Here is a 104,103-nt window from a genome sequence, read left to right as displayed (position 1 = left end):
TCGCCACATAACGTGCGAACAGCGCCGACACGGTCGTCTTCCCACTGCCGCCCTTACCGACGAAAGCCACCCTCACGACGACGATCCAATCTGATTATGAAAATCATTGCAAGGTCTGAGAGTGATAATCATGCCACGCCGGACGGCGGGCGGCGCCGGCAAAAACGAGAACGGCACGAGGAGTTAGGTGATGGCGCGCCTGATACCAGTACTTTCCCTCTGATAAGTCACTTCGTATTTTTTCCTACCTAAATGGGATATATCGGTCAGGGGTTGACGGGTCTCTGTGGTGCGTCGACTCGGGAGAATGTCGCTGATTGCGTAATTAGTGCTACTTTGTGTGGTTTTCGGGGGAAGGGTTTGACTTAGAGCGCGCTCTAACTTCTAGCCTGTTCGATGTGGCGAACAAGGGGTCGCCGAAGCGCCGGACTCTCCCAGGTGAGGGCAGGGGCACGGTCCCGGCGTCACGTAGGGCTTGGGCACGGATCAGGAAGAAGGGGGCAGTTCCCATGGGTGAGAGCACGACCCGCGAGGAGCGCTACGAGCACGGGCTGGCGATGCTCGACGCCGTGGACGGCACGGCCGGCGCGAACGTCATCGAGTCGCTCAAGGACGTCGCCCCGGAGCTCGGTCACCAGATCGTCGCGTGGGGGTTCGGCGAGATCTACTCCCGTCCCGGTCTCGAACCCCGGGACCGGCAGCTCGTCACGCTCGGGATGCTGACCGCGCTCGGCGGCTGCGAGCCGCAGCTCACCGTCCACATCAACGCCGCCCTCAACGTCGGGCTGACGCCGCAGCAGATCATCGAGGCGTTCCTGCAATCGGCGGCCTACTGCGGCTTTCCCCGGGCGCTGAACGCGACGCTCACCGCGAAGAAGGTCTTCGCCGAGCGCGGGCTGCTGCCGGTCGAGTGATACACCCCGCTATTTGTTGATATTTCGGGGTCTGGGGTCGGTCGTGTGGGTCGTCGAAGCGGGAGACGAACCACGAGGCGAATGAGGCGGTGACCACGCCCAGCAGGCCGACCCCGCCCAGCATCAACAGGCCGCCACCGTCCTGCCCGTGCCCGTGCCCGTGCCCGCAGCCGACGCGGGCGGGTCTTCGGCTGTTTGAAACACTTGTTTGCGGCGTTGGTAGGATCATCACGTGGGAGTTCCTGAGGATTTGCTGGCCGCAACCAAGCAGTGCCTGTCCGAGCGCGGATACGCCCGCACGACGGTGCGCGACATCATCGCCGTCTCCGGCAGCAACCTCGCCGCGATCAATTACCACTTCCGCTCCAAGGACGCGCTGCTCACCCAGGCGATGATCGAGGTGACCGGCGAGGCGGTCACGGAGATCCTCAAGGCCTTTCCCGGCGACTCCAAGGAGTGGTTCGAAGCCTTCTGGGGTGAGCTGATCGAGTCCTTCCGCACCAACCCGACCGTCTGGCGGGCCAACGTCGAGACGCTCGCACAGGCCGCTCACCTGCCTGATGTGCGGGCCCGGCTGGCCGAGGGGCAGGCGCTGGCCCAGCGGGAGCTGAGCGCGCGCCTGCCCGGGCACGACGAGGCGGGGGCCCAGGTGCTGCTGACGCTGTTCATCGGGCTGCTGGTGCGGTGGCAGATCGACCCCGACAGCGCCCCGACGGCCCGCGACCTGGCCACCGGCCTCCGCGCGGTCGTCCAGGCGGCGGGAGGCGGAGAAGCGGCACCCGCCTGACCGCTCCAGCCGCCCCACTCCAGGCTCCTCGCCCAGCGTCCCCGTTCTGCGCACCTCGTTCCGGCCCGCCCCGTTCCGCCTGCCGTGGCACGCGGCCTCTTCAGCGCATCGCGTGGCGGCCGGCGTGCTGGTCCTGTGGCGGCGCCGGGGTGCCCTTCGCCTGCCGTACGGCTCGCAGCATGACGGGAGCGAGCACCGCCATCACGCACAACGCGGTGGCCGCGGCGAGCATGGCGTAGTGCTGACCCTGTGTGAAGGCCTCGCGGGCGGCGGCGGCCAGCGAGGTCGCGGCCGGTTCCGGCAGGTGCCGCGCCGACTCCAGGGCGCCGCCGAGGGTGTCCAGCGCCGCTGACGGAGCGCCCGTCTCACCGAGGTGCCCCCGGTAGACGGCGGCGCCGATGCTGCCCAGCAGGGAGATGCCGAGCGCGCCGCCGAACTCGGTGGCCACCTGCGACAGCCCGGCGACCGAGCCCGCGCGCTCCGGCGGAGCGGTGGCGATGATCAGGTCGGAGGAGACCGTCAGGACGAGCGTGACGCCCCCGGCCATCAGCATGATCCCGGCGATCAGCAAACCACTCTGTCCCGTCACGCCCAGCCTGGACAGCAGCATGAACCCACTCGCGCCGACGAGCAGCCCGGCGCAGACCACCAGCCCCGGCCTGACCTTGCGGACCAGCACCGGCGCGAGCCCGGCGGCGAACATCGCCATGCCCGCCGACGGCAGCGCGTACAGTCCGGCGACGAGCGGCCTGGCACCCATGACCATCTGCAAGTACTGCGTCGTGAACAGGCTGGAGCCAACCATCGCGAAGACCCCGAGGGTGTTGGCGCCGATCGAGGCGGTGAAGGCGCGGCTGCCGAACAGGCGCACGTCCAGCATCGGATCGGCCATCGAGCGCTGGTGCCTGACGAAGGCGGCCCCCAGCGTCAGCCCTGCCACGATGGCCAGCACCGGCGCCCAGCCGAGGCCGTCCTGGGCGATGTGCTGGATCCCGTAGATCGTCGGCAGGATGGCGCCCAGCGACAGGGCCACGCCGAGCAGATCGAACCTGCCCGGACGCGGGTCACGCGACTCGGGCAGCAGCAGCGGCGCCAGGATCAGCAGCAGCGCCATGACCGGCAGGTTGACCAGGAACACCGAGCCCCACCAGAAGTGCTCCAGCAACGCGCCCCCCATCAGCGGGCCCAGCATCGCGCCGCCGGCGAACGCGCCGGTCCAGATGGCGATCGCGACGCGGCGCTGGCCGTCATCGTGGAACATGTTGCGAATCAGCGACAGCGTCGAGGGCATCAACGTGGCGCCACCCACCCCGAGCAGGGCACGGGTGACGATCAGCAGGTCGGCACTGGGAGAGAACGCGGCGACCGCGGAGGCGGCCCCGAACGCGGTGGCCCCGGCCATCAGCAGCCGCCGCCGCCCGACCCGGTCACCGAGCGTGCCCATCGGCAGCAGCAGCCCGGCGAGCATGAACGGGTAGATGTCGATGATCCACAGCAGCTGGGAGCCGCTCGGTGCCAGGGAGGCACTGATGAACGGCAGCGCGTACGACAAGACGTGCAGGTCGACGGAGATCAGCAACACCGGCAGGACCAGGACGGCCAGTCCGATCCACTGTTTGCGTCCGGCTTTCATGAGCGGCCCTTCTCTCGGAGCGGAGCACCGGCCTGGTGCAGGTGCCGCAGCGCCTCGGCGTGCGAGGCGACGAAACTGACTTCGTGGTACGGCCGACGCAATCGCCGGCAGTGGGCCTGCACGATGGGTTGCGCCAGGTGCAGGTTGGGGGTGGGCATGCTGGGGAACAGGTGGTGTTCGATCTGGTAGTTGAGCCCGCCCATGGCGAGGTCGATGAACCGGCCGCCGCGTACGTTGCGGGTGGTGAGGACCTGCTTGTGCAGAAAGTCGAGCTTGGCCTCCCCCGTGAGGGTCGGCATGCCCTTGTGACCAGGGGCGAACACGCAGCCCATGTAGACGCCGAACACCCCCTGGTGGACGGCGAAGAAGGCCAGTGCCTTGCCCGGTGACAGGGTCCACGCCAGCCCACCCAGGTAACAGGCGAAGTGCGCGAACAGCAGCGCGCCCTCCAGGACGCGCTGTTTCATCCAGGGCTGCCGCAGTGCCCGCACACCGCCGACGCGCAGGTTGAGCCCTTCGAGCAGGAGCAGCGGGTAGAGGAGGAACGCCTGCCGGCCGCCGATGAGCCGGGCCAGGCCGCGCGCGTTGCGTGCCTGTTCCTGTGACCACACCAGGACGTCGGGTGTGACGTCCGGATCGAGCTCCTCGTGGTTGGGGTTGGCGTGGTGGCGGGTGTGCTTGTTCATCCACCAGCCGTAGCCGAGGCCGATGGCGAGGTTGCCGCCGAGCCGCCCGAGGATCTCGCTCGGGCGGCGATCGGCGAAGACCTGCCGATGAGCCAGATCGTGCAGAACCAGGGCGACCTGAGCGAAGACGATCGCGAAGTAGACGGCCGGCAGGAGCTGGAGCCAGGAGTCGCCCAGCCATAGGAACGCCGCCGTCCCTGCGAGGTAGGCGGCTGTGACGGCGCTGATCCGGATCAGGTAGTAGCGGGGGCGCCGGTCGAGGAGTCCGGCCTGCCGGATGTGTCTGGCCAGGCGACTGAAGTCGCTCGCGGCCGTGGCCGCTGCGGTTGCTTGTGCCATGCCGATGACCATACACATGTTTGAAACATTTGTGCAAAACACCTGTTTGTGACACTTGTTTGGACAGGGTGGCGGAGCGAAAGAACGAGACAAGCTGATCGAAGGACGCGCTGCCGGCCGACGCCATGGTCGAGGCGACCGCCGAGTAGGCCGACAAGCTGCGTCAGGCCATGGTGGGCGAAGTGCCACGTGAGGGGGAGGCAGCAGGCGATCGAGCTCCACCGCCCGGTCTTCGTGGCCGGCATCGAAGCCTTCGCTCAGGCCGAGCGCAGGCCACAGCCGCGCCAAGCACTGGCTGACGCTCAGGAGGCCGCACGCCTGGAACCGACCCACTGGCTCGCCGAAGGGACGTCGTCCCAGCGACGCGGCGGGCGGTCGGCGCCTTCTATCTGACCCTGCTGACGGGACTGATCCTGCAGCGTCTCATCGACCGGAGTGGCGTTGGGCGAGCGCCCGCCACCGTTCCAGTCGAGTGGTTGGCCCGTGTCGGGCCAGTGCGCTTGGCAGAGGTCGATGACCTCGACGCCCAGCCGCCGCGGCGACCATGTCAGGCCTGCCGGGTGGGGTGGACGACCGTCTTAAAGAGGGTGACGTGGGCGGGACGCGAGGCCGTGAAGGCGACCACCTCGGTCACGTCGTCGGGCGAGAGCCACTCGGACGACTCGCGGGCCTGGGCGACCCGGGCGTTGACTCCCTCGTCGGTGACGTGCCCCTGGAGTTCTGCGGCGGTCATGGCGGGCTCGACCACGCTCACCCTGACGCCCTGGGGACCGAGCCCGGCGCGTAGGTGGGGCCTCGTAGACCACCTCCACCCTCCTGGCCTACTCCGGCCACAACTCCGTCGCCTCCCTGGCCCGCTACACCCGCGTCTCACCCGAAGCGCTCGCCCGCCGGCAAGCGGACCGCGACCCCGCGACCCGGCACCGCTGAGCACAGATCACCAGGCCGAAATGTCGCCGAGCGCGGTCAGCGTGGAATCTCCGCACCGCCTACTCAGGGTGATCACGTTCGACGGCTGCCGCCTCAGCGAGGGAGTCCTCCGGTGCCACTCACCGCCCCTTGCCGACATCGGCCTTCTCGATGCCACCCGCGAGGACCCGCCCTGGTCAAGCGTCCACCGAGTGCGCCGCCGCCTCGAACTGCGCTGTCCAGCCTGCGACTGGAACATGCACGCCGAAGTCAGCCCTGCGGGGACGCGATTCTTCGCTCACGACGTCGCCAACCCGGAGTGTTCCTATCGGAGCGAGTCCCAGGCCCACCTCTGCGGAGGTGGTTCATGAGTTTTGCCGGTGACAGGCGTGAGGTCGTGAAACGAGGACGGCCACAGCGCCTTCGTCTGCGCTGGTGGGCGACTACCGATGCGTTCCCGCCGGGATGAGTGTGAGCTGGTCGACATGACACCTCCCCGTCGGAAGAGAGCAGGCGAGCACCTGCGCATGCACCACCTTCGGATTGCTGTAGCCGACCAGCGATGAAGGCCCGAAGGAAATAACGCCATGATCACGATTGACTTAAAAACAACTGTAGTCCCCGAGGGGAATATCCCTTATGTAACCATATGTGCCCATGAGTGCCCAATGGAAATTGGTATATATGGGACATATGGTATAATAATGATTATTAGTACAAAGTGCCTTATTGTCCGGTTTCCCTGAAGATGCGCACCGTTCGTTGATGTACTCGGCTTGTTATCGATGAAGAGGCAACCTCTTCTACGTAGAGTGCTCCAGGGGGCGCTCTGTGTAGTGGCTCGGTTCGCTTATGCGATCTTGGGCATAGAAAAGAGGGCTGCACTGGTTGGCGACCATGGCGTGCAGCCCTCGGTGTGATGGGTGAGGCCCTAGCGCTTTCTCCTGTAGGGGTAGGCGTTAGGGTCCTCAGCCATTAAAGAGGTTCCTCAGAGCTTCCCGGATCTGATCGGCGAGGCCGTCCCTGAGTGCCCGGTGCGCCTCCAGCAGGAGGCGTCCTGTCGCGGCGACGGCGGCGACGATCTTCCACGGTTCCTTCGGATTCTCTCCAATGGTATTGCGCTTGTTACGCCGACCCATCTGTACCTGCCTCTTCTCGGAAGAACGGCCGTCCTCCTGGGGGGAGGTTCGGCCGGGATGGCCTTCGGCCGCCCTAGGTCCGGTCGAAGGCGGAGAAGACCCGACAGGTCTAACTGACTGTAGTACGTCGTAGCGCACCAAAGGTGGCACTTCGGGCTCTCTTCGAGAGAGGGGGATTACCGCGTGGCCAGTTGACTAGCGACTACTAGTGCTAATGGGGGGCGGAGGGCCCTCCCTATCGTTAAAAATGTCTATGGCGTAGCGATTGACCTCGAAGTTGAGGAACCGGCGGAGGAGGGTTTCCGCTTGGGAATGACTATGGTGAGTAGCCGCTTCGGTGTTTTCCGGCCGCCGGGAGCCCGCGGACGGCCGATGACTGTGAGAGCGATCATGAAGTCCCGGCGCCGGTGGGCTGGTTGATCTTCCCGCCGCCTGTGATCCGGCTCGGCTGTTGTCCGTCGGGGTCGACGGTCACGCCGAACCGGACCGGTCCGACTGGCCCCAGCTCACCCACGGGAAGAAGGTGTCGGCGGCCTCGCCCCAGACGGCCGGTCGCCATGCTGGTGGACCTCGAACTCGTCCAGGCCCGACGCCAGGTCACCGCCGCTGCCCGGCGCGTGTCCGGCTCGAACACCCACAGCCGGTATACGGGCCGCTGCCGGACGGCCCTCGGCGCCGTCGCCGATGACCAGGCGCGGGTGATGACCGGCGGCGGCCGGGTTCTTGGCAGACCGACCACTCAGAACCTGAGTTTTGTCCGGTCGGCGTCCCAGCGCGGTCCGTTTCCGCCGTATTCCGGTGGCACCCCTACTTCGGCGTGATCCGGCCCTTCCACCGCCTGGTGGCTCGCGCGGGCGTCAGGGGAGGGCGTCCTTCGCGATATGGGCGAAGGTGATCTCGCTCAACAGCGTCTCCTCGTGCTCCCGCAACGCGCTCCACACGTCGGCCAGGGGCCTGGCCACCCCGGGGTAGTCGGCGCGCGGGGACTGCTCGGGATTGCCCTCCACGACCATGATCACGTCGGCCAGGGTGATCTGCTCGGGGGGCCTGGCCAGCCAGTAACCCCCGTCGGGACCGCGCTGGCTGTTGATGAGCCCGGCCCTGCGCAACTGCAGCAGGATGTTGTCCAGAAACCTCCTCGGGATGTTCTGCGCGACGGCGATCTTCTCTGCGGGGACGGGGCCCGGAGGCGCCGCGGCCAGTTCGGTGACCGCCCGCAGCGCGTACTGGGTTCTGGCGGAGAGCCGCATGTCGGTCAGCTACGCACCTGCTGCAGGCCCCAGCGGCGGCGCAGCGCGTTGTCGCCGGTCTCGAACAGCAGGTCGATGCCGACGCCGATCACCAGGATCACGATCATCGTGGCGAGCAGGCCCGCCGAGTCGGCGAGCTCGCGGTCGTAGTAGAGCCGCTCACCCAGCGAGGACTGGTGGGCGATGATGACCACCAGCTCACCGGCCATCAGCGAACGCCAGGCGAACGCCCAGCCCTGCTTGAGACCGGCCAGGAACGACGGCAGCGACGCGGGCAGGATCACGTACCGGTAGAGCTGCAGGCGCCGGAAGCCCAGCACGTGGCTGGCGCGCAGCAGGATCGGCGGGGTGTAGTCGACACCGGTGATCAGGCCGTTGGCGATGGACGGCGCGGCACCGAGGATGACCACGAAGGTGATCGCGCTCTCGGTCAGCCCGAACAGCAGGATCGCCAGCGGGAACCACGCGATCGACGGCATGGTCTGCAGGCCGGTGATCAGCGAGCCGAAGGCCGCCCTGAGCACCTTGACCCGGGAGACCACGGCGCCGATGACCAGGCCGATGACCACGGAGATCGCGAAGCCGGTGACCGCGCGGCGCATCGTCACCGCGATGGCCTGCCAGTACTCGGGGTCGGTGAACCGCTCGCCCAGCTTGCCGAAGGTCTCGGCCGGGCCCGCGAAGACGTACTCGGGCCACCGGCCGCTCCACACGACGCCCTGCCAGATCGCCAGCACGATGGAGATCGCGAGCAGCATCGGCCAGACGCGGCCCCAGACCCGGGAGGTCAGTCCGCTGCTGGTGCCGCCGCCCAGTTCGAGGGCGTCGAGCCCGGCGAGCTGCCTGGCGTGGACGTCGGAGGGCTGACCGGCGGCGGGTGCCTGGTCAACGGCCATGGCGCAGGACCTCCTGGCGCAGTCGGGCGGTGATGGTCGAGGCCAGCTCGGCCACCTCGGGAGAGTCGGTGAGGCGGGGCCGTTCGATGTCCACCTCGAACTCCTCGGCGACCTTGCCCGGCCTGCTGCTCAGCAGCACGACCCGGTCGCCGAGCCGTACGGCCTCGCGGACGTTGTGGGTGACGAACAGGACGCTGAGGCCGCGCTTCTGCCAGATCCGTTCGAGTTCGTCGTGGAGCAGGTCACGGGTCATCGCGTCCAGCGCGCCGAACGGCTCGTCCATCAGCAGCACGTCCGCCTCCTGGGCGAGCGCGCGGGCGAGGGAGACGCGCTGGCGCATGCCGCCGGACAGCTCGTGCGGGCGCTTGGCGCCGAATCCGCCCAGGTGGACGATGTCCAGGAACTCCGCGGCGCGGTCACGCCGTTCCCGCTTGGCCACTCCCTGCACCCGCAGCGCCATCTCGACGTTGGCGGCGACGGTGAGCCACGGGAACAGCGCGGGCTCCTGGAACATCATCGCGATCTTGCGTCCCCCGACGCTCAGCGTGCCGGCCGTCGGGCTGTCCAGCCCGGCGACCAGGGACAGCAGGGTGCTCTTGCCGCAGCCTGAGGCGCCGAGCAGGCTGACGAACTCACCGGGCGCCACGGAGAGCGAGATGTTGTCGAGAGCCAGCAGCCCGTTCCTGCCCTGGCCGTAGATCTTGGAGACGCCGTCCAGCCGGACCGCGGGCTCGTCGCCCTCGGCCCGGCGGGCGGCCCGCTCCGTGAGCGGAGCTGTCACTGTGCCCTCCTGGGGGACTCGGATCGGGTGGTGGGGACTTACTTGTCGGCTACCTCGGACTGCCCCTGGGCCTTGAGGACCTCGTTGAGGGGCTTGAGGTCGTAGATGCCGGTCAGGTCGACGGGCTCAAGCAGGCCGATCTTGACCGCGTGGTCGGCGCTGGCGACCAGGGAGGAGGCGATCGGGTCGTTGGTGAAGGTGATGTTCTTGAAGGCGCTGTCGATGACCTCGGGCTTGAGCGCCTTGCCGCTCAGCTTCTCCAGCGCGGCGTTGACGGTCTTCGCGGCGTCGGCGGGGTCGGCGTTGATCGCGGCGTTGGCCTCGACGTGCCCTTCGAGGAGCTGCTTGACGACGTCGGGGTGCTGGGCGGCGAACTCCTGGCGGACGATCAGGTGGGTGATCACGAACTGCTTGTTCGGCCAGAGGTCGCGCTCGTCGATGAGGACCTTGCCCTTGCTCTCCTGGATCAGGCGGCTGGCGAAGGGCTCGGGGACCCAGGCGCCGTCGATGTCGCCGGTGGCGAAGGTCTGCAGGGTCTGCGAGTTCTCCTGCGGGACGATGTTGACGTCGCCGCCGCCCTTGGTGTCGGTCTTCAGGCCCTTCTCCTGCAGCCAGTAGCGCAGGGCGACGTCCTGGGTGTTGCCGAGCTGCGGGGTGGCGATCTTCTTGCCCTTGAGGTCGTCGACGCTGTTGATCTCAGGCTTGACGACCAGGAAGACGCCTCCGGAGGCCGCACCGGCGATGATCTTGATGGCCTTGCCCTTGGACTTGGCCCAGGCGTTGATGGCGGGGTTGGGGCCGATGTAGGTGGCGTCGATGGCGCCGGAGAAGACCGCCTCGATCGCGGCCGGGCCGGCGTTGAAGGTGGTGGTCGTGAGCTTGGTGCCGCCCAGGTGCTTGGCGAAGAAGCCCTTCTCGACGCCTACGAGCGCCGTTGAGTGAGTGATGTTCGGGAAGTATCCGAGCCGGACCTCCGCGAGCTTGCCTCCGCCACTGCTGGAGCCCCCGCTTCCAGACGTCCCTGTCGTTCCCGAGCTCCCGCAGGCCGCGGCCAAGGTCGTGAGCGCCAGTACGGCGAGTGCCGCCACCACCCCGCGTGCCCCGCGAGCTTTCATGACTACTCCCTAATTCCTACTTAATAAGTCGGTTAGGTGTATATAAGGGTTCGGCGGGGGTTTGTGTCAAGCCGATCACCTGAAGGGGTGGGCACTGTTACCGCTTCGTGTTCTTGTGTGTGGGTTCGGTGACGCTCTGTGGGGCCCATGGGGCGCATGTTCACCATTGGTGCTGATGAGGCTCCTGTGACCTGGATATCCGGTTCCCTGAGCCCGAACGGGGTGGGTTCACCGCATCTGTGTCGCGTTCCCCGCGTTCGTTACACCGCCTGCCACGGAGAGTCCTGGAACGGGTTCCGGTACGGCAGGGCCCGGGAGGTCAGCCGCAGACGGCGTCGAGAGTGGCCGGGCCGTCGCCGGTGTGCCGCTGGGCGGTCCTCTTCGGTCCTGAGGCCGTGGTGGCCGAGGACTCCTCGGGCCGGGCGAGAATGGCGGCGATCTTGTGCTTGATCAGGCGGTAGTCGGGGTCGCCCGTGTCGATCAGCGGCGGGACGAACTGGAAGCTCCTGATCTTCGAATCCTTCACCTTCTCGGACAGCTCGATCAGGTTCGGCAGCAGCTCACGCGGGATGTCGGTCGAGACGGCGTGCGCGGTCGCGTCGGCCAGCCTCTCGAAGCTCCTGAGCACCGTCACCGGGTCCGCCTGCTTGGTGACGGCGTTCATCAGGCACTTCTGCCTGCCCATCCGGACGTAGTCGTCGCCGTAGGTGCGGGACCTGCCGAACCAGAGGGCCTCCTCGCCGGACAGCCTGCGGGTTCCGGCCGGGATCAGGCCCTCGTTCTGCCTGCCGTACACGATGGGGTCCTTGATGGTGACCTTCACCCCGCCCATCGCGTCGATGATCTTCGCGAAGCCGAACATGTCGACCATCGCGTAGTTGGTCACGTCGAGGCCGGTGAAGTCGCTGATCGTCTGCTTCAACAACGCCGGGCCGCGCTTGCCCGCGGGGACCCCGGGGACCATGTCGGGGTGCTCCTCGGCGTACTGGAAGACCTCGTTGAGCAGGCCGGGGGAGTACGGCGGCTCGCCCCCGAAGCCGAAGGGGAAGTGCTCACGCGGCGGCCCCTCGGGCATCGGGACGTGCTCCAGGTTCCTGGGCAGGCCGAACAGCACGGTCGAACCGGTCCGGGTGTCGATGCTGGCCACGGTCATGCTGTCGGTGCGCACCCCGGTCCGGTTGGCCGCGGCGTCCGCCCCGATCAGCAGGATGTTGAGCCGTTCACGACCCTTCCACGGATCGACCGGGATCGGGGTGGCGCTCTCGGTGAAGACCGAGGTCACGACCTCCTGGGAGATGTAGGCGAGCCGGGCCGCGTAGGCCATGGGCGCGACCACCAGCGCGCACAGCCCCCCGACGGCCAGGGCCGACAGGTAACGGGCGGGGCCGGACAGCGTCTCCGGTCGCACCAGCCGGTAGGACCGGACGACCACGGCGACCGTGGCGACGGCGAACAGGATCGCGCCCAGCGTGAGGACCCACAGCCAGCCGGGCTGCACGATCAGGGAGAGGACCTCGGGCCTGCCCGTGACGAGGGCGGAGGCGACCGTCCCGACGACGGTCAGGTACGTCCCCATCAGCAGCGCGCCCGTCACACGCCTTCCGGTCCACAGATGCGCCAGGCCCCACAGCACGGCGGAGCCCAGGGTGAGAGCCAGACCCCGTCCGATTCCCGAGTGATCCCTGTTACCTGCCATCTGGTCGACATCTCCCGTCCCTCTGGCCCCCCGTGTCCGCAGGTTAGTGATGGTTTTCGAGTGAATGGCCTATGTACCCCCGCGACGCGCTGAGAAGCCTGAGTCAAGATTCGGTGCGCGCATTCCCGCTGGTTGCCGTGGTTTGCGGGTCTTCCAAATCGCGGTCAAAAACGGTTCCCCGCGGGATCTCCCGGGCGAGAAAGGGGATTCCCGGTTATGTGCGAAGGACGATCAGCGCGGTCCTCGTCGTGCTCGGCTGTGTCTGCGCGCCGCTCGCCCTCGTCGGCTTCTGGATGGCGGACCGGGCCGTCGGAACCGGACGCTACGTCGAGACGGTGGACCCGCTCGCCGAGAACTCCACGATCCAGGACGACGTCGCCGACCGGGTCACCGCCGCGATCGCCGAGCCGATGCGGGAACTGGACACCTCGGTGCCCGACCACACCGCCCGGATGGCGGTGGACAAGGTCGTCACGGGTGACCGGTTCCCCGAGATCTGGAGGTGGGCCAACCAGGTGGCGCACCGGCGCATGTCCGGCGACCCACAGGGCGGCAACCTCGTCCTCGACCTCACCCCCGTCTACGAGATGGCCAAGGGCGAACTGGAGCACGAGGGCGTCCCGGCCGCCACGCGCCTGCCCGCGCTGCACCCGGAGATCGAGCTGCTCTCCGCGACCGACCTGGTCAGGGTCGTGACGGTACGGGACATCCTGGTCCCCTGGAGATGGGCGACGCTGAGCCTGTCGATCGTCCTGCTCGCGGTGGGCACGGCACTGGCCGGGGACCGGCTGTGCGCGCTGGTCGGCGTCGGGCTCGGGCTGGCCGGCGGCATGACGGTGCTGGCCGTACTGCTGGTCGTGGTCCGGGACACCGCCCTGTCCGACGTCACGGACGACGGCGCGCAGGGGCGGGTCTTCGTCACGGTCTTCGACGCGCTGACGAGGTCGTTGTGGACCGGGCTACGTGTGCTCTTCGCCGTCGGCCTGGTCGTCGCGGCCGTCGCGTTCGCCGTCAGGCACGTCCGGTCCTCACCAGCTGGCGGCGCCCGTCCACCGGGTGGCGGCTCCGGTTCACCAGGTGGCGGCGCCCGTGAAGGACGTGGCTGAGGGGCGGTAGCCGAGCCTGGTCCTGGCCGCGGTGATGTCCAGGGTCCGTTCGACGGCCAGGTGACCGACGGCGTATCGGGTGAGCCGTGGCGGACGCTGACGCCGCAGCATCCGGAACACCGCCTCGGCCATCGCGGCGGCGGGCTCGGCGAGCGCCAGGGGCAGATAGTACGGCTCGGCGTCGATACCGAGCTCCGCGATGAGCTCCCGCAGCGCCTCGTCGAGGACCACGGGCTCGGCGTCGGTCACGTTGAAGACGCCGTACTTCACCGGACCCGCCGCCGCCCGTAAGCACGCCTGGACCAGGTTGCCGACCGAGGTCAGGCTGATCCGCTGGCGCCCGTCCCCGACGGCCAGGAGCCTGCGTCCCCGGACCGCTCCAAGAACGCGGGGCAGCAACGTGGTGTCGCCCCTGCCGTAGATCGCGTGCGGCCGCAGGATCACCGCCGTGTCCAGTGCCCGTTCCGCGGCGGCCTTCGAGGCGCCGTAGGCGTTGGCGTACCGGCGGATCGGGGCCGCGTCCTCGGTGGCCATGACGGTCGGCTTGAACGGGTCGTAGACGCTGGCCGTACTCACGTGCACGAACCTGGCCTGGGGAAAGGCGGCGGCGGCGTTGCGGGTGCCGTCCACGTTGGCCGCCCAGATCGCCGGGGACGCGCCCCAGTCGGTGACGCTTCCCGCGCAGTGGATCACCGCGTCCACCTCGGGCAGCGGCGGACGGGCCCCCAGGAGGTCCCACGAGGTGTACGGCGCGCCGCCCACGTGCTCGGGATCGACGCGGGGGCGTCTGCCGAAGGCCCACACCTGCCAGCCCTCGTCCACGGCGCCCCGGCAGACCGCTCCGCCAACGAACCCGGAGGCCCCCGTGACCCCGATCCTCATCGGATCACCCCTTTCGGCAGTTGCTCAGGCGCGTTCACGGGCGGCGTTCACGGGCGGCGGGCCACCAGTTCGCGAAGGGCCGCGCGGTCGAGTTTGTCAGCACGACCCGAGCGGGGGAAGGCATCGATTGTCTCGATACGGGTGGGTATGGCGAGGGCGTCGACGATCTCGGGAAGCGCCTTCCTGAGCAGGGTCTCGTCGTACCCCTCGGCGGGGACGACGGCGAGCACGACCTCCTCGTCACCGGTCTCCGCGTCGGCGATCCCGACGACGGCCGCCTCGGCGACCCCCGGCAGCGCGGCGATCGCGGGTTCGTACAGGCCGGGGTAGATGTTCACCCCGTCCCGCAGGATCATGTCCTTCTTCCTGCCGAGCAGGACCAGCCTGCCGTCCTCGACACGGGCCAGGTCGCCGGTCGCGATCTCGGTGAGCGGCTCCTCCCCGAGGTAGCGCTGGGCCAGGTGCGGTCCGGAGACGAACAGCTCTCCGTCGTCGGCGATCCGCACGCCGACCCCGGGCAGCGGCGCGCCCAGGAGGTCGCCCCCCGAGTGGGCCAGCTTCTCCTCGGCCGAGGCGATCGCGATCGGCAGCGCCTCGGTCATCGCGTAGACCGAGAGCACCCGCGGCCCGGACTCGACGGCCCTGCGCAGCACGCCCGCGGGTGCGGGGGCCGCGCCGAGCAGCAGGTAGCGCAGGGTCTCCGGCAGCCTCGGCGTACGGCGCAGCAACCTGTCCAGGTGGACGGGGACGGCGAAGGTGTGGGTGGCCCTCCTGGCGGCGAGCTCCTCGGCGAGGTCGCCGCCCCCGGGGAGCGACCAGGTCGCCCCGGCGAGCAGCGCGGGCAGCCCCAGCATCAACTGGTCGGTGTGCACGACGTCGCCGGGGCCGAGGGGGAAGGCCTCACGGAACAGCTCAAGGCCGGCCGCCAGGGACCCCCGGGTGTGGACCACGCCCCGGGGACGCGCGGTCGTTCCCGAGGTGAAGATCACCGCCGCAGGCTGATCTGGTGAAATTTCGGATATGTCTGGCGCGGTAGCGCCGGACATATCCGGCTGGGGGGTTCGCGGAAGGTCACGGCCTTCTTCCCCCGCCCGGTTCTCCGCCTGTCCTCCGGTCAGCTGCTCGGAACGGCCTTCATGCTGTTCACCGGTCTGTTCGCCACCCGCTTCCCCAGGACGGCGGGACCCGGCCGTGCCGGGCTCGGCCTGGGAACCGGTTCCGGCCTTCACGGGCTCCGCCCGGTCCTCGGGAACGGTCCCCCGTAGAACGCGTGACAGGCTCAGGGCGCCCCTGGGCACACCGGGCAGCCAGGGCCCCGTGTGCAGGTGCCGTACGGCGTGGCCGGGAAGCGGGTCGCGCAGGTTCGGCAGCAGCAGGCCCCGGCGGCGGGCCAGACTCCGCAGCGGCCCGCTCAGGGTGTAGAGGACGGACTCGGCGACCACCCACCCGGGGCGGGTCGCGGTCATCCGGGCGGCGAGCACGTCGGGGGCGAGCCCGGGGTCGGCCAGCACGAGCGTCCCGCCCGCCGCGACCGAGCCGAGCGCCAGCACCACGGCGTCGACGCCGGGCCGTACCGCGAACAGCACGCCCCGCCCCGGCGCGGTCCCGGTCATCGCGGCGCGCACGGCCTCGACCCTGCGGGCCAGCTCGCCGTAGGTGATCTCCCGCCCGCGCCCGTCGATGAGGGCGGTCCGGTACGGCTCCCGCCGGGCGGTCTCCAGGATCCCGGTGATGATGTCGTTCATGCCGCCTTGATCCACAGATGTTCGTAGGTGGGGATGAGGACCCCCCTGGCCGCGCGCCGCCGTACGACACGGACGTCGTGGGAGAGCAGGACCGAGGCCACCGCCCTGATCTCGGCCAGGGCGAGCGGGTAGCCGATGCAGAAGTGCGCCCCCGCGCCGAACCAGATCCGCCGCAGCTCCGGAGGATGTCTCCTGGACGGGTCGAAGGGGCCGTAGGAACGGGCGCAGTTGTGCGTCACGATCACCACCCGGTCGCCGGGCCGTACGGCCAGCCGCCCGACCCTGGCCGGTTCACCGACCGAGCGCAGCATCACCGGGGTCGGGGTGGTGACCCGCATGGCCTCGTCGATCACCCGGTCCAGGTCGTCCACCCGGGTGCCGTGGTCGTGCAGCAGCGCGACCAGCCGGGGGACGAAGGTCGCGACCGTCTCCGTCCCGGTCAGGAAGAACGCGCCCGCCGCCCCCCTCGCCTCGGCGGCCGACAGCCCCTGAGCCCGCATCCTGCCCATGACCGTGGACTCGTCCCCGGCCTCGTAGGCGGCCTGCGCGATGTCCCCGATCCGGTCGAGCACGCCTCTGGCGATCGCCACCTGCCGTTCGTTCAGCCGCCGGGAGCGCAGCGAGACCATCGAGACGACCCGCTCCCCCTCGGCGAACAGCTCCCTGGCCCTGGCCGCCGAGACCTCGCCGAGGCCGATCACCCGGCAGATCACCGCCCCGGCCATCGTCCGCATGACGTCGACCAGGTCGACCGTCTCACCCCGTCCGAGCCGCGCGGACAGGTCGTCGAGCGGCTCCCGGAGCACGTCGGCGACCAGCTCCGAGACGTACCCGGGGGTGAACAGCGGCATCAGCTTCCTGCGCAGCGCCGCGTGCCCGAGACCCTCCATGTTCAGCAGCACCGAGGGGCCGAGCACCGGCGTCCACAGCTCACCGGGGGAGCCGGGGCCGTCCTTGCGGAAACGCCCGTCGGTCAGCACGGCCCGCGCCGTGGCGGTGTCGTTGACCACCACCCCGAGACCGGGGACGCGGACCACGGGACCCAGCCGGGCCAGCAGTCGCACCAGCGGATAGGCGAAGGGGTGGGCGGCCAGGTGGAGCCTGGTCTCGTGGTTCACCGGATGTCGACCACGTCGGGGCGGTAGCGGTGGTCGGCGTACCACGCCAGGGTCCCGGCCAGGCCGTAGGCGCGCAGGCGGCGCACCGAGCCGTAGACGACCACGTCGCGGCGGGAGCCGTACGCGGAGGTGATCCTGCGGACCTGGTTGACCAGGGCGCGGTCCTCGTGGACCTCCTCGATCGCGGTCCTGGGGAAGCCGCCCGCCCGCTCGTACAGCGATGCCGTGATGGCCATCGCGCAGCCCGGCATCATCACGTAGGGGCCGAGGTACTCCGGCGACCGGTTGCCCGGCCTGAAACGGCCGAACGTCGCGGCCACGTCGACCACGAACGGGATGAACCGCCGCTCCCAGAACTTCAGCGGGAACTCGTCGGTCCTGGGCAGCAGCCTGCCCCCGACCATTTCGAGCCCGTCGTCGAAGGCGCGCCTGACGCCGCGCACCCAGTCGGCGCGGGGCAGGCAGTCGGCGTCGGTCCTGGCGATGTGGGTGGCGCCGTTGGCGATGGCGTGCCGTACCCCGGTGTCGGAGGCGGCGCCGGTGCCCTTCTGCCGTTCGGTGATCACCCGGACGCCGTGCCGTTCGACGATCTCGGCGGTTCCGTCGGTGCTGGCGTTGTCCACCACGACGAGCGTGAAGTCACGGTCGTCCTGCGCGTCGAGCGCCCTGAGCGTCGCCTCGATGCCCCGCGCCTCGTTGTAGGCCGGGACGACCACCCACAGGTTCATCGCGTCAGGTTCTTTCACATCTCCGCCAGCATCACGCCGGTGCTGATTCCGCCGCCCAGGCCGAGCAGCGCCACCATGTCTCCCGGTCGCCAGTCGCCCAGCGCGAGCTGCAACGGCAGGGTGGTCGAGGCGCAGTTGCCGTGCTCGGGGAGGCTGACCACGAGCCTGTCCCGGGGGATGCCGAGCGTGGCCGCCAGATGGTCCAGGTACGGCAGCGCGACCTGGTGCACCGCGACGAGGGCGAAGTCCTCCCAGCCCAGGCCGGTGCGTTTGAGCGCGTTGAGGAAGACGTCAGGACCGGCCAGCTCGAACGCCTCCTTCAGACGCCGCCCGTCACCGCGGAAGTAGGAGTACTCGGGGTCGCGCGGATGCGCGGAGCCGCCGCCGGGCAGCGTGCCGATCGCCCACGCGGTCGAGTCGGCGGTGAAGTCGCGGTAGAAGATGCCGCGCTCGTCGTCCGCGCTCAGCATCACGGCGCTCCCGGTGTCCGACAGCGTGTATCCGGCGAAGGACTCGGCGAACTGGGCGTGGTCGCGCACCCGCCAGCGGACCGCCCGCGAGGGGACCTCGCCCGAGCAGACCAGCACCCTGCGGTGCGCCCCGGTCAGGATCAGCGCCTCGGCCACCTGGATGCCGTTCAGCACGCTGTTGCAGGCGTTCTTGACGTCGAAGACCGGGCACGAGAGCCCGAGCTTGGCGGCCACGATGTGCGCGGTCGCGGGCTCGACCATGTCCTGCGAGGCGGAGGCGAAGATCAACAGATCGACGTCGGTGTGGTCGAGCCTCCTCACGGCCTCGACGGCCAGGTCGGAGGCCTGTTGGCCGTCCTCCGCGACGTGACGTGACCGGATGCCGGTCATCCGTTCGATGACACCTCGGTGGGGGACGTATCCCTCGATCCGTCGCTCGACCTCCGCGCTGGACATGGTCCGTGGCGGCAGATACGTCGCGACGCCCGTGATCCGGGCCTTCATGCTCCCCCTAGGTGGTGTCACCTCTTCCTCATATCGGGGCAATGTACCGAAAATATGGGTAATTGTCCTGGTCAGCTCGGGGCGGGGGGCCGCCGGCCGGGTGGGTGAGGGACGGACCGAAACCCTCAAGATCGTGGTGAGGGTGCCCGGCGGGGTGGGTTTCGGCCCTCTGGAAATCATGGACTCGGCTGGTGGAAATCCCTCCCGTGGTGGGTTGGGTGTTTTACGGAGTGATGTCTTGATTTATCGGAGTATGTGGTAGGGATTCTGTGATTTTCCCTGACTTCACAGGGCGGTGGCAGACGTGCTCCATATTGCGGAGATCTTTACTTGAAAGTGGATGGAAAATAATCTTGTTGCCGTAGTCGCCGTATTCTGCCGACCGCGTTGGAGCCCTCCCCTCTCATGGCTCATCCATATCCCACGCCCTCGCCGTTGCCGACGGTCTCGGCGCCGCCTCGGCCGTCCACCGGTCAGCAGGCCGGGGAGTCCCAGGCGAAAGCCGCCGCTCCCGTGCCCATGCCGCATCCGGCCCCGGGCGTCAACGGTGAGTACTCGGGAATCGACCCCGCCTCGATGGACGACTTCGAACGGGGACTCGGCAGGGCACAGGACACCCTCGGCAGGAACGAGCCCCGCATTCGCAGCGCCCTGCAGAAACTCGACCTGGACACCTCGGGCCTGAACGCCCTGCGCGAGATACGGAGCTGGATCGAGACCAGCCGCCCCGACCTGCGTCGCCGCAGCGAGACGATCCGCGCAGAACGCACCGCCTGGGGAACGGCCTCCTCCCTCGACACGACCCCTTTCGGCCTGCCCACCTTCGACGAGAAGCTGTACGGCAAGGCCGCCCACGACCCCGACGTCTACGCCGCCACCCTCAAACTGACCGAGGCCGCGCAGAAGGGCGAGGCCGACGACAGGACCCTGGCGGAGCTGGAGAAACGCACCGGCGACAAGACATTCGCCCTCGGCCTGATGACCACCCTCGGCGCCACGGGGTTCCGCGAGCTGATGGCGAAGGCGGTGGAACAGGGCGACAGCAAGAAGGCGAAACGTCTGCAGGCCGCCCTCGGCAAGACCCTGGGAACGGCGAGCCCGAAGCTGAGCAACGCCTGGCGTGACGAACTCACGTCCAATCTCACTCCTGGGTGGCAGGAGCGGGAGTACCACGCGATCACGCTGGCTCTCAAGAACGGGACCTTCGCCGCTCCCTTTCTACTGGCGGTCGCGAAGAAGGTTGACGCCTGGGACCGTACGCCGTATCCGCCGGGTACGAATTCGAACGTCATGGTGCCGCTGATGGAAGCCCTCAGCCGTAACCCCGCAGTGGCCCAGGACTTCTTCGCGAGCGATCCGACCGCGCTCAAGCACTTCCTGACGGAGTGGAGCATGACTGACGGAGGCGAGGCACTGGGCAAGGCACTGGAGGCCGCGACGCTCACCTTCCGCGACCACGACGGTTCCCCGGAACATCCGTCACGGGGCTACCTGTCGGCCAAACTCGCCTCGGAGTTCGTCCACCTGAGGGCTCAGCAGATCAAGTCCGGTGATTCCATAGGGGAATTCCTGAAGCCTGTCACAGTTGGCCGCATCCTCGCCGGATACATCAGCGACATCAACAGTGTCGCTCAGACGGGACGCGATGTCATTGTGGACGGGGTCCGGGACGCGGATAAACCCGGTACAGCCGGCCGCGAACCATGGGGGGCGCAGTTCGGTAAGAAAGAACTGCAAAGTGTGATGAGGGAGGCGTTTGCTGACCCCAAAGCGCTTGCTCCTGTTCTGGCTGCTCAAACGAGATTCACCGACTGGGTTCTCGACCATGATGCGATGAGGATCGCCAAAGGGCAGGGTGACGAAACTCTTCGAGCGAACGCCAAGCAGATCGGTGCGACCTTCGGAATGATCACTGATGCCGCAGGGCTGGCTAAAGTCGAGGAGGGGAAGGAGTTGGACGATAAACAGGCGCGGAATATGAAGCTGCTCACGGGAGCGGTGAATACCGCACTCGCGATTCCTCAGACGCCAGGATGGCCGATCGCGGCTGGAGTCGTCGGGGCGTGGACAGGGTTCATCGAAGACAGGGTCAAGGGGGATTCGGAGACCAGGGCGCGCGAAGACGCCAACACCGCAGTTGATCAGTCTCGGCGCCTCGTGCATGACCTCGCCGCTCGCGCGATGCTCAAACATGGCGTGTTCGGCTCGGCCAAGCCCGCTGCGGCCGCTCACCCGTGGGCATCGCTGGAGGGGCTCAAAAAAGGAGATGATCCTGTTGACAACCCTAACAACTTCCTTAAAAGTGACGGTCGAACACTTATGAGCATGGATGAGATGATTGATAAAAACGCCAAAAACAACACCGACAAATATCGGCGAGTCGAGGCGTATGATCGATGGTTGTACGAGGGGCTGGCGGGGCGAAAGTGGCTGGACATAGAGGATCGCCTTGATCAAGGATTTTCCAATGGCTTTGCCCAGTACGGATCATGAAGCGGTCGCCGTTCGTCTTGGTGGCGGTGCTGATGTGCGCCCTGGTTTCCTCAACCGCCTGCCAGGTTTCCAGTAGGGAATTTGATCGTTCCCCACTTCCGGAGGCCGCTGCGCCGCCATATCTGTGTGGGCATATCCCGCAGAGGGCGGTCGAGTTGATGACCGGCGTGAGTAATCCGCTGGTGCGTGGTCATTTTGACCTAAGTTATCCGAAAGATCTCGACGATGGAAGTTGTGCGATTTATCAGCGAGACGGTGATCAACTTGAGGTGCTGCAGATCGACCTTACGCCGGGAGGCTACACGGAGAGAATCGAGGAACAGCTGAAGGCGGGTGCCCTGCCCCTGCCGGAAATCGTTCCCGGAGCCATCGGCTACTACTTCAAACCTGCCGACGGTGAGGACGGGGAAGCGTACGCCATGCTCGTGCGTGGCAAGGCGGAGCTCAACATCCAGCTGGAAAGAGGCGTCGCAGGGCGTGACAACGCCGCTGATGTGCTGGCGTTGATGAAGTTGATCGCGCCGAGGCTCATCACCGATGCCGGTGCCCCGTCCGCGAGTCCCTCCTCGAAGAGAAGCTCATGACCAGGTTGGTGCCCAATCCGCTTCATGCCGCGTTGGAGGACGCGCTGCGGACGATCGAACCGTTGGTCCAGGAGGTCGAGAGCGGTTTCGAGACGCCGTTTCAGGAGTTCCACTCCGGCGGAGTGTGGACGGGCCCGGCGGCGAAGCGTTTCGACGAGCAGCTCGTCGGTCACCGTACGCGCCTTCGGGGGGCGGCGGACAGGATCCTGGCTGATCTGCGGCAGACGCTGGCCCGCACGCCGCGTCAGGTGTCCGAGGAGGAGGCCACGGCGATCAGGAAACGGTACGGCCTGCCCTGACAACCGGGCGGAAGCCTCAGCGGCCGGAGACATCGAACCCGGAAACGCGGGGGCCGGGAAACGTCACGATCGAGGTCGGCCAGGTGGGCGAGGGGCGGACTGAAATCCTCAAGATCGTGGTGGAGGTGGTTTCGGCCTTCCGGAAACCGGGGGACGCCCGGCGTGCGGTCCGCTGGGTGTCATGAGGTCCGGTGGCCGCGCCGGGGGCCTGCGGCCGTACCCGCTCGTGCCCGGCTCGTCGCTCCGCGGGTACCGATTTCACATGAACGCCGAATTTTGTGAACCGAAGACCGGTGGGTGAAGGGCGTTTCCACGCCACCGCCCGAGGGGCGAAAAGCACCCTCGGGCGGTGCGCCAGGCATAAACGTCAGCGGTTCACGGCGCAGGTGGCGAACGTGTCGTCAGGCGTCTTCGACGTCAGCAGTTGCGGATGGACCACACCGGTTCCCAGTTGTAGTCGTGTACGCCCGAATCCGGAGTGAACGAGTGCAGCACCTCACCCGCCTGCCCGTAGAAGTACGACGTGACGCCTCCGGTCTGGTTGTTCGTGTAGAAGCCCTCGCCCTTCCAGTAGGACAGGCTGTACCTGGCGCACGTGTACAGCCGGAACTGCCGCCACTTGTTGGTCACGGGGTTCCACGCCTCGGGGCAGAGATTGCCGCTCGGACAGGTGATGGTCGTCCCGGGGTCGTACTCCGCGTAGCCGGCAGAGGGTGAGACCGTCGGAGGGTTCGCCAGGAGGGCGGACGTGGCGGGAGGGGCGGCCGGGCGCCTGGCCTGGCCGCCGGTCGCGCCCGCGGCCTCGGGGGCGTCCGGCGAGGTGACGGCCGCGCCGGTGGTGCTCACCGTCGTGCCGGTGGTGCTCGCGTCCGCCCCGGCGGGGGCGAGACCGGCCACCAGCACCGCCGCGGACAGAACGACTCCGATCCTTTTCATGATTGTCACTTGCGTGAATTCCCTTCTTGGAGGAGAGGGTCTTGCTGCGAGTGATCCGGGTCGGCACCGGCCTTCGGGACACGTGGTCCGGCCTGAATCGCCGACCAAAAGACAGATCTGGTCGGCAGGGCGACCAGTTCCGCAGGGAGAGCATAAGCAGACGTTCCACGGATGAACAAACTGATTATTTCTTCGCGCGAGAAAGCGGCTGGTCGTTATTGTGGCGGTGGGGTACTTTATTGTCTTTCCGGTGATTCCGGAAATGCTCGCCATGACAAGCCGTTTCCGCGGGGACGCTCCTGCCCGGCCGCCGGGGAAACCGGGGGGACCCCGCCGTCCGGCGGGCCGGGCAACGACCGTAAACGTCAGGGCAGGGGTGCCGGGGCGGGGCATGAGGTGATCCTTTCGGGGTAGCCGGGGAGGCATGAGCGACGTTCAGACGGGGACGGTGACCACGAAGGTCCCCGCGAGGTTGGACCGGCTGCCCTGGTCACGGTGGCACTGGATGATCATCATCGGCCTCGGAACCGTCTGGATCCTCGACGGCCTCGAAGTGACGATCATCGGTAACCTCTCCGCCCAGCTCGCCAAGCCCGGCAGCGGCCTGGAGATCACCCAGACCCAGGTCGCCGGTACGGCCGCCGCCCTCTACGTGGCCGGAGCGTGTCTCGGGGCGCTGTTCTTCGGCTGGCTGACCGACAGGTTCGGCCGTAAGCGGCTGTTCATCATCACGATGGTCGTCTACCTGGTGGCCACCGCCGCGACCGCGTTCTCGTTCTCGGCGTGGTGGTTCTTCCTGTTCCGTTTCATGACCGGGTTCGGTATCGGTGGTGAGTACGCCGCGATCAACTCCGCCATCGACGAGCTGATCCCGAGCCGCCACCGGGGGCGCATCGACATCGTCATCAACGGCAGCTACTGGCTGGGGGCCGCGGGCGGCGCCCTGTTGACGGTCCCGCTGCTCAACGGTTTCGCGGTGAACATCGGCTGGCGTATCGCCTTCGGTCTCGGCGTCGTCCTCGGCCTGGGCATCCTGCTCGTCCGGCGGCACGTGCCGGAGAGCCCGCGATGGCTGTTCATCCACGGCCGGGACCGGGAGGCGGAGGAACTCGTCGACGGCATCGAGGCCCAGGTGGAGGAGGAGAAGGGGACGCGCCTCGACGAGCCGGAGCGGTCCATGACCATCCACCAGCGCACGTCCATCGGGTTCGGGCGGATCGCCCACACCATGGTGGCCCGCTACCCCAAGCGCACGATCCTGGGCTTCTCCCTGTTCATCGGGCAGGCCTTCCTCTACAACGCCATCACCTTCGGGTACGCGCAGATCCTGTCGACGTTCTTCAAGATCGACACGACCACCGGTTACTTCTTCGCGGTCATCGCGATCGGCAACTTCCTCGGTCCCCTGCTGCTGGGGCACCTGTTCGACACCGTCGGCCGTGTCCCGATGATCTCGGCGACCTACATCGGCTCCGGTGTGCTGCTGCTGGGTACGGCCTGGCTCTTCTCCCAGGGGGTGCTGACCGCGGTGACCCTGACCGCCTGCTGGTGCGTGGTGCTCTTCTTCGCCTCGGCGGGGGCGAGCGCGGCCTACCTGACCGTCAGCGAGATCTTCCCGATGGAGACCAGGGCGATGGCCATCGCGTTCTTCTACGCGATCGGCACCTTCGTCGGAGGCGTCGCCGGCCCGTTGGTCTTCGCCAACCTCGTGGGCAGCGGCCAGGTCGGGGACACGGCGCTGGCCTTCTGCATCGGCGCGGTCCTCATGATCGCCGCGGGCCTGGTCGAGGTGTTCCTCGGCGTCAAGGCGGAGGGCAGGGGGCTTGAGGACATCGCGGAGCCGTTGAGCGCCGCCACACCGACGTGACGGTGCAATTCGGACGAAGAACGTTCCATAATCCGGACCGGGGACTTGATATGATAGTGATTATCATTTGAGCATCTGTTCAGGAGTTCGCCCATGGATGTCGCCACCGCGCCCGACATACACCCCACCATGGAGCTCGACGAGGCCGAGGCGGGGGCGACGCGAGAGCGGATCGTCACCGCGGAGGAGGCCACCCAGCTCGCGGAGCTGTTCCGGCTGCTGGGAGACCCGACCCGGGCCCAGCTTCTCTACGCCCTGCTCGAAGCCGGTGAACTGTGCGTCTACGACCTCACCGAGACGGTCCAGGTCAGCGACACCGCCGTTTCACACGCCCTGAGACTGCTGCGGACCGCGGGCATCGTGGCCAGTCGCAGGGCGGGCAGGATGATCTACTACCGGCTCGCCGACGTCCATGTCCGAATGCTCCTCGACCTCAGCCGTGAGCACCTACGGCATGGCTGAGGCCGTTCGCCGTCGGCCTGAACGTGCGGCGGTAGGCCATCGGTGAGACCCCGACCGTGCTCTGCATGTGCTGCCGCAGCGAGGCGGCGGTGCCGAAACCGGCCTGGGCGGCCACGGCGTCCACGGCCAGGTCGCTGGTCTCCAGCAGGCGGCGGGCCAGTTCGAGCCGCTGCAGGACGAGCCACTGGCCGGGACTGAGCCCGACCTCGTCGCGGAAGCGGCGGGTGAACGTACGGCGGCTCATCCTGGCGTGGGTGGCGAGGTCGACGAGAGACAGGGGCAGGTGCAGGCGTTCCAGCGCCCACGCCCTGGTCGTGGCGGTCGTCGCCGCGGCCTCCTCGGGCACCGGGCGCTCGATGAACTGGGCCTGGCCGCCGTCACGCCACGGCGGGACGACACAACTCCTGGCCACCCGGTTGGCCACCTCGCTGCCGTGGTCACGACGGACGATGTGCAGGCACAGATCGACCCCGGCGGCGACGCCCGCTGAGGTCAGCACGTCCCCGTCGTCGACGAACAACACGTCCGGGTCCAGCTTCACCTGGGGAAACAGCTTCTGGAACCGTTCGGTCCAGCTCCAGTGCGTGGTCGCGGGCCGTCCGTCGAGCAGTCCGGCGGCGGCGAGCACGTAGGCGGCGGTGCAGATCGAGACGAGCCTGGTGCCCGGCCTGATCAGGGCGAGCGCGTCGGCCAGGGGAGGCGGCAGCACCCCCTCCACGGCGATCGGGCCGAGCCGGTGGGTCGCCGGGATCACCACGGTGTCGGCGGTGGCCAGCACCTCGGCCCCGTGGTCCACGGAGATCGAGAAGTCGGCGTCCGTCTCGACGGGGCCACCGTCCAGGGTGCAGGTGAGCACCTCGTAGAGGTGTTCTCCCGCGGCGTTCCTGGCCATGCCGAAGACCCGGGACGGGATGCCGAGCTCGAAGGGGATGACACCGTCCAGGGCGAGTACCACGACTCTGTGCATGACCCGATCCTTACACACAAATGATTCGGGCCACCATGACTGGGTGATTCTTTGCGTTTCGTCACCTCGCCCCTCCGGACAGTGGGGGTACTTATCGCCATGTGATCAAGTTTTTGGCGGGGACGGTGGCTCTGTCCTTCGGCGCACTGGGCTTCGCGGCTTCGACACCCGGCGGCTCGTTGCGCCCCGGCGACTTCGCCACGCCCGTGAAACGGCTGCAGCAGGAACTGCTGAGGCTGGGGTTCGCGCCGGGACTGGTCAACGGCTACTACGGCTCGGAGACCCAGGCCGCCGTCTGGGCCTTCCAGAAGTCACAGGGGCTCGTGCCGCGTGACAGGGTCGGCAGGCGGACCTGGCGCGCCCTGGCCCACCCGCGCGTCCCGGCGCCGCTGGTGCCCGGCGGTGAGCCGCGGCGGGTGGAGATCGACCTGGAACGTCAGCTCCTCACCGTCTACCGGGGCCGTCACCGGGCACTCGTCTCCCACGTCTCCCCCGGCGCCGGACCCGCCTTCTGCCGGAACGGCCTCAGCTCGGCGGAGGAGGCCCCGACGGGGGACTTCCAGGTCGCCGAACGCCTTCCGCGTCCCGGGGTCGATCCGCTGGCCCCGATCTACGAGACGTTCTCCTTCGCGGCCTCCGGACCGGGCGGCGGCGGACCCGGACCGGGCGGCGGACCCGGGGCAGGGCCGAGCGGTGACAGACCCAAGGTCGGGACGGACGGTGACAGACCCAAGGCCGGGACGGACGGTGACAGGCCTGAGGTCAGGCCGAGCGGTGGTGGGTCCGAGGTCAGGCCGGTGCGCCGGATGAGGGAGGTCCCCCTCCCGGACGGAACGCCCCGTCCCCGGCCGACGGTCCGGCGGTCCTACCCGATCAACACGGTCGCGCCGGTCAGGCCGGCCCCCACGGTCAAGCCCGTCTACCCGATGGCCACGGTCAAGCCGATCCGCCCGGTCCCCACCGCCGGGCCGTTCCATCTGCGGCCCCCCGCCGAGCCCCCCGTCGGGCCCCCTGTCGGACCGATCGACATCGGGCCGATCAGCCGGGCCCCCGCCGTACGGCCCGTCCTGCCCGAGGCCCGGGCGCAGGCGAGCCCGGAGCCCGTCGCGTCCGCGGTCCGCGGGTGCGTCCGGGTTCCCACGCACGTCGCCGAGCGGCTCTTCGGCCTGGTCGAGCCGGGTGATCCGGTGTACGTCCGCCGCGGCTGAGAGCCGTCACGGCGTCGCCAGGGACAGGGGGAGTTTGAGGACGAGCCTGGCGCCCTGACCGTTCGTGCTGGTGGCCGCGTACAGGACGCCCTGGTGCGCCGAGGCGATGTCCCTGGCGATGGGCAGGCCGAGACCGGTCCCCCCGGCGTCGCGGCTGCGGGCCGAGTCCAGGCGGGCGAACCGCTGGAAGATCCGTTCGCGTTCCTCGGGCGGGATGCCGTGTCCGTCGTCGGCGATCTCGATGACGGCGTCCCCGTCCTGGCGCGCGACGTGGACGTCGACCTTGTTGGCCGCGTGACGGTCGGCGTTGGCGAGGAGGTTGGTCAGCAGGCGCGTCAGCTGGAGCCTGTCGCCCCTGACGACCACGTCCGGGGCGAGGTGCGTGCGGATCTCGTGCCGGGAGGGGCGGCGCCGTACCTCACCGGCGACCAGTTCGCCGAGGTCGATGGATTCGGGGTCGCCGGTGACCCCGGCGTCGAGATGGGCGAGCAGGAGGAGGTCGTTGACGATCGCCTGGAGGCGTTCGGCGTCGTTGAGCGCCGACCGTATCGTCTGGGAGTGGTCCTCGAACTCCGGGTCGGACAGGGCGAGTTCGAGCTTGGTGCGCAGTCCCGTCAGCGGGGTGCGCAGCTCGTGCGAGGCGTCGGAGACGAAGCGGCGCTGGCGTTCGGCGGCCTGGTCGAGCCGTTCGAGGGTGGTGTTGATGGTCCGGGTGAGCGCGCAGAACTCGGTCTCGTCGTCGCCGACGGTCAACCGGCGGCCGAGGTCGGAGGCGCTGATCGAGGCCATCTCCTCGCGCATCTCGTCGACCGGTTCCAGGGTCCGTCCGACGGCCCGCCAGGTGCCCCAGCCGAGCAGCGCCAGGAGCACGAGGGACAGACCGGCGAGCCCGAACTCCAGGGTGTGGCCCGTGACCAGCGCGGACTCGGGCGTCGCCGCGTAGACCATGACGCCCCCGGCGGGGGCGTTCGTGTCCAGCAGGCCCACGACGACGAAGCACGTCCTTTCGCCCGCCCGGGTGGCGCACGACCTGGTCTCCACCCGGTTGTCGTTGTCCGGAGGCCAGGCCCGGGTGATGGCGGGACGGCCCCTCATCGCCAGACTGGCCGCGAGGACCCGGCCGTCACGGGCGACGACCTGCAGGCGCCTGACCTGCTGCGTCGGCAGGATGTCGTCGTTCACCCTGCGGTTGACCTCGTACGCCTGCCGGGCGGCCTGCGAGACGAGTTGCACGGCCCGGTCGGAGAGCCAGGCGCGTATGGCGAGCGACGTCGCGGCCGAGCCGATCCCCAGGATCACCGCGAAGATCATGACCGTGGTGAGCGTCGCCCGGGCCCGGATCGAGCGAGGCCTTCGCCATGAAGCCACGCTTCCCCCCAAAAGATCCTCTTCTCCTATTTATAGGTTGTGGATCTTCACAGGAGAGCAAAGGCGAAATAGCCCTTATGTCCTTTTAAACGAGTGCGGCAATCGGATGGTCGATCAGTCGGAGAGGGCGATCGTCGCCAGCTCCCCACGGGAGGCGACCCCGAGTTTGGGATAGGCCTTGTAGAGGTGGTAGCCGACCGTGCGCGGGCTCAGGAAGAGCTGGGCGGCGATGTCCCGGTTCGACAGTCCACGGGCCGCGAGCCGTACGATCTGCAGTTCCTGCGGGGTGAGCAGGGCCAGCAGGCCGGGCGCCGAGGTGGCGGGGGCGGTTGAGCCGGTCGCGTTCAGCTCCGCCCTCGCCCGGTCCGCCCACGGCGTGGCCCCCAGTCGTTCGAAGACCTCAAGCGCGGCGCGCAGGTGGGGCCGGGCGTCGGCCTTCCTGCGCGTACGGCGCAGCCACTCCCCGTACAGCAGCGCGGTCCTGGCCCGTTCGAACGGCCGTCCCTCCACCCGCAGCGCCTCGGCGAAGTGCTCCTCGGAGTCGTCGAGCAGGGCCTGGCAGCGCGCGAGCAGGGCGCACGCCCACGGCTGCCCGATGCCGAGCGCCCACCGGCGGAAGCCGTCCAGGGCCTCGGCCGCCCGTTCGGGGGCGCCGAACCGTACCGCCGCCTCGACCAGGTCGGGAACACTGCGCTTCCCGGCCACCTGGTAGCCGCCCGCGACCGGTTCGAGACGCGAGAGCGCGGCCTCGATCCGGCCCCGCCCGAGGTCGAGGACGCCGAGCGCCCAGGTCGCCCACCCGTGGCCCGCCGGTCCCGCCGCGAGTGCCTCGTCGGCCAGCGCGCGGCAGCGCTCCTCGTCGCCTTCGAGCGCGGCGAGGTAGGCGAGGAAGGCTCCCAGCTGCGCGGCCCACTGCGTCTGCCCGGTGTCGCGCGCGATGCGCAGGCCCTCGGTCGCGGTGGTCAGCGCGTCGCGGTGCCGTCCGTGGAACATCTCGGTCTCGGCGAGGAAGAACAGCAGCGTGGGCAGCGTCCCGATGCCGCCCGTCGACCTGGCCTCGGCGACCAGCGCCCTGGCCGTCTCGCCGACCTCCTCGTCCTGCCCGGCGACCAGCCCCATCCCGCAGACCTGGACCAGGTCACCCGGGCGCGCGCCCGCCTCGCGGGCCTCGGCGATCGTCCTGGCCAGTGAGGGCGCCGTCCCGCTCCGCGTCAGCGTCGCCGTGACGAACGCGGCGACCGGCGCCAGCGGGTCACCGTCCGACAGGGACAGCGCACCGAGCCGGGCGGCGGCGTGGTCGACCTCGGCCGCGCCGATGTACCAGGCGCCGTGCAGGGCCTGGAACAGCATGCGCGCCGCCTCCGTGCCCCCGGTCAGGGCGGCCCCCTCGACCAGCGCCTCGTAGGCGGCGCGCACGGTCCCGCGCAGGAAGTCGGCGGTCGCGCGGACGTGCGTCAGCCGCGCCCCGAGCGCCGCCGTCCCCGAACGCTCCCCCGCCTCCGCGTGCTCCCCCGCCTCCGCACGCTCCCCCGGGCCCACGTGCTCTCCCGGCTCCGCACGCTCCCCCGGGCCCACGTGCTCTCCCGGCTCCGCGTGCTCCCCCGGGCCCAGGGCGAGTACGGCCAGCAACCGGGCGGCCTGTTCCGCGAGCGTCCCCGCCCGGTCGAGCTGGCCCGCCCACGCCGCCGTCTCCGCGGCCAGGGTGAGCCGTCCGGCCCGGGTGTCCGGCCGGAGGCTCAACCTGGCGGCCCGCTCGTAGGCGCTCGACGCGGCGGCGTACCCGCTGCGGTCGCTCGCCCGCGCGGCCGTACGCTCAAGCTCGGCGGCCACCTCCTCGTCGGGGCCGGTCGCGGCCATCGCCAGATGCCAGGCGCGCCGGTCGGCGTCCTCCCGGCCGTCCAGGGCCTCGGCGAGCGCCCGGTGTACGGCCAGCCGCAGACTGGGCGGGATCCCCTGGTAGACGGCGGCCCTGACCAGGGGGTGCCGGAAGGTCACGGTGCCCGCCTGGACCCTGACCAGGTCAGCGCTCTCCGCCGGATGCAGGTCTTCGAGGAAGTCCCCGAACGTGGCCGCGGCCCGCAGCACGACGCGCAGGTCACCGGTGTCCTCGGCCGAGGCGACGGCCAGCAGCCCCTGGGTCGCCTCGGGCAGCCGCTTGACCTGCCCGAGGAAGGCGTTCTGGACCCGGTCGGTCAGCGCCGGCGCCGTACCGTCTCCGGCGGCGGCCTTGGGCAGCTCGATCAGCGCGAGCGGATTGCCCCGCGCCTCGGCGAGCACGCGGTAGCGGGTGACGGGGTCGATCTCCGGACCGAGCAGGGCCGCGGAGGCGGGCGCGTCGAGGCCGCGCAGCACGAGCTCGTCGATTCCCTGGGCGGTGAACGGGTCACGCGCGGCGAGGATCAGCACGACCCCCTCCGCGTCCAGCCGTCGCGCGGCGAACAGCAGCGCGTCCGTCGAGGCCCGGTCGAGCCACTGGGCGTCGTCGACGAGCACCAGCAGCGGCCCCTCCTCGGCCAGCTCGGACAGCAGGGAGAGCACCGCGAGGCCGACCAGCAGCCGGTCCCCGGCCTGTACTGCGGCCAGCCCGAAGGCGGCCCTGACGGCCCGTTCCTGCTGCTCGGGCAGCGCGTCCAGCCGGTCGAGCACCGGCCGCAGCAGCAGGTGGAGCCCGGCGAAGGGCAGCTCGGCCTCCGACTCGATCCCGGTGCCGCGGAGCACCCGCGCGTCCCCGGCCGCGGCGTGGTCGAGCAGCGCGGTCTTGCCGATGCCGGGTTCGCCCCGCACGAGCAGGGCGCCGCTGCGGCCCGCGCGGGCCTCGGAGAGCAGCCGGTCGATCACGGCCTGTTCGGCGGCCCGCCCGTACAACATGCCCCGAACCCTACTCAACCAGGATCAGGTGCCCGCACAGGAGTCGTGGGTGGCGTCGAAGCCCTTCAGACTGTCGAGGTCGTCCTGCTTGAGCGGCTTGAGACCCTTCCAGTCGTCGCCGATGGTGAGGATGAGCCTGGGCGTGGTCGCCCGCCGTACGAGCAGGCCCGAGGACTTGAGCACGTCCCGGGTGAGGGTCGGCGCCGCGGGGGCGCCGTTCGGCGAGTAGGCGATCGTGGTCTTCGGGTACGGCTTGTGCGGCGCGTCGGTGATCTTGGCGATGTGGTAGCCGCGCTCTTCGAGCTGTACGGCCACCAGCGAGCCGAGACCCTTCCTGGCGGTCCCGTTGCGGACCTCGACCTGGATCTTCGACCGGGAGACCTTGGCCTGGCCGCCCCTGACGCCGGACCCCTTGACGGCCGTGTCCTTGGCGACGATCTGGAAGAGCTTCCTGCTCTGCGGCTCGACCCACTCGACCCGGCCCGGATAGGTGACGGAGTAGCGCCACGGTGTGGTGATGAAGTGGATCTGCCCGGCGGCCAGGCCCTGGGCGCTGGTCGCCAGGTCCTTCATCACGCTCGGGGTGAGCGCGGGGTCGGTGGTGACCGACTTGGTGGCCGCGTCGAGGAAACCGAAGAGCCGGGCCGGGTCGGTGAGCGTCTCGCCGCTCATCACCTTCTTGATCATGGAGGCGATGAACATCTGCTGTCGCTGGATGCGCCCGATGTCCGAGCCGTCACCCAGGCTGTAGCGGGCCCTGACGTAGCCGAGGGCCTGCTCGCCCTTGAGCGTCTGCTTGCCCGCGGGCAGGGTGAGCAGGGCCTTCTTGTCGCGGATCGGCTCGGGGATGCACACCTCGACCCCGCCGACCGCGTCGACCATGTCCTTGAAGCCGGTGAAGTCGACCTTCACGAAGTGGTCGATGCGGATGCCGGTGAGCGTCTCGATGGTCTTCCAGGTGCAGGTGATCCCGCCCGAGTTGAACGACTCGTTGATCATGCCCAGGTGTGCCCGCTGACCGGTGAGCCCCGGCTTCGCCTTGCAGTCGGGGAGCTGGACCATCGAGTCGCGGGGGAAGCTGACGACCATCGCGTTGTCCCGCTTCGGGGAGATGTGCGCGAGCATGATGGTGTCGGTGCGCTCGCCGGGGAACTTCCCGTATTTCGCGTTCTTGCCGCCGCGCTGGTCGGAGCCGACCACCAGGACGTTCAGCGCCTTGGTCGCGACCTTCACGGGACGGGCGCCCAGTTCCTCGTCGGGGACCTCGATGTGTTTGACGTTGCCGCTCAGCCTGAGGTAGGCACCCGCGACCGTCGCCACCGCCAGGACGACGACGGTGGTGACGATGGACACCAGCCACCACAGCCATTTGCGACGTCGCCGTGGGGCCTGGCCTTCCGGCTTCGTGGGCGCCTCTGTCAGCCCGCTACTCACGTGTCTCCCGGGGAGGATGGGTCAGGGACACGCCCATGACCGTGGAGCCGGTTCCCGGCCGTCGCTGAGTGTACTAATCCTCCGTAAGGGTGGGATAAGAACCGGGAATCACCCCATCTGCCCAGAGTGGTGGGGCGCCCCGGCCTGCCCGTCGATCGGCAGGGTAGCGCGTGCGCACGCTCCATGACCTGTGGACCGGTGGCTTCCGTAGAACCTTCGGCGGGAGATGTCCTGTTACGATCCGCCGGTGATGATCCGTGATGGACTGCCGGAGGATGTCCCCGCGGTCCTGGCGATGTTCGACAGCGCGGTCGCATGGCTGACGGCGCGGGGCCGTACCGGACAGTGGGGCGACCGGCCCTTCTCCGAGGACCCGGCCCGCGTCGAGAAGATCACCTCCTGGGCGCTCTCCGGCGGGATGCGCGTGGCCGAGGTGGACGGCGGGCCCGCGGGGTGCCTCGTGCTCGGCAACGCCGTCGAGTACGTGGAACCCGCGCCGGAACCCGAGCTCTACGTCCAGGGACTGGTGGTCGACCGCCGCTTCGGCGGCCACGGCGTCGGCGCGGCCCTGCTCGCCAGAGCCCGCGAGGAGGCGATCGAAGGCGGGGCCGTACTGCTGCGGGTGGACTGTTACGCCGGTGACGACGGCCGTCTCGTCGCCTACTACGAGAGCCAGGGCTTCACCAGGGCCGAGCCGTTCACGGTCGGCGCGTGGCCGGGGCAGGTCCTGCAGATGAGGCTGTGACCCGGACACGCTTGTAGACGGGGCTGTGCCTGGGCATGCGGGCGGGCCCCGCTGGTGAGAGCGTGACCTGGACACGCGGAACGGGCCTGTTGGTGAGGCGTGACCTGGACACATGGAACGGGTCCTGCGGACGGGAGTGTGACCGAAGTCGCGGTTGACCTCAAGCCAGCTTGAGGTTGCACGGTTGGGGGTACGAGCCGTGCACCCCGAGGAGGCCACCGTGCTGGACATCGCAGTGATCATCGCCAGTCCCCGCGAGGGCGGCGTCGGCACGACGATCGGCCGATGGTTCCTCACGCAGGCCGGCCGCCGGGCCGACCTGCGCCTCGACGTGATGGAGCTGAGCCGCACCCCGCTTCCCCCCGCCCAGCCGTCCCTGACGGGCGACACCGGGCAGGAGGCCGCCGCGCTGGCCGCCAGGATCGCCGCCGCCGACGGCTTCGTGGTCATCACCCCGGAGTACAACCACGCCTACCCCGCCTGCCTGAAGCTGGCGATCGACGCGGTCCGCCACGAGTGGGCCGCCAAACCCGTCGGGTTCGTCTCGTACGGCGGTCGCTCCGGGGGCCTGCGCGCGGTCGAACAGCTCCGCCTCGTCTTCGCCGAACTGCACGTGGTGTCCCTGCGCGAGACGGTGAGCTTCCACCACACCCCCGTGCTGTTCGACGCCGAGGACAGACCGACCGGGGGCGACGGCGCCGACGGCGCGGTCAAGATCATGCTCGACCAGCTCATCTGGTGGGCGACCACCCTCAAACAGGGCCGCCAGGCCAGGCCGTACACGCCCTGAAATCAGGACTCCAGGGGGTAGACGCGTAGCCAGTCGACCTCCATCCAGGCTTCGCCCTGGTCGCCCTGGCCGGGGAACCAGTCCAGTTGCAGGCAGACCGACATGGGGCTGCGGGCCGCGTTCGGCGAGCGGAACCACTCCTGACCGTCGAGGTAGCCGACGACCCCCTCCGAGGTGTTCTCCACGGCGTAGGTGTGCCAGTCGGTCATGTCCACCTGGGCGTGCGCCTGCTCCTGGCCCTGTGGCGTGTGCAGGAAGAAGTTGGGGCGCTGCCGCTGCGGGTCGTTGATGACCTCAAGGAAGTCGATCTCCTCCCCGGTGGAACTGCGCACGTTCCCGCCGCCCTCCTGCGGCCACAGCAGGGCGACCGGGTGGTAGGACCCGGCCCCCGGGTACAGCCGGATGCGCGTCTCCCAGCGACCGTAGGTCTGGACGTGGCGGGCGGCCAGCCCGGCGGTCGTGCCGTCGGCGCGGCCGTACAGGTAGAGGGCGCCGTCACCGAGGAAGAGCTGGTCCGGGGAGCGGCGGCCGTTGCCCGCGTGTCCCGGGGAGTCGTAGACGACCCACTCGTCCTCGTCGAGGTAGTCGTCGAACTCGGCGCACCAGGCGGGCGCGCCCCAGCCGAGGGCCTCGGCGTTCTCCGAGGGGGAGCAGTCGGCACCGGACAGCACCTGGCCCTGCGCGACGGTGAGGGTGCTCACCGCCAGCGCGGCCACCAGGCTGAGCACGGCTAATCGTAGGTTCGACCTGGACATCAGGATCGCCGCTCCTGTGGTCTGGCGCAGAGCGCGGAAGGACTGAAGCTCCAGCAACCCGGTGCCTTCGGCGACCAGGTCCCGGACGGGTTCGCGGGACGGCCCTCACGCCCGGCGGGTGGCCCGAAGGCCCACCGGGAGGTCACGGCCGCCGACCACGGCGTGTTCGCCGCCGCGGTGGGGAACTCGGAGGTACGGCTGTGCCACGGCCCGAGGCTCCAGCACGCGGCGAGCTGGTCGGCGCCGCAGACCCCGGAACCGATGGAGTGCCGCAACGGCGGCAACGGGACGACGACCACGGAGAAGGGGGACGAGGGGAAGGGCACAGCGGCGGGCGCAGTGGTGGATTCGGCAGTGGGTCCGGAGGCGGGCACTTCGGACGGTGCTGTGGCGGGTGCCGCGGTCGGTGTCACGGTGGGCACCTCGGACGGCACGGTGGCGGGTATCGCGGTCGGCACTGTGGCGGGTATCGCGGTCGGCACTGTGGCCGGCACAGCGGGAGTGGCCGTGGGTACGGCGGTCGGGGCCAGAGCCGGAACCGAGGTCGGAACCGGGGTCGGGGTCGGCGGGACCGGTTCGGGTGGGGAGGCGACGGAGACCGAGGGGCTCTTGGTCGTCGACTCGGGGTTCGTGCCGGTCTTCGCCTTCTGCCGCGTCTTCCTCCGGGCCTTCTCGTGGGCCTTCTCACCGCCGCTCTTCTTCGCGCCGGCCTTCGCACCGCCCTTCTTGTCACCGGCCTTCTTGGTGGTGTCGTTCTTTCCCTGGTCCTTCTTCTCGTCGTGTTTCGCGCCGGGCTTCTTCGCCGTGGGCTTCTCGCCGGTGGAGTTCTTCGGCGGCTTCGGGGAGGCGGTCAGGTCGTCGCCCGGCTTCTGCGCCGTGGCCGGGGCGGGCGGCGTCGTGGCCACCTGCGGAACCTCACCCTTGCCGGGCTTGCCGAGACCCGGGGTGGGAGCGGGGACCGGGGACGCCGGATCGTCGATCGAGAGCGAATCGATGTCACTCGTCTTCCCGGCGGGCGCCTTCAGCGCCGTGACAGCGGGGGTCTCCTGCGTCGTGGGGGCGTCCGTGTCGGAGGAGGGCTCCTTGTGTGCCGCCTTGGGGCGCGCGAGCGGCTTCGACGAGGAGGTCCCCTTGCCGGTTTCGGAGACTTTGGTGGACTTCCCGGCGGACTTCTTGGCGGGCTTCTTCGCGGAGCCACCGTCGGAGTCGCCAGCAGAGCCACCACCGGAGTCGCCGTCGGAACCGCCACCGGAGTCGCCGTCGGAACCGCCATCGGAGTCGCCGGTGGAACCGCCGTCGGAGTGATCGGCCGGCTGGTCGGATTCCGGAACGTCGGGGTCGGACCCCTCGGCGGGCGCCACCTCCCCGGCCTCCTCCGAGCCCCCGGAGCCGCCGGAACCCTTGGAACCTTCAGAGCTCTTGGAGCCCGCAGAGTCCTTGGAATCCCCAGAGCTCCCAGACCCCCCGGAGTCCTTGGACCCCCCGGAGCTCCCGGAACCTCCGGAACCCTTGGAATCCCCGGAGCTTCCGGAGTCCCCGGACCCCTCAGCGTCCCCGGACCCCCCGGAGTCCTTGGAGATCGACGAGCCCTCCGAATCGGAGAGCGCGGAGGTGTCCGACTCGGTCTCGGGAGCCGTCTGGGAGGTGGTCGAGGTCTCACTCGTGGGTTCGGCCAGGGCGCTCCACGGGTGGGCGGCGACCGCTCCCGCCGTCGCGGAGACCCCGGCGAGCAGCAGGCCTGACATCAGGGTGACGCGCCGGGACGGGATGCGTCGGGGCATGGGCGGTCCTCCTCGATCTAGGGGGTGGGGTCGGAACCGGCGATGGGCTTCCAGCCCGCGGCGGTGAACTCGGGACTGCCGGGCAGGGCGACCTGGGGCACCGTGGTCGTGACCGGGTCGGGGATGTTGACCCAGTCACCCTGGCTCGGGCCACGCATGGTGGGGTTCCAGCTCATGAGCAGGTTCATGGCGTACGGACTCGAATAGGTGGGGTCGGTGTCCCCGACGCCCTTGGTCGCGGTCACCTGGACCAGGACGGAGACCTGGACCAGGTCCTTCGAGCGGGAACGCCACTGGACGCCGATCGTCCTGGTTCGCATCGCGGCGTCCTCGGGCAGCGGTCCGGTCCTGGGCAGGCCGAGGGTCTGCCGCCATCCGGCGACCGCCGCCCGCGCCCCGGCCAGGGCCGTGTCCCGCTGCTCCGGCGGGGCGTACAGGACGGCGGCGTGCTCGGCCTGGGCGACGTCCAGCGTCCAGGCCCCCTCAAGCGCGGCGGCGGCGGCCGAGGCCGCCCCCAGGTCCGTGTGCGGGAACCCGACGGGATAACCCGCCTCGCTCTCGTAGCCGGACGGCTGCGCGAGCACGACGCCCCCGCCTCCGTCCTCGGCGGTGGAGACCGTCGAGACCACCTGGGGTTCCTGGCCGCCTCCCACGACGCGCCACATCACGGCCGCCAGCAGGATGGCCCCGACCATGGAGACGACGACGAGGAGCATCCTGCGGTTGTTGCGTGGCGGGCCGAGGTCCCAGTCCAGGTCGCCGTTCTTGGCCACTAGCGGCTCCGGTCCTGGCGCTGGCCGAACGCCTGGCCCGCCGCGGCGGCCAGACGCAGGTAGGCGCCCCTGGTGGTCGGGCGCAGCCGTACGAGGTCGACCTCGGCGCCCTCCTTGAGATGCGGGTCGTACGGCACGCGGATCACCGAGCGGCAGCGGGCGGCGAAGTGCCGTTCCAGCAGGCTGACGTCCACGTCGGACTTGGGCTCGACGGCGTTGAGCACGACGATGGCGTTCCTGACCAGGTCGGAGTGGCCGTGGGCGGTCAGCCAGTCCAGCGTCGCGGCGGCCGAGTTGGCGCCGTCGACGGCGACGAGGCTGACCAGCACGATCTGGTCGGCCAGCTCCAGCGTCGCCCCCATGGCGCCGTGCAGCAGCCCCGTCCCGCAGTCGGTGATGCAGATGGAGTAGTAACGCTCGATGAGCCCGGCGACCGTCCGGTAGTCGTCGGCGTCGAACGCCTCGCTCACCGCCGGGTCGCTGTCTGAGGCGAGGACCTCAAGCCGGGCGGGCGACTGGGAGGTGAAGGCGCGCGCGTCGGCGTAACGCATGATGTGCGGGGCCTCGGCGAGCATGGTGCGGATGGTCGCCGCGGTCTCCGACTTGACCTTCAGCCCGAGGGTGCCCCGGTCGGGGTTGGCGTCGATGGCGATCACCCGGTCGCCCCGCAGGGAGGCCAGGGTGTTGCCGAGGGCGACGGTCGTGGTGGTCTTGCCGACCCCGCCCTTGAGACTCATCACCGCGATCCGGTGGTGGCCGCTGGCCACCGGGGTCTGGGCCTGGGCGATCAGCGTGCGGCGTTCCAGTTCGGCGCTCGACTCGGCGGGGGTGATCCTCCCGCCGGAGACCTGCCACACCAGGCGGCGCCAGCCGCCGGTCGGTTCGGGACGTCGGTTGATGAGCAGGTGTTCGGCGGTGAGGGGGACCGTCTCCTGGAACGGTTCGCCCTGCGGGGGCGGCGAAGCCTGGATCTGGGGGGACGTCTCCGTCATGGCCAGGGTCCTTTCACAGAGGGCAGCGCGGGAGGTCAGCAGGTCTGCCAGCGCACCGTGGTGGTGATCGAGTCGTCGGGTCCGTGGACGGTCAGGGAGGTCGTCGCGGTGAAGGGCGTGCCGCACCAGTGGCGGATGCGGTGGGCGCGCAGGGCGATCACGTCGGGGCGGCCCGGCCGTGTGGTGCCGCTCGACGGGCGCACCGTCAGGCCGGGGGCCGTGACGCGCCACCGCAGGGGGGAGCCCGTCACGGTGAGGAGGATGTTCCCCTGACCGAACTCGTCGAGCGTCACCAGGGGAGGGACGCGCACCCGCTTGGCGAGTTCCCCCGACCCTCCCGGCTCTCCCGAGGCGGACCCGGACGACTCGGCCCCGGGGAACGTCAGCTGGGGCGAGGCCGTCGGCCGGTCGGGTGTCTGGCTCTGCGTGGTCGTCCGCAGGGAGGTCACCGTGTCCCGCGACCCCATCACGGGCGCCAGGAGGTTCATCCCCAGCAGGGTGCCCGTCGCGCCCGCGACGACGACGATCACGACCTTGACGGTGGTGTTCCTGAGCCACGTCCCGAGGGGGGCGAGCGCCTCCAGGACGCGGACCCCGAGGGGATACCCCTCCGTATCGTCCGGCTCGCGTCCCGTCGCGGGCTTCTGGGGGGACTTCTGGGAGGACTTGGCGACGGCGGGCAGGGACGGCATGGTGGCCGAGGCGTCCGTCTCGCGTTCGGCGGTGTTCCGCGCCCATGCCTGGGTGAACAGGGCGTCGTAGAGCGGGGTGTTCTGCCCGGGGACGGGCGGCGCGAGTGGCGGCCCCGAGGGCACCGGGGGCCCCGGGGTGGACAGCACGGGCAGGGACGGCAGCGTGGGACGGTCCCTGTGCTGCTCGGGGGACCTCGGGGTCTCGGAGGACTTGGGAGACCTGGAGGACGTGGGGGAGCGGTCTCCCGAGGCCGGGCCGTACGGCATGGAGCGGTCCCGGCGGCTGCGCCGGTCGGTTTCGGTCTCGGGCGCCGGACGATCCCGGCGGTCAGGGCTCTGCTTCGGCCCGGTACGGCTCACGCCCTCGGGACGGACGGTCCGGTAGGGCATCGTGGAGCGGTCCTGCCTGGCGGGACGCGTCCGGGGGTCCACGGCGGCGGGGGGCCCGGCGGCGGGTTCGGTACCGGTTTCCGCGACGGCCGTGGGCGCGGCGAGCGGTCCCGCTCCGGTGATGCCCGGGGAACGCCTGGCCGGGGGCTTCGGCGGGGACGGCGGCGGCTCGGGCAGGGCGTCCAGGAGCTGACGCCGGACCTGCGGGGGAAGCGAGCGGATGCGCGGATGGGAGACCATCTGCGGGACCGTGTAACGGATGTTGATCGGCCGCGCGCACACCGGGCACTTCAGCATGTGGGAGATCAGGTCCCCCCGTGCCTCCGCGTCGATGTCGGCGGCCGTCCACTCCTCCTCGGGGAAGATCCGCTCGACGAGGGGGCCCAGCTCGGGGCAGGTGCGGCGGTGGTTGGCGAGGGCGTCGAGCCCGCTGGCCAGGATCTCCAGCAGGTCCTGGGTGCGGGTGGCGAGCCTGGTGACCTCCTCGACCGGCATGGCCAGGACGTGCGCGAGGTCCTCGGTGGTGAGTCCGTGGCGGTACATCAGCCTGAGCGTCTCGGTGCCCAGCGGTTCGACGAGCGACCAGACGCGCTCGGTGACCTCCTCGTCCGGCATGCCGGGCCCCGTGTCGGGGACGTAGATCTCCCGGTGGTCGGGGGACGCCAGGCAGTCACGCCGCAGGGCGGAGAACAGCCGTCCTCTGACGCCGACCCCCTCCGGCGGGGACGGCTCGGCCAGGCACGCGGTCAGCACGGAGGCGACCGCGGGTAACGCCCGGCCTGAGGCGAGGTGGGAGGCGGCGTAGTCCAGCAGGTGCGCGCCGTGTTCGCTCACCCACGCCGCCCCCTCGCCGCCGGCGCCGGGCGTGACACGCCCGACGCCGGTGGAGGTGCTCATGGTCCGGTGGGCCCGTCCTGGTCCGGCTCGACCTGGCCGGGGCCGTTCTTGATGTAGCGACGGGTCTCGTACGGCCCCGCGTCGGACGGGGTCTCCCGCCGCTGCTGCTTGGAGTGGCTCGTCTGCTGGTCGGGCTGCGGCTGGGCGGGTACGAGGCCGCCGGACTGGTCGTGCTTGTCGGGCTGGGCCGGGGGCTGCTGGCCGTACTCGCCGTTCTGGCCCTGCTGGTTCTGCTGGTCGGGCTGGCCCTGCTGACCGGGCTGGTCGTCCTGGCCGTAGGGGTCGTACTGGTCGTTCTGGTCCGGCTGCTGCTGCTCGGGCTGCGCGGGGGCCTGGGGAGACTGGGCGGGGGCCTGGTCCGTCACCACGAACTCCAGGTTCCGCTCGGGCAGGCCGGTGAACTTGGTCCAGTTGCTGACCTCGCCGGGCGCGGGCTCGGCGTAGAGCCAGCGGACGAAGGCGGGCCACCGGCAGGAGTCGCGGGGGATGACCGCGCCGTCCTGGTCGGCGCCGAGCTCGCGCAGCTCGTCCTCGGTGTAGTCACGGCACGGCGGGGTTCCCGGCGGGGCGATGTTGAGGTCCCACACGCCGTTCTCGTCGGTGTAGCGCATGTTCTTGTCGAGCCCCAGGGCCTCCTGGGCCCGCTTGAGCAACTCGGGGTCCTTGAAGACCGGCAGCGTCTCTACTCCCGCTCCCATGGGGGCGGGCTGGAGCACGGTCTGGTCGGGCTCCTGCTCGGGGGTGAACGCCTCCCCGTTCTCGTCGGTCGTCTCGGTCGTCTCGGGCGCCGACTGCGCGTCCGGGTGGTGTTTGCCCGAGGACTTCGGAGCGGCGTCCGAAGTCTTGGGAGCGGCGTCCGAGGACTTGGGAGCGGCGTCCTGGGGCTGGTTGACCGGGTTCTGGGGCTTCTGCTTGGCGGTTGTCTTGGGCGGCGTGACCGGCTTGGCCGTGCCGTTGGGCAGGGCGGGCTTGAGGGCGCCGGTCGGCTTGGCGGCCTTGGGCGGCTTGGGAGAGTCCGGCTGCGGCTTCTCGTCACGGTCGGCGACCTTCGGCGCGTCCGCGCCGATGCCGAGCTTCGGCTTCTCCGCGAGGGTCGCGGGCTTGTCGATCACACTGCCGTTGTCCGAGATGCCCCCGCTGACCTTCTTCGTCGGCGGGGGTGGGGGCGGGTCGGCCTTGGTGTTCGTCTTCGGGGGCTGGACCGGGGCGGAGACGGGTGCCTTCTGCGTGGTGCCGCCGCCTCCACCGCCTCCGCCCCCGCCGCCCGTGTTGCTCTTCGGGGGGGCGTCGTTCTTGACGGGCTTGACCGTCGGCTGCGGCGCGGCCTTCGGCGCTGTGTCCTTGGCGTCCTTGGTGTCCTTGGCCGTCCCGGACTTGGGGTTGCTGGGACGCTGGAGCGGGGCCGTGGCACTGGCCAGCACGGGCAGGCCGATGCAGCCTCCCGCGCTTCCTGAGACGGCGTGCCCGTCGGCGGTCGCGGTCAGGCAGACCTTCGCACCGGCCAGGGCCGTGCCGAGGGGACCCTTCTTGCTGATCGTGCTGCCCGCGTCGGAGCCGGACAGCGACGGGGCCTCGCCCGCCTTCCACGCCTGGGCGAGTTCGTCCAGGTGATAGGTCCCCGCGGCCAGCCGTACGGACTGCTCGGCGGGGGGCTGGGAACGGGCGGCGATGACGGTTCCCAGCCCGGCGCCGGCACCGAACACGCCGATCGCGATGCTCGCGGTGATCACCGTCGCACGTGAGGGCTTACGTGAAGGTGTCATATGGGCGTTCCTCTTCTCCCGGTGGGACGTCAGTCGCCGTGGCTCTCCAGGACCTCACTCCACTCGCCCAGTACACGGACGGGGTCGGTGGAGCCGGCGGGGGGTACATATGTCACGTACATCCGTCCATAGGTGGCGCTCGCCGAGTGGGTGAACGCCTTGTTGCGCGTGCGGACTGCGGCGGAACCCTTCAGGGTGACCTTCGCCCCCGCGCGCTCGGCCATGCGGGTGTCGGTTGAGCGCGCCGAGTACCAGACCAGGGCGCCCCCGTCCCCGGTTCGCAGCGCCCGGATCGGGCCCTCCTGACGGTAGGTCAGGCTGAGGATCCATCCGGCGTCCTCAAGCTGGGCGCGTTCCTGCTGCCAGAACTTCACGGTCTCGCTGGTCCACGGCCCGTCCTCGAATCTCTGGTCGGGCTTGGCGCTCTCCAGGCTCTCCAGGTGCTCCTCGGCGATCTGGCGCGGGGTCGCGACCAGGCCGGTGGCGTTCTCAGGAAGGCTCGTGGCGTAGCCTTCGGCGTCCGTGGCGATCTTGGGGAAGGCGGGCAGGATCGCGCGGGTGTCGAGTCCCGAGGCGACCAGGCGCCAGCCCGCCGGGGTCGAGCTCATCAGGTCGACGACCCGGGCGATGCCGGTCTCGTGGGCGACCGCGACGAACCAGTCGGGGGAGCCCTCGACGTGCCGGGGCACCCACACCTGCGGGTTCGGCCAGGTGCCCGAGGCGACCGTTTCGCCCTGCATCTTGGCGGTCTTGAAGCTGGCCCGGGTCATCTCGACCGCCAGTCCGCCTTCGAGCTTGCCCATGGCCGCCGAGTCCATCCGGGTCTGAACCGCCGACAGGTTCTTCTGGTACGAGCCGTGGATGCGGTAGGCCTGCCGGACGGTGAGCTGGGGGGACTCCTCGGGCTTCGCGGTCGTCCCGATGGCGGTCTTGCCCGGTGGCGCGGTGGCGGAGGCGCCGTCCCCGGCGCCGCTCCGGTCGACGTAGACCGAGGTGGAGGGGGCGGGCTTGCCGGCGTCGGTGTCCGAGGGGCTCCGCGACGCCGCTCCCCAGCCCGCGCTCGACGTCTGCGGCGAGGGGTCGGCCACGAGGGTCTGCGGGGTCGCGGAGTTGGCCCTGATCAGCCAGACGCCCGCGCCCGCGACGACCACGGAGAGGGTTCCGAACAGTACGGCACGGCGCCAGTTGAACGTCGGCAGGCTCTCGGGGTGCCAGTCGGACTCGTGCTCAGATTCGTCTCCGGTGGAAGCGCCGCCACGACCGGGAGGCCAGGCTTCCTCATCTGGGAAATCTGATGCACGCCATGACATAGGTCCAAATATTAGACTGACCGTGATCCATTGGGAAGGTAAAGCGCAATGGTAATCGGCACTTATGGTTATTAAGTTATAAATAATACATAATCATAGATATGTGCTGTCCGAAACCCCTCCTTTGCGGCCGGGTGCCGAGGCCGTACGGGGGGTGCCGGAACCTCTCTGGAGAGGTTCGCGGCCTGAGGTTTGCGCTGGTCTGCGCTATTTGCTGGTGATCTGATATTTCCCTGAAGCGGGGTTTCCGTTCTCCTTGCGTTGTATTTCCGTTTTCCGGGGGTGGGGGCGGGGAGGGGGAAATCGTTTCCAGCCCCGAGGCGCCGTCCCGGCCCCCCGGCGGTCGGACGGAATGGCCCGCGCCCTTTCGAGGTGCCCGATCGGGCGAGCTGAACACGACAATTAGGGGCTGTCCCTTTTCCCGAACGCGCGAGGGTTTCCCGGCGCGGGTCAGCCGATCCGCGCGGGCTCGTCGTCCTGCGCGCGGCCCGCGTCGTCGAGGACCACCTCCGGGATCTCCTTGGGAACACCGCGCAGCGTGAACAGCACGGCCACCGCCAGTACGGCCAGCAGCGCGGCCCCCGTCACCAGCGTGGTCCGCATGCCGTCGAGGAAGGCCAGCCTCGCGGCCCGCCCGACGGCCTCCGCGACCTGGGCGGGCAGGCCGGCCGCGACCTGCAGCGCCCCGCCGAGTGACTCCCCGATCTGCCCGGCCACCCGGTCCGGCACCCCGGCGGGCAGCCGCAGGCCGTCGCGGTAGGCGCCGTTCAGCACACTTCCCAGTACGGCGATGCCCAGCGCGCCGCCCATCTCCTGACCGGTCTCCGCGATGGCCGAGGCAGCCCCGGCCCGTTCCCTGGGGACGGAGGCCAGGATGGTGTCACCGGTGACGGCGAAGGCGAACCCGTTGCCGAACCCCGCGAGGACCATGGCGAGCAGCATGTACGGGTAGCCGGTGTCCGTCCCGAACCGGCTGTACAGCACGAACGCCGTCGCGCCGAGGGCCAGCCCGAGGGCCACGACCCGGGCCCTGCCGAGCAGGCCGACCAGCGGGGTCGCCAGGGCGCCGCCGACCGCCGCGCCGAGTCCGCCGGGCAGGCTCGCCAGCCCCGAGACCAGCGGCGACCACCCCAGGACGAGCTGGAAGTACTGCGCGAAGGCCAGTGAGGCGGCCAGCATGGAGAAGATGCACACGACGTTGGCCCCGACCGCGCCGGAGAAGGCGCGGTGGTGGAAGAGCCGCACGTCGATGAGGGGTTCGGCCAGCCGCCGCTGACGCCGGACGAACAGGGCGAGAACCACCACGCCGACCACCGCCGCGACCAGGACGCCGGGCGCGGTCACCCCGTCGTGGGCGGCGTTCTTCACCGCGTAGATGACCGCGACCACCCCGACGATCGACAGCGGGACGCTGACCGGGTCGATCCGCCCCGGGTTCGGGTTGCGCGACTCGGGGAGCACGAGGGCGCCGGCGACGACGATCAGCGCGGCGACCGGGACGTTGACCAGGAAGACCGACCCCCACCAGAAGTGGTCGAGCAGCAGGCCCCCGATCACCGGGCCGAGGGCGAAGCCGAGCGCCGAGACGCTGCTCCAGACGCCGACCGCGGTGGCCCGCTCGCGGGGGGAGGTGAAGACGTTGCGGATGATCGACAGGGTCGAGGGCATGACGGTCGCGCCCGCGACGCCGAGCAGCGCCCTGGCGGCGATCAGCAGCTCCGGCGTCGGGGCGTAGGCCGTCAGCGCGGAGGCGCAGGCGAAGGCGACGAGCCCGGCCAGCAGCAGCCTCCTGCGCCCGATCCGGTCGCCGAGGTTGCCCATCGTGACCAGGAGCCCGGCCAGGGCGAAGCCGTACACGTCGACGATCCACAGGAACTGGGTGGCGGAGGGGCGCATGTCCCGCGTCAGCTTCGGCGCGGCCAGGTGGAGCACGGTCAGATCGATGCTGAGGAGCAGTACGGCGAGACAGGCGACGGCCAGTGTGCCCCACCGGCGGGAGGAGGAGATCATGGGAGGAGCGTCGGTGACGGCGTTGACGGGACGCTGACCGGACGCTGACGGCCCGTCCGGTTGCGCTTCCGTGGATCAGGGAAGCCCTCCGGTAGGCGGGAACGGGGACGACGGAGGGGAAGGCAATGCGGGTAGCGGTGCTCGGGATGGGTCGGATGGGCAGGGCGATGGCCCAGCGACTGCTCGCCCGCGGTCACACGGTGCGGGTCTGGAACCGTACGCCGGGCAGGGCCGCCGAGGTGGTCGACGCGGGCGCGACCGAGGTCCACTCGCCGCTGGACGCCGCGCTGGACGCCGAGGCCGTGCTGCTGTCCCTCGCCGACGACCGGGCCAGCCGCGACGTGATGGGACGGCTCGTCTCCCTGGGGCCGGACGAGGCGACGGTCATCGCCGACACGAGCACCGTCTCCCCTTCGACCTCCCGTGAGCTGCGGGACATCGCGCCCGGCCGCCGTTTCGTGGCCGCGCCGGTCATCGGGGCGCCGCAGGCGGTGGTCGAGGGACAGGCCACGGTGCTGATCGGCGGCGATCGGGAGTACGCCCGCGACCTCGACCCCGTCTGGTGCGACCTGTTCGCGGTCCAGCACTACTGCGGGGAGGACCCTGGCGGCGCGCTGACGTTCAAGCTGCTCAGCAACTACCTGCTCATGGCCGGGCTCGCCGTGCTCGGTGAGGTGGTCGCGACCGGTCAGGCGGCCGGGCTCGACCAGGAGAGGCTTCGCGACTTCCTGAGCCGCTGGCCGACCGTGGCCCCCGCCCTGCACAACCGGCTCGACGACGTCCTCGACGGTGACCACAAGGGCTGGTTCACCACCCCGCTCGGCGCCAAGGACGTACGGCTGGCCGTCGAGCTCGGGGAGTCCCTCGGCCTCGAACTGCCCGTCGCCCGGCTGGTCGAGCGACGTTACGAGGAGGCCGCGGAGAACGGCTGGGCGGACCGCGACATCGCGGCGGTCGTCGAGCTGGTTCGCCGCCGTCCGGAACCCCCCAGGTGACGGCCGGAAAACACGGCTGATTTCCTTCAAACGCTGATAAACCCCGGCTTGACAGGAATTCCCAACATCCCTACTGTCTGTGTAGGTAATATAGGAAATAGCGCACATATCCCTGATTAGGGTCTGTGCGGGACAGCACTTCCGTGGCCACTCTCGCGATAGGGGCGACGAGATCGATGGCAAGAACGAGAGCTGATCTTTCCGGCGCACGCGGGGCGGCGACGTCCCGCACGGAGCCTGGTGGCGCGCCCACCACCTGTCGGACCTGTACCGAGAGCTGAGAGGCCGGGGGCCGCCGTGGCGGCTGACCCGTTTCGTTTTCCGTGGCGCGTGCCCCTGGGGCCGGGGCCGCCGGATCGCCGTGTCCGTCTCACGGGCGCCGTCGCCACAGGCCGAAGGTTGGGCCGACTCCTCCAGAAACCGGGGTTGAATCATCATGCGGACGTTGACGGAGCACACGAACACGCTGCTGGGGATATTTCCCAAGAAAATCGAAGAACTTAAAAAGGACGGGCTTTATCGCAGTTTCGTCCCCTTCTCCCATCTGGCCGCCGAACGCGGCCACGCGGTACACGGCACAGACGGTGCGGGCCGGGTCCAGGTCTGGTGCAGCAACGACTACCTCGGACTCAGCCAGCACCCCGAGGTCATCCGGGCGCAACTCGACTCGACCGTGGAACACGGCACGGGCAGCGGCGGATCACGCAACATCGCGGGCACCAGCGCGGCCCACGTCGAACTGGAGACCAGACTCGCGGCCTGGCACGGCAAGGAACGCGCGCTGGTCTTCTCCAGCGGCTACATCGCCAACTTCGAGACGCTGAGCACCGTCATCTCCGCGCTCCCCGGCATCGTCGTCTTCTCCGACGCCAAGAACCACCGTTCCCTCATCGAGGGAATCCTCCGTACGGGATGCGCGAAACACATCTTCCCGCACAACGACCTCGACGAGCTGGAGAGGGCGCTCGCCCAGTACGACCACGACCGTCCCAAGCTGATCGTGTTCGAGACCGTCTACTCGATGGACGGCGACGTCACCCCGGTGCGCGCCATCTGCGACCTCGCGGAGAAGTACAACGCGCTGACCTTCGTGGACGAGACGCACGCCGTGGGCACCAGGGGCCCGACGGGCGCCGGAGTGTGCGAGGAGGCCGGGGAGAACAGGCCGACCTTCGTGCAGGGCGTCTTCAGCAAGGCCTTCGGGACGGTGGGCGGATACGTGGCGGGTCCCGACGCGGCGCTGGACTACGTCCGCTCCCACGCGCCCGGGTTCATCTTCACCACCTCGCTGCCCCACTCCAGCCTGGACGCCACGCTCAGAAGCCTGGAACTCATCCAGGACGGCGACGCCCTCAGGCGCGCGCTGGCCGACAACGTGCGTCACCTGAAACAGGCGCTGCGCGCCGCCGGGATCGGCTTCCTCGACGCGGACAGCCACCTGGTCCCGGTGCTGGTGCCCGGCGCCGAACGTGTCAGGCGGGTGGCGCGCGTGCTCTTCGAGGAACACGACGTCTACGTCACCCCGATCAACTTCCCCTCCGTGCCCAGGGGCGCGGAGCGCTTCCGGATCACCGTTCCGCCCTTCAGGACCTCCGGCCAGATCGACGACTTCGTGGCCGCGCTGCGCAAGAGCCTGGACTCCTGAACGCCTCAGAATCCGACGAGAGGGCCAACCATGACGATCAGTGAGATCACCCCGTTCATTGGCGCCGAGCTGACCGGCGTCACCTACGAGGACCTCGAACGCCCAGAACTCTTCGACCAGCTCGTGGACAACCTGAGACGGCGCGAACTCGTGGTCGTGCGCGGCGTCGAGCTGACCCCGAAACAGCAGATCACCCTGGCCAGACGCCTCGGCAGACCCGTCCCCTTCCTGCTCAGGGAGTATCGCCATCCGGAGTTCGAAGAGATCATGATCTCCTCGAACGAGGTGCGGAACAACAAACCGGTCGGGGTGGCCAGGGTCGGCAACTTCTGGCACCAGGACTCCTCCTACATCGCCGACCCGGCGCCCTACACCATGCTGCACGGCGTGAACGTGCCCTCGACCAGCGGGCACACGCTCTACGCCAGCGCCGTGGACGTCTACGAACGCCTCCCCGAGGAGTGGAAGCGAAAGATCGCCGGGAGGAACGCCCTGGCGACCGTCAACAAGCGCCTGCGGATCGGCAAGGAGCACGTCGGCCTGTCGGTCGCCGAGTTCCGCGCGCTGATCGACATCGAACACCCGAAGGTCGAGCACCCCCTGGTGCGCGAGGACCCCTTCACCGGACGCCCCTACCTGTACGGCTCTCCCGAGTACCTCGACTCGGTGGTCGGCTTCGACGCCAACGAGAACGCGGCCTTCTTCGCGATCGTCGACGAGCTCGTCCAGGACCCCGAGCACGTCTACACCCACCGCTGGACCCCCAACGACCTGGTCATCTGGAAGACCGCGACGACCTACCACTGCGCGACCGCCGTCGAGCCGGGCGTCGGGCGGACGGTGCACCGCGTCAGCATCCAGTCCGGTGACTGATGGGCGGCATCGTCGACTTCGAGGTCCGTCTCCCCAGGGGACGGGCCGCCGTCCACCTGATGCACCGGGCCTCCGGCGTGCCGGTCGAGGCCATCAGGGAGATCACGCACACCGAGGAGTTCCCCGTCCTGGGCGAGACGGAACAGTCCTGGGAACTCGCCGCCGAGGCGGCCAGGGCACTGCTCGGCCGTACGGCGGTGCGACCGGGGGACGTCAGGCAGGTGATCTTCGCGGGCTCCGGTGAGTGGGACGTCCCGTTCTGGTCACCGGCGGCGCGGGTGGCCGCGGAACTCGGCGTCGAGGACGCGCACTGCTTCGAGGTGGCCAACTTCTGCAACGCGGGCACGACCGCGATCAGGATCGCCCTCGACCGGCTCGCCGGGCAGCGCGGCGACGGGTACGCGCTGGTGCTCGTCGCCGACCGGCTCAGCCAGCTGGTCGACCACGCCGACCCCGGGTCCAAGGAGCTGTTCAACTTCGGCGACGCGGCGGCGGCCGTACTGCTGTCGAGGCGGGAGGCCGTCTTCGAGGTGCTGCACACCGCGGTGCGGACCGACCCGAGCTGGGCCGACTACTACCACGGTGAGCAGCGGGACGGGCGCCTGGTGATCCGCAGGGGGCCGCACCGCTCCGGACTCGCCGACGCCTACGTGGACAACTTCACCCGGCTGGTCGAGGAGACCCTGCGGGCCGTCGGCGGCAAACGGGACGACGTCGCCCACTTCCTGATCAACCAGGGTGACCGGAGGATGCACGAGCGGCTGCTGCGGGAGCTCGGGCTGCCACGGGAGAAGAGCGTCTTCAACTACCACAGGCTCGGCCACATGGGAGGCGCCGACACCCTGATCGCCCTGGACGGGCTCAGGGAACGGCGGGCGCTGCGGCGCGGGGACCTGGTCCTCCTGGCCACGAGCGCCATGGGCTTCAGCTGGGGAGTCACCGCATTGGAGTACGCGCGATGAAGATTCTGGTCGTCCACCAGGTTCCCTACCGGAAGATCGACTACCACCTCGCCATCGACCACGAGGTCCACGACGTCACCTACGTCGGCCGCGCGGAGCGGATCGCCGAACTGCCCGAGGGACTGCGCTGCCGGAGACTTGAGGTCGGCCCCGCCGACGACCTGGCCGGGTGGATCATCGAGAACGTCTCCCCCGCCGAGGGGTTCGAGCAGCTGCTGTCGCTGTCGGAGGACGGCGTCCTGCTGGCCTGGCGGGTACGGCGCCACCTCGGGATCGAGGGCCCCTCCCTCGACCGGCTGCGCCGGGTGCGCGACAAGGTCAGCATGAAGGAGGCGCTCGAAGGCTCGGGGGTTCGTCACCCGCGTTTCGTGGCGGCCGACGCCGTACCCGGTTCGCTGCCGTGGAGCGGCAGGACCGTCCTCAAACCCCGGCAGGGCGCCTCAAGCCAGGAGGTCGTCATCCACGAGACGGCCGAGGCGGCGCTGGCCGCCTGCCGCGCGCTCGGCGACCCCGGCGGGTTCGAGCTTGAGGAGTACGTGGACGGCGACGTCCTGCACGCCGACGGGCTGGTCCAGGACGGCGAGCTGGTCGACGTCGTGTTCAGCAGGTGTGTGCGGACGCCGCTGGACTTCGCGCAGGGGACGCCGATCGCCTCGCACCAGATCCAGCACGACGAACGCCACCGGGTCTTCGCCGAACGGGTGCTCAGGGCCCTGGAGATCGACACCGGCTGCGTCCACCTTGAGTTCTTCGAGACCAAGGAGCAGGAGCTGGTCTTCCTTGAGGCCGCCAACCGGCTCGGCGGCGCGGGCATCGTGACCTCGCACCTGCGTCACACCGGGGTGCACCTGCCCTCGCACGAGATCGCCATCCGGCTCGGCTGGCCCAGGCCGCGACCGCGCCCGGCGAGCGGGCGCTACCACGGCTTCGCCATCTTCCCCGGCCACCACCTGAAGCCGGCGGAGGGCTACACGGTGGACGTGCCCGATCACATCAGGAACCACCCGTGGGTGGACAAGGTACACAGCCTGGACGGCAGGCAGCCGCTGCCCGACCACATCTCCTACCAGGAGTGGGAGATCCCGGTCTTCATCGAGGCCTCGCACCCCGACCCCGGCGTGCTCAGGCAGATCCTCGGCGAGTTCGTCCTGGCCCCTCTCGTGAGACCGGGAGGCCCGCCGGTGAGACCGGGAAGCCCTCCCGTCAGGCCGGGAAGCCCTTCCACCGAGCCGGAGGGCCCGCCTGTCCGGTCGGAGGGCCCGCTCGTCAGGCCGGAGGGCGTGCGGTGAGGCACTACCCGACCGACCTGTTGCTGGCCGTCGAACACGCCGAACGCCATCCCGTGGAGGCGCTCGCCGAACACGGGCTGACCGGCCTGCTGAACGGCACCGCGCTCACCGAGGCCCTCGACGAGCTGTTCGACGGCCTCGGCCGGTATCCGTGGCGGCCCCTGCCCGACGGCGACGTCGAGGAGTTCGCCCCCGTCGGCACGGTGCCGCTGGACGACGAGGAGCCGGGGGCCACCCTGCGCGGCCTGCTGTACGGCCTGGCCACCGGCAACCGGGTCGTCGTGCGCACCGGGCGCCGGGACCTGTGGCTCGCGGTGACCGGCCTGCTGACCGGGGCGGGCGTGCCACTGCCCGACGTCACGGTGACGGACCGGGACGACCGTACGGCGGGGCCGCCCGTGGAGGTCCCGCCGCCCCGGGTCCGGGGCGCCTTCCCCACCGAGGCCGCCAGGCGGGCCGCCGAACTGGCCGCCGACGCCAGGGCCGGGTGGGTCGGGCGGCTGTTCACCCGCGACCACCTGGCCGGTGTCTCCCTGGCCGTGGCCCGGGGCCGGGACGCGGCCGAGGAACCAGGACGGATCGGGGCGAAGCTTCGCTACCTGGCCGGGCGGGCCCGCCGTACCCGGTACTACCGGGACCTGCCCGCCGTCACCGGGCGGCAGGACCTGACCCGGCTGCCGATCCTGGACAAGGCGGTCCTCGACGCCCACACGCCGCCGGTCAGCCGGGACATGTCCAGCGACGCGCCGCCGAGCGGCGAGATCCTGCGCAGCGGGGCGACCACCGGGGAGCCGCGCTACATCGTCTACTCCCTCACCGACTGGTCCAACATGGTGCGCGAGGCCGTGCCCATGCTGTACGGCGTCGGCCTGGAGAAGGGGGACCGGCTGGTCAACGCCCTGTTCGGCGGCAGCCTCTACGGCGGCCTGATCACCAGCAGTTGCGAGCTGTCGCGGATGCCGATCGAGTGCTACACGACCGGCCAGCACATCACGGTCGACGACCTGCTCGCGCTGGTGCGGAACTTCTCCGTCAACGCCGTCGTCGGCCAGCCCGCGCTGATCCTGCCCCTGCTGCGCGAGGCCGCGGCCCGCGAGCCTGACCTGCGCCTGGAGAAGGTCGTCTACGGCGGCACCGCGATGACCGAGACCGACAAGGCGTGGCTGCGCGAACGGCTCGGGGTCCGGGTGATCTCCAGCATCCTCGCGGCCAACGACGGCGCCCAGCTCGGCTACCAGTGCCCCGGCCTCGACGGCACGCTGCACCACCTGTGCGACGACTACAACCTGATCGAGGTGGTCGACGAGGAGGGCCGCCCGGTGCCGGACGGCGAACCCGGCCACCTGCTCGTCACCGCCCTGCAGAAGTTCGAGGGGCCGCTGGTCCGCTACCGGATCGGCGACGTCGGCCGCGTCCTGCCCGGCCGTGACTGCGGCTGCGGGACCCCCGGCAGGATCCTGGAGTATCTCGGCAGGTCGGACGGCCTGATCAAGGTCAAGGCCCGCACGGTCCTGTACGACGAGATCCTCACCGCGCTGGCGGTCTTCCAGGTCTCCCGGCTCCAGGTCGAGATCACTTCGAGCGACGGCACGGACACGGTGGTCGTCCGTACCGAGTCGCCGCTCGACCTCGACCCGGAGAAGGTACGGCACCTGCTGGGGAGCGAGTTCGAGGCGCTGAGCGACCGGCACGCCTTCGGCGACGGGCTTGAGGTGTTCCGGCTGCTCGTCGAGTGCCACCCCGAGGGGGGCCTGCCGAGGAACCCGGTGAGCGGGAAGGTCAGACCGGTGATCGACCGGCGCGTCGGATCCGGAGCGGTCTCATGACCAATCGCGTCACGGAGCTGTACAACGAGGAGCTGTTACGCGGCGGCAGTCCCCTCGCGGAGATCGACCTGCACGACGAGGAGCGCTTCCCGTACCTGGCCGGCATCGACCGCCGGTATCTGAACCGGCCCGTCTTCGTCGGAGAGGGGGAGCTGAACCGGTTCGCCGACGACGTGGTCCGCGCCGTGGACATCCTCATGTCGCTGCCCGAACGGCTCTACGACGGCGACCTCGACCGGCTCTGCCGGACCCTGGGCGTCGAACCGCGCAGGGCCCGGCTCATGCGCCGTCTCGGCGGGGCCAGGCCGTACCGCTTCGGCCGGATCGACGCCTACCACGACGGCGAGTCGTTCAAGATCCTGGAGTTCAACGCGACCAGCGAGACCGGCGGCCTCGAATGGGTCGGTCCCGCGACCAGGGCCATGCTCGACCACGACGCGCTGCGCGCCTTCGCCGAACGGCACCGCCTCGGCTTCGTCGACGCCCCGGAGAAGGTGGCCGAGGCGTTGCGCGAGGCGGGCGCGGCCGTCACCGGGGGCCGGGATCCGGTGGTCGCCCTGATCGAGGGGGAGGGCGGGCTGGCCGACTACGGCGTGGCCTGGCGTCCGCTGCACCGGCTCCTGCGCGACCTCGGCCTCGACTGCCGTCTGGGCGAGATCACCGACCTGGGCTTCGGGAACGGCCGGGTCCTGTTCCGCGGCACCCCGGTCGACGTGGTCTACCGCGTCTTCGAGGTGGACCAGGTCGTCGACCACCCGGAGGGCCTCCGGCTCACCGAGCGGCTCCTGGCCGCGCACGAGGAGGGGAGCGTGGTCGTCTGGACCCCGCTGGAGACGGAGATCTACCGGCAGAAGGCCTGCATGACGCTGCTGTCCGACCCCGGTCTCGGGGTACGGCTCTCCGCCGAGGAGCGGGCGCTGATCGACCGTGTGCTGCCCTGGACCCGCTCCCTTGGGGAGCCTGGCCTGTTCGAGGAGTGCGTGGAGCGCAGGGAGCGTCTCATCCTCAAGCCGAACGACGCCTACAGCGGGCGGGGCATCGTCGCGGGCTGGGAGGTCGGCGAACGCGAGTGGCTGCGGGCCCTGCGGGACGGGGCGGAGACGGGCGCGATCGTGCAGGAACGGGTCGTGCCGCGCCACGAACCGGTCGTCGATCCGGTGACCGGCCGCGTCGAGCCGTGGGAGGCCTGCTGGGGGCTCTACTACACCCCGGCCGGGGGGTACGCGGGCGGCGGCTGCCGCTTCCAGAAGGTCGGCCAGGTGGACATCAGGGCGCTGGGGCCCGGCACGAAGACCAAGGTCGCGGGCGTCCTCACCTACCCCGACGCGGTTGAGGGGGTCGGCTCGTGGTGACCGAGGACACGGCCGTACGGCGGGCGGAAGGGGGCCTGGGGCGCAACTTCAACTACCTGCTCTCGGCCTACTCGATCCAGACGCTCGGCGAGGGCGTGGTGATCGCGGCCCTGCCGCTGCTGGCGAGCAAACTCACCGACGACCCCCGGCTCATCTCCTGGGTGCCGCTGGCCACCGAGCTGCCCTGGCTGCTGCTCGCCCTGGTCGGCGGCGTGATCGTCGACCGCTACGACCGGCGCCTGCTGATGATCGGCGCCCAGACGGCGCAGACGCTGCTGCTCGTCACGGTCGCGTTGATCGTGACGCTGGGCGGCACCAGGATCTGGATGATCTACATCCTGGCGTTCGGGCTGTGCGTCGGCGACATCCTCTTCATGGGGTCGAGCCGGGCGCTGATCCCCACGGTCGTGCGCGGCGCCGACCTGGAGACCGCCAACGGGCGCAACGTGACGGCCGAGACGCTCGGCCGGATGTTCCTGGGGCCCGCGCTCGGTTCGGTGCTGTTCGTACTGTTCATCCCGCTGCCGCTGTGGGTGAACGCCGCGACCTACGTCGTCTCGATCGTGCTGATCTCCCGGATCCGCAACGCGGCCGGTCACTTCAGGGTGCCTCCCGCCCCGGAGGCGGCCGAGGGGCGGCGCGGGGTGGTGGCCGAGATGATGGAGGGCGTGCGCTGGCTGGCCGGGCACCGGGTGCTGCGTGTCGTCGTCCTGCTGGCCGCGACCAGCAACTTCAGCGTCTTCATGGCCCAGTCGGTCACCGTGCTCTTCGCCAGGGACGTCCTGGGCGTCGGGGACGCGGGATACGGCGTCCTGGTGGCCGCGATGGCGATCGGCGGGGTCGCCGGAGGCCTGGTCAGCCGTCGGGTCGTCGGCCGCTTCGGCACCCGTTCCGTGGTCATCGGGGTCTCGGTCGCCAGCGCGCTGAGCCTGGTGGCCATCGGCCTGTTCGGCAGGCAGCCCGTGGTGGTGGTCGCGCTGTTCGGCGTCTGGTCGGCGGGACTGTCCGTGTGGAACGTGATGGCCCAGTCGCTCAGCCAGCGGCTGGTCCCCAACCGGCTGATGGGCCGGGTCGGCAGCGCGACCAGGATGATCGCCTTCGGCGCGCTGCCGCTCGGCGCCCTCGCCGGAGGTCTGGTCGCCGCCGCCTACGGCCTGACGGCCCCCTGGGTGGTCGGCGGGGTGGTGCACCTGACCGTCGCCCTGCTCACGCTGCCCGCCCTGCTGCGCTGGCCCTCGGTGATCGAGGCGCCCCCGGCCTGACCGCTGCGGACGGCCCCGCCGCCGGCGTCACCACCCGCCGGGCGCCTGGCCGTACGGCGCGGCCCTATGGGGAGCCTGGCCATACGGCGCGGCCCGGGTATACGGCATGGCCTGGCCGTATGGCGCGGCTCCGTGGGGGGCCTGGCCGTACGGCGCGGCCTGGGTGGCCCCGGCGGCGCCGGGAGCCGGCGTGGGGGCCGGGGTCGCGGTGACCCGGCCGTGCAGGACGAGCGCCCAGGTGAGGGCGGCGAAGGCGGCGACGTTCGCGACCGTCCTGACGATGTTCCAGGTGACCCACCGCGCCTCGAAGGCGTGCCGTACGGCGGCCAGGTCGGCGATGTCACCGGGTTGGCCCGCCTTGGCGAGCTGGTCGTTGAGCGGCACGTTGACGGCGCTGGTGACGACGAACATGACCGCGTACAGGACGAGGGCCGCGATGATCCAGGGCAGGAGTTCCCGGCCGGTGCTCAGGTGCAGTACCAGCGCCGCGACGGTGAACGCGAGGCCGCCCAGGAAGCAGACCATGAACCAGCCGTTGATGATGGCCACGTTGATCCGCTGCATCGCCTCGACGAAGGTGCGGTCGTGCGAGCGCGCCAGACCGGGCATCACCGCGTAGGAGAAGGCGGCGAACAGCCCGGCCATGAGGCCGGTGGTGAGGGTCGCGGCCAGCAGGGAGACCGTCTGCAGAAGCTTGATCATGGTGCTGTCTCCCGGTCTCAGATGTTCCAGACGCCGGTCGCGGCGGTCGCGCGGGCGTAGTCGGCGAAGTTGCGGGGCCGCCGCCCCAGGGCGCGCCGCACGCCGTCGCCCAGGTGGGCGTTGCGGCCGTCGAGCACGGTGGTGAACAGGTAGGTCAGCAGGTCGACGACCTCGGCGGGGACACCCTCGGCGAGCATCGCGGCGGCGTGTTCCCTCGCGGAGACCTGGGTGAGGCCGACATGGCGTCCCGACGCGTCGCCGATCTCGGCGACCGCCTCGGCGAAGGTGAGCAGCCTCGGGCCGGTCAGCTCGTAGACCTCACCCACGTGCCCGTCCTCGGTGAGCGCGGCGGCGGCGACGTCGGCGATGTCGTCGGCGTCGACGAACGGCTCGGGCACCTGCCCGACCGGCAGTACGACCTGACCGGCCAGCACCGGGTCGAGCAGGTACCCCTCGCTGAAGTTCTGGGCGAACCAGCTCGCCCGCAGGATCGTCCAGTCGGCTCCCGACGCCCGCACCGCCTCCTCCGCGGCCTGAGCCTCCTCCTCGCCCCTGCCGGACAGCAGCACCAGCCGCCGCGCGCCCTGGGCGACCGCCAGTTCGGCGAAGGCGCCGACCGCCTCGGGCGCGCCTGGGGCCGCCAGGTCCGGGTGGTAGGACACGTAGACCGCCCGCACTCCCTGGAGCGCGGAAGCCCAGGTCTCCCGGTTCTCCCAGTCGAAGGGAACCCCACCGGAGCGGGAGCCGATCCGCACGGGCAGGTGGCGTTCCGTCAGCCGCCGCACGACGCGGCTGCCTGTCTTGCCCGTGCCGCCCAGCACCAGTGTCGGCGTGTGCTCTCCCATGTTCCCCGTCTCCCCGTGGTCTTTTCGGTCTTCCGAAACGTGCTGACCTCTTAAGGATCATTCACTCTGAAACCCGGAACAATGCCGTGTTATGCAACGTTCGTTAACACACAGGTTCACGAACGGGGGTTCGCGGTGGAGCGGCGGGACATGGAGATCTTCCTGGAGCTCGGCAGGGAGCTGCACTTCGGGCGGACGGCCGAGAACCTGCGGGTGTCCACGGCCAGGGTCAGTCAGACGATCAGGCAGCTGGAACGCCGCATCGGGGTCCGGCTGTTCGAACGGACCAGCCGCAGGGTCGAGCTGACCCCGGTCGGCCGCCGCCTGCACGAGGACCTGGCCCCCGCCTACCAGCAGATCCTCGACGGCGTGGCCAGGGCGGTCGCCGCGGGCCGGGGCCTCGACGGAGTGCTGACCGTCGGGTTCATCGGCACCGCCGTCGGCCGGTTCGTCTACGAGGTCGCCGACGTCTTCCACACTCGCAACCCCACCTGCCAGGTCCAGGTCAGGGAGAACGCCTACAGCGACGGCACGACCCTCCTCGACGAGGGGAGGATCGACCTCCTGGTCGCCGTGCTCTCGCCTCAGGAGGGCTCGGGGCTCAGCGCCAGCCCGGTCCTGTTCCGGGAGGAACCGCTGCTCGCGGTCTCCGCCCGCCATCCCCTCGCCCGCCGCGACGCGGTCACGCTCGACGACCTCGCCCACGAGAACGTCCTGCGTCCCCGCCTGCTGCCCGACTTCGCCGACGAGGCCCTGGTGCCGCGCCGTACGCCCGGTGGCGCGCTCATCGAGCGCGGACCGGATTTCAGCACCATCCAGGAGATGTGCGCGCTCGTCGGCGCGGGCAAGGGTGTCTTCCCCGTCCCCACCCACGCCGCGGAGTACGACGCGCGGCCGGACGTCGCCTACGTTCCGCTCACCGACGGGGCCGTCTTCGAGTGGCGGCTGCTGTGGCGTACCGGGGCGGAGACCAACCGCGTCCGCGCCTTCGTCCAGGCGGCCCAGGAGTACGTGGCCGGCAGGCGGGACCCGCTCATCAACCGGTGACTCAACCGGTGAGCAGGGCGGTCAGCGCGGCCGTGGCCTCGGCCAGGGACTTCTCCGCGAACGGCTGGAAGCGGGCCAGTTCCGGGAGCCTGTCCGCCAGCGTCATCTCGGCGCGGACGAGGTGCAGGTGCTCCCCGGCCACCCCGAGGTCGCCGAAATAGGCCCGCAGGTAGGGCTCCTGGAAGTCGAAGGCCTCCCTGGGCGTGCCCGGCCCGTAGGCGCCGCCCCGCGCGAGGACCACGACCACCCTCGTCCCGGCCAGGCTCCCCTCGGGGAAGGCGCCGGGGAAGGTGACCCGGTCGATCCACGCCTTCAGCGCGGCGGGAACGGCGAAGTTGTACATCGGCACGCCGAACAGCACCGTGTCGGCCGCCAGCACCTCGGTGATCAGCGGCAGCGTCAGCGCCCACTCCCGTTCCTCCTCCGGGTTCTCCACCAGGGCGCCGACCTCGGAGGGCGGGACGGGCCCCTTGACCTCGACCCGCCTGCCCAGGACGCAGTAGGCCGAGGAGATCGGCGGCACCGGCTCGACGGCCAGGTCCCGGTGGCGGTACCCGGCGGTGCCGTGCCGTTCGCACCACAGGTCGGCGAACAGCGTGGTCAGCCGTCTGCTGACGGACTCGCCGGAGTCGTCGGCACTTGAGTCGATCCGCAGCAGGGACGGTCGCGTGTTGACGGTCATCGGTTCTCCCCGTGTCACCTTGTTCGTGTCGTGTTCGTCATGGAACTGACGAGGGGGAGTGAGCGAAGGTGACCGGGATGGACGGCAACGACGAACTCGCGGAGCGGTTCGAGGCGCACCGGGGCCACCTGAGGGCCGTCGCCTACCGGATGCTCGGTTCGTCCGCGGAGGCGGACGACGCCGTCCAGGAGGCGTGGCTACGGCTCGTCCGTGTCGACGCCGGGGAGATCGGCAACCTCGCCGGATGGCTGACGACGGTCGTCTCCCGCGTCTGTCTCGACATGCTGCGCTCCCGCGCGGCCCGCAGGGAGGACCCGCTCGGGCAGCCGGTTCTCGGACAGCCGGACGACGGGGGGAGCGACCCCGAGCGGGAGGCTCTGCTGGCCGAGTCGGTCGGCCGGGCGCTGCTGGTGGTGCTGGACACCCTGGCCCCCGCGGAACGCGTCGCGTTCGTGCTCCACGACCTGTTCGCCGTGCCGTTCGACCGGATCGCGCCGGTCGTCGGACGCACCACGGTCACCACGAAGAAGCTCGCCAGCCGGGCCCGCCACAAGGTCGCGCCGCCCAGGGCCTCCGGTTCGGCCTCTTCCGCCGACCGGCGGGTCGTCGAGGCGTTCCTGGCCGCCTCCCGTGAGGGGGACATGGAGGCGCTCCTTGCGGTGCTCGCCCCCGGGGTGGTGCGCCGCGCCGATCCCGCCACCCTGCCGCCGGGCGTCCCGGCCGTCTCCCGGGGCGCGCGGGCCGTCGCGGGGGAGGTCCTCGTCCTCGGTGGTCGGGCCAGGTACGCCGAACCGGCCCTCGTGGACGGGACCGTGGGCGCGGTGGTCGCCCCGTACGGCCGTCTCCTGCTCGTTCTCACGTTCACGATCGAGGAAGGAATGATCACCGAATACGAGGTGATCGCCGATCCCACTCGTCTCCGTGCCCTGTCCCTCTCTCCATTTCGTTCGCAGAAACATGAAAAATAGAAGAAGGAAAGGTTTGCCCCGTGAGAACAGTTCGTTTCGCGCGTTGTGTGGTCGCGGTGACTCACTTTCCCGATGCGCAGCGTGTTCAGGGGTGAAAAGCGCTCTCTCGCGCCGCTGGATGTCCGGGATCAGGCGACTTTTGGCAGCTTGTTCGCTTGACAGTCCAGGGAGCCTGTGAATCGGGTCGCGTTTACCATCCGTCACATTTTCCTCAGTTGTAAAGTTTCTTTTCCGTTACCGTTTGACGGTTCCCCAACGATTGGACGCGGGTTATCGTGGCGATCGCGCCAACAGGGCGAAATTCACCACAAAACGCGACCGGTGCGTCCGGCCAGGCGTCGATTCATTCGCCATGGACACACGGGTGTCTTCGGCGTGCGCGAGGAACCACCGGAAGCCGCGGAGAGATTGAGGTCCGATGTCATCGAAGCGTGAGAGGCGAGGTTTATGGGCACGGGCGGTCGCCGTCGTGGTGCCCGCCCTCGTCATGGTAGGCCTGGTCCCCGCGACGCCCGCCGCGGCGAGCGTCCCCGTCATCTCGCAGGTGCACTGCGTCGGCGACGGAACCAGTGGTCACCGCGTCAAACTGATCTACGCCTACGAGTCGGGTTCCAACCGGTTCACCGAGAAGGAACCGCTGATCCGGCAGGCCGCGTGGGTCACGCAGGAGAACGTGAACGACAGCGCCCGCCGGGACGGCGCCGAGCGCTGGGTCCGCTTCGAGACCACCGGCTCGACCGGCTGTGACGTGGACATCGACTCCGTCGAGGTTCCCACCGGCTCGTCCGACGGCGACTGGACCGGGGCCCTGAAGACCCTCGGGTACACCGACACCGACCACATCTACATCGCCTACTTCGAGAACAGCACCGGTTGCGGCGGCACGGTCAGCGACGGCCGGATCAACGACGACAACACCATGGGAACCGGCAACCGCCACAACTCCTACGCCACCTGGATCAGCCTGTCGCCGGGCTGCTCCACCGGGCACGAGATGACCCACGAACTCGCGCACGCCCTGGGCGGAACCCTGCTGGGCTCCCCCAACCACACCTCCGGGGGTCACTGCACCGACTCCAACGAGACCCTCTGCCAGGGCGGCTCGACCGTGGTCTGCTCCGACCCGCTGGACGTCCGGCTGCTGGACTGCGGCAAGGATGACTACTTCGGCGTCGTCCCCGTGGGCACCTACCTGTCCACCCACTGGAACGCCGCCAAGGACAGCTCCTACCTGGAGCACGGCTCCACGGTCCCGGCCATCACCACGGTCCCGCCGCTGGCACCACAGTTGTTCTCGGCCGTGGACGTGGAGGGCACCGAGATCGTCTTCACCTACGTGCCGAGCACCCCGGTCTACGGTTCCGGCGTCACCCGTGAGGCCCAGGTGCTGCGCAACGGCACCGTGGTCGCCACCGTCCCGATCTGGCAGCGTTCGGTCCGGGTGACGGGTCTGCTGGCCAACACCAGCGCGACCTACACGATCCGGGAGAAGATCACCTACGGCGGCGTCTCCCGCACCTCCGAGCCGTCCGACGGGCTGATCGTCCTGACCGGTTCCGGCAGCAACCCCGCGGGCGCCGTCGACAACGGGATCACCACGGTCTTCACCAACGACGTCGTCGACTCCACCGGCCCGAACCAGGCCATGGACCTGTACTCCTTCAGCACCGCGGACAACGCCGCCATCGTGGAGTGGCCGCAGAACAGCCTGAAGAACCAGCAGTGGAAGCTGGACGCGGCGGGCGGCAGCTCCTACACGATCACCAGCGCGCACAGCGCCAAGTGCCTGAGCCCGCTGGCCGGCAGCGGCACCGCGGGGACGGCCATCGTCCAGGTCCCCTGCACCGGCGCGACCGCGCAGAAGTGGACGTTCCCCTCGATCTCCGGGATCACCTACCAGATCAAGGCGAGCGTCGGCACCAACCAGTGCGTCGCGGCGAGCGGCGGTGGCACCACCGGCGGGACCGCCCTGGTCCTGGCCACCTGCAACTCCTCCGACTCGACCCAGCGCTGGACCAGCAACCAGGTCGGCTGACCCTCCCCGACCGCTTCTCCCCGATCACCGAGCCGTACGACCAGCCCCCCGGTCGTACGGCTCGGCCATGCACACCTCGTCGAACCTGTGTACGAACCTGTGGAAACTGGGGATAACTCGTTCGAGGGTCAAGGTTCGTACGGACTTCGGACCAGTCAGGCGGCCCGCCTGAACCCGAAAGCATGGAGGTTGTGCCAGATCAGCGCGTAGCCATCGGTGCTGACCCCCAACGGCGCCGCGGGCAGGTCGCCGCCGAGCACCTTGCCGGTCCTGTCGTCCAGGGCCAGGTAGAGAGGCTCGGCTCCCTGCTCCTGCTTGACCTTGAGGTAGGCGATTCCGCCGAAGGCCGACTCGACCGACACCTCACGCTGGTTTTCCACAGCGGGGACGCGGAGCTCACCGGTCCTGGAGTCGATCAGCGTCAGTGGCCCGTCGCACAGCACGGTATCGCTGTCGGCGTCGAAGGCGGACGTCGCGCATCGCACACCCACCGAGTTCGAAACCTCGAACCCGCCCAACCGCTCACCCGTCATCAGGTCGTACAGCGAGTGTGTGGAGGACATCCCGTCCGACTGCCAGGTGAACAGGGAGTCGCCGACGATGGTTCTGCCCTGCACGTCTCGCGGTAGCCGCCAGAGCAGGCTCCCGCCCTTGGACAGGTCGAAGCCGTGGACGACCGCCGCCTCCTCGTCCAGGAGCATCCCCCTCGGCCAGTACACCGCCTTGTCCTCGATGACGCCGAGCAGGGAGTTCTCCTCCTCGGCACCGATCGGCAGGGCGACAGCCTGCTCGCCCCCGAGGGTGGACAGCTTGGACACATTGACAAGACCGGCTCCGTCCGCCTCGCCTTCGGCGACGTAGCCACCGACGAAGAAGGTGCCGCCCTCCGGCGAGCGCCAAACCTCCGCCCCCGTCTCGTCAACCACCAGGTCGGACATCTGGATGGACTCGGCGGTCAGCCCCGACGCGGCCAGTTGCCGCTTGTGCCGTACCACTGCCACCGGTTTGCCGTGATCGGTGTCCACGCGCAGGGTCGCGTCCTCGTCTTCGATCGGGATGCTCTTGAGCTCTTTGCCCGTGGCGGCGTCGATCACCTGGAGGGCGAGGAGGGTGTCGGCGGCCCGCCCGAGTACGGCGAAGGACTTGCCGACGGCGACGGCGTCACGGATGGAGCCGAGGGGTATCGTCCACGCCTGCTCCGTCGCGAGGCCCGGCAGGGCGGGGCCCTCGTAGGCGGGTCCTGCCGGTGCGGGTTCCGCCACGGCCGGAGCGGATCCTTCCGGCGTGGGCGCCGAGCACGAACAGAGCAGTAGGACGAGCAGTGGAGCCAGTAATCGACTGGACATTCCTGGAACGTATGTCCAAGATCATCCCTTGTCAACGAGGTCAAGCCAGTTTGTCGGGTACGGAGTTCGGATCTTCGGGTCGGTCAAGGCGGCGCCGCGCAGGTGAGGACCGCCTAGTTCCCATAGTCACGGAGGACGACGTTCTCGGCGACCCTGCGCGTCTTCTTGACCATCATCTGCTTGCCCGGCAGGTACGGCATGACCTTGTAGTACCGGTGGAGGAACGCGGTCAGAAGGCGGCTCTCCGGGACCATGTACCCGGCCACGCCCTCTCCCATCTTCTGGCAGCCCTTGGCGTACTCCCGCATCGTCTCCTCGTAGCGGGCGAAGGCCGTCCTGTGGTCGCCGCGCGCGGCGGCCAACTCACCGGCCAGGACGTACGCGCCGACGAGAGCGAGCCCGGAGCCCATGCCCGAGAGCGAGGAGGGGCAGCAGGCGGCGTCACCGACCAGGGCGACCCGGCTCTTGGTCCAGCGGTCCATGTGGACCTGGCCGACCGAGTCGAAGTAGAAGTCGGGAGCGTGACGCATCTCCCGCAGCAGCCGGTCACTCTCCCAGCCGTTGCCCGCGAAACGCTCGGCCAGCACGGCCTGCTGCCGCTCCACGTTCCTGCGGACGCCCTCCAGCAGCGGTGAGGCGAAGTAGAAGACGGCCCTGGCCTCGGCGTTGCCGTTGGAGCTGTACATCGCCACCAGCTTGCCCGAGGTCAGGTAGGCGTGCCCGGTGCGGTCGAGGCCCAGGTGGTTGCCGGTGGTGAAGATCGCGCAGTAGACGCCCAGGTGCTTGACGTAGTCCTCCTCCGGCCCGAAGGCCAGGCGGCGGGTGTTCGAGTGCAGCCCGTCGGCGCCGATGACCAGGTCGAACCTGCGCGGCGCGCCACGCTCGAAGGTCACGTCGACCCCGTGGCCGTTCTCGGTCAGCGAGGTGATGGAGTCCCCGAAGACGTACTCGGCCCGGTCCCTGGTCGCCTCGTAGAGGATGCGGGCCAGGTCACCGCGGAGGATCTCGACGTCCCCGGAGAACAGGTCGTCGGGCATCCTGGTCTGCGGCCTGCCCGTGCCGTCGACGTACCACGTGGAGGTGATGTCGGTCTGGACGGCTTCGAGGTCGGTGAGCACCCCCATCCGGCGCAGGATCGACAGGTGCGCCTTCCCGCGGAAGTCAACGGCGTAACCCCCCTCACGCAGTGCCGGGGCACGCTCGACGATCGTGACCTTGAAACCGTGGTGGGAGAGCCAGTAGGCGAGCGCGGGACCGGCGACCGAGGCGCCGGAGACCAGGACGTTTCTCATGCCGCACAGCTTCACGCGACACGCTCACCGCGGGCTCACCGCGAACTCACCGCCTCCGTCCCGAGGCTCACACGACGTTTCCGGGAGCCGCCTTGGCCCCGGGTCATGCGGTGTCCGTCTTCGCTCCGGGAGCCGCCATGGGTTCTTCGGAGCCCACACGGTGTTCGTCCTCGTTCCGGGAGCCGTCCTGAGCCTGCCGGCCTGGTTCCGAGGCCCGCATGACCACAGAGGTCACACCGCCCTGGCCCCGGAGCTCACCGCTTCGACAAGGCTCTCCGGCAGGCCGATCAGGCGCAGCGCGTCCGCCCCGGGGGCCCCGGTCACGGCCGTCGCGGACTCGGCGGCCTGCCGGAAACGCGCCCTGGCCGTGGCCCGGTCGCCACGCGTCTCGGCGAGGCTGCCGAGTCCGGCGAGCAGCCGTACCCGGTTGCCCACGCTCCTGATCCAGAGCGGGTCGATCAGCTCAAGCGCCTCGGTGTAGTGGCTCTCCGCCTCGGCGAGGTGGCCGTCCCGCAGGGCGATGTCCCCAAGCCCGCGCAGGGCGGCCCCGACGTAGTTCGAACTGCCCGCCCTCCGGGCCAGGGCGGCGGCCCTGTCGTAGTCGGCGCGGGCCGCGGCCAGGTCGGTCTCGACGAGCTGGTCACCCCGGTTGACCAGCAGGTCGGCGGCGTCCTCCAGGGCTCCGAGCTGGTCGGTGAGGTCGAGTGCCTCGTCGATCAACGCGACCGCCCGGGTACGGTCGCCACGCGCGACCGCCAGACCGGCGAGCGCGTCCAGGGCCAGCGCGGTACCCCACCGGTCGCCGAACGCGCGGAACTCCTCGACGGCCCCCTCCCAGACACGCGCGGCCTCCGCCATACCGGGCAGGCCGCTCTCGCCGAGGGAGTCGCCCTCGCCGAAGAACTCCCCCAGAGCCCCGAACCCCAGCACGTACCGGGCGACCGCCCGCGCCCACCCGTGAGGGCAGTCACGTTGGGCGGTGACCAGCGCGAACGTCTCCAGCGCGCCCTCCCCGCCCGTGTTGTGCATCATCCACAGCAGCAGGACGGCCGGATACCGCCCCGGCCGGTCGCCCGGCCACGCGGCGGCCAGCGCCCGCCCCGCCGCGGCGCGGTGCCGCCGCCACACCTCCCGGCCCCCGGGACCGGAGGCGGCCAGCAGCACGCACACCGCGTACTCCTCGCCGAGCCCGGCGGGCGGCCGTTCACCCATCACGTCGAGCAGCGCGACGGCGTACGGCGCGACCGAGAGGGAGACGCCGCGAATCCACAGGTAGGCCGAGGCCGTGGCGAGCAGCTCAAGGCCCACGGCCGTGTCCGAGGACTCGACGGCCCAGCGCACCGCCGCGGGCAGGTCGCCGTGCTCACGCGCCAGGACTCCGAGCCACTCCAGCTGCCGTGTCCGCAGCAGGTGCGGGGCGGCGGTCCTGAACAGGTCGAGGACGGCACGCGCGTGGGCACGCCGTACGGGCTCGGCCTCCCCGGCCGCGTCGAGCTGTTCCGCACCGTAGGCGCGGATGGTCTCCAACATCCGGTAACGCCCGCCGACGACCTCAAGAAGAGACTTGTCGACCAGGGATTCCAGCGTCTCGCCGTCGATGCCGCACACCCGTGACGCGGCCTCGGCGCTCGCGCCCCCGGTGAAGACGGTGAAACGCCGCGCGGCCCGCTGTTCGGCCTCCGGCAGCAGGTCCCAGCTCCACGCCACCACCGACCGCAGGGTCCTGTGCCGCTCCTGGGCGGTACGGCTGCCGCGTGCCGCGACGGCGAGCCGGTCGTCGAGCCGCCCCGCGAGGTCGTCGAGTTCCAGGGTGCGCAGCCTGGCCGCCGTGAGCTCGATGGCCAACGGCAGATTGTCGAGGGCCGCGCAGATCCGCCGCACGACCCGTTCGGTACCACCGTCGGCGGTGCCGACGGCCGGGGCGACGGCGAAGCCACGCCGTACGGCACGGGCCCGGTCGGTGAACAGCCGCACGGCCGCCTCGTCGTCGAGGGGCCGTACCTGCCACAGGTGCTCCCCGGTGATCCCGAGCGGTTCCCTGCTCGTCGCCAGCACCCGCAGCCGGGGGCAGGCGGCCAGCAGCCGGGCCGCCAGCGGAGCCACCTCCTCCACGAGGTGCTCGCAGTTGTCCAGGACGAGCAGGAGCACCCGGTCGGCGAGTGCCGCGATCAGGCGGTCGACCGGCCGCCGCTCACCGACCTCCAGACGCAGGCCGTTCTCCCGCAGGCCGAGCGCGCCCAGCAACGCCTGCGGCAGCTCGGCGCCGTCCCGCAGCGCGGCGAGCTCGACGAAGCACACGTCGTCGGCGGCCCTCCCCGAGGACCTGGCGCCCGCGGCGGGTCCGGCGACCCCCGGCGCCCCGGCGACCTCGACCGAGAGCCGTGTCTTACCGACGCCGCCGGGACCGACCAGGGTGACCAGCCGGGCCGTCCGCAGCAACTCGGCGACCTCGGCCACCTCCCCGGCCCGGCCGACGAAGGACGTCAGCTGGGCGGGCGGCGCGACGGGCGGGGGAGACGGGTCGGCGGCCAGCAGTTCCCGGTGCAGCGCGAGAAGTTCGGCCGAGGGGTCGGCGCCCAGCTCGTCGGCCAGGTGCCTCCTGGTCTCCTCGAACGCCGCCAGCGCCGCGGCCTGCCCGCCCTCGGCGAACAGCGCGCGCATCAGCAGCCCCGCCAGCCGTTCCCGCAGCGGGTGACGGCCGACCAGTTCCCGCAGCTCGGGCACGAGCGCGCGGTGCCCGCCGAGCCGCAGCTCGCCCTCCATCCGGTCCTCAAGCGCCGTGAGCCGTAGCTCCTCAAGACGGACGGCGGCCGGACTGCCGGTGAGGTCGGCCAGCGCGGGCCCCCGCCACAGCGCCAGCGCCTCCCGAAGGAGTGCCACCGCGCGTTCGGCGTCCTCCTCCCGCAGCGCGGCCCGCCCCTCACGTGCCAGCCGTTCGAACCGGAAGGCGTCCACGTCGTCACGGGGAACCACGATCCGGTAGCCCGCCCCGGCCCGTTCGATCGTCGCCGCCGTGCCGAGAGCCGTACGCAACCGGGACATCTGCGACTGCAGGGCGTGCGCGGACAGCGCCTCGTCGGGGTTGACCTCGTCGGCCAGCCGATCGGCGGAGACCACCTCACCGGGGTTCACCAGCAACAGCGCGAGCAACCCGCGACGGGCGGGACCTCCGAGCGGAATCTCACTCCCGTCATCGCGCCACGCACAGGTCTGCCCAAGGAGCCCAAACCGCATATAAGCGATTATCCCCGTTGCCGGTCTCCCGATCACGCGGGACCACGGCTGGAGAACAGGCCGGTCATCACGGTGCCTCCTGGGAGACGACCCGGGCCGTGACCGGCGCCGAAGGACGGTCACCCGATGGGACCGAGGTAGGTCCCTCCGGAGACGTCGATGGTCTGCCCGGTCACCCAGCGGCCCTGGGGGCTCGCCAGGAAGGCGACGACGTCGGCGACGTCCTCGGGCTCGCCGAGCCGTCCCAGCGCGGTGATGGCCTCGAACGCGGCGACCACCTCGGGGATGGACGTGTGACCCGCGGTCATGTCGGTCCGCACCACACCGGGCGCGACCGTGTTCACCGTGATCCCGCGCCCGCCCAGCTCGTTGGCCAGGGACGGCGCCATCGCCTCGATCGCCGCCTTGCTGACGGTGTAGCCGATCTGCATGGGGACCGCGATCCTGGTGGCCGTCGAACCCATGTTGACGACGCGGCCTCCGTCGTTCAGCAGCGGCAGCGCGCGCTGGATCACGAAGAACGGCGTGCTCACGTTGACCGCGAGCAGCCGCTCGAACTCCTCGGGGGTGACCTGGGAGATCGGGTTGATCGACGCGATGCCCGCGTTGTTGACCAGGATGTCCAGGCCACGCCCGGCCAGCCCCTCGGTCAGCCCCTCGAAGAGCAGGTCGATCGCGCCCGGCTCACCGAACCTGGCCCGTACGGCGAACGCCCGGCCGCCCTCCTTCTCGATCCGCGCCACCGTCTCGCGGGCCGCCGCGTCGTCACCGCCGTAGTGGACGGCGACCAGGGCCCCCTCGGCCGCCAGCCGTACCGCGACCGCCCTGCCGATGCCCCGCGAACCACCCGTGACCAGCGCCGTCTTGCCGGCGAGAACACCCATCAGAACTCCTCGGTCTCGGCCGGCCCTCGGTGTGGCCCGGCGACCCCCCAACCATGAAGCCCGCCCCTCACCGCGCCCTCACCACGGGCTCACCGCTCCTCCCCTGATACCGGGTCACTCATCGTCCTGGAGGGGTCCCAGCCGGGCTGTCAGGAAGGCCTCGGCGTCGGGCCAGGGGAGGGGCGGGGGGATCGGGTACGTCGTCCTGATTCTGCTGAGTTCCCGGTGGGCGCGGGCCAGGCCGGCGAAGTCGCGTGGGTAGGCCCGGGGATCGACGCCGGTGAACACGCCCACCTTCTCCGCCCGTGCCAGCACCTGACGCCACTGCTCGATCGAGGCCAGCCCGACGGACTCGACCCCGTGGGAGAACAGCAACAGCCTGATCTCGGCGAAGGGGTCGGAGCGGTCGAGATAGCCGGTCAGGCTCGCGAGTGAGGGCTCGGTGTTGAAGACCATCCAGTACGGCACCGACCCGCTGCGCAGCGTCCACCACGGTTCGAGGAGCAGGAAGCACTCGGCGAGCAGCCGGTCGGCGGGCAGGTCACGCCGTCGGTACCGGTCCCGGTAGAGGTCGGCGACCACGGGGCTGAGCTCCTCCGGCTCCGTGAAACGCAGCCGCAGCAGCCGCCAGCCGTTGCGGGCGGCCAGCTCCCGCAGGTCGGGAAGCAGTGAGGGCTCGAACCCCCATTCGGCCTCCGGGCTCTCCTCGTCAACCGGCGGGTAGTCCCACCCGCGATGCGGAGAGCCGTAGCGGCGTAGGTAGTCGGCGACGCGGGGGCCGCCCTCCTCGTACTCCCGTGGCGTCGCCCCGCCGAGCGCGCCGTGCTGGAAGACATGGCGGGGGCCGACCCGTGTCACCGGCCTGCGCAGGCCGCATTCGACGACCACCAGGGTCGCGCCGGGCTCCAGGCTCGCCTCAAGGAAACGCCGGTAGGCCTCGGGCAGCCGCCGCCACTTGACCCGGAAGTAGGTCATCCCCGCGATCATCAGCCGGTCCTGGTTGGCGTCGTGCATCTGGTGCAGGACGAGGTCCGGGTTCGCGCTGGTCAGAGCGTTTCCGGCCTCCTGGGTGGCGAGGAGGTCCCGGCGGGGTTCGTCCGGATGGACGCCGCGACGCCGTACCGGGATCAGGAGGGTCTGCGGCAGCCAGGGGGCGGCCACGGCGGCGGCCAGGTGGACCAGGGCGCCGTTGGACGACCCGACGAAGGCCACCTGGCCACGGCGCCGGGGGTAGTGGCCGGTGACCCACCGCGCCAGGTCGTCCGACCTGATGTCGCCGACCCGGTTGGGTGGTACGGCCTCGGCCCAACCACTGGCGGCGTAGGCCTTTTCCTGGAGCGGACGCGGAAGCCTGTTGGCCAGGCCGAGTACGGCGGAGGCCCACGGCTCCGCCCACGCGGGCCCCTGCCCGATGAGCGGCACGTCACGGCCGTGCAGGAAACGGGAGAGCGCGCGCAGCATGCCGGTCGCCGAGTCGAACGACGCCACGACCTTGCCCGGTTTCACGGCCCGACCTCCCTCGGAAGGTTCGTCACGGCCTGGCCGGGGAGAGGGCTGACAGGCGTCAGCCGGTGGGGCGCTCTCACGTTCGCACCTCCGCCAGGAAGTCCGTCACGATCCGGGCGAGACCCCGAGGGTCGCGGTAGGGCGTCATGTGGGGCAGCCCTTCCATGATCACCAGGCGTCCCCGTGGCAGCAGCCTGGTCGCCTCCTCCGCCCAGGGCTGGGGCACGAGCCTGTCGTACTCTCCCCGCACGACCAGGGTGGGAACGGTGACGAGGGGCAGTTTGTCCTCGATCCGGTCGCGGATCGACTCACCGAACGTCGCCAGCACCCGTCGTAGCCCCGCGTCGCGGTAGTCGGCCACGTTCAACGGCACCATCCGAGGGTCCTCCCGTACGGAGTTGCGCAGCCACTGACCGGCGAGTCGTACCGGGGAGCGGGAGTGCGGATCGACCGTGGGACCGGCCAGCACCAGGGCCGAGACCAGCTCGGGATGACGGACGGCGATGTCGACCACCACCTGGCAGCCGAAGGAGCCACCGAGCAGGCAGGGCCGTTCCAGTCCCGCCTCGGTCACCCAGGCGGCGACGACGTCGGCCAGAGCGGGCAGGGTCAGCGGGCGGGACGGCTTGGCGCTCGCCCCGAAGCCGGGCAGGTCGAGGGCCCACGTGTCGTGCCGCTCCCCGAGCGCGTCGACGAAGGGCAGCAGTTCCCTGCTGGACACCCCGGCCCCGTGGACACAGACGACGGCACCACCGGGACCCCGCCGACGGTGACCGGCGACGGTGAGCCCGTCGACGACGAGGTCCCGCCGGTTCACCCGCACCCGCACTCCCCTCCCCGAACCTTGTGGGCCCCAAGGGCCTTCGAGCCTTGTGAGTCCCGAGTTCCCGAGGCACTACCCCCGGTTCCGGCGGTGAATCGGTGAGACGCAGGCCCCGGAGCCTAGCTACGGGTGAGTTCCTCGGGGCGGTGGAGTTGGGCGGTGAACCAGTCGATGGTCCGGCGTAGTCCCTCGGCCGCCGGGACGGTGGCCTGCCAGCCCAGCCGGGCGGCGGCCAGGCCGGTGTCCGGGCGGCGCACGGCCGGGTCGTCGGTCGGGCGGGGGACGAAGACGATCGGTGAGGACGATCCGGCCAGGTCACGGATGGTGTGGGCCAGTTCGAGCATGGTCACCTCGGCGGGGTTGCCGATGTTGACCGGGCCCGCGAAGTCACTGTCGGCCAGGGCCAGGATGCCGGCGACGGTGTCGTCGACGTAGCAGATGGAGCGGGTCTGGGAGCCGTCGCCGGTCACGGTGATCGGCTCGCCGTGCAGGGCCTGGCGGATGAAGGTGGGGATGGCGCGGCCGTCGTACGGACGCATCCGGGGACCGTAGGTGTTGAAGATCCGCACGATCGCGGTGTCGGTGCCCGCGGCGTTGCGGTAGGCGGTGGCCAGGGACTCGGCGAAACGTTTGGCCTCGTCGTAGACACTGCGCGGGCCGACAGGGTTGACGTTGCCCCAGTAGGTCTCGCTCTGCGGGTGTTGCAGGGGGTCGCCGTAGACCTCGCTGGTTGAGGTCAGCACGAAACGGGCGTGCTTCTCCTTGGCCAGGCCCAGGGCGTGCAGGGTGCCCAGGCTGCCGACCTTGAGGGTGTCGATGGGGTGGCGCAGGTAGTCGACGGGGGAGGCGGCCGAGGCCAGGTGAAGGACGAGGTCCACGGCACCGGGAACATGGACGAAGCCGGTCAGATCGGTCTCGATGAGCCGGAAGGCGGGCCGGCCCATGAGGTGTTCGACGTTGCCGGGCGATCCGGTCAGGAAGTTGTCCATGCAGATCACCTCGTCGCCACGGGCCAGGAGGCGTTCGCACAGATGGGAGCCGAGGAATCCGGCTCCTCCGGTGACCAGGACTCTCATGATGGGCTCCTTTCCTCTGCGGCCGGCAGGGTGGCGATGGCGGCCAGGACGTCGGCGGGGCTGATGGTCAGCAGACCGGGGTCGGGCCGGGTCGCGAAGGGGTCGCCGGTGCGGCCGCGCCAGAGCACCACGTGGTGCCCTCTCCCGGGCGGGGGACCCCAGCGGGCGGGCGGGGTGGGGCCGAAGAGCACGACAGAGGGGGTGGACAGCGCGGTGGCCAGGTGCGCGACCCCGGTGTCCCCGCACACCACCAGCCGTGCCGTCCCGACCAGCGCCGCCAGCCGCTCCAGTCCGGTACGGCCCGCGAGCACGGCTTCGCGAGGCAGCCCGGCGAGGGCGGCCACGGTGTGGGCGAGGTCGCGTTCGGCGGCGTCCCCGGTGATGAGAACGCGGTGGCCGTCATCGGCGAGGGCGGCGGCGACCTGGGCGAACCGGTCGGGGGGCCAGCGGCGGGCGGGAAAGGCCGCCCCGGGATGGACGATCACATGCCCCGGCCTTTCGGCCTCCCCGGCCCATCCGGCGTTCACGGCCGTGCCCGCCGACCCGGCGACTTCGACGCCTCCGGTGAGCCCGGCCGGTTCGGCCTCCCCGGTCGTCTCGACGGACGGAACGGGCAGTGCCAGGTCGGCGGGGTCGGCGGCGATGCCGTACCACTCAAGCAGGGCGCACCAGCGCTCCACCTCGTGCCGGTCGTCCCGCCAGGCGGGGCCGGACACCTCCGGCAGGGTGGGATGGGAGTGGGTGAGCAACCGGCCGGGGGCGGTGCGCAGCAGCGCCGTGGTGCTCTGCGGTCCCGCGCCGTGCAGGTTGACCGCCACCTCGGCCCCGAGGAAGGGGACGGGCCCGGGGCCGTGGACGTTCAGGACCTCGTCGACGGCGCCGGTCAGCCGGGCCAGCCCGGCCAGTACGGCGGGCGCGGCCAGCACGATCCGGTGCCGGGGCCAGGCACGGCGCAGGCCGCGCAACGCCGGTACGGCGGTCAGCAGGTCGCCAAGGCCCAGGCCCCGCAGCACCAGCACCGTCGGCTCACCCGCATGCCGCGGCCCGGGAACCCCGGTGCCCGAAGGTCCCGGGACGGGCGGCGGTGCGCCTGCCGGGAACCGGCTCCGGGGATCGGGGGCGGTCACGGCCAGGAGGCCTCGGTCGAGGGGCACACGACCAGTTCCCTGACCTCGCATCCCGGCGGCTGGGACAGCGCGAACAGCACGGTGGCGGCCACGTCCTCCGGCGGGTTGAGCAGGGTGTCGGGGCCCGGTTTGTACTGCTCGGTGCGGCCGTCGAAGAACGGGGTGCGCATCCCGCCGGGCACCAGCAGCGTCACCCCGACCCGTCCGGCCAGTTCCGCGGCCAGGGCGCGGGTGAACCCGACCACCCCGAACTTGGAGGCGCAGTAGGCGGTCGCGTCGCTGAGTGCCCGCAGCCCCAGCGTGGAGGCGCAGGTCACCACCCGTCCCCGGGAGGCGGTCAGGTACGGCAGTGCGGCCCGGACGACCGTGGCGGTGCCGATCAGGTTGACCTGGACGACCCGTTCCCAGGCGTCGGCGGGCACGTCCTCCAGCCGCCCGCAGGCGTCGATCCCGGCGGCGGTGACGACCCCGTCCAGACCTCCGGCGTGGTCGGCAAGTTCGGCCACGGCCCGTTCGGTCTGGGCGCGGTCGGTCAGGTCGGCGATCACGTGGTCGAAGCCGTTCTCCGGCGGGTTGACGTCCACGACCAGAGGACTGCCGCCCTCCTTGGCGACCGCGACGGCCACCGCCCGGCCAAGCCCGGACGCTCCACCGGTTATCAGGATATTTCCAAGCATGTGAACCTCTTCTCAACGTCAGGAACGAGTGGCGCGCAGGGCGGTGATCAGCCCGGTGGTCGAGTAGCCGGGCACGGTCGGCAGGATCACGACGTCGCCGCCGCAGCGCCGTACGGTGTCGGCCTCGGGAAGGTCGGCCTCGGTGTAGTCGCCGCCCTTGACCCACACCTCGGGCCGGAGCCGTTCGACGACGGCGGAGGGCGTGTCCTCGCCGAAGACGACGACCGCGTCGACGCACTCCAGCGCCCGCAGCACCTCGACACGATCCTGCTGGGCGATGACGGGACGGCCGGGGCCCTTCAGACGCCGTACCGACGCGTCGGAGTTGACGCACACGACCAGCGCGTCCCCGAGAGCCCTGGCACGGCGGAGCAGGCTGACGTGACCGGCGTGCAACAGGTCGAAGCACCCCCCGGTCGCCACGAGCCTGCCACCGGAGGCCCGGACGAGGGCGGCCGCGTCCGCGCCGTTCGCCGACACGCGGGGCGGGGGGACGCCGGCGGGGGAGACGGACCGGACCGCCGCCGCCCCTCCGGCCTTCACGAACCGGGTGGCCTCGCCGACCGCCGCGGTGACCGCCTCCTCGACGGGCACGCCGCCCGCCAGGGCGAGGGTCGCGGAGACGGCGAACCTGTCGCCCGCGCCGCACGGGTCACGCCCGCAGGCCACGTCGGGCGGCGCGATACGGACGTGCCTGCCGTCCCGGCGCGCCAGCACGGCTCCCCGGTCTCCCAGGGTGACGGCCACCGCCCCCACCCCGAGTTCACCGGCCAGCCGCAGGGCGACGTCCTCCGGCGTCGCGTACGGCCGCCCGCACAGCCTGGTGGCCTCGGCCTCGTTCGGCGTGGTGAGGGCGCAGCCCGGCAGCGGGACGGCGCCGCGCGGATGCGGATCCCACACGATCGGGGCGTGGAGACCCTCAAGAAGGAGGTCCTCCAGCAGGGGACGGCACACCTCGGCGACACCGCGCCCGTAGTCGGAGACCAGGACCGCCCGCGCGCCGCGCAGCACCGCCGACAGGCGCCGCCGGAGCACCCGGTCCGTTCCGATCCTGGCCAGGCCGTCGCCCGAGTCGATCCTGACCAGGGTCTGGCCCCCCGCCCTGACCCGGGTCTTGCGGACGGTTGCGCCCCGCAGCGGCAGCCGTACCACCCGGACGCCCTCGGGGAGCAGACCCGTCAGGTGACGGCCCGAGGTGTCGTCCGCGAGGGCGGTGACCAGGGTCACCTCGGCGCCGTCGCGGGCGGCGAGCAGCGCGGCGAGCCCGGCCCCGCCCGGACGCCGGTGCTCCACACGCACGTCGACGACGGGCGCCGGAGCCTCAGGGCAGAGCCGTTCCGCGCTGCCCTCGATGTCCACGTCGAGCAGGCAGTCGCCGACGATCACGATCGGGCCCGTCACGAGTGGTCCTCCTCGATCACGTCGCAGAGCATGTGGATCACCGCGAGGTGCACCTCCTGCACGGTGGCCACGTCCTGGACCGGGACCGCCAGCGTCTCGTCGCACAGCTCGGCCAGCGGGTTGGGGGCCGGGCCGGTCAGCGCCCACGTGGTCAGCCCGCACTCCCGCCCGGCCTGCGCCGCGGCCAGCACGTTGCCGCTGGCGCCGCTGGTCGACAGGCACATCAGCACGTCCCCCGGCCTGCCGTGCGCGCGCACCTGGCGGGCGTAGGCCTCCTGGGTGCCGAAGTCGTTGGCGATCGCGGTGAGGCTTGAGGTGTCGGCGTGCAGCGGGATCGCCGCGTACGGCCGCCGGTCGGCGCGGTAGCGGCCGACCAGTTCGGCGCTCAGATGCTGCGCCTCCGCGGCGGAACCACCGTTTCCGCAGGTCAGCAACCGGCCTCCGCCGTTGAGCACCGCGGCGAGCTTGCTGCCCCACGCCTGGATTCTGGAGGTCTCCCGGTCGACGGAGACCAGGGTCGTGCTCAGCCGGAACAGATGAGGATGCATGTCCGCTCAACCTTCCGCGACGGCGAGCCGGTCGAGCCGGCCGCTGATCAGAGCCTGGTAGACCGACTCGGTCTGGGCCGCGATCCGCGGCCATCCGTACCGCTCCCTGGCCCGCCGTACCCCGGCGGCGGCGAGCCGTTCGCGCAGGCCCTGGCGGGCCAGCAGGTCGTTCAGGGCACGGGCCAGGGCGTACGGCCTGCGCGGCGGCACCAGCAGCCCGCACCCGGCCACCGTGTCCAGGTGTCCGCCGACCGCCGAGGCGATCACCGGAACCCCGCACGCCATCGCCTCGACCGGCACGATGCCGAACGGCTCGTACCACGGCACGGTCACCAGCACGTCGGCCGAGCGCAGCAGCGCGGGCACCTCTCCCCGGCTCACGCTGCCGACCAGGCGGACCCGCCCGGCCAGCCCGTACCCGGCGACCAGGAGCCGCAGCCGCCCGACCTCCTCGTCGTCGGGGGAGCCGCCGACGATCACCAGTTCGGCGTCGGGCACCCGGCGCAGTGCGCGGATGACCGTGTCGACGCCCTTGCGGGCGACCATCCGGCCGATGCTCAGCACACGGGGACGCCCACCGGCCGGGGCGGCGGGACCGTCGGGGTGGAAGCGTTCCAGATCGACCCCGCACGGTACGACCGTGACCTTCCTGTCCGGGATCCCCATCGCCCGCAGTTCGGTGACCTCGTCGGAACAGGTGGCCACGATCGCCGCGGCCCGCCGTCCGATGTCGGTCTCCGTCGCGATCCGCTCGGGCGGGCTGGTGTCGGCGGCGCCCTGCCAGCGTCGCTTGACGGTGCCCAGCGCGTGGAAGGTCTGCACCACGGGAACCCCGGCCTCACCGGCGGCCGTCAGCGTGGCCATGCCGCTCATCCAGAAGTGCGCGTGCGCCACGTCCGGCGGTTCGGCGGTCCAGCGGCGCGTCAGGTGGGCCGCGAAGGCGGGCATGTGCGGTGGCAGGTCGTCCTTGGGGATCGGCCTGGCCGGTCCGGCGCTCACGTGTTCGACACTCACCCCGGGCGCCATGACCACCGTTTCCGGCAGGCCGGGGGCGTCCCGGCGGGTGTAGACGACGACCTCGTGGCCGCGACCGGCCAGGGCGGTGGCCAGGGCCGCGACGTGGACGTTCTGCCCACCGGCGTCCACGCCGCCGATCGTCGCCAGTGGGCTGGCATGCTCGGAGACCAGGGCGATCCTCATGACGCCTCCTCCTTCACCGTCAGACGGCGTACCGTGTCCTCTTCGTCCTCGCCCTCCTCCACCCAGTCCTGCGGCGCCGCCAACCGGCGTACCGCGTCGACGACCTGGGCCGGGGTCACCGAGGACAGGCACGGGTGCCCGGCGACCGGGCAGACCTGGGCCCGGCTGCCCCGGCAGGGCGCGTGCTGGTCCCCGAGCAGGGTCACCGCCACCCCGTAGGGCGCCCACCGGGCGGCGGGGACGGTCGGGGCGAACAGGCTGACCACCGGGGTCGCGACCGCGGCGGCCAGGTGCGCGGGCCCGGTGTTGGCGACCACCACCGCCTCCGCCCCGGCCAGCACCCCGGCGAGCTCCGCCAGCGAGGTCCTGCCGCCCAGGTCCACGGCGTGTGATCCGGCGACCCGCGCGGTGAGCGCCGTCTCGCCGGGGGTTCCGGTGACCACGACCCGGTACCCGGCCGCGGCCAGGTGCCGCACCGCCCGCTCGCAGTGGTCGGCCGGCCAGGCGCGGGCCGGTACCGAGGCCCCCGGGTGCACGACCACGTACCCGGCGGGCCCGGTCAGGTGCCCGACCGGGGGCAGCGGATGCCGTACGGCCAGCCGCCCGTCGTCGCCGGGAGGCAGCTCGAACCCGGCGGCACGGGCCAGGGCGAGCATCCGTTCGGCCTCGGGGACGTCCACCTCCTCGTCGACCGTGTGCCGCACGTCCAGCAGGGAGCCGGGGTAGTCGTTGCTGATCGCGGCGATCCTGGGCACCCCGGCCAGTCGCAGCAGCGCCGCCAGCGGCAGCGCCGACTGGTGGAAGGAGGTGAGGATCAACGCCTGCCGCGGCGCCACCCGCCGGACGGCCTCGATCAGCCGGGCGGCGTGCTCGCCGGTCAGGGGCGGCGGGGCCGGGTCGATCCACGGGGTGCGCCACCGGATCACCTGGTCGACCCCGGGCAGCAGTTCGGCCGCGGCCTGCCCGTTCGGTCCGGCCAGCACGACCACCCTGGCGGCGTGGTTGGCCACCGCCCGGATCGCGGGACCGGCCAGCAGCACGTCCCCCGCGTTGTCCGTCCGCGCCACCAGGACCGTCCCGGTCCGCGACCACGGAGCCGAGAGCGCCTTCGCGGCGGAGGACGAGGCGGTCATCGGCGCACCCGCCATTCGCCGCGCAGCCGATGGGCGCACGCGGCCGGCGGGATGAGCACGCTCGTGACCGTCATCCGCCTGATCTCCTCGCCGGTGCGCGGCCCCGGGGCGATCCGCGCCCAGGCGAACTCGGCGGTCAACGCCAGCCACCCGGCCCCGGCCAGTACCGCGCCGCCCCGCAGGGCGCGGGCGGCGCGGCCGTCGCTCCCCAGGGCGAGCGCGCCCGCCAGCAGGCCCACCAGTCCGAGGCCGGTGGTCAGCGCGTGCCTGCCGAGCCGTCCCCCGCCCTCGCCGACGGCCGTCCGCCAGCCGGGGCCGTGCACCCGGCGCATCAACGCGTCGTCGGCGTTGCCCCGCTGACGGCGCAGGCTGGCCCACGGCCCGTCGTCACGGACCGGGTGCCGCACCAGCCGTTCGCCCCGCACCAGCAGCCAGCCCGCCGTACGCAGCCGCAACGCCAGGTCGGCGTCCTCGCGGTAGGCCCGTGGGAAGCGCTCGTCGAAGCCGTTGACCTTCTCCAGCGCCGCCCGCCGGTAGGCCATGTCGGCGGTGATCCACGCGGCCCCCGCCAGGCCGGCGGTGTTGCGTTCGTCGTCGGTCGGCGCCCTGCCCTGCGGCAGCGGTACCTCGACCCGGCCCTGGCTGCCGGCCGCCTCCTCGGGCAGGCCGGCCAGGTCGGCCGTCACCGCCCGCGCCCAGCCGGGCGCCGGGACCACGTCGTCGTCAAGGAACACCACCCACGGCGTCCCGGCCGCCCGCCACCCGGCGTTGCGCGCCGCCGCGGGGCCCCGGCCGCCCGAGCGCACCACCCGCACCCGGTCCGACCCGGCCCCCGGCAGCTCGCCGACGGCCGTAGGGGGGCGGTCGTCGACCACGACGACCTCCACGTCCGCGCCGAGCGCGGCCAGTGTCGTGGCCAGGCTGGGACGGCCGATCGTGGGAATCACCACCGTGAATTCGCCGGGGGTCTCCGAAGCGCTCATGTGGCGAACACCGCCTCCCGGCGCACGAGGTACGGCCCCAGCACCAGCACGTCCACCGGCGCCGAGCCGAAGCACTCAAGGGCGTCGCGGGGATCGTCGACCATCGGCCTGCCCGCGGTGTTCAGGCTCGTGTTCACCACCACCGGCACCCCGGTCCGGTTCGCGAACTCCTCAAGCATCCGCGCGAGCAGCGGTTCGGTCTCCCGTTCCACGGTCTGCACCCGGGCCGTGCCGTCCACGTGCACGACCGCCGGGATGCGCTCCCGCCACACCGGGTCCACGTCGTGCACGAACAGCATGTACGGACTCGGCAGCGGCCCCCGGGTGAAGATCTCGCCCGCTCGTTCGGCCAGCACCATCGGCGCCACGGGCCGGAACTGCTCACGGCCCTTGACCTCGTTCAACCGTTCGGTGTTGCCCGCCCTGCCCGGGTGCGCCAGCAGCGAGCGCCGTCCCAGCGCCCGTGGGCCGTACTCGCTGCGGCCCTGGAACCACGCCACGATCCGGTCGGCGGCCAGCTCGGCCGCGACCGTCGCCGCCACGTCCGCCGGCTCCTCGTACGGCACGTGCGCCGCCCGCAGCCAGGCCGCCAGCTCCGCGTCCGACCACTCGCGGCCCAGGTCCGCTCCCGGCATCGGCGCGGCCGGTTCGCCGAACTCCCGCGCCAGGTGCAACGCCCCGCCCAGGGCGGTTCCCGCGTCCCCGGCGGCGGGCTGCACCCACACCCGTTCGAACGGGCCCCGTTCGGCCAGGTAGGTGTTGGCCACGCAGTTCAGCGCCACCCCACCGGCCATCGTCAGCACGCGCCGCCCGGTCCGTTCGTGCAGCCAGCAGGCCAGTTCGAGCAGCACCTCCTCAAGCCGGGTCTGCACACTGGCCGCCAGGTCCGCGTGCTCCTCGCCCCAGTCGTGTCCCGGCCGCAACGCCTTGGCGTACGCCGCCCAGTCGATCGGCTCGACGCGGAACCCGCCGTCCCCGGTGGTGTAGATCAGCTCCCGCAGCTCGTCCAGGAAACGGGGCGCGCCGTAGGAGGCGAGCGCCATCACCTTGTACTCGTCGCTGGAGCGCATGAACCCCAGGTGCTCGGTGACCGCCTCGTACATCAGCCCCAGCGAGTGCGGCAGTTCCTGGGCGGCGAGCACCCGCAGCCGCCCGTCCTCGTACACTCCGGCCAGGTGCGAGAGGGCCTCTCCCCGCCCGTCGCACACCAGCACCGCCGCGTCCTCGTACGGCGCGGCCAGCCCGGCGGAGGCCGCGTGCGCCACGTGGTGGGGCACGTACCGCACCTGTGCCGCGTCCAGTCCCGGCAGCACTCCCGCCAGGAACGCCGGGGCCCGCCGCGCGTACGTGGTGCGCAGTTCCTCCCACCGCTCGTCCAGTCCGGCCTGACCCGGCCGTACCAGGTTCGGGTCGTAGGAGTAGGCGACCGCGTCCAGGTCCTCCGGGCGCAGCCCCGCCCGTTCCAGGCACCAGGCCGCCGCCTTTTCGGGCAGCTCCCACGCCGAGAACGGCACCGGCCGTTTACCGTGTTTGCGCCGGCTGAACCGTTCCTCCTCCGCCGCGGCGACCACCTCACCGTCGACGATCAACGCCGCCGCCGGATCATGAAAGATCGCATTGATCCCGAGAAATCTCATAGGTCCACCTCTCCTACGCACCGGATAACTACCGACGAAGTCCTCCTCAAAACCGACAAATCAAGAAAAATCATGAAAATGATCGGATATTAGATATATGTGGATTTCTATAGTTAATCGAGGTTTACTGTCGGAAATGGCGAACGACAAGGCGTTCTTCGGGAAAGCATCGGGAATGATCACCCGCGTCGGACGGTGATCGCAGCCGGGGGCAACGGGTGAGGTACGGGAAAGCTCGGGTAGGGGGGTCGGGTGAACGTCCGAGCCGTACCGGTGATCGCGCTGGCCCTCACGCTGGGCCTGTCGGGATGCGCCACAGAGGGAAAGAGCGCCGCGGAGCGGACCGTCGAGCGCTTCTACACCGCCGTCCGCGACCACGACGGGCAGCGCGCCTGCACCCTGCTGGCCCCCGAGGCGGTCGAGGGGCTGCGCACCGGCGGTGAGGTCTGCGCCAAGGCCGTCCTCGGCCTCGACCTGCCCGGCGGGCAGGTGCGCGAGACCGCCGTCTGGGGAGACGAGGCCCAGGTACGGCTCACGCACGACACCGTCTTCCTGCACCGCTTCCCCCTGGGCTGGCTGGTGCGGGCGGCCGGGTGCAGGTCACGGGGTGACCTGCCGTACAGCTGTGAGGTGAAGACCTGAGATGCGCGCCATGTTCGTCGTCACGATGACCGTCATCACGGCCGGGCTGGTCTACTTCTTCGCCATCGGCCTGCTGCAGCGTTAGGGGGCGCCGTGAGACGTTTCGTGCGGGACAACGCGTTGAGCCTGTTCTTCCTGGTGGCCTTCCTGCTGGCGGTCGTCGGGCAGTCCGTCGCGGGGGTGGCGGACGCCAACGCCGACCAGCTCGCCAACGGCGGGTCGGCCGTCTCCTGGTGGCAGTACGTCACCTCCTCCGACTTCGCCGTCGACGTGGCGGAGAACTGGCAGTCGGAGTACCTCCAGTTCCTGCTGTTCATCGTCATCACCGTCTGGCTGGTGCAGCGGGGCTCACCCGAGTCGAAGAAACCGGGTGAGGAGGGCACGGGAAGCGACGCCGAGCAGAAGGTCGGGCGGCACACCGTGCCCGGCAGTCCCGAATGGGCCGGGGCGACCGGGCTGCGCCAGACGCTGTACGGGAACTCCCTCGGCCTGCTGATGGGGGCGATCTTCGTGCTGTCCTGGCTGGCCCAGGCGGTCGCGGGCACCGCGAGTTACAACCGCCGCCAGTTGTCACAGCTGCAGGACCCGGTGAGCCTGGGAGGGTACGTCGCCTCCCCGGACTTCTGGAACCGTACGCTGCAGAACTGGCAGTCGGAGCTGCTGGCCGTACTGTCGATGGTGGTGCTCTCGATCTACCTGCGTCAGCGTGGCTCACCGGAGTCCAAGCCCGTCGGCACCCCGCACGAGGAGACCTCAACGGAGAACTGAGCGTCTCAGGGCTTGGGCGTGTCCTTCCGGTCGTCGGGGACGTTCGGCTCGGGGCCTTCTGGGTCGATGCCGACGGGGGCGTCCGCTCCCGCGGCGTTCTCCCGGTCGTCCGGCACCTGGGCCGGAGGCTGTGGCGAGGTGTCCTCGGGGTCCGTCTCGGTCATCGTGATTTCTCCGTTCCGCTTTGCGGCCTTCCATTGCCGGGCGATCGAAATGTTGTCCGGGGGTCGATCTCCGGAATTGTCGATGGTGCGGCCCAGCCATCGATACCCCGACATATACGCATTTCGCATATGCCGCTATGAAATAATGGGAAAAGTTCTACCGATCGTGTCGGTCACGGAACCTGTTCAGCACCGCCGCGAGGGTGATGCCGTAGACCACGTGCCCGACGGCCATGACCGCCGGGCGCCCCGGCCGGTCCGCGGAGATCGGTGGCAGGGCCGTCACCCCCGGTACCCACCCCTGGTAACTGGCCAGCCAGATCGCCAGGCCGTACCCGATCCCGACCGGCACCGGAGTCCGGTGCCCCCTGCTGACCAGGCGGAACAGCGCCCCCGCCGTCATCCCGAAGCCGAAGTGGGCCAGGGCGCCCAGCACGCCCTCACCCGGTTTCCTGCGGTGCGGGTGGCCGGGCAGGACGGCGCGGGCGATGTGCTTGGGCGGCTGGTCCGCCATCAGCCCCGCCCGGCTCCCCGCCAGCATCACCGCGCTCATCGCGGCGGTGGCCAGCGCGCCGCCGACCCCGCCTTCGAGCAGCCCCCGCCCGTTCATGTCAGCTCCGGCAGGACCTGGGCGGCGTAGAAGTCGAAGAAGGCGTCCTGGTCGGGGCCGATCTGGTTGACGTAGACCTCGTCGAACCCGGCGTCGACGTACTGGCGGATGGCGGCCAGATGCCGCCGCGGGTCGGGACCGCAGGGGGAGGAGGCGACCGCGTCGTCCTCCCCGACCATCTCGGCGAGCTGCGCGAAGTGCCGGGGCAGCGGCAACAGCTGCGACGCCTCCCCCTTGATGCCCTGCGTCGGCCACAGCCGGTGCACGTGCGAGCGCGCCTGCGCCTCGTCGGAGGCGTAACAGACCTTCAGCCCGCCCTGCGTCGTCTTGCCCGCGCCACCCGACTTGTGGAACGTCTCCACCAGTTCGGCGCTGGGACCGGTGGTGATGAAGCCGTCACCGATCCGCCCGGCCAGCTCGGCGGAGTGCTCGCCGAGACCGGACACGTAGATCTCGGGGGGCTCGTCGGGCAGGGTGTAGAGCCTGGCGGTGTCCACCTCGTAGTACTGGCCGCGATGGGTGACCAGCTCGCCGCTCCACAGCCACCGCATGAGCTCGACGGCCTCGGCGAGCATCTCCATCCGTACGGCCGCCGGCGGCCACCGGTCGCCGAGGATGTGCTCGTTGAGCGCCTCGCCGGTCCCCACCCCAAGCCGGAACCGGCCCTCGGTGAGCACGGCGCTGGTGGCGGCGGCCTGGGCGACGACCGCCGGGTGGATCCGCACCAGGGGACAGGTGACGGCGGTGGTGATGGGCAGCGAGACGGCCTGGGAGAGGGCGCCGATCACGCTCCACACGAACGGGCTCTGACCTTGCTCGTCGAGCCACGGGTGATAGTGGTCGGAGATCCACAGGGCCTGGAACCCGGCCTGTTCGGCCAGCTTGGCCTGCCGTACCAGCTCCTTCGGATCGTGTTCCTCACAGCTCAGGAAATAGCCGAACCTGGTCATCGTCGGCTCCCTTCGACGGGGTGGTCCTTCCCCTACCCCGCCCGTCGGGGTGAAACAGATCAGCCGGTGAATAGCCTCTGGAGGCATGTACCCGAGTTCCGCTCTTGGTGAGTTCCTCCGTTCACGTCGGGCCAGGCTCAGGCCGCAGGACGTGGGGCTGAGCGCCGGAGTGAGGAACCGGCGGGTCGAGGGGCTGCGCAGGGAGGAGCTCGCCTCCCTCGCCGGGGTCAGCGTCGGCTACTGCACGCGGCTCGAACAGGGCCAGAGCCCGGACGTCTCCGAGAAGGTCCTGGACTCCGTGGCCCGCGTCCTTGGGCTGAACGGCGAGGAGGTCGCCCACCTGCACCGGCTGGCCAGGGCCTCCCGGGGCGGGGAGCGGGCCAGGCCGGAACGGCTGCGCCCCGGGGTGCGGCTCATGGTGGACTCCCTCACCGAGATGCCCGCCATCGCGGTGGGCAGGCGGGGCGACATCCTGGCGTGGAACCGCCTGGCGCACGCCCTGCTCGCGCCGCACCGGCCGTTCGAGGGGGAGGAGAGGCCGAACTTCGTCCTCATCGACTTCCTGGAGACCGAGTTCTCCCGTGGGCTCCACGTCGACTGGGAGCAGAAGGCCCGCGACTCGACGACCAGGAAGACGCCGGGAAGGACCACCGCGGCCGACAGCGCCAGGACATCGCCGGTGGAGACGCCGTAGACCAGGGCGAACAGCCCTCCGCCGGTCGGGCCGGACGACCAGTGGTCCAGATCCCCGTCCCCAGCGGCCCGAGGGCCGCGGCCGGGGGACGCGGACCGTCCGCTGCTCGACACCCGGGGATCGTGTCCACCCCGAGTACGCGGACCATCCCCACGGCTGTGATACGTTGATGGTAGTTGCAGTTTTGGTACCCATGATGAACTTGTGTGCACCTGACGGTTTGTAGCGTCGGGTGCATTTTTTGTTTACCGGTCTTCTCCGGTGTGGGCTTATCACGGCGACGCGAAATTCGTGTCAGTACGGATTTCGGCTCTACACCTACCAAGAGGAGATCAATATGGCTTCCGGCACCGTGAAGTGGTTCAACGCGGAAAAGGGCTTCGGCTTCATCGAGCAGGACGGCGGCGGCGCCGACGTCTTCGCCCACTACTCCAACATCGTCGGCCAGGGCGGCTACCGCGAGCTGCGCGAGGGCCAGAAGGTGACCTTCGACGTCACGCAGGGCCAGAAGGGCCCGCAGGCCGAGAACATCGTCGCCTCCTGACGACGAACACCGGGATCAGGGCCCGCGCCTTCACGGCGCGGGCCCTTTTTCCTTTTCACCAACGGAATCGCGTCTCCCACCGAGGTCACGGGGTACGGCGGGCACGCAGGGCCCGGACCTTGTGGCGGTTGCCACAGCGCTCCATCGAGCACCAGCGCCGGGCACCGGGCCGGGAGGAGTCGACGAAGACCAGCGGGCAGGTCTCGCTGGCGCACTCACGGAAGCGCTCGGCCAGCGGCCCGGACAGCAGCTCGATCATCTCCCGGGCCATCGTGGACAGCGCCTGGGACGCCAGAACCGGCGCCGCCCACCCGACGGTCGTGCCGTTCCCGGTGAGTTCGGGGACCAGCGGCGGTGAGGCGGCGGTCCGGTTGACGGCCGCGACCGCCTCGGCGGGCAGCGGGCGGTACGCCGCCCTGGCCCGTGCCGCCTCCCAGATCGCCTGGCGGAGGGTCTTGGCCGCGACCAGGTCGTCGGCTGTCACGGGGGCCGTGACGACCGCGTCCAACGGCGGCTGGGCCAGCCATTCGACCAGGTCGGTCGACTCATGGAGGGTCTCGAACACCGCGTAGCGGCCTTCGCCCCCGGTGTAGGCGAAATCCAGGCAGACGGCGCCCGCGTCGAAGCGGAAGGAGCCGCCCTTGGGGTCGTGGAGCACCCGTCCGGTTGCGTTCGTGCGCATGTAACCACTATAACTGGTGTCAGTCGAAACCGGTATTACCGGTGTCATGCAGGAGGAAACACATGGGCGTCCGGCACATCAACCCCGAGGGTCTCCACCGCAGCCCGGCCTTCAGCCAGGCCGTCGTGGTCGAGCAGCCGACGAAGACCATCTACATCGGCGGCCAGAACGGCGTCGGCCCCGACGGCAAGGTCGTCGGCCCCACGGTCGGGGAGCAGGCCGCGCAGATCTTCCACAACCTCTCGACCATCCTGGAGAGCGAGGGGGCGACGCTGGCGAACATCGTGCACTGGACCATCGCCGTGGTCGACGGCCACTCCTTCGACGAGGGCGTGGCGGCCTTCCGTCAGGTCTGGAACTTCGCCGCCCCGCCGCCCGCCATCACGCTCCACATCGTCGCCGGTCTCAACCCCGGATGCCTCGTGGAGATCGACGCCGTCGCCGTCGTGTGACCCCGGTCAGAGGTCGAGCCCGGTGAAGTAGGCGGCGGTCTCCGCGTCCGCCGGGTAGTACGACTCGATCGAGACCTCCTCCAGTGTGATGTCCAGCGGGGTGCCGAACGTGGTGACGGTCGAGAACAGCCGCAGCTCCCGGCCGTCGAAACGGAAGATCATCGGAGTCGCGACCTCGGACCCGGCCCGATGGACCACCTCCGCACCCCCGGGGGCCAGCAGTTCCTCGTGGAGCGCGGCCAACCCGGGGTCGGGGGCGACCGCGAGCTGACGGGAGATCCGGACACGCAGCAGCGAGCGCACCTCCGCCAGGTTCACGATGAACGGGGCGAGTCCACGCGGATCAAGCCCCAGCCGCACCATGTTGACCGGCGGGCGGAGCAGCTCGGGGGCGACGCGCGCGAGAAACGGGGCGACGGCGCGGTTGGTCAGCACGATGTCCCACCGGCGGTCGACGACCAGCGCGGGGTACGGCTCGTGCGCGCGCAACACCCTTTCGACCGCCTCCCGGGCCGCGGGCAGCGCGTCCCCGTCGAGCGGCCGTTCCGGGTAACGGGGGGCGAAACCGGCGGCGAGCAGTAGCCGGTTGCGCTCACGCAACGGCACGTCGAGCTGCTCGGCGAGCCGAATGACCATGTCGGCGCTCGGGCGGGACCTCCCGGTCTCCACCAGACTGACGTGCCGGGCCGAGACGTCGGCGGCGATCGACAGATCGAGCTGGCTGAGCCCGCGGCGGTGCCGCCACTGCCGCAACAGTTCCCCGACCGTGCGCATGGCCGCCGACACTAGCCCTCCTGCGGGCCGTACGCCATGAAACGGCATTTCATCGACAACCCCGGCGGGGGTGGGAACACTGGCGACCCATGACCACAGGTAACAAAGGTGTCGTGGAACGGGCGCTGACTGCCCTGGTCGCGACCGGAGACGTCGACGCGCTCGCGCCACTGCTGAGCGACGGCTTCGTCCACCACCGGCCGGACGCGACCTCGAAGAACAAGACGGAGTGGCTCGCCGCAGTCGGCGCCGCGCTCGGCCCGCTCACCGGCATGCGGGTCGAGGTACGGCACCTGCTGGAATCCGGCGACCACGTCGTGATGCACTCGCTGCGCCGGCTTCCCGGAACCGGGCCGGAGATCGCCGTCGTCGACATCTGGCGCCTCGACGACGGGCTGATCGCCGAGGCGTGGGAGATCATCGAACCGGTGTCCCAGGCCGCGGCCAACCTGACCTGGTGGGCGCCGACCGGCCGCTGACCCGGCCTACGCGGGCTGCCGGGCCGTACAGCAGGCGGTATGGGGAGCGCCGGGCCGTACGCGGGGGCCAGGGGAGCGCCGGGTGGACCGGAGAACGGAGTCGCGAGTTCGCACGGCGAGCCGTCGCCGTACGAGTCGGCACCGTCAGCCGGTGTCCGGTCAGGGCTTGCGGCCCACCGCGGCGTACATGTTGGTCGCGGTGTCCGGGAGGGGCTGCTCGCCGGGGGTGGGGTGCCAGCGCGGCATCGGGACGATCCCCGGGTCGAGCAGTTCAAGGCCGGAGAACAACCGTTCGACCTCGGCGCGTCCCCGCAGATACATGGGGATGCCGCGCTCGGTGTACTCGCGGGCGAGCCGTTCGGACTCGGGGGCCAGCTCGCCGGTCGGGATGGTGATGGCGAGGTGGCTGCCCGGGGCGAGCGGTTCGAGGAGCGACTCCACCACCCCCTGGGCGTCCTCGACGAACTGGAGCATCGCGATCAGGGTGAGCGCGACCGGCTGGGAGAAGTCGATCACCTCGTGGAGTGTGGCGTCACCGAGAAGCGCCTCGGGGGTGCGCATGTCGGCCTGGATGTAGGCGATGCGCCCCTCGGGCGTGCCGGTCAGCAGGGCACGCGCGTGCAACAGCACGATGAGGTCGTTGTCGACGTAGACGACACGCGCGTCCGGCGCGGTCTCCTGGACCACCTGGTGCAGGTTCGGCGAGGAGGGGATGCCGGTGCCGATGTCGACGAACTGCCGTACGCCCAGGCCGGTGAGGTGACGGGCCATCCGGTGCATGCAGGCCCGGTTGGCCAGCATCGAGGTGCGCAGCCCGGGCCAGTCGGCCAGCACCTTGGCCGCGGTCTCCCGGTCAGGGGCGAAGTTGTCCTTGCCTCCCATGATGTAGTCGTAGACCCGGGCCGAGTGCGGCCGGTTGGTCTGCAGATCGACCGAGGCGATCCGGTCCTGGGGGGCGTCCGACATCTGTGACCACTGCCTTCCACTCGCTCCTGCCATAGTGTCATGATCGCGCACGCAAGATCGTCTTTCGTCCACGAATCACGGTTCACCCCTTCGTATCCCACCTTTCCCTCCCCCTGGGAAGGGGAATTCGGGTGAAGATCGAATGACGAAGGCCAGAGCCGCGGCGACCAGTGGAAAGACCGCGACGGCCACCAGCGCGCCGCCTGCCCTCCGGCCGCGAGCACGAAAACCACCGCCAGCGCGGCGACGGCGGAGTCCACGCCCGCGAGCAGGACCACGGCGACCACCGCCATGCCTCAGACCACCGGGCAACAGTCCTCCGAGCCGGAGAGCCGTCGACAGCGTCCCGAACCGCGGCCCGGCCACGAGGGTGCTCATCGGACGTCCCTGCCGGTTTCGTCGACGAAGTGGACGTCGTAGCGTTCCTGCTCGGACAACAGGCCGTCGAAGGGCTCCAGCCCGTGCTGGACGCGCCCCAGCCGCCGGAAGTATCCGAAACGTTCGACCCCCGGCGTCAGAACGGACAGCACGTCGGCCTCGGAGCCGGGCGCCGCGCCGAACGCGTGGGGCAGCCACGGCGGCACGACGACCAGCCCGCCCGCGGAGACCGTCACCCGCTCATCCCCCAGGAGGAACTCCATGTCCCCGGCCAGGACGTGGAACAGCTCGGTGGAGCGGGAGTGGAAATGGAGGCGGGCGCCGCCGCGTCCCCTCCCCAGCCTCAGCCGGTTGGCGCCGAGCGCGCCCGCGGTGTGGCTCGCGTCGGCGAGCAGCGTGAACGCGCCACCCGCGGGGAGGTCGACGACCTCCGCGGCGTCGGCGGGCATGACGAAGGCGGGTGAACCGGTGACGGTCATGTGGACTCCTGATGAGTTCTCCCGGAAACAGGGACCGGGATCGGAACCCATTGGAGTCCAGGAAGAAGCCGTGAACCAGAAGCGGTTATGACGTGCAGTGATCACCGATCGAGATGAATCAGAGGGCACGGATGGAGCTGCGGCAGCTGGAGTACTTCGTTGCGGTCGCCGAGGAGGGCGGGTTCGGCCGGGCGGCCGAACGGCTCAGCATCGTGCAGTCGGCGGTCAGCCAGCAGATCCGCCGCCTCGAACGCGAACTCGGTGTGCCGCTGTTCGACCGCTCGACCCGGCACGTGCACCTGTCCGGCGCCGGTGAACGCCTGCTGCCCGAGGCGCGCGCCGTACTCGCCGCCGTGAGTCGCACACGTCAGGTGGCCGCCGACATCGGCGCGGGCATCGACGGCGTCCTGCGCCTCGGGATCGTGCAGGGCCCCGGCGACCGGGTCTTCCGCACCCTGAACGAGCTGGCCGCCGTCGCGCCGCGGCTACAGGTCCGGCTGCGCCGGCTCCCCCTGCTCGCCCGCCTGTCCGCGGTCCGCACCGGCGAGCTCGACGCCGCCCTGGTCAGGGCGCTCACCGAGGCGCCCGGCCTCGAACTGCTTCCCGTCTGGACGGATCCGCTGTACGTGGCGCTGCCCGCCGCGCATCGGCTGGCGCGCTCGGCCGAGCCGAGGCTCCAGGACCTGGCGAGACTTCCGCTCCGGCTCGCCGCGCGTGAGGAAAATCCGCCCTTCCACGACCTGGTCACCGGAGCCTGCCGGGACGCCGGGGTGGCGCCGCCGCCGGGACCGCCGTTCACCACCCTCCAGGAGACCCTCGCCCACATCGGAGCCGGAGCCCCGTCCTGGACCGTCTTCTACGAGGTGGCGGGGCTGCCGGAGTTCCCCAGGGTCGCCATCCGCCCGCTGGCCGGACCACGGCTGACCACCTCGCTGGCCGTCCCCCCTGGCTCACCGACTCCCGCCCTGCGCCACCTGCTGCACAGCCTGACCCGCGTCGCACACGACGAGAGGCCGGACGACGCCGGTTGAACGGGTCAGAGGTTCTGGACGAACGGCAGCAACCGCCGCAGTTCGGCCGCGTCGGCCCGCCTGCCGTACGGGGCGAACTGGAAGGTCTCCGTCGACAGGTGGCCCGGCCAGTACTCGCCGACGAAGGCCCGGCAGGCGTCCACGTCGTCGGCCGGAGGAACCCGGTCCAGAAGACCGCGCTGGAACGGGCCGAACTCCAGGAACTGGGAGGCGTGCGCGAGGCAGGCGTCCACCTTGGCCTGCGCGACCGGCGTCACGTCCACCACCACGTCGTCCCGGTGCACCGGGTCGGAGGCGTAGTCGGTCATCAGCAGGCAGACCGGCTGCCGCTCAAGCGGGGGCTTGCCGCACTCGACGTTGCGCACGGTGACAAGTTCGACGGCCTGCTCGACCAGCTTCCCGGCGGCCCGGTTGTCCGGGTGGCCGGAGCCGTCGGCGTGCAGGGCGATCACCAGGTCGGGCCGCCAGGCACGGATCTCCCGCATCACCTGAAGGCGCAGCTCAACGGTCGGCTCAAGAAGGCCGTCATGCACGTCGAAGATCTCGTAGTTGACCACGCCGAGGGCGTCGGCCGCACGCCAGCCCTCCTCCGCCCTGCGGCGGGCCAGCGGAGCCCGTTCGAGCTCGTGGTGTCCGGCGTCGCCGTTGGTGAGCGTCAGGAACTTCACCGCGTGCCCGGCCTTGGACAGCAGTGCGGAGATGCCACCGGCGTAGAGCTCGGGTTCGTCGGGGTGGGCGGCGATCACCAGGGTGCGCAACATTTCTCAGCTTTCGTTGACGGGTCCGGTACGGCCTGCCGTACCGGCGTGGAAGACCTGCTCACGAGCCAGGTCGAGGGCGTGACGGACGGCGCCTTCCAGTACGGCGTTGCCGCTGACGCGGCTGACGGCGACGGTGACGGGCGCCAGACCGGTGGGGACCAGGAGGTCGGCGACGCGGGAGCGCAGCGCTTCCCCGGCCGCCGTGCAGACAGGGCCGCCGAGGACGACGTAGCCGGGGTCGAGTACGCCGACGGCCGCGGTCACGCCGAGCGCGACCCGCCTGGCGACGTCGTCGAGGAATTCGGCGGGGGGCTCGGCGCGGAGCAGCTCGGTGACCGCGCGCAGGGTGGGTTCGACCCCAAGCCCGTGCGCTGCGGCCAGTTCGGCGAGCGGGGCCGTACCGAGCAGCGCGCCGAGCGGGCCGCCGTCGGGGCCGTAGAGCCGCCCGCGGCTGACCGGGTCGGGCACGGTCACCGAGCCGACCTCACCGCCGCGCCCGGTGACGCCGCGCCACAGGACGTCGTTGAGCACGACTCCGGCGCCGACTCCGCTTCCCACCCAGAACAGGACGAAGCTACTGCCCTTGTGCTCCTCAAGCTCGCGGATCGCGACCAGGTTGACGTCGTTCTCCAGCCGGAAGCGTTCGGTGCCCAGCTGTTCGCGCAGGTCACCGAGGTCGTCGAGGTGCGACCAGCCGGACAGCTGCACCGCCTGGCTCAGCCGGTGGCCCCCGGCCTCCACGACGCCGGGGACACCCAGCACGATCTGGTCGAGGTCGTCGAGGGTGACCCCGGCGTCGTGGGCCGCGGCCTGCACGGCCTCGGTCAGGAACGCCACCGCGTCGGTGCCCTCGCCGGGGGCCTCGGCCTGGTGGCCGCCCCGGACCTCACCCGTGAGGTCGGAGACCGACACCTCGACGGCGCGTGCCGTCAGGTCCAGGCCCGCGACCCAGGAGGCCGAGCCGTTCAGCTCCCAGAGCTGGGCGGCGGGGCCCGCGTTGCCGGGCTTGGTGCCGGCCTTGCGCGCCAGGCGCCCGTTCTCCAGGCGGCGCAGCACCTCGGCGGCGGAGGCCTTGGAGAGCCCGGTGTGGAACTCCAGCTCGGCGCGGGTGAGGGAGCCGTGCCGCAGCAGCAGCTCCAGGGCCGCCCGTTCGTTGAGGGTTCTGAAGACGGTGGGGTTCCCGGTGGACACTACTTCACTGCTCCTGACGTCAGCCCGGACTGGATGTGCCGCTGGAAGACGATATAGGCCACGACCACCGGCAGAACGGTCATGCTGAGCGCCGCGAACAGGGCCGGCCAGTCCGCCTCATATCCGGCGATGGTGGAGATGTCGGCGATGCCCTGGGTGATGACCCAGTTGCTCTTGTCTCCGGGAAGCAGCACCAGGGGTAGGAGGTACTGGTTCCACTGGCCGAGCACGTTGAAGATGGTCAGGCTGACCATCCCCGGCTTGGCCATCGGCAGCATGACCTGGAAGAAGGTCCGGGTGTAGGAGGCGCCGTCGATCATCGCCGCCTCGGCGACCGCGTCGGGCAGCCCCCGGAAGAAGGAGGTGAGGAAGAAGATCGTGAAGGGCAGCGAGTAGGCGATGTAGACCAGGACCAGCCCGACGTGCGTGTTGAGCAGCCCGAGCCCGTCGACCACGAAGAACAGCGGCACCAGGGCGAGGAAGACCGGGAAGGCCATGCCCGAAACGAACAGGAAGTAGATCAGCCGGTTGCCGGGGAACTTGAACCTCGCCAGCACGTAGGCGGCCATGGAGCTGAGCAACATGGTGCCCGCGACGCCGAAGAAGACGACGATCACCGTGTTGAGCAGGTACCGGCCGACGTTGGCCCGCTCCCAGGCCCGCGCCCAGTTGTCCCAGCGCAGCTCGCCCGGCAGTTGGAGGGCGTCGCCGAAGATCTCGCCGTTGCTCTTGAAGGAGGCCAGCAGCGTCCAGATCAGCGGAGCGATGATGAGCAGGGCCCACACCGCGAGGATGGCCTGCGAAAGACCTCCGAAGAGTTTGCGGCCCATGTCAGTAGACGATCCTCTCGCGCCTGGTGACCCGCATCGTCAGTGCGGCGAAGGTGAGGGTCAGGAAGAACAGCGCCACACCGAGCGCCGAGGCGTAGCCGAACCGCGAGTAGCCGAAGGCGTTCTTGTAGATCTCCGTGGCCAGCACCGTGGTCGCGCCGTCGGGCCCGCCCTGCTCGATGGAGAGCACGTTGACCAGGGCGAAGCCGTCGAAGGCCGCGATCCCGAGATAGATCCAGCCGACCTGGACGGTGTCCCAGAGCAGCGGCAGGGTGATGGAGAAGAACAGCCGGGTACGGCCGGCGCCGTCCAGGGAGGCCGCCTCGAAGACGTCCTTCGGGATGGCGGCCATCCCCGCCGAGAAGAGGACGACGTAGAAACCGACCGCCTGCCAGACCATCACGGCGATGATCGACCAGAGCGCGAGTCTCTGGTCGGTCAGCCACCCGATCGGTTCCAGGCCCAGCTTGACGAGGGCGCCGTTGACCACACCACTGGCGTCGGGGCGGTAGACGGCCTTGAACAGCACGCCGACCACCGCCACCGCGAGCACCTGCGGCAGGAAGAAGACGACCCGGTAGAAACCGGAGCCCTTGACCCCGGTCATCGTGCCGCCGCGTGAGCCACCCGCCACGTTCAGCAGGTAGGCGAACAGCAGCGCGAGGAGAACCGTGACCAGCGGCATGGCGACGAGCAGGACCGCGTGGTTGCGGATCGCCTGCCAGAAGGTCTCGTTGCCGAACATCCGCCGGAAGTTGTCCAGCCCGACTAAGTTGAGCTTGGCCGAGACTCCCCGCCAGTCGGTCAGCGCGATCTGGAACGCCTGCACGTACGGGCTGATGACGAAGATGCCGTAGAGAACGACGGGAAGGAGCAGGAATCCCGCGACGAAGCCGTGCCGCCTCATCGGTCAGACGGTCCGGTTCTGCTTGGCGATGGAGGAGTCGGCCTTGAGCTCGTCCGCCTTCTTCTGCATGTTCTCGCAGAACTGGTCGGCGGTGATGCGACCGGCCATGACCGAGTTGGTCTGGGTCTGGCCGTGGTCGAACAGCTCCTTGTACCAGGTCTCGAAGCGGGCGTCGGTGATGGTGTTCTTCCCGGCGGCCTCCTGGGCCTTGGCGGCGCTGTTGACCGCCGAGGTGAGCTGCAGACCGTCCACCAGGCCGTTGACGATGGTGAGGTTCTTGGTCATCTCGGTGTAGCCGCGCGCGCCCTCCCTGGAGAGCATCATGCGCAGGTAGTCCAGGCCGCCCTGCGGGTTCTTGCCCTTGGCCGCGACGAAGAAGGCCTCGGAGACCCCGATCATGATCGCCTCGTACGGCAGGGCGTCCGTGGCGGTGATGCTCGGCACCGGGGCGATGGCGTACTCGAAGGTGTCCGGCTTGTCCTTGGCCATCTCGTTCTCCAGCCAGGAGCCGCACGGGTAGAACAGGACCTTGTCCTGCAGGTGCTTGATCTGGGTCTGGGTGTGGTCGAGACCGAAGTAGGCCTTGTCGCCGTAGTCCTTCTGGATCTGCGCCCAGGCGGCGACGGCCTGCCGGACCGGCTCGGCGGTCCAGGCGCCGTCGGCCAGGTTGTCGATGTCGATGATGACCTTGTTGCCGCCGACCTTGGCGGCGCTGTAGACGAGGTTCCACAGCTGGTAGAACGGGCCGACCTGGCCGGGGTAGGCGAACAGGGTGATCCCGGCCTTCTTCGCCTCCTCGCCGAGGGTGTTGAACTCCGCCCAGGTCTTGGGAACGGTCCAGCCCTTGGACTCGAAGAGCTTGGCGTTGTACCACAGGGCGCGGTGGGCCACGGTGTACTGCAGGACCCTCGGCACGCCGTCGATCAGCGAGTTCTCGTAGGCGCCGCCGACGAGGGTGTCCTTGACCTTCTTGTCGGGGAAGGCCAGGGAGGGGGCCTCGAAGAGCGGGGTGAGGTCGGCCAGGTGTCCCTCCTGGACCAGCGACTGCAGGTCGAGCGCCTCGGGGCCCGAGTTGTTGACCACGTCGGGCACGTCACCGGCGATGAAGCGGGGGCGCAGCTGGGTGCCGACCTTCTGCGTGGCGACGTGCTTGAGCTCGGCCTTCGGGTACGCCTTGCGGTAGGCGGCCTCGTGCAGGTCCACGGCGTACTTGTCGCCGTTGCCGCCGCTGAAGATGACGACTTCCAGCCGCCGGGCGGCGTCCACGCCGAGCGGGTTGTTCGTTGAGGTCGCGGCGGCGGAGGCGGTGGGGCTGGGGGCGGCTTCGCGACCGGCGGTCGCGCAGGCGGCGAGAGGGGTGGCGAGCGCGGCGAGACCGAGCCCGCGCAGGACTTCGCGGCGGCTGAGGGACATGCTTCCTCCTGGCGCTAACCGTCCGGATACCTTCCAGACGGTTAGCGGCCGACTATAGGTCGCCTCTCCTCAACCCGTCAAGAGTTCAGAACCGCCCGAGCAGTCGGGCTTTCGCGTCCTCACCTGCGCCGATGTGATCCAGGGCGCTCAACGCCGCGCCCACGACGGGCGGCAGTTCGGCGACGACCCGCTCCGCCAGCGGCATGCGGGCCGCGAACCGTTCGTCGAGCAGCGTGGTGAGCAGCGGATCGCGGGCCCGCAGCACGCCCCCGCCCAGGACCACCTCGGTCGGCGTACTGAGCAGGTCGAGCCGGGTGAGGCAGACCTGGGCCATTGTGGCGATCTCGTCGGCCAGCCGCGAGACCAGCCCACGGGCGATCTCGTCGCCGTCCGCGGCCACCCTGAACAGCCCCGGCGTCAGCTCAAGCAGCCGTTCCCGTCCCAGGACGCCGAGGTGCAGGTCGATCACCACCCGCTCGACCGTGTCCGCGCCGAAGTGCGACCTGACCAGCTCTGCGAGCCCGGTCGGGGCTCCCCTGCCGTCCTCGGCGCGGGCCGCGTGCCAGAGCGTCTCCGACGACAGGCCGAGACCGCCGCCCCAGTCGCCGCTGATCGCCCCCAGGGACAGGAACCGGGCGACCCGCCCCGACGGCGCGACGCCGACCGCGTTGATCCCCGCGCCGCAGACCACCGCGACCCCCACGGGCCGGACGCCCCCGACCGCAGGAGGGCGAAGGTGTCGTTGCGCACCACGACGTCCCTGGCCAGCGCGCGCCCCGAGATCTCGGCCTCGATCGCCCGCTCCTCCTCGGGCAGGTCCACCCCGGCCAGGAAGGTGACCAGGTGGTCGGCCCGGCCGATGAACCCGATCTCCTGCCGTACCACCCTCTCGATGACGTCGGTCGCGGGCCCGACCCCCTCGCTCTGCGGCGCGAAGGGGCCACCCCGGCCACGGGCGAGGATCTCGCCGAGCTCGTTCAGCAGCACCACGTCGGTCTTGCTGTTGCCGCCGTCGACGGCCAGCACGTTCACCACGACAGGTACCCGCTGTTCTTCTCCAGCAGCAGCTCGGTCAGCTCGGCGGCGATCGCCTCCTGCCCGACCAGCGGGTGCGCGAGAAGCGCGTTGCGCACCCGGTCCGCCCCGCCGTACAGCGCCGCCTGCAGGGCCAGCTCCTCGTAGGCGGACACGCCCGCGATCAGGCCCGCGTAGAGCGGCTCGACCGGCTCGACCGGCAACGGTACGGCTCCCGCCGCGGTGACCTTCGCGGGCACCTCGACGACCGCGTCGTCGGACAGGAAGGGCAGCGTGCCGTTGTTGCGGGTGTTGACCACCTGCACGTCACCGCGGTCGCCGAGCAGCGAGGCGATGAGCGCCACGGCCGCCTCGGAGTAGAAGGCCCCGCCGCGCTTGGCCAGCTGCTCGGGCTTGGTGTCGACGGAGGGGTCGGCGTAGAGCCTGAGCAGCTGCTCCTCAAGAGCCGCGACCTCGGAGGCCCGGGAGGGCCGGGTCCGCTGCTCCTCGACCACCAGGTCGTGGGCGTAGAAGTAACGCAGGTAGTAGGAGGGTACGACCTGGAGACGCTCGATGAGCTCCAGGGGCAGGCGCAGGTCGTCGGCGATGGCCTGCCCGTGCTCGGCGATCAACCTGGGCAGCACGTTCTCGCCGTCCACGTACACCGCGCGCTCCCAGGTCAGGTGGTTGAGCCCGACATGGCCGAGCCGGACCCGCTCGGGGGCCAGGCCGAGGTGGGCGGCGAAGCGGCGCTGGAAGCCGATCGCCACGTTGCACAGCCCGATCGCACGGTGCCCGTCGTCCAGCAGCGCCCTGGTCACGATGCCGACGGGGTTGGTGAAGTCGACGATCCAGGCCTCCGGGGCGTGCTCCCTGACCGTGGCCGCCAAGCCGCGCACGACCGGCACCGTGCGCAGGGCCTTGGCCAGGCCTCCAGCGCCGGTGGTCTCCTGTCCGACACAGCCGCACGCCAGCGGGAACGTCTCGTCGACGTCGCGTGCCGCCTGGCCGCCCACCCTGAGCTGGAAGAGTACGGCCTGCGCGCCCTCGACACCCCGCTGGAGGTCGGAGGTGGCGACGACCTCGGCGGGGTGCCCGGCCCGGGCCAGCATGCGGCGGGAGACCCCCGCGACCAGCTCAAGACGGGAGGCGTCGGGATCGACGAGCGCGATCTCGGTCAACGGGAGCTCGTCACGCAGGCGGGCGAACCCGTCGATCAGCTCCGGCGTGTAGGTCGAACCGCCTCCGACAACGGCGAGTTTCACTGGCGTCCTTCCGATCTTCCGGTCCGCAGGTTAGGAAACTTTCCTAACTTTTGGACAAATCTAGAAAGAAGGGGAGCATCCAGTCAATACATGACATTGGCTTGCGGCGCGCCGGGAGCGTCGGCGGTGATCCACATCCCGGGGCGTCGCGCAGGGGCCGGTGGTCCGCGTCCTGGGGTGCTGTGCCGGGAGGCCGGTGATCCGCGTTCCGGGCCGTCACACCGGGAGGCCGGTGGTCCACGTCCTGGAGCCGTCGCGCTGGGAGGCCGGTGGTCCACGTCCCGGGCCGTCGCGTCATGGGAGAAAGCCGGTCCGTCCTTTTCCCTTCGCGGGACGAGGGCGTGATCGACGACCGGGAGAATTCCGCCGAGGGCGTCTTCGCCGAGCCCTCTGAGCTTTTTCCGGGATCTTCTCCGGGCTTTCCCCGGGGGTTTCCCCGCGTTTCCCGCACTCGGCGCGCGTTCGCCGACGACCCTCGGGCACCTGCTTTGAGCAGCGGAAACGCAGCGGAAACAATGTCCTTTAGCGGGATCGGTTCTGGCCGACGCCGAATCGGCGCGCGACACGTGACATCAGCCGGGACATCCTCGAAGGAAACGCGTCGGGCTCGGGAACGGCGATGGGGCGGACGCGGCCGTTGTGAATGGCGCCGATTCTCCAGCCGGTTTCCGTCCGCACCACGACGACGGTCTGCCGCGACAGCCGCCGCCTGGGGAGGGTGGACCGCCACGGCATCAGGACGGAGGCCGTACCGTGCACGACCGCCACGTCCGGGGTGAGGTATCGGATCGACTCCAGGTCGCCGACCAGCGCGGAGCCGGCCAGGACGCCGCGGAAGAGCTTGTCATGGTTGTGCTGGTGGGCCTGGCGGCCACGGGCGACGGTCCCGTCGTAGGAGACGTAGTCGGAGTCGTCGGTGAACAGCGCGCCGAACGCCTGGGCGTCACCCGCCGTCCAGGCCGCGAGGAAGTCGGCGAAGAGTCTCTCGATCTCGGCGGTGTCGTCGGTTCGCGGGCTGGAAGCGGTGCCGGTGAGGATGGTCGAGCGCATGGGGGTCCCTCCGTACGTGATATCGTCGTTTCGACGAACGAAATGTACGATATCAGAAAGCTTCGAATGTCGAAACAAGCTGTCATCGGAGAGATCGCGACGGAGCTGCGGCGGCTGCAGCAGAGCTTCGACGCCTTCGACGAGGCGGCCGCCGCCCGGCTGCGCCTCAACCGCACCGACCTGCGCTGCCTCGACGTGGTGCTCGCCGAGGGCCCGGTGCCCGCGGGCGCGCTCAGTCTCGCGCTGAAGCTCAGTCCGGCGGCCACCACCACGGTCATCGACCGGCTGGAGCGCGCCGGAATGGTGGTCCGCTCCACGGATCCGGAGAACCGTCGCCGGGTCCTGGTCTCCGCGACCGACGCCGCCCGCTCGGCCGAGGCTGAGATCTTCGTCCCGGTCGGCCGGGCGGGTGCCCAGGCGCTGGGGGAGTACGAGCCGGACCAGCTGGCCGTCATCCTCGATTTCCTGCGTACCGCCCGAAGGGTCCAGGAGGATCAGGCCGCCCGGGTCAGGGCCCTCTCCTGAGCCGGGCCTCACCTTCCGGTGAGTCATGCCTGCCCGTGGGGGATCAGTCCTCTGCTCCGACGGGCCCGTTGTGACCGGCCCGTCGTTGTTGGAACGATGTCACCCTCCGAAGTTGATCGACTACAGAGAGGGAGTGGCATGGGAAGGACCTACCGGACCCGTGGCGGGCGTGGCCTCGCAAGGATGGCGGTGGCCGCGATGCTGCTGCTCGGCTCCTGGGCGATGAGCAGCCTGGGCGCAACCGCCAACGCCGCCGCGGACGGCACCCAGCCCCTGGCCGCCGCCGCGAACGTCTACCGGATCGTCAACACGGCCTCCCACAGCTCGCTGCGGGCATACAACGAGGGCAACGCGGTCTTCGTCTCCAGCACCCGGGAGAATCCGGGACCGTTCGAGCTGTGGGAGATCACCCCGGTCCAGGGCGGGTTCACGATCAAGAACGTCGGCCTGAGCCTCACCCGCGGTGCCGCCGTCTACGCCTCGGTGTCACGGTCGGAGGAGGGGGAACCGGTCATCACCGACCGTCAGCCGACCACCTGGTCCGTGGAATCGGCGGGCGGCGGCACCTTCGTCGTCAAGGCGCCCAACGAGGACCTGCTGTGGAACGTCGAGCCCCCGGTGGTTCCACGCGGCGATGTGGCGCTGCGCGGCGCGAACGGGTCCGACACCCAGCGCTGGCAGTTCGTGCCCGTGAACGAGTAAGACCCGTAGGACTCCCCTCCTGAGGAGGGTGAAACGGCCCGCTTCCTGATTTTCCGCAGCGCATCACACGCGTGAGCGAGGAGGCGGGCCGTTTTTGTTTGGCCGGCTCCGGTGAGCCCCGTCTGATCGACCTCGCTCCTCTCCGCCACGTCGGCGGCTTGGGAGGTATATTTTGGGCAAGTGTCCAAGTCGATTGTCCAAGTCGTATGTCCAGAGGAGCGGGAGACGGTGGAGAAGTCGGTGGAACGAGGTCGGGCGACCAGGCAGCGGTTGTTCGACGCCGCGGTGGCGTTGATCGGCGAGGTCGGTTGGGGCGGCGTCACCACACGGATGGTCGCCGAACGCGCGGGGGTGGCTCCGGGTGTGGTGCACTACCACTTCGCGTCGGTGACGGACCTGCTGGTCGAGGCCTCGACCGCGTTCGCCGGCGCGTTGTTCGGTGAGGTCGCGCACCGGCTGGCCGAACAGCCGGACATCGAGAGCGGCCTCGACTGGCTGCTGGGCGAACTGTCCGGCTACACCGGCACGGACCCCGCCTCACTGTTGATCGTGGAGACGCACCTGGCCTCCGGCAGGCTCCCCGAGCTCCGCGCCCGGCTCCGCGACATGATCGACGACTTCCGCGCGTGTGTGGTCTCGTGGCTGCGCGCCCGCGGCCACACCGGCGACGCCGAGGCCGCCGCCGTCCTGCTCGCGGCGACCCTGGACGGCCTGGTGCTGCACCACAGCCTCGATCCCGCCATGGACGTCGCCGCGCTCGCCGGTCCCCTGCGGGCCATGCTGCGGGCGGACGGGCACGCGGGGAGTGAGGGGCGATGAGGGCGCTCATCTGCGGCGCGGGAATCGCCGGGCTCACCCTGGCCTGGCACCTGGAGCGCATGGGGTGGCAGGTCGAGGTGGTCGAACGCGCCCCCGCCCTCCGGGACGGCGGATACATGATCGACTTCTACGGGCCGGGATACGAGGTGGCCGAGCGGATGGGCCTGGCCCCCCGCCTGCTTGAGGCCCGCTACCCGGTCAACGAACTCGGCTACGTCGACCGTGTCGGGCGGCGGACCAGCCGCCTGGTCATGCCCGAGTCCTTCAACCGGGTGGTGAGCCTGCTGCGCACCGACCTGGTCCGTGCCGTCCACGACGGCGTGCGCGCCCCGGTGACGTACGGCACCAGCGTCGCGGGCATCGGGCAGGACGGCGAAGGCGTCACCGTGGAGCTGACCGACGGCACGCGGCGCGAGGTCGACCTCCTCGTGGGCGCGGACGGAGCACATTCCCAGGTCAGGAAGCTGGCCTTCGGCGCCGAGAGCGGATTCGTGCGTTACCTCGGTCACCGGGTCGCCGCCTACGTCATCGACGACGAGGCGCTCAGCAGGAAGATCGGCACGCGCTACCAGATGCTGACCGTGCCGGGGCGGATGGCCGGTGCCTACGCGCTGCGCGGAGACCGGCTCGCGCTGCTGTTCCTGTGCCGCGAGCCCGACCCCACCCTGCCCGAAGACCCGGCCGCCTGGCTGCGGCACACCTACGGCGACCTCGGCTGGATCCTGCCGGAGGCGCTCTCCCGCTGCCCGGACCCCGCCGAGATCTACTGTGACCAGGTGACCCAGATCGGCATGGAGCACTGGAGCACCGGACGGGTCGCCCTGCTCGGGGACGCCTGCCAGGCGGTGTCCCTGTTCGCCGGGCACGGCGCGTCCATGGCGATGGCCGGGGCGTGGGTGCTCGCCGACGAACTGGCGACGGCCGGAGCGGCCCGTGTCCCGGACGCGCTGGCCGCCTACCAGAGGCGGGTACGGCCGACCATCGAGGAGGTGCAGGCGTTCGGTCGCCGGTTCATCCAGTGGATGGCGCCCTCCAGCGGGCTGCGCATCGCCGCACGTGACTGGATGCTCCGTCTGGCCTCCCTGCCGGGCGCTGACCGGCTGTTTCTCAACTCGCTCACCGCCGGTGGACACGGGCTCATCGTCACCCGCGCCGGAGGCGGTCTGCGGGGGTGACCACGGTCTGAGCTATTTGGTGTTGCTAAGTACCGGTAGTCAGTGTTACTTTCTACTGGTACTTAGCAGTATCGAGTAGCTGAAAGGGGGCACTCCATGGGCAAACAGGCCACGGAGATGCTCAAGGGAACACTGGAGGGCATCGTCCTGGCGATCCTCTCCACCCGGGCCGCCTACGGCTACGAGATCACAGCATGGCTGCGTGAACAGGGCTTCTCCGACATCGCCGAGGGCACCATCTACGCACTGCTGGTCAGGATCGAACAGCGCGGCCTGGTCGATGTGGCGAAGGTCCCCTCGGAGAAGGGGCCGCCACGCAAGGTGTACTCCCTGAACGCCCAGGGGCGGGAGTACCTCGACGAGTTCTGGAGAACCTGGGCATTCCTCGCCGAAAGGCTTGAACAACTCCGCGAAGGGAGCAACTAGACATGACCAGAGAACCGGACGAGTCGAAGAGCCGCTACCTGAAGTACCTGGAGGTCGTCACCGGGTCGCTGGAGGAGAAGAAGCGCTACCGGCAGTACAAGGCACGGATCAAGCAGCTTCCCGAGAACTACCGCATCGCGGTCGAGGCGCTGGAGCGCTACCTGATGCACTTCGGCCCGGTCGACGGCGCGGGCGCGATGGAGATGTACGAGGACCTGGCCGACCTGTTCGAACAGAGCGTGTCGGACGGAACCCCGATCCGCGACGTCTTCGGCGACGACCCCGTGGAGTTCGTCGAGGCCTTCATCCAGAACTACCCGGCCGGGCAGTACCGGGCCCGCGAGCGCAACCGCTTCACCGACGCCGTCGCCCGCGCCGCGGGGGAGAAGGACAGGACCGTCTGATGACGACACAACAAACCCCCGCCATCCAGGTGCGGGACCTGCGGAAGTCCTACAAGGACCTGCACGTCCTGCGCGGCGTGGACTTCGAGGTGGCGCGGGGCAGCGTCTTCGCGCTGCTCGGCTCCAACGGCGCGGGCAAGACCACCGCCGTGAGGATCATGTCCACCCTGCTCAAGCCCGACGCCGGAGTCGTCCGCGTCAACGGCTTCGACGTCACCACCCAGGCGGCGAACGTCCGTGAGTCGATCAGCCTGACCGGGCAGTTCGCCGCGGTCGACGAGATCCTCACCGGCAGGGAGAACCTCATGCTGGTCGCCCGCCTGCGCCACCTCGCCAACCCCGCCCAGGTCGCCGACGACCTGCTGCGCCGCTTCTCCCTGACCGACGCCGGGGGACGCAGGGCGGCCACCTACTCCGGCGGCATGCGCCGCCGCCTCGACATCGCGATGAGCCTCATCGGCGACCCGCCGATCATCTTCCTCGACGAACCCACCACCGGCCTGGACCCCCAGGCCCGCCTGGAGGTCTGGCAGACCGTCAGGGACCTCACCGCCCAGGGCACCACGGTCCTGCTCA

Annotated in this window: 96 protein-coding genes (1 of these 96 running past the window's edge); 36 read left to right on the top strand and 60 right to left on the bottom strand. The window is 70.5% G+C overall.

Features of this window, described 5'->3' with window-relative positions; all coding sequences use genetic code 11:
- Positions 1–509 precede the first annotated feature (509 nt).
- Both ABT340_RS34415 and ABT340_RS34410 read left to right on the top strand, forming a co-directional pair.
- Positions 510–914: a carboxymuconolactone decarboxylase family protein gene (locus ABT340_RS34415; protein WP_352015073.1), complete on the top strand. Its 405-nt coding sequence runs from the start codon at positions 510–512 to the stop codon at positions 912–914.
- A 232-nt stretch (positions 915–1,146) separates the two neighbouring features.
- Positions 1,147–1,701 (top strand): TetR/AcrR family transcriptional regulator, encoded by a 555-nt coding sequence (locus ABT340_RS34410; RefSeq protein ID WP_352015072.1) that lies wholly within the window; start codon positions 1,147–1,149, stop codon positions 1,699–1,701.
- Positions 1,702–1,801: 100 nt separating this feature from the next.
- On the opposite strand, the gene ABT340_RS34405 is transcribed toward ABT340_RS34410, so the two are convergent.
- The 9 genes from ABT340_RS34405 to ABT340_RS34365 all read right to left on the bottom strand — a co-directional run bounded on the left by ABT340_RS34405 (position 1,802) and on the right by ABT340_RS34365 (position 12,145).
- Positions 1,802–3,334, bottom strand: coding sequence for an MFS transporter (locus tag ABT340_RS34405; RefSeq protein WP_352015071.1), 1,533 nt, complete (start codon positions 3,332–3,334; stop codon positions 1,802–1,804).
- Positions 3,331–4,359 (bottom strand): fatty acid desaturase family protein, encoded by a 1,029-nt coding sequence (locus ABT340_RS34400; RefSeq protein ID WP_352015070.1) that lies wholly within the window; start codon positions 4,357–4,359, stop codon positions 3,331–3,333. Before ABT340_RS34400 ends, ABT340_RS34405 begins: the two co-directional genes overlap by 4 nt.
- A gap of 547 nt (positions 4,360–4,906) precedes the next feature.
- A complete protein-coding gene (locus ABT340_RS34395) occupies positions 4,907–5,113 on the bottom strand; it encodes an SDR family oxidoreductase (protein ID WP_352015069.1) in 207 nt (68 codons plus the stop codon).
- 1,123 nt (positions 5,114–6,236) lie between these two features.
- Positions 6,237–6,407 (bottom strand): hypothetical protein, encoded by a 171-nt coding sequence (locus ABT340_RS34390; protein ID WP_352015068.1) that lies wholly within the window; start codon positions 6,405–6,407, stop codon positions 6,237–6,239.
- Between the two features lie 857 nt (positions 6,408–7,264).
- Positions 7,265–7,657: an RrF2 family transcriptional regulator gene (locus tag ABT340_RS34385; RefSeq protein WP_352015067.1), complete on the bottom strand. Its 393-nt coding sequence runs from the start codon at positions 7,655–7,657 to the stop codon at positions 7,265–7,267.
- Between the two features lie 5 nt (positions 7,658–7,662).
- Entirely contained in the window at positions 7,663–8,553 is an 891-nt protein-coding gene (locus ABT340_RS34380; RefSeq protein WP_352015066.1) for an ABC transporter permease, read from the bottom strand.
- Positions 8,543–9,334 (bottom strand): ABC transporter ATP-binding protein, encoded by a 792-nt coding sequence (locus ABT340_RS34375; RefSeq protein ID WP_352015065.1) that lies wholly within the window; start codon positions 9,332–9,334, stop codon positions 8,543–8,545. The genes ABT340_RS34380 and ABT340_RS34375 overlap by 11 nt, the downstream gene beginning before the upstream one ends.
- A 38-nt stretch (positions 9,335–9,372) precedes the next feature.
- On the bottom strand, positions 9,373–10,449 hold the full coding sequence (locus tag ABT340_RS34370; protein WP_352015064.1) for an ABC transporter substrate-binding protein: 1,077 nt from the start codon (positions 10,447–10,449) through the stop codon (positions 9,373–9,375).
- Positions 10,450–10,768: 319 nt separating this feature from the next.
- Positions 10,769–12,145, bottom strand: a complete 1,377-nt coding sequence (locus ABT340_RS34365; protein ID WP_352015063.1) for an LCP family glycopolymer transferase — start codon at positions 12,143–12,145, stop codon at positions 10,769–10,771.
- A 218-nt stretch (positions 12,146–12,363) separates the two neighbouring features.
- Here ABT340_RS34365 and ABT340_RS34360 point away from each other — a divergent pair, with 218 nt between their 5' ends.
- A complete protein-coding gene (locus ABT340_RS34360) occupies positions 12,364–13,251 on the top strand; it encodes a hypothetical protein (protein WP_352015062.1) in 888 nt (295 codons plus the stop codon).
- On the opposite strand, the gene ABT340_RS34355 is transcribed toward ABT340_RS34360, so the two are convergent.
- From ABT340_RS34355 to ABT340_RS34335, 5 genes are read right to left on the bottom strand one after another with little or no spacing between them, the layout of a single operon-like run.
- Positions 13,216–14,133 (bottom strand): NAD-dependent epimerase/dehydratase family protein, encoded by a 918-nt coding sequence (locus tag ABT340_RS34355; protein WP_352015061.1) that lies wholly within the window; start codon positions 14,131–14,133, stop codon positions 13,216–13,218. The genes ABT340_RS34360 and ABT340_RS34355 overlap by 36 nt on opposite strands.
- Before the next feature lie 47 nt (positions 14,134–14,180).
- Positions 14,181–15,878, bottom strand: coding sequence for a class I adenylate-forming enzyme family protein (locus ABT340_RS34350; RefSeq protein ID WP_352015060.1), 1,698 nt, complete (start codon positions 15,876–15,878; stop codon positions 14,181–14,183).
- Positions 15,875–16,996 carry a cytochrome P450 gene (locus ABT340_RS34345; protein ID WP_352015059.1) on the bottom strand — a complete coding sequence of 374 codons (1,122 nt, stop codon included), beginning with the start codon at positions 16,994–16,996 and terminating at the stop codon, positions 15,875–15,877. Before ABT340_RS34345 ends, ABT340_RS34350 begins: the two co-directional genes overlap by 4 nt.
- Positions 16,993–17,724: a glycosyltransferase family 2 protein gene (locus ABT340_RS34340; protein ID WP_352015058.1), complete on the bottom strand. Its 732-nt coding sequence runs from the start codon at positions 17,722–17,724 to the stop codon at positions 16,993–16,995. Before ABT340_RS34340 ends, ABT340_RS34345 begins: the two co-directional genes overlap by 4 nt.
- 14 nt (positions 17,725–17,738) lie before the next feature.
- Positions 17,739–18,698 (bottom strand): 3-oxoacyl-ACP synthase III family protein, encoded by a 960-nt coding sequence (locus ABT340_RS34335; RefSeq protein ID WP_352015057.1) that lies wholly within the window; start codon positions 18,696–18,698, stop codon positions 17,739–17,741.
- Positions 18,699–19,274: 576 nt separating this feature from the next.
- Here ABT340_RS34335 and ABT340_RS34330 point away from each other — a divergent pair.
- Genes ABT340_RS34330 through ABT340_RS34320 form a run of 3 tightly spaced genes read left to right on the top strand, consistent with a single transcriptional unit; the run spans position 19,275 to position 22,074 of the window.
- Complete coding sequence (locus ABT340_RS34330) at positions 19,275–21,191, top strand: DUF6571 family protein (RefSeq protein WP_352015056.1); 1,917 nt, start codon at positions 19,275–19,277, stop codon at positions 21,189–21,191.
- On the top strand, positions 21,188–21,775 hold the full coding sequence (locus tag ABT340_RS34325) for a hypothetical protein (protein WP_352015055.1): 588 nt from the start codon (positions 21,188–21,190) through the stop codon (positions 21,773–21,775). Before ABT340_RS34330 ends, ABT340_RS34325 begins: the two co-directional genes overlap by 4 nt.
- The gene (locus ABT340_RS34320) at positions 21,772–22,074 is read left to right on the top strand and encodes a hypothetical protein (protein ID WP_352015054.1); all 303 of its coding nucleotides are present in this window, start codon (positions 21,772–21,774) and stop codon (positions 22,072–22,074) included. Before ABT340_RS34325 ends, ABT340_RS34320 begins: the two co-directional genes overlap by 4 nt.
- A gap of 417 nt (positions 22,075–22,491) precedes the next feature.
- Here the strand turns inward: ABT340_RS34320 and ABT340_RS34315 are convergent, their stop codons facing one another.
- Complete coding sequence (locus ABT340_RS34315) at positions 22,492–23,010, bottom strand: hypothetical protein (RefSeq protein WP_352015053.1); 519 nt, start codon at positions 23,008–23,010, stop codon at positions 22,492–22,494.
- 424 nt (positions 23,011–23,434) lie between these two features.
- Between ABT340_RS34315 and ABT340_RS34310 the strand changes: the two genes are divergently transcribed.
- The gene (locus tag ABT340_RS34310) at positions 23,435–24,877 is read left to right on the top strand and encodes an MFS transporter (RefSeq protein ID WP_352015052.1); all 1,443 of its coding nucleotides are present in this window, start codon (positions 23,435–23,437) and stop codon (positions 24,875–24,877) included.
- Between the two features lie 93 nt (positions 24,878–24,970).
- Positions 24,971–25,339, top strand: coding sequence for an ArsR/SmtB family transcription factor (locus tag ABT340_RS34305; protein WP_352015051.1), 369 nt, complete (start codon positions 24,971–24,973; stop codon positions 25,337–25,339).
- On the opposite strand, the gene ABT340_RS34300 is transcribed toward ABT340_RS34305, so the two are convergent.
- Complete coding sequence (locus tag ABT340_RS34300; protein ID WP_352015050.1) at positions 25,311–26,306, bottom strand: GlxA family transcriptional regulator; 996 nt, start codon at positions 26,304–26,306, stop codon at positions 25,311–25,313. The two genes, ABT340_RS34305 and ABT340_RS34300, sit on opposite strands and share 29 nt — an antisense overlap.
- 101 nt (positions 26,307–26,407) lie before the next feature.
- On the opposite strand from ABT340_RS34300, the gene ABT340_RS34295 reads away from it, so the two are divergent.
- Entirely contained in the window at positions 26,408–27,514 is a 1,107-nt protein-coding gene (locus ABT340_RS34295; protein ID WP_352015049.1) for a L,D-transpeptidase family protein, read from the top strand.
- Between the two features lie 6 nt (positions 27,515–27,520).
- Here ABT340_RS34295 and ABT340_RS34290 read toward each other — a convergent pair whose 3' ends face one another.
- The 3 genes from ABT340_RS34290 to ABT340_RS34280 all read right to left on the bottom strand — a co-directional run bounded on the left by ABT340_RS34290 (position 27,521) and on the right by ABT340_RS34280 (position 33,103).
- Positions 27,521–28,882: a HAMP domain-containing sensor histidine kinase gene (locus ABT340_RS34290; protein WP_352015048.1), complete on the bottom strand. Its 1,362-nt coding sequence runs from the start codon at positions 28,880–28,882 to the stop codon at positions 27,521–27,523.
- A 114-nt stretch (positions 28,883–28,996) separates the two neighbouring features.
- Positions 28,997–31,750 (bottom strand): helix-turn-helix transcriptional regulator, encoded by a 2,754-nt coding sequence (locus tag ABT340_RS34285; RefSeq protein WP_352015047.1) that lies wholly within the window; start codon positions 31,748–31,750, stop codon positions 28,997–28,999.
- Positions 31,751–31,774: 24 nt separating this feature from the next.
- On the bottom strand, positions 31,775–33,103 hold the full coding sequence (locus ABT340_RS34280; protein WP_352015046.1) for an LCP family protein: 1,329 nt from the start codon (positions 33,101–33,103) through the stop codon (positions 31,775–31,777).
- 331 nt (positions 33,104–33,434) lie between these two features.
- Between ABT340_RS34280 and ABT340_RS34275 the strand changes: the two genes are divergently transcribed.
- The gene (locus tag ABT340_RS34275; protein WP_352015075.1) at positions 33,435–33,929 is read left to right on the top strand and encodes a GNAT family N-acetyltransferase; all 495 of its coding nucleotides are present in this window, start codon (positions 33,435–33,437) and stop codon (positions 33,927–33,929) included.
- Between the two features lie 220 nt (positions 33,930–34,149).
- Entirely contained in the window at positions 34,150–34,719 is a 570-nt protein-coding gene (locus ABT340_RS34270; protein WP_352015045.1) for an NADPH-dependent FMN reductase, read from the top strand.
- Positions 34,720–34,721: 2 nt separating this feature from the next.
- Here ABT340_RS34270 and ABT340_RS34265 read toward each other — a convergent pair whose 3' ends face one another.
- The 8 genes from ABT340_RS34265 to ABT340_RS34230 form a co-directional block, all read right to left on the bottom strand.
- Complete coding sequence (locus ABT340_RS34265) at positions 34,722–35,474, bottom strand: glycoside hydrolase family 16 protein (RefSeq protein WP_352015044.1); 753 nt, start codon at positions 35,472–35,474, stop codon at positions 34,722–34,724.
- The gene (locus ABT340_RS34260; protein ID WP_352015043.1) at positions 35,474–37,255 is read right to left on the bottom strand and encodes a hypothetical protein; all 1,782 of its coding nucleotides are present in this window, start codon (positions 37,253–37,255) and stop codon (positions 35,474–35,476) included. Before ABT340_RS34260 ends, ABT340_RS34265 begins: the two co-directional genes overlap by 1 nt.
- A 17-nt stretch (positions 37,256–37,272) precedes the next feature.
- Positions 37,273–38,028, bottom strand: coding sequence for a hypothetical protein (locus ABT340_RS34255; RefSeq protein WP_352015042.1), 756 nt, complete (start codon positions 38,026–38,028; stop codon positions 37,273–37,275).
- A complete protein-coding gene (locus ABT340_RS34250; protein ID WP_352015041.1) occupies positions 38,028–39,020 on the bottom strand; it encodes a MinD/ParA family ATP-binding protein in 993 nt (330 codons plus the stop codon). Before ABT340_RS34250 ends, ABT340_RS34255 begins: the two co-directional genes overlap by 1 nt.
- A gap of 35 nt (positions 39,021–39,055) precedes the next feature.
- Positions 39,056–40,999: a hypothetical protein gene (locus tag ABT340_RS34245; RefSeq protein ID WP_352015040.1), complete on the bottom strand. Its 1,944-nt coding sequence runs from the start codon at positions 40,997–40,999 to the stop codon at positions 39,056–39,058.
- The gene (locus ABT340_RS34240; protein ID WP_352015039.1) at positions 40,996–42,762 is read right to left on the bottom strand and encodes a hypothetical protein; all 1,767 of its coding nucleotides are present in this window, start codon (positions 42,760–42,762) and stop codon (positions 40,996–40,998) included. Before ABT340_RS34240 ends, ABT340_RS34245 begins: the two co-directional genes overlap by 4 nt.
- Before the next feature lie 29 nt (positions 42,763–42,791).
- A complete protein-coding gene (locus ABT340_RS34235; protein ID WP_352015038.1) occupies positions 42,792–44,072 on the bottom strand; it encodes a DUF8094 domain-containing protein in 1,281 nt (426 codons plus the stop codon).
- A 450-nt stretch (positions 44,073–44,522) separates the two neighbouring features.
- Complete coding sequence (locus ABT340_RS34230; RefSeq protein WP_352015037.1) at positions 44,523–46,082, bottom strand: MFS transporter; 1,560 nt, start codon at positions 46,080–46,082, stop codon at positions 44,523–44,525.
- A 125-nt stretch (positions 46,083–46,207) separates the two neighbouring features.
- Between ABT340_RS34230 and ABT340_RS34225 the strand changes: the two genes are divergently transcribed.
- The 8 genes from ABT340_RS34225 (at position 46,208) to ABT340_RS34190 (ending at position 56,286) form a co-directional block, all read left to right on the top strand.
- Complete coding sequence (locus ABT340_RS34225) at positions 46,208–47,077, top strand: NAD(P)-dependent oxidoreductase (RefSeq protein ID WP_352015036.1); 870 nt, start codon at positions 46,208–46,210, stop codon at positions 47,075–47,077.
- 445 nt (positions 47,078–47,522) lie between these two features.
- Positions 47,523–48,722: a 5-aminolevulinate synthase gene (hemA, locus tag ABT340_RS34220; RefSeq protein ID WP_352015035.1), complete on the top strand. Its 1,200-nt coding sequence runs from the start codon at positions 47,523–47,525 to the stop codon at positions 48,720–48,722.
- A gap of 30 nt (positions 48,723–48,752) precedes the next feature.
- Entirely contained in the window at positions 48,753–49,595 is an 843-nt protein-coding gene (locus ABT340_RS34215; protein ID WP_352015034.1) for a TauD/TfdA dioxygenase family protein, read from the top strand.
- Positions 49,595–50,557 (top strand): 3-oxoacyl-ACP synthase III family protein, encoded by a 963-nt coding sequence (locus tag ABT340_RS34210; RefSeq protein ID WP_352015033.1) that lies wholly within the window; start codon positions 49,595–49,597, stop codon positions 50,555–50,557. The genes ABT340_RS34215 and ABT340_RS34210 overlap by 1 nt, the downstream gene beginning before the upstream one ends.
- Positions 50,554–51,846 carry an ATP-grasp domain-containing protein gene (locus ABT340_RS34205; protein WP_352015032.1) on the top strand — a complete coding sequence of 431 codons (1,293 nt, stop codon included), beginning with the start codon at positions 50,554–50,556 and terminating at the stop codon, positions 51,844–51,846. Before ABT340_RS34210 ends, ABT340_RS34205 begins: the two co-directional genes overlap by 4 nt.
- On the top strand, positions 51,843–53,672 hold the full coding sequence (locus ABT340_RS34200) for a phenylacetate--CoA ligase family protein (protein WP_352015031.1): 1,830 nt from the start codon (positions 51,843–51,845) through the stop codon (positions 53,670–53,672). Before ABT340_RS34205 ends, ABT340_RS34200 begins: the two co-directional genes overlap by 4 nt.
- Positions 53,669–55,024 (top strand): hypothetical protein, encoded by a 1,356-nt coding sequence (locus tag ABT340_RS34195; protein ID WP_352015030.1) that lies wholly within the window; start codon positions 53,669–53,671, stop codon positions 55,022–55,024. The genes ABT340_RS34200 and ABT340_RS34195 overlap by 4 nt, the downstream gene beginning before the upstream one ends.
- Positions 55,021–56,286: an MFS transporter gene (locus ABT340_RS34190; protein WP_352015029.1), complete on the top strand. Its 1,266-nt coding sequence runs from the start codon at positions 55,021–55,023 to the stop codon at positions 56,284–56,286. The genes ABT340_RS34195 and ABT340_RS34190 overlap by 4 nt, the downstream gene beginning before the upstream one ends.
- Before the next feature lie 27 nt (positions 56,287–56,313).
- Here ABT340_RS34190 and ABT340_RS34185 read toward each other — a convergent pair whose 3' ends face one another.
- A complete protein-coding gene (locus tag ABT340_RS34185; protein ID WP_352015028.1) occupies positions 56,314–56,988 on the bottom strand; it encodes an anthrone oxygenase family protein in 675 nt (224 codons plus the stop codon).
- Between the two features lie 17 nt (positions 56,989–57,005).
- On the bottom strand, positions 57,006–57,833 hold the full coding sequence (locus ABT340_RS34180) for an NAD(P)H-binding protein (protein WP_352015027.1): 828 nt from the start codon (positions 57,831–57,833) through the stop codon (positions 57,006–57,008).
- Positions 57,834–57,983: 150 nt separating this feature from the next.
- Here ABT340_RS34180 and ABT340_RS34175 point away from each other — a divergent pair, with 150 nt between their 5' ends.
- Positions 57,984–58,880: a LysR family transcriptional regulator gene (locus ABT340_RS34175; protein ID WP_352015026.1), complete on the top strand. Its 897-nt coding sequence runs from the start codon at positions 57,984–57,986 to the stop codon at positions 58,878–58,880.
- 1 nt (position 58,881) lies between these two features.
- On the opposite strand, the gene ABT340_RS34170 is transcribed toward ABT340_RS34175, so the two are convergent.
- On the bottom strand, positions 58,882–59,562 hold the full coding sequence (locus ABT340_RS34170; protein WP_352015025.1) for an FMN-dependent NADH-azoreductase: 681 nt from the start codon (positions 59,560–59,562) through the stop codon (positions 58,882–58,884).
- 77 nt (positions 59,563–59,639) lie between these two features.
- Here ABT340_RS34170 and ABT340_RS34165 point away from each other — a divergent pair, with 77 nt between their 5' ends.
- Positions 59,640–60,530 carry a sigma-70 family RNA polymerase sigma factor gene (locus ABT340_RS34165; protein ID WP_352015024.1) on the top strand — a complete coding sequence of 297 codons (891 nt, stop codon included), beginning with the start codon at positions 59,640–59,642 and terminating at the stop codon, positions 60,528–60,530.
- Positions 60,531–60,948: 418 nt separating this feature from the next.
- A complete protein-coding gene (locus ABT340_RS34160) occupies positions 60,949–62,565 on the top strand; it encodes an RICIN domain-containing protein (RefSeq protein ID WP_352015023.1) in 1,617 nt (538 codons plus the stop codon).
- Positions 62,566–62,720: 155 nt separating this feature from the next.
- Here the strand turns inward: ABT340_RS34160 and ABT340_RS34155 are convergent, their stop codons facing one another.
- The 15 genes from ABT340_RS34155 to ABT340_RS34085 form a co-directional block, all read right to left on the bottom strand.
- Entirely contained in the window at positions 62,721–63,827 is a 1,107-nt protein-coding gene (locus ABT340_RS34155) for a hypothetical protein (RefSeq protein ID WP_352015022.1), read from the bottom strand.
- Positions 63,828–64,024: 197 nt separating this feature from the next.
- On the bottom strand, positions 64,025–65,203 hold the full coding sequence (locus tag ABT340_RS34150) for an FAD-dependent monooxygenase (RefSeq protein ID WP_352015021.1): 1,179 nt from the start codon (positions 65,201–65,203) through the stop codon (positions 64,025–64,027).
- Between the two features lie 231 nt (positions 65,204–65,434).
- Positions 65,435–68,437 carry an ATP-binding protein gene (locus ABT340_RS34145; protein ID WP_352015020.1) on the bottom strand — a complete coding sequence of 1,001 codons (3,003 nt, stop codon included), beginning with the start codon at positions 68,435–68,437 and terminating at the stop codon, positions 65,435–65,437.
- 119 nt (positions 68,438–68,556) lie between these two features.
- Positions 68,557–69,321 (bottom strand): SDR family oxidoreductase, encoded by a 765-nt coding sequence (locus ABT340_RS34140; RefSeq protein ID WP_352015019.1) that lies wholly within the window; start codon positions 69,319–69,321, stop codon positions 68,557–68,559.
- A 114-nt stretch (positions 69,322–69,435) separates the two neighbouring features.
- On the bottom strand, positions 69,436–70,827 hold the full coding sequence (locus ABT340_RS34135; protein ID WP_352015018.1) for a hypothetical protein: 1,392 nt from the start codon (positions 70,825–70,827) through the stop codon (positions 69,436–69,438).
- Positions 70,828–70,903: 76 nt separating this feature from the next.
- Entirely contained in the window at positions 70,904–71,644 is a 741-nt protein-coding gene (locus tag ABT340_RS34130) for an alpha/beta fold hydrolase (RefSeq protein ID WP_352015017.1), read from the bottom strand.
- A gap of 125 nt (positions 71,645–71,769) precedes the next feature.
- Positions 71,770–72,726 carry a UDP-glucuronic acid decarboxylase family protein gene (locus ABT340_RS34125; RefSeq protein ID WP_352015016.1) on the bottom strand — a complete coding sequence of 319 codons (957 nt, stop codon included), beginning with the start codon at positions 72,724–72,726 and terminating at the stop codon, positions 71,770–71,772.
- Positions 72,723–73,745, bottom strand: coding sequence for a glycosyltransferase family 9 protein (locus tag ABT340_RS34120; RefSeq protein ID WP_352015015.1), 1,023 nt, complete (start codon positions 73,743–73,745; stop codon positions 72,723–72,725). The genes ABT340_RS34125 and ABT340_RS34120 overlap by 4 nt, the downstream gene beginning before the upstream one ends.
- A gap of 104 nt (positions 73,746–73,849) precedes the next feature.
- Positions 73,850–74,530 carry an SDR family oxidoreductase gene (locus tag ABT340_RS34115; RefSeq protein WP_352015014.1) on the bottom strand — a complete coding sequence of 227 codons (681 nt, stop codon included), beginning with the start codon at positions 74,528–74,530 and terminating at the stop codon, positions 73,850–73,852.
- A gap of 18 nt (positions 74,531–74,548) precedes the next feature.
- The gene (gene rfaE2, locus ABT340_RS34110; RefSeq protein WP_352015013.1) at positions 74,549–75,931 is read right to left on the bottom strand and encodes a D-glycero-beta-D-manno-heptose 1-phosphate adenylyltransferase; all 1,383 of its coding nucleotides are present in this window, start codon (positions 75,929–75,931) and stop codon (positions 74,549–74,551) included.
- Entirely contained in the window at positions 75,928–76,479 is a 552-nt protein-coding gene (locus tag ABT340_RS34105) for a D-sedoheptulose-7-phosphate isomerase (protein WP_352015012.1), read from the bottom strand. The genes rfaE2 and ABT340_RS34105 overlap by 4 nt, the downstream gene beginning before the upstream one ends.
- A 6-nt stretch (positions 76,480–76,485) precedes the next feature.
- Positions 76,486–77,679, bottom strand: a complete 1,194-nt coding sequence (locus ABT340_RS34100; RefSeq protein WP_352015011.1) for a glycosyltransferase — start codon at positions 77,677–77,679, stop codon at positions 76,486–76,488.
- A complete protein-coding gene (locus tag ABT340_RS34095; protein ID WP_352015010.1) occupies positions 77,676–78,812 on the bottom strand; it encodes a glycosyltransferase family 9 protein in 1,137 nt (378 codons plus the stop codon). The genes ABT340_RS34100 and ABT340_RS34095 overlap by 4 nt, the downstream gene beginning before the upstream one ends.
- Positions 78,809–79,795: a glycosyltransferase family 2 protein gene (locus tag ABT340_RS34090; protein ID WP_352015009.1), complete on the bottom strand. Its 987-nt coding sequence runs from the start codon at positions 79,793–79,795 to the stop codon at positions 78,809–78,811. The genes ABT340_RS34095 and ABT340_RS34090 overlap by 4 nt, the downstream gene beginning before the upstream one ends.
- Complete coding sequence (locus ABT340_RS34085; protein ID WP_352015008.1) at positions 79,792–81,432, bottom strand: carbamoyltransferase family protein; 1,641 nt, start codon at positions 81,430–81,432, stop codon at positions 79,792–79,794. Before ABT340_RS34085 ends, ABT340_RS34090 begins: the two co-directional genes overlap by 4 nt.
- A 252-nt stretch (positions 81,433–81,684) precedes the next feature.
- On the opposite strand from ABT340_RS34085, the gene ABT340_RS34080 reads away from it, so the two are divergent.
- Together ABT340_RS34080 and ABT340_RS34075 are read left to right on the top strand one after the other, a co-directional pair.
- Positions 81,685–82,074 (top strand): hypothetical protein, encoded by a 390-nt coding sequence (locus tag ABT340_RS34080; RefSeq protein ID WP_352015007.1) that lies wholly within the window; start codon positions 81,685–81,687, stop codon positions 82,072–82,074.
- Positions 82,075–82,167: 93 nt separating this feature from the next.
- Entirely contained in the window at positions 82,168–82,842 is a 675-nt protein-coding gene (locus ABT340_RS34075; RefSeq protein ID WP_352015006.1) for a DUF6766 family protein, read from the top strand.
- Positions 82,843–82,847: 5 nt separating this feature from the next.
- On the opposite strand, the gene ABT340_RS34070 is transcribed toward ABT340_RS34075, so the two are convergent.
- The 3 genes from ABT340_RS34070 to ABT340_RS34060 form a co-directional block, all read right to left on the bottom strand.
- A complete protein-coding gene (locus ABT340_RS34070; protein ID WP_352015005.1) occupies positions 82,848–83,006 on the bottom strand; it encodes a hypothetical protein in 159 nt (52 codons plus the stop codon).
- Positions 83,007–83,163: 157 nt separating this feature from the next.
- Entirely contained in the window at positions 83,164–83,616 is a 453-nt protein-coding gene (locus tag ABT340_RS34065; protein ID WP_352015004.1) for a DUF6789 family protein, read from the bottom strand.
- A complete protein-coding gene (locus ABT340_RS34060) occupies positions 83,613–84,566 on the bottom strand; it encodes an LLM class F420-dependent oxidoreductase (protein ID WP_352015003.1) in 954 nt (317 codons plus the stop codon). Before ABT340_RS34060 ends, ABT340_RS34065 begins: the two co-directional genes overlap by 4 nt.
- An 85-nt stretch (positions 84,567–84,651) precedes the next feature.
- Here ABT340_RS34060 and ABT340_RS34055 point away from each other — a divergent pair, with 85 nt between their 5' ends.
- On the top strand, positions 84,652–85,260 hold the full coding sequence (locus ABT340_RS34055) for an MmyB family transcriptional regulator (protein ID WP_352015002.1): 609 nt from the start codon (positions 84,652–84,654) through the stop codon (positions 85,258–85,260).
- A gap of 337 nt (positions 85,261–85,597) precedes the next feature.
- The gene (locus ABT340_RS34050; protein ID WP_352015001.1) at positions 85,598–85,804 is read left to right on the top strand and encodes a cold-shock protein; all 207 of its coding nucleotides are present in this window, start codon (positions 85,598–85,600) and stop codon (positions 85,802–85,804) included.
- 85 nt (positions 85,805–85,889) lie between these two features.
- On the opposite strand, the gene ABT340_RS34045 is transcribed toward ABT340_RS34050, so the two are convergent.
- Positions 85,890–86,486, bottom strand: a complete 597-nt coding sequence (locus ABT340_RS34045) for a CGNR zinc finger domain-containing protein (RefSeq protein WP_352015000.1) — start codon at positions 86,484–86,486, stop codon at positions 85,890–85,892.
- Positions 86,487–86,548: 62 nt separating this feature from the next.
- On the opposite strand from ABT340_RS34045, the gene ABT340_RS34040 reads away from it, so the two are divergent.
- On the top strand, positions 86,549–86,938 hold the full coding sequence (locus ABT340_RS34040) for a RidA family protein (RefSeq protein ID WP_352014999.1): 390 nt from the start codon (positions 86,549–86,551) through the stop codon (positions 86,936–86,938).
- Between the two features lie 6 nt (positions 86,939–86,944).
- Here ABT340_RS34040 and ABT340_RS34035 read toward each other — a convergent pair whose 3' ends face one another.
- Positions 86,945–87,712 (bottom strand): helix-turn-helix domain-containing protein, encoded by a 768-nt coding sequence (locus ABT340_RS34035; RefSeq protein ID WP_352014998.1) that lies wholly within the window; start codon positions 87,710–87,712, stop codon positions 86,945–86,947.
- An 89-nt stretch (positions 87,713–87,801) separates the two neighbouring features.
- Here ABT340_RS34035 and ABT340_RS34030 point away from each other — a divergent pair, with 89 nt between their 5' ends.
- Positions 87,802–88,191: a nuclear transport factor 2 family protein gene (locus tag ABT340_RS34030; RefSeq protein ID WP_352014997.1), complete on the top strand. Its 390-nt coding sequence runs from the start codon at positions 87,802–87,804 to the stop codon at positions 88,189–88,191.
- A 159-nt stretch (positions 88,192–88,350) separates the two neighbouring features.
- Here the strand turns inward: ABT340_RS34030 and ABT340_RS34025 are convergent, their stop codons facing one another.
- Both ABT340_RS34025 and ABT340_RS34020 read right to left on the bottom strand, forming a co-directional pair.
- Positions 88,351–89,190: an SAM-dependent methyltransferase gene (locus ABT340_RS34025; RefSeq protein ID WP_352014996.1), complete on the bottom strand. Its 840-nt coding sequence runs from the start codon at positions 89,188–89,190 to the stop codon at positions 88,351–88,353.
- A gap of 341 nt (positions 89,191–89,531) precedes the next feature.
- The gene (locus tag ABT340_RS34020; RefSeq protein WP_352014995.1) at positions 89,532–90,014 is read right to left on the bottom strand and encodes a cupin domain-containing protein; all 483 of its coding nucleotides are present in this window, start codon (positions 90,012–90,014) and stop codon (positions 89,532–89,534) included.
- Positions 90,015–90,145: 131 nt separating this feature from the next.
- Between ABT340_RS34020 and ABT340_RS34015 the strand changes: the two genes are divergently transcribed.
- Positions 90,146–91,045: a LysR family transcriptional regulator gene (locus ABT340_RS34015; protein ID WP_352014994.1), complete on the top strand. Its 900-nt coding sequence runs from the start codon at positions 90,146–90,148 to the stop codon at positions 91,043–91,045.
- A 5-nt stretch (positions 91,046–91,050) separates the two neighbouring features.
- Here the strand turns inward: ABT340_RS34015 and ABT340_RS34010 are convergent, their stop codons facing one another.
- The 8 genes from ABT340_RS34010 to ABT340_RS33975 all read right to left on the bottom strand — a co-directional run bounded on the left by ABT340_RS34010 (position 91,051) and on the right by ABT340_RS33975 (position 99,476).
- A complete protein-coding gene (locus ABT340_RS34010; protein WP_352014993.1) occupies positions 91,051–91,806 on the bottom strand; it encodes a PIG-L deacetylase family protein in 756 nt (251 codons plus the stop codon).
- A gap of 3 nt (positions 91,807–91,809) precedes the next feature.
- Positions 91,810–92,997 carry an ROK family transcriptional regulator gene (locus ABT340_RS34005; RefSeq protein WP_352014992.1) on the bottom strand — a complete coding sequence of 396 codons (1,188 nt, stop codon included), beginning with the start codon at positions 92,995–92,997 and terminating at the stop codon, positions 91,810–91,812.
- On the bottom strand, positions 92,997–93,827 hold the full coding sequence (locus tag ABT340_RS34000; RefSeq protein ID WP_352014991.1) for a carbohydrate ABC transporter permease: 831 nt from the start codon (positions 93,825–93,827) through the stop codon (positions 92,997–92,999). Before ABT340_RS34000 ends, ABT340_RS34005 begins: the two co-directional genes overlap by 1 nt.
- A 1-nt stretch (position 93,828) precedes the next feature.
- Positions 93,829–94,734: a carbohydrate ABC transporter permease gene (locus ABT340_RS33995; RefSeq protein ID WP_352014990.1), complete on the bottom strand. Its 906-nt coding sequence runs from the start codon at positions 94,732–94,734 to the stop codon at positions 93,829–93,831.
- Between the two features lie 3 nt (positions 94,735–94,737).
- Positions 94,738–96,147, bottom strand: a complete 1,410-nt coding sequence (gene ngcE / locus ABT340_RS33990; RefSeq protein ID WP_352014989.1) for an N-acetylglucosamine/diacetylchitobiose ABC transporter substrate-binding protein — start codon at positions 96,145–96,147, stop codon at positions 94,738–94,740.
- A gap of 85 nt (positions 96,148–96,232) precedes the next feature.
- On the bottom strand, positions 96,233–96,850 hold the full coding sequence (locus tag ABT340_RS33985; protein ID WP_352014988.1) for a BadF/BadG/BcrA/BcrD ATPase family protein: 618 nt from the start codon (positions 96,848–96,850) through the stop codon (positions 96,233–96,235).
- 325 nt (positions 96,851–97,175) lie between these two features.
- A complete protein-coding gene (locus tag ABT340_RS33980) occupies positions 97,176–98,426 on the bottom strand; it encodes a 6-phospho-beta-glucosidase (RefSeq protein WP_352014987.1) in 1,251 nt (416 codons plus the stop codon).
- 522 nt (positions 98,427–98,948) lie between these two features.
- On the bottom strand, positions 98,949–99,476 hold the full coding sequence (locus ABT340_RS33975) for an SgcJ/EcaC family oxidoreductase (protein ID WP_352014986.1): 528 nt from the start codon (positions 99,474–99,476) through the stop codon (positions 98,949–98,951).
- Positions 99,477–99,542: 66 nt separating this feature from the next.
- Here ABT340_RS33975 and ABT340_RS33970 point away from each other — a divergent pair, with 66 nt between their 5' ends.
- The 7 genes from ABT340_RS33970 to ABT340_RS33940 all read left to right on the top strand — a co-directional run.
- Positions 99,543–100,001, top strand: a complete 459-nt coding sequence (locus ABT340_RS33970) for a MarR family winged helix-turn-helix transcriptional regulator (RefSeq protein ID WP_352014985.1) — start codon at positions 99,543–99,545, stop codon at positions 99,999–100,001.
- Between the two features lie 138 nt (positions 100,002–100,139).
- Positions 100,140–100,703: an RICIN domain-containing protein gene (locus ABT340_RS33965; RefSeq protein WP_352014984.1), complete on the top strand. Its 564-nt coding sequence runs from the start codon at positions 100,140–100,142 to the stop codon at positions 100,701–100,703.
- A gap of 240 nt (positions 100,704–100,943) precedes the next feature.
- Complete coding sequence (locus ABT340_RS33960; protein WP_352014983.1) at positions 100,944–101,522, top strand: TetR/AcrR family transcriptional regulator; 579 nt, start codon at positions 100,944–100,946, stop codon at positions 101,520–101,522.
- The gene (locus ABT340_RS33955; RefSeq protein WP_352014982.1) at positions 101,519–102,697 is read left to right on the top strand and encodes an FAD-dependent oxidoreductase; all 1,179 of its coding nucleotides are present in this window, start codon (positions 101,519–101,521) and stop codon (positions 102,695–102,697) included. The genes ABT340_RS33960 and ABT340_RS33955 overlap by 4 nt, the downstream gene beginning before the upstream one ends.
- A 96-nt stretch (positions 102,698–102,793) precedes the next feature.
- A complete protein-coding gene (locus ABT340_RS33950; RefSeq protein ID WP_352014981.1) occupies positions 102,794–103,123 on the top strand; it encodes a PadR family transcriptional regulator in 330 nt (109 codons plus the stop codon).
- 2 nt (positions 103,124–103,125) lie between these two features.
- Complete coding sequence (locus ABT340_RS33945; protein WP_352014980.1) at positions 103,126–103,527, top strand: DUF1048 domain-containing protein; 402 nt, start codon at positions 103,126–103,128, stop codon at positions 103,525–103,527.
- A protein-coding gene (locus ABT340_RS33940; RefSeq protein ID WP_352014979.1) for an ABC transporter ATP-binding protein crosses the window boundary here: on the top strand, positions 103,527–104,103 show its 5' portion. The gene runs 188 nt beyond the window's last position; only the first 577 of its 765 coding nucleotides appear in the window; it begins with the start codon at positions 103,527–103,529; its stop codon lies beyond the right edge, outside the window. The genes ABT340_RS33945 and ABT340_RS33940 overlap by 1 nt, the downstream gene beginning before the upstream one ends.

The organism is Streptosporangium sp. NPDC000239 (genome assembly GCF_040300765.1).
Taxonomy (GTDB): domain Bacteria; phylum Actinomycetota; class Actinomycetes; order Streptosporangiales; family Streptosporangiaceae; genus Streptosporangium.
Note: the sequence above shows the minus strand (reverse complement) of the source record. Positions and strands in the feature narration are given on the sequence as shown.

Excerpts from the sequence above, each read along its gene's own strand:
- ABT340_RS34415 (WP_352015073.1), top strand. The coding sequence starts at position 510 with ATGGGTGAGAGCACGACCCGCGAGGAGCGCTACGAGCACGGGCTGGCG.
- ABT340_RS34405 (WP_352015071.1), bottom strand. The coding sequence starts at position 3,334 with ATGAAAGCCGGACGCAAACAGTGGATCGGACTGGCCGTCCTGGTCCTG.
- ABT340_RS34400 (WP_352015070.1), bottom strand. The coding sequence starts at position 4,359 with ATGGCACAAGCAACCGCAGCGGCCACGGCCGCGAGCGACTTCAGTCGC.
- ABT340_RS34390 (WP_352015068.1), bottom strand. The coding sequence starts at position 6,407 with ATGGGTCGGCGTAACAAGCGCAATACCATTGGAGAGAATCCGAAGGAA.
- ABT340_RS34385 (WP_352015067.1), bottom strand. The coding sequence starts at position 7,657 with ATGCGGCTCTCCGCCAGAACCCAGTACGCGCTGCGGGCGGTCACCGAA.
- ABT340_RS34380 (WP_352015066.1), bottom strand. The coding sequence starts at position 8,553 with ATGGCCGTTGACCAGGCACCCGCCGCCGGTCAGCCCTCCGACGTCCAC.
- ABT340_RS34370 (WP_352015064.1), bottom strand. The coding sequence starts at position 10,449 with ATGAAAGCTCGCGGGGCACGCGGGGTGGTGGCGGCACTCGCCGTACTG.
- ABT340_RS34365 (WP_352015063.1), bottom strand. The coding sequence starts at position 12,145 with ATGGCAGGTAACAGGGATCACTCGGGAATCGGACGGGGTCTGGCTCTC.
- ABT340_RS34355 (WP_352015061.1), bottom strand. The coding sequence starts at position 14,133 with ATGAGGATCGGGGTCACGGGGGCCTCCGGGTTCGTTGGCGGAGCGGTC.
- ABT340_RS34350 (WP_352015060.1), bottom strand. The coding sequence starts at position 15,878 with ATGAACGACATCATCACCGGGATCCTGGAGACCGCCCGGCGGGAGCCG.
- ABT340_RS34340 (WP_352015058.1), bottom strand. The coding sequence starts at position 17,724 with ATGAACCTGTGGGTGGTCGTCCCGGCCTACAACGAGGCGCGGGGCATC.
- ABT340_RS34335 (WP_352015057.1), bottom strand. The coding sequence starts at position 18,698 with ATGAAGGCCCGGATCACGGGCGTCGCGACGTATCTGCCGCCACGGACC.
- ABT340_RS34330 (WP_352015056.1), top strand. The coding sequence starts at position 19,275 with ATGGACGACTTCGAACGGGGACTCGGCAGGGCACAGGACACCCTCGGC.
- ABT340_RS34325 (WP_352015055.1), top strand. The coding sequence starts at position 21,188 with ATGAAGCGGTCGCCGTTCGTCTTGGTGGCGGTGCTGATGTGCGCCCTG.
- ABT340_RS34320 (WP_352015054.1), top strand. The coding sequence starts at position 21,772 with ATGACCAGGTTGGTGCCCAATCCGCTTCATGCCGCGTTGGAGGACGCG.
- ABT340_RS34315 (WP_352015053.1), bottom strand. The coding sequence starts at position 23,010 with ATGAAAAGGATCGGAGTCGTTCTGTCCGCGGCGGTGCTGGTGGCCGGT.
- ABT340_RS34310 (WP_352015052.1), top strand. The coding sequence starts at position 23,435 with ATGAGCGACGTTCAGACGGGGACGGTGACCACGAAGGTCCCCGCGAGG.
- ABT340_RS34305 (WP_352015051.1), top strand. The coding sequence starts at position 24,971 with ATGGATGTCGCCACCGCGCCCGACATACACCCCACCATGGAGCTCGAC.
- ABT340_RS34300 (WP_352015050.1), bottom strand. The coding sequence starts at position 26,306 with ATGCACAGAGTCGTGGTACTCGCCCTGGACGGTGTCATCCCCTTCGAG.
- ABT340_RS34285 (WP_352015047.1), bottom strand. The coding sequence starts at position 31,750 with ATGTTGTACGGGCGGGCCGCCGAACAGGCCGTGATCGACCGGCTGCTC.
- ABT340_RS34275 (WP_352015075.1), top strand. The coding sequence starts at position 33,435 with ATGATCCGTGATGGACTGCCGGAGGATGTCCCCGCGGTCCTGGCGATG.
- ABT340_RS34265 (WP_352015044.1), bottom strand. The coding sequence starts at position 35,474 with ATGTCCAGGTCGAACCTACGATTAGCCGTGCTCAGCCTGGTGGCCGCG.
- ABT340_RS34260 (WP_352015043.1), bottom strand. The coding sequence starts at position 37,255 with ATGCCCCGACGCATCCCGTCCCGGCGCGTCACCCTGATGTCAGGCCTG.
- ABT340_RS34250 (WP_352015041.1), bottom strand. The coding sequence starts at position 39,020 with ATGACGGAGACGTCCCCCCAGATCCAGGCTTCGCCGCCCCCGCAGGGC.
- ABT340_RS34245 (WP_352015040.1), bottom strand. The coding sequence starts at position 40,999 with ATGAGCACCTCCACCGGCGTCGGGCGTGTCACGCCCGGCGCCGGCGGC.
- ABT340_RS34240 (WP_352015039.1), bottom strand. The coding sequence starts at position 42,762 with ATGACACCTTCACGTAAGCCCTCACGTGCGACGGTGATCACCGCGAGC.
- ABT340_RS34235 (WP_352015038.1), bottom strand. The coding sequence starts at position 44,072 with ATGTCATGGCGTGCATCAGATTTCCCAGATGAGGAAGCCTGGCCTCCC.
- ABT340_RS34230 (WP_352015037.1), bottom strand. The coding sequence starts at position 46,082 with ATGATCTCCTCCTCCCGCCGGTGGGGCACACTGGCCGTCGCCTGTCTC.
- ABT340_RS34225 (WP_352015036.1), top strand. The coding sequence starts at position 46,208 with ATGCGGGTAGCGGTGCTCGGGATGGGTCGGATGGGCAGGGCGATGGCC.
- ABT340_RS34215 (WP_352015034.1), top strand. The coding sequence starts at position 48,753 with ATGACGATCAGTGAGATCACCCCGTTCATTGGCGCCGAGCTGACCGGC.
- ABT340_RS34210 (WP_352015033.1), top strand. The coding sequence starts at position 49,595 with ATGGGCGGCATCGTCGACTTCGAGGTCCGTCTCCCCAGGGGACGGGCC.
- ABT340_RS34205 (WP_352015032.1), top strand. The coding sequence starts at position 50,554 with ATGAAGATTCTGGTCGTCCACCAGGTTCCCTACCGGAAGATCGACTAC.
- ABT340_RS34195 (WP_352015030.1), top strand. The coding sequence starts at position 53,669 with ATGACCAATCGCGTCACGGAGCTGTACAACGAGGAGCTGTTACGCGGC.
- ABT340_RS34185 (WP_352015028.1), bottom strand. The coding sequence starts at position 56,988 with ATGATCAAGCTTCTGCAGACGGTCTCCCTGCTGGCCGCGACCCTCACC.
- ABT340_RS34180 (WP_352015027.1), bottom strand. The coding sequence starts at position 57,833 with ATGGGAGAGCACACGCCGACACTGGTGCTGGGCGGCACGGGCAAGACA.
- ABT340_RS34175 (WP_352015026.1), top strand. The coding sequence starts at position 57,984 with ATGGAGATCTTCCTGGAGCTCGGCAGGGAGCTGCACTTCGGGCGGACG.
- ABT340_RS34170 (WP_352015025.1), bottom strand. The coding sequence starts at position 59,562 with ATGACCGTCAACACGCGACCGTCCCTGCTGCGGATCGACTCAAGTGCC.
- ABT340_RS34165 (WP_352015024.1), top strand. The coding sequence starts at position 59,640 with ATGGACGGCAACGACGAACTCGCGGAGCGGTTCGAGGCGCACCGGGGC.
- ABT340_RS34160 (WP_352015023.1), top strand. The coding sequence starts at position 60,949 with ATGTCATCGAAGCGTGAGAGGCGAGGTTTATGGGCACGGGCGGTCGCC.
- ABT340_RS34150 (WP_352015021.1), bottom strand. The coding sequence starts at position 65,203 with ATGAGAAACGTCCTGGTCTCCGGCGCCTCGGTCGCCGGTCCCGCGCTC.
- ABT340_RS34145 (WP_352015020.1), bottom strand. The coding sequence starts at position 68,437 with ATGCGGTTTGGGCTCCTTGGGCAGACCTGTGCGTGGCGCGATGACGGG.
- ABT340_RS34140 (WP_352015019.1), bottom strand. The coding sequence starts at position 69,321 with ATGGGTGTTCTCGCCGGCAAGACGGCGCTGGTCACGGGTGGTTCGCGG.
- ABT340_RS34125 (WP_352015016.1), bottom strand. The coding sequence starts at position 72,726 with ATGAGAGTCCTGGTCACCGGAGGAGCCGGATTCCTCGGCTCCCATCTG.
- ABT340_RS34115 (WP_352015014.1), bottom strand. The coding sequence starts at position 74,530 with ATGCTTGGAAATATCCTGATAACCGGTGGAGCGTCCGGGCTTGGCCGG.
- ABT340_RS34105 (WP_352015012.1), bottom strand. The coding sequence starts at position 76,479 with ATGCATCCTCATCTGTTCCGGCTGAGCACGACCCTGGTCTCCGTCGAC.
- ABT340_RS34100 (WP_352015011.1), bottom strand. The coding sequence starts at position 77,679 with ATGAGGATCGCCCTGGTCTCCGAGCATGCCAGCCCACTGGCGACGATC.
- ABT340_RS34095 (WP_352015010.1), bottom strand. The coding sequence starts at position 78,812 with ATGACCGCCTCGTCCTCCGCCGCGAAGGCGCTCTCGGCTCCGTGGTCG.
- ABT340_RS34090 (WP_352015009.1), bottom strand. The coding sequence starts at position 79,795 with ATGAGCGCTTCGGAGACCCCCGGCGAATTCACGGTGGTGATTCCCACG.
- ABT340_RS34085 (WP_352015008.1), bottom strand. The coding sequence starts at position 81,432 with ATGAGATTTCTCGGGATCAATGCGATCTTTCATGATCCGGCGGCGGCG.
- ABT340_RS34070 (WP_352015005.1), bottom strand. The coding sequence starts at position 83,006 with ATGACCGAGACGGACCCCGAGGACACCTCGCCACAGCCTCCGGCCCAG.
- ABT340_RS34065 (WP_352015004.1), bottom strand. The coding sequence starts at position 83,616 with ATGAACGGGCGGGGGCTGCTCGAAGGCGGGGTCGGCGGCGCGCTGGCC.
- ABT340_RS34060 (WP_352015003.1), bottom strand. The coding sequence starts at position 84,566 with ATGACCAGGTTCGGCTATTTCCTGAGCTGTGAGGAACACGATCCGAAG.
- ABT340_RS34055 (WP_352015002.1), top strand. The coding sequence starts at position 84,652 with ATGTACCCGAGTTCCGCTCTTGGTGAGTTCCTCCGTTCACGTCGGGCC.
- ABT340_RS34050 (WP_352015001.1), top strand. The coding sequence starts at position 85,598 with ATGGCTTCCGGCACCGTGAAGTGGTTCAACGCGGAAAAGGGCTTCGGC.
- ABT340_RS34045 (WP_352015000.1), bottom strand. The coding sequence starts at position 86,486 with ATGCGCACGAACGCAACCGGACGGGTGCTCCACGACCCCAAGGGCGGC.
- ABT340_RS34040 (WP_352014999.1), top strand. The coding sequence starts at position 86,549 with ATGGGCGTCCGGCACATCAACCCCGAGGGTCTCCACCGCAGCCCGGCC.
- ABT340_RS34035 (WP_352014998.1), bottom strand. The coding sequence starts at position 87,712 with ATGCGCACGGTCGGGGAACTGTTGCGGCAGTGGCGGCACCGCCGCGGG.
- ABT340_RS34030 (WP_352014997.1), top strand. The coding sequence starts at position 87,802 with ATGACCACAGGTAACAAAGGTGTCGTGGAACGGGCGCTGACTGCCCTG.
- ABT340_RS34025 (WP_352014996.1), bottom strand. The coding sequence starts at position 89,190 with ATGGCAGGAGCGAGTGGAAGGCAGTGGTCACAGATGTCGGACGCCCCC.
- ABT340_RS34020 (WP_352014995.1), bottom strand. The coding sequence starts at position 90,014 with ATGACCGTCACCGGTTCACCCGCCTTCGTCATGCCCGCCGACGCCGCG.
- ABT340_RS34015 (WP_352014994.1), top strand. The coding sequence starts at position 90,146 with ATGGAGCTGCGGCAGCTGGAGTACTTCGTTGCGGTCGCCGAGGAGGGC.
- ABT340_RS34010 (WP_352014993.1), bottom strand. The coding sequence starts at position 91,806 with ATGTTGCGCACCCTGGTGATCGCCGCCCACCCCGACGAACCCGAGCTC.
- ABT340_RS34000 (WP_352014991.1), bottom strand. The coding sequence starts at position 93,827 with ATGGGCCGCAAACTCTTCGGAGGTCTTTCGCAGGCCATCCTCGCGGTG.
- ABT340_RS33995 (WP_352014990.1), bottom strand. The coding sequence starts at position 94,734 with ATGAGGCGGCACGGCTTCGTCGCGGGATTCCTGCTCCTTCCCGTCGTT.
- ngcE (WP_352014989.1), bottom strand. The coding sequence starts at position 96,147 with ATGTCCCTCAGCCGCCGCGAAGTCCTGCGCGGGCTCGGTCTCGCCGCG.
- ABT340_RS33975 (WP_352014986.1), bottom strand. The coding sequence starts at position 99,476 with ATGCGCTCGACCATCCTCACCGGCACCGCTTCCAGCCCGCGAACCGAC.
- ABT340_RS33970 (WP_352014985.1), top strand. The coding sequence starts at position 99,543 with ATGTCGAAACAAGCTGTCATCGGAGAGATCGCGACGGAGCTGCGGCGG.
- ABT340_RS33965 (WP_352014984.1), top strand. The coding sequence starts at position 100,140 with ATGGGAAGGACCTACCGGACCCGTGGCGGGCGTGGCCTCGCAAGGATG.
- ABT340_RS33955 (WP_352014982.1), top strand. The coding sequence starts at position 101,519 with ATGAGGGCGCTCATCTGCGGCGCGGGAATCGCCGGGCTCACCCTGGCC.
- ABT340_RS33950 (WP_352014981.1), top strand. The coding sequence starts at position 102,794 with ATGGGCAAACAGGCCACGGAGATGCTCAAGGGAACACTGGAGGGCATC.
- ABT340_RS33945 (WP_352014980.1), top strand. The coding sequence starts at position 103,126 with ATGACCAGAGAACCGGACGAGTCGAAGAGCCGCTACCTGAAGTACCTG.